At 55.5% G+C, this 115,343-nt stretch carries 78 protein-coding genes and 2 tRNA genes (2 of these 80 only partly in view); 58 read left to right on the forward strand and 22 right to left on the reverse strand.

Annotated features, from left to right (window positions below; translation table 11 throughout):
• Positions 1-767 carry the 5' portion of a LysR family transcriptional regulator gene (locus Mag101_RS01230; RefSeq protein ID WP_077399664.1) on the reverse strand. The gene continues 121 nt to the left of window position 1, outside the view, so only the first 767 of its 888 coding nucleotides appear in the window; it begins with the start codon at positions 765-767; its stop codon lies beyond the left edge, outside the window.
• A 170-nt stretch (positions 768-937) separates the two neighbouring features.
• On the opposite strand from Mag101_RS01230, the gene Mag101_RS01235 reads away from it, so the two are divergent.
• The 3 genes from Mag101_RS01235 (at position 938) to Mag101_RS01240 (ending at position 2,523) form a co-directional block, all read left to right on the forward strand.
• Positions 938-1,612 (forward strand): pirin family protein, encoded by a 675-nt coding sequence (locus Mag101_RS01235; protein ID WP_077407967.1) that lies wholly within the window; start codon positions 938-940, stop codon positions 1,610-1,612.
• A 65-nt stretch (positions 1,613-1,677) separates the two neighbouring features.
• Complete coding sequence (locus tag Mag101_RS17740; protein ID WP_157520091.1) at positions 1,678-1,923, forward strand: hypothetical protein; 246 nt, start codon at positions 1,678-1,680, stop codon at positions 1,921-1,923.
• Positions 1,924-1,962: 39 nt separating this feature from the next.
• Positions 1,963-2,523, forward strand: coding sequence for a phosphohydrolase (locus Mag101_RS01240; RefSeq protein ID WP_077399667.1), 561 nt, complete (start codon positions 1,963-1,965; stop codon positions 2,521-2,523).
• A 39-nt stretch (positions 2,524-2,562) separates the two neighbouring features.
• Here the strand turns inward: Mag101_RS01240 and Mag101_RS01245 are convergent, their stop codons facing one another.
• The 8 genes from Mag101_RS01245 to gshB form a co-directional block, all read right to left on the reverse strand.
• A complete protein-coding gene (locus tag Mag101_RS01245; protein WP_077399670.1) occupies positions 2,563-3,816 on the reverse strand; it encodes a heme biosynthesis HemY N-terminal domain-containing protein in 1,254 nt (417 codons plus the stop codon).
• Complete coding sequence (locus tag Mag101_RS01250; protein ID WP_077399673.1) at positions 3,813-5,387, reverse strand: uroporphyrinogen-III C-methyltransferase; 1,575 nt, start codon at positions 5,385-5,387, stop codon at positions 3,813-3,815. Before Mag101_RS01250 ends, Mag101_RS01245 begins: the two co-directional genes overlap by 4 nt.
• Positions 5,388-5,561: 174 nt before the next feature.
• Entirely contained in the window at positions 5,562-6,350 is a 789-nt protein-coding gene (locus Mag101_RS01255) for a uroporphyrinogen-III synthase (protein ID WP_077399675.1), read from the reverse strand.
• A gap of 33 nt (positions 6,351-6,383) precedes the next feature.
• Entirely contained in the window at positions 6,384-7,337 is a 954-nt protein-coding gene (hemC, locus tag Mag101_RS01260; RefSeq protein ID WP_077399678.1) for a hydroxymethylbilane synthase, read from the reverse strand.
• Between the two features lie 71 nt (positions 7,338-7,408).
• A complete protein-coding gene (gene ruvX, locus Mag101_RS01265) occupies positions 7,409-7,834 on the reverse strand; it encodes a Holliday junction resolvase RuvX (RefSeq protein ID WP_077399681.1) in 426 nt (141 codons plus the stop codon).
• A gap of 16 nt (positions 7,835-7,850) precedes the next feature.
• On the reverse strand, positions 7,851-8,444 hold the full coding sequence (locus Mag101_RS01270; RefSeq protein ID WP_077399684.1) for a YqgE/AlgH family protein: 594 nt from the start codon (positions 8,442-8,444) through the stop codon (positions 7,851-7,853).
• A gap of 19 nt (positions 8,445-8,463) precedes the next feature.
• Complete coding sequence (locus Mag101_RS01275) at positions 8,464-9,399, reverse strand: energy transducer TonB (protein WP_077399687.1); 936 nt, start codon at positions 9,397-9,399, stop codon at positions 8,464-8,466.
• Between the two features lie 106 nt (positions 9,400-9,505).
• On the reverse strand, positions 9,506-10,462 hold the full coding sequence (gene gshB, locus Mag101_RS01280) for a glutathione synthase (protein ID WP_077399690.1): 957 nt from the start codon (positions 10,460-10,462) through the stop codon (positions 9,506-9,508).
• 377 nt (positions 10,463-10,839) lie between these two features.
• Here gshB and pilG point away from each other — a divergent pair, with 377 nt between their 5' ends.
• The 6 genes from pilG (at position 10,840) to Mag101_RS01310 (ending at position 22,129) form a co-directional block, all read left to right on the forward strand.
• Positions 10,840-11,235, forward strand: a complete 396-nt coding sequence (pilG, locus tag Mag101_RS01285; RefSeq protein ID WP_010132439.1) for a twitching motility response regulator PilG — start codon at positions 10,840-10,842, stop codon at positions 11,233-11,235.
• Positions 11,236-11,475: 240 nt separating this feature from the next.
• On the forward strand, positions 11,476-11,838 hold the full coding sequence (pilH, locus tag Mag101_RS01290; RefSeq protein ID WP_077399693.1) for a twitching motility response regulator PilH: 363 nt from the start codon (positions 11,476-11,478) through the stop codon (positions 11,836-11,838).
• 18 nt (positions 11,839-11,856) lie between these two features.
• Positions 11,857-12,399, forward strand: coding sequence for a chemotaxis protein CheW (locus tag Mag101_RS01295; protein WP_077399696.1), 543 nt, complete (start codon positions 11,857-11,859; stop codon positions 12,397-12,399).
• Positions 12,400-12,668: 269 nt separating this feature from the next.
• The gene (locus tag Mag101_RS01300) at positions 12,669-14,846 is read left to right on the forward strand and encodes a methyl-accepting chemotaxis protein (RefSeq protein ID WP_077399699.1); all 2,178 of its coding nucleotides are present in this window, start codon (positions 12,669-12,671) and stop codon (positions 14,844-14,846) included.
• 133 nt (positions 14,847-14,979) lie between these two features.
• Positions 14,980-21,582: an Hpt domain-containing protein gene (locus tag Mag101_RS01305; protein WP_077399702.1), complete on the forward strand. Its 6,603-nt coding sequence runs from the start codon at positions 14,980-14,982 to the stop codon at positions 21,580-21,582.
• 55 nt (positions 21,583-21,637) lie between these two features.
• On the forward strand, positions 21,638-22,129 hold the full coding sequence (locus Mag101_RS01310; protein ID WP_077399705.1) for a chemotaxis protein CheW: 492 nt from the start codon (positions 21,638-21,640) through the stop codon (positions 22,127-22,129).
• A gap of 119 nt (positions 22,130-22,248) precedes the next feature.
• On the opposite strand, the gene Mag101_RS01315 is transcribed toward Mag101_RS01310, so the two are convergent.
• A complete protein-coding gene (locus Mag101_RS01315; protein WP_077399708.1) occupies positions 22,249-24,939 on the reverse strand; it encodes a penicillin-binding protein 1A in 2,691 nt (896 codons plus the stop codon).
• Between the two features lie 155 nt (positions 24,940-25,094).
• On the opposite strand from Mag101_RS01315, the gene Mag101_RS01320 reads away from it, so the two are divergent.
• From Mag101_RS01320 to Mag101_RS01370, 11 genes are all read left to right on the forward strand, one after another.
• The gene (locus tag Mag101_RS01320; protein WP_077399711.1) at positions 25,095-26,171 is read left to right on the forward strand and encodes a pilus assembly protein PilM; all 1,077 of its coding nucleotides are present in this window, start codon (positions 25,095-25,097) and stop codon (positions 26,169-26,171) included.
• Between the two features lie 3 nt (positions 26,172-26,174).
• Complete coding sequence (locus Mag101_RS01325; RefSeq protein ID WP_077399714.1) at positions 26,175-26,759, forward strand: PilN domain-containing protein; 585 nt, start codon at positions 26,175-26,177, stop codon at positions 26,757-26,759.
• 2 nt (positions 26,760-26,761) lie between these two features.
• Complete coding sequence (locus Mag101_RS01330; RefSeq protein ID WP_077399718.1) at positions 26,762-27,382, forward strand: type 4a pilus biogenesis protein PilO; 621 nt, start codon at positions 26,762-26,764, stop codon at positions 27,380-27,382.
• Complete coding sequence (locus Mag101_RS01335) at positions 27,379-27,906, forward strand: pilus assembly protein PilP (protein ID WP_077399721.1); 528 nt, start codon at positions 27,379-27,381, stop codon at positions 27,904-27,906. The genes Mag101_RS01330 and Mag101_RS01335 overlap by 4 nt, the downstream gene beginning before the upstream one ends.
• A 1-nt stretch (position 27,907) precedes the next feature.
• Positions 27,908-30,133 (forward strand): type IV pilus secretin PilQ family protein, encoded by a 2,226-nt coding sequence (gene pilQ / locus Mag101_RS01340; protein ID WP_077399724.1) that lies wholly within the window; start codon positions 27,908-27,910, stop codon positions 30,131-30,133.
• 29 nt (positions 30,134-30,162) lie between these two features.
• Positions 30,163-30,654 (forward strand): shikimate kinase, encoded by a 492-nt coding sequence (locus Mag101_RS01345; RefSeq protein WP_232325088.1) that lies wholly within the window; start codon positions 30,163-30,165, stop codon positions 30,652-30,654.
• Between the two features lie 69 nt (positions 30,655-30,723).
• Positions 30,724-31,809, forward strand: a complete 1,086-nt coding sequence (aroB, locus tag Mag101_RS01350; RefSeq protein ID WP_077399727.1) for a 3-dehydroquinate synthase — start codon at positions 30,724-30,726, stop codon at positions 31,807-31,809.
• Between the two features lie 399 nt (positions 31,810-32,208).
• A complete protein-coding gene (gene gltB / locus Mag101_RS01355; RefSeq protein WP_077399732.1) occupies positions 32,209-36,660 on the forward strand; it encodes a glutamate synthase large subunit in 4,452 nt (1,483 codons plus the stop codon).
• A gap of 15 nt (positions 36,661-36,675) precedes the next feature.
• Entirely contained in the window at positions 36,676-38,094 is a 1,419-nt protein-coding gene (locus Mag101_RS01360) for an FAD-dependent oxidoreductase (RefSeq protein ID WP_077399734.1), read from the forward strand.
• A gap of 164 nt (positions 38,095-38,258) precedes the next feature.
• Positions 38,259-39,338: a uroporphyrinogen decarboxylase gene (gene hemE, locus Mag101_RS01365; protein ID WP_077399737.1), complete on the forward strand. Its 1,080-nt coding sequence runs from the start codon at positions 38,259-38,261 to the stop codon at positions 39,336-39,338.
• 290 nt (positions 39,339-39,628) lie between these two features.
• Positions 39,629-41,005, forward strand: coding sequence for an HD-GYP domain-containing protein (locus Mag101_RS01370; protein ID WP_077399740.1), 1,377 nt, complete (start codon positions 39,629-39,631; stop codon positions 41,003-41,005).
• Positions 41,006-41,051: 46 nt separating this feature from the next.
• Here the strand turns inward: Mag101_RS01370 and Mag101_RS01375 are convergent, their stop codons facing one another.
• The 4 genes from Mag101_RS01375 to rsgA all read right to left on the reverse strand — a co-directional run bounded on the left by Mag101_RS01375 (position 41,052) and on the right by rsgA (position 45,150).
• Positions 41,052-42,266 carry an MFS transporter gene (locus Mag101_RS01375; protein WP_198040044.1) on the reverse strand — a complete coding sequence of 405 codons (1,215 nt, stop codon included), beginning with the start codon at positions 42,264-42,266 and terminating at the stop codon, positions 41,052-41,054.
• Between the two features lie 22 nt (positions 42,267-42,288).
• On the reverse strand, positions 42,289-43,140 hold the full coding sequence (gene asd / locus Mag101_RS01380) for an archaetidylserine decarboxylase (protein ID WP_077399747.1): 852 nt from the start codon (positions 43,138-43,140) through the stop codon (positions 42,289-42,291).
• Positions 43,141-43,238: 98 nt separating this feature from the next.
• Positions 43,239-44,045, reverse strand: coding sequence for a sulfurtransferase (locus Mag101_RS01385; RefSeq protein ID WP_077399750.1), 807 nt, complete (start codon positions 44,043-44,045; stop codon positions 43,239-43,241).
• Between the two features lie 73 nt (positions 44,046-44,118).
• Positions 44,119-45,150 (reverse strand): small ribosomal subunit biogenesis GTPase RsgA, encoded by a 1,032-nt coding sequence (rsgA, locus tag Mag101_RS01390; protein WP_077399753.1) that lies wholly within the window; start codon positions 45,148-45,150, stop codon positions 44,119-44,121.
• A 124-nt stretch (positions 45,151-45,274) separates the two neighbouring features.
• Between rsgA and orn the strand changes: the two genes are divergently transcribed.
• Entirely contained in the window at positions 45,275-45,817 is a 543-nt protein-coding gene (gene orn / locus Mag101_RS01395; protein WP_198040045.1) for an oligoribonuclease, read from the forward strand.
• A 16-nt stretch (positions 45,818-45,833) separates the two neighbouring features.
• Here orn and queG read toward each other — a convergent pair whose 3' ends face one another.
• Positions 45,834-46,946 carry a tRNA epoxyqueuosine(34) reductase QueG gene (queG, locus tag Mag101_RS01400; RefSeq protein ID WP_077399760.1) on the reverse strand — a complete coding sequence of 371 codons (1,113 nt, stop codon included), beginning with the start codon at positions 46,944-46,946 and terminating at the stop codon, positions 45,834-45,836.
• Positions 46,947-47,066: 120 nt separating this feature from the next.
• Here queG and Mag101_RS01405 point away from each other — a divergent pair, with 120 nt between their 5' ends.
• From Mag101_RS01405 to Mag101_RS01475, 15 genes are all read left to right on the forward strand, one after another.
• Positions 47,067-48,590 (forward strand): NAD(P)H-hydrate dehydratase, encoded by a 1,524-nt coding sequence (locus Mag101_RS01405; RefSeq protein ID WP_157520495.1) that lies wholly within the window; start codon positions 47,067-47,069, stop codon positions 48,588-48,590.
• Positions 48,591-48,640: 50 nt separating this feature from the next.
• Positions 48,641-49,123 carry a tRNA (adenosine(37)-N6)-threonylcarbamoyltransferase complex ATPase subunit type 1 TsaE gene (gene tsaE, locus Mag101_RS01410; RefSeq protein ID WP_232325089.1) on the forward strand — a complete coding sequence of 161 codons (483 nt, stop codon included), beginning with the start codon at positions 48,641-48,643 and terminating at the stop codon, positions 49,121-49,123.
• Between the two features lie 53 nt (positions 49,124-49,176).
• Positions 49,177-50,508, forward strand: coding sequence for an N-acetylmuramoyl-L-alanine amidase (locus Mag101_RS01415; RefSeq protein ID WP_077399766.1), 1,332 nt, complete (start codon positions 49,177-49,179; stop codon positions 50,506-50,508).
• Between the two features lie 98 nt (positions 50,509-50,606).
• The gene (gene mutL, locus Mag101_RS01420; protein WP_077399769.1) at positions 50,607-52,511 is read left to right on the forward strand and encodes a DNA mismatch repair endonuclease MutL; all 1,905 of its coding nucleotides are present in this window, start codon (positions 50,607-50,609) and stop codon (positions 52,509-52,511) included.
• Positions 52,512-52,554: 43 nt separating this feature from the next.
• Complete coding sequence (miaA, locus tag Mag101_RS01425; protein ID WP_232325233.1) at positions 52,555-53,478, forward strand: tRNA (adenosine(37)-N6)-dimethylallyltransferase MiaA; 924 nt, start codon at positions 52,555-52,557, stop codon at positions 53,476-53,478.
• A 181-nt stretch (positions 53,479-53,659) separates the two neighbouring features.
• Positions 53,660-53,947: an RNA chaperone Hfq gene (hfq, locus tag Mag101_RS01430; RefSeq protein ID WP_010132407.1), complete on the forward strand. Its 288-nt coding sequence runs from the start codon at positions 53,660-53,662 to the stop codon at positions 53,945-53,947.
• A gap of 176 nt (positions 53,948-54,123) precedes the next feature.
• Complete coding sequence (gene hflX / locus Mag101_RS01435) at positions 54,124-55,461, forward strand: ribosome rescue GTPase HflX (RefSeq protein WP_077399775.1); 1,338 nt, start codon at positions 54,124-54,126, stop codon at positions 55,459-55,461.
• Between the two features lie 90 nt (positions 55,462-55,551).
• On the forward strand, positions 55,552-56,706 hold the full coding sequence (hflK, locus tag Mag101_RS01440; RefSeq protein WP_077399778.1) for an FtsH protease activity modulator HflK: 1,155 nt from the start codon (positions 55,552-55,554) through the stop codon (positions 56,704-56,706).
• 11 nt (positions 56,707-56,717) lie between these two features.
• Entirely contained in the window at positions 56,718-57,593 is an 876-nt protein-coding gene (gene hflC, locus Mag101_RS01445) for a protease modulator HflC (protein ID WP_077399781.1), read from the forward strand.
• A gap of 163 nt (positions 57,594-57,756) precedes the next feature.
• Entirely contained in the window at positions 57,757-57,942 is a 186-nt protein-coding gene (locus Mag101_RS01450) for a DUF2065 domain-containing protein (protein ID WP_010132403.1), read from the forward strand.
• Positions 57,943-58,005: 63 nt separating this feature from the next.
• Positions 58,006-59,196, forward strand: a complete 1,191-nt coding sequence (locus tag Mag101_RS01455; RefSeq protein ID WP_077399784.1) for an ATP phosphoribosyltransferase regulatory subunit — start codon at positions 58,006-58,008, stop codon at positions 59,194-59,196.
• 119 nt (positions 59,197-59,315) lie between these two features.
• The gene (locus Mag101_RS01460) at positions 59,316-60,638 is read left to right on the forward strand and encodes an adenylosuccinate synthase (RefSeq protein WP_077399787.1); all 1,323 of its coding nucleotides are present in this window, start codon (positions 59,316-59,318) and stop codon (positions 60,636-60,638) included.
• A gap of 194 nt (positions 60,639-60,832) precedes the next feature.
• A complete protein-coding gene (gene trhA / locus Mag101_RS01465; protein ID WP_077399790.1) occupies positions 60,833-61,501 on the forward strand; it encodes a PAQR family membrane homeostasis protein TrhA in 669 nt (222 codons plus the stop codon).
• A 153-nt stretch (positions 61,502-61,654) separates the two neighbouring features.
• Positions 61,655-62,902 carry a lytic murein transglycosylase gene (locus Mag101_RS01470; protein ID WP_077399793.1) on the forward strand — a complete coding sequence of 416 codons (1,248 nt, stop codon included), beginning with the start codon at positions 61,655-61,657 and terminating at the stop codon, positions 62,900-62,902.
• 237 nt (positions 62,903-63,139) lie between these two features.
• Entirely contained in the window at positions 63,140-64,336 is a 1,197-nt protein-coding gene (locus tag Mag101_RS01475; protein WP_077399796.1) for a multidrug effflux MFS transporter, read from the forward strand.
• Positions 64,337-64,415: 79 nt separating this feature from the next.
• Here the strand turns inward: Mag101_RS01475 and Mag101_RS01480 are convergent, their stop codons facing one another.
• Positions 64,416-65,291, reverse strand: a complete 876-nt coding sequence (locus tag Mag101_RS01480) for a Stp1/IreP family PP2C-type Ser/Thr phosphatase (protein WP_077399799.1) — start codon at positions 65,289-65,291, stop codon at positions 64,416-64,418.
• 221 nt (positions 65,292-65,512) lie between these two features.
• Here Mag101_RS01480 and Mag101_RS01485 point away from each other — a divergent pair, with 221 nt between their 5' ends.
• From Mag101_RS01485 to tssH, 17 genes are all read left to right on the forward strand, one after another.
• Positions 65,513-66,340: a transposase gene (locus Mag101_RS01485; protein WP_232325090.1), complete on the forward strand. Its 828-nt coding sequence runs from the start codon at positions 65,513-65,515 to the stop codon at positions 66,338-66,340.
• Between the two features lie 92 nt (positions 66,341-66,432).
• A complete protein-coding gene (locus Mag101_RS01490) occupies positions 66,433-67,872 on the forward strand; it encodes a type VI secretion system contractile sheath domain-containing protein (protein WP_157520094.1) in 1,440 nt (479 codons plus the stop codon).
• 115 nt (positions 67,873-67,987) lie between these two features.
• Positions 67,988-69,865 carry a type VI secretion system-associated FHA domain protein TagH gene (gene tagH, locus Mag101_RS01495; protein WP_077399805.1) on the forward strand — a complete coding sequence of 626 codons (1,878 nt, stop codon included), beginning with the start codon at positions 67,988-67,990 and terminating at the stop codon, positions 69,863-69,865.
• Positions 69,866-69,957: 92 nt separating this feature from the next.
• Complete coding sequence (gene tssJ / locus Mag101_RS01500) at positions 69,958-70,560, forward strand: type VI secretion system lipoprotein TssJ (protein WP_232325091.1); 603 nt, start codon at positions 69,958-69,960, stop codon at positions 70,558-70,560.
• A gap of 103 nt (positions 70,561-70,663) precedes the next feature.
• Entirely contained in the window at positions 70,664-71,965 is a 1,302-nt protein-coding gene (gene tssK / locus Mag101_RS01505) for a type VI secretion system baseplate subunit TssK (RefSeq protein WP_232325092.1), read from the forward strand.
• Between the two features lies 1 nt (position 71,966).
• Positions 71,967-72,839 (forward strand): type IVB secretion system protein IcmH/DotU, encoded by an 873-nt coding sequence (gene icmH, locus Mag101_RS01510; protein ID WP_077399811.1) that lies wholly within the window; start codon positions 71,967-71,969, stop codon positions 72,837-72,839.
• 15 nt (positions 72,840-72,854) lie between these two features.
• Positions 72,855-76,397, forward strand: coding sequence for a type VI secretion system membrane subunit TssM (tssM, locus tag Mag101_RS01515; protein ID WP_077399815.1), 3,543 nt, complete (start codon positions 72,855-72,857; stop codon positions 76,395-76,397).
• A gap of 16 nt (positions 76,398-76,413) precedes the next feature.
• On the forward strand, positions 76,414-77,079 hold the full coding sequence (gene tagF / locus Mag101_RS01520; protein ID WP_198040046.1) for a type VI secretion system-associated protein TagF: 666 nt from the start codon (positions 76,414-76,416) through the stop codon (positions 77,077-77,079).
• 332 nt (positions 77,080-77,411) lie between these two features.
• Complete coding sequence (locus Mag101_RS17745; RefSeq protein ID WP_157520097.1) at positions 77,412-78,257, forward strand: hypothetical protein; 846 nt, start codon at positions 77,412-77,414, stop codon at positions 78,255-78,257.
• A 68-nt stretch (positions 78,258-78,325) separates the two neighbouring features.
• Positions 78,326-79,609, forward strand: a complete 1,284-nt coding sequence (gene tssA / locus Mag101_RS01525; RefSeq protein ID WP_077399821.1) for a type VI secretion system protein TssA — start codon at positions 78,326-78,328, stop codon at positions 79,607-79,609.
• A gap of 47 nt (positions 79,610-79,656) precedes the next feature.
• Complete coding sequence (gene tssB, locus Mag101_RS01530; protein ID WP_077399824.1) at positions 79,657-80,175, forward strand: type VI secretion system contractile sheath small subunit; 519 nt, start codon at positions 79,657-79,659, stop codon at positions 80,173-80,175.
• The gene (tssC, locus tag Mag101_RS01535; protein WP_077399827.1) at positions 80,175-81,662 is read left to right on the forward strand and encodes a type VI secretion system contractile sheath large subunit; all 1,488 of its coding nucleotides are present in this window, start codon (positions 80,175-80,177) and stop codon (positions 81,660-81,662) included. Before tssB ends, tssC (Mag101_RS01535) begins: the two co-directional genes overlap by 1 nt.
• Positions 81,663-81,751: 89 nt before the next feature.
• On the forward strand, positions 81,752-83,257 hold the full coding sequence (gene tssC / locus Mag101_RS01540) for a type VI secretion system contractile sheath large subunit (RefSeq protein WP_157520100.1): 1,506 nt from the start codon (positions 81,752-81,754) through the stop codon (positions 83,255-83,257).
• A complete protein-coding gene (tssE, locus tag Mag101_RS01545; protein ID WP_077399830.1) occupies positions 83,257-83,730 on the forward strand; it encodes a type VI secretion system baseplate subunit TssE in 474 nt (157 codons plus the stop codon). The genes tssC (Mag101_RS01540) and tssE overlap by 1 nt, the downstream gene beginning before the upstream one ends.
• Positions 83,730-85,559, forward strand: a complete 1,830-nt coding sequence (tssF, locus tag Mag101_RS01550; RefSeq protein WP_077399833.1) for a type VI secretion system baseplate subunit TssF — start codon at positions 83,730-83,732, stop codon at positions 85,557-85,559. The genes tssE and tssF overlap by 1 nt, the downstream gene beginning before the upstream one ends.
• The gene (gene tssG, locus Mag101_RS01555; protein WP_077399836.1) at positions 85,523-86,662 is read left to right on the forward strand and encodes a type VI secretion system baseplate subunit TssG; all 1,140 of its coding nucleotides are present in this window, start codon (positions 85,523-85,525) and stop codon (positions 86,660-86,662) included. Before tssF ends, tssG begins: the two co-directional genes overlap by 37 nt.
• A gap of 101 nt (positions 86,663-86,763) precedes the next feature.
• The gene (tssH, locus tag Mag101_RS01560; protein WP_077399838.1) at positions 86,764-89,448 is read left to right on the forward strand and encodes a type VI secretion system ATPase TssH; all 2,685 of its coding nucleotides are present in this window, start codon (positions 86,764-86,766) and stop codon (positions 89,446-89,448) included.
• Positions 89,449-89,524: 76 nt separating this feature from the next.
• On the opposite strand, the gene Mag101_RS01565 is transcribed toward tssH, so the two are convergent.
• The 4 genes from Mag101_RS01565 to Mag101_RS01580 form a co-directional block, all read right to left on the reverse strand.
• The gene (locus Mag101_RS01565) at positions 89,525-89,818 is read right to left on the reverse strand and encodes a PAAR domain-containing protein (protein WP_077399842.1); all 294 of its coding nucleotides are present in this window, start codon (positions 89,816-89,818) and stop codon (positions 89,525-89,527) included.
• 69 nt (positions 89,819-89,887) lie between these two features.
• On the reverse strand, positions 89,888-90,463 hold the full coding sequence (locus Mag101_RS01570) for a DUF6931 family protein (RefSeq protein WP_077399845.1): 576 nt from the start codon (positions 90,461-90,463) through the stop codon (positions 89,888-89,890).
• 11 nt (positions 90,464-90,474) lie between these two features.
• Positions 90,475-92,379 (reverse strand): type VI secretion system Vgr family protein, encoded by a 1,905-nt coding sequence (locus Mag101_RS01575; RefSeq protein ID WP_077399848.1) that lies wholly within the window; start codon positions 92,377-92,379, stop codon positions 90,475-90,477.
• A gap of 170 nt (positions 92,380-92,549) precedes the next feature.
• Entirely contained in the window at positions 92,550-93,038 is a 489-nt protein-coding gene (locus Mag101_RS01580) for an Hcp family type VI secretion system effector (protein WP_077399851.1), read from the reverse strand.
• A 586-nt stretch (positions 93,039-93,624) separates the two neighbouring features.
• On the opposite strand from Mag101_RS01580, the gene Mag101_RS01585 reads away from it, so the two are divergent.
• The 3 genes from Mag101_RS01585 (at position 93,625) to Mag101_RS01595 (ending at position 109,526) form a co-directional block, all read left to right on the forward strand.
• On the forward strand, positions 93,625-96,243 hold the full coding sequence (locus tag Mag101_RS01585; protein ID WP_198040047.1) for a bifunctional serine/threonine-protein kinase/formylglycine-generating enzyme family protein: 2,619 nt from the start codon (positions 93,625-93,627) through the stop codon (positions 96,241-96,243).
• A gap of 134 nt (positions 96,244-96,377) precedes the next feature.
• The gene (locus Mag101_RS01590) at positions 96,378-98,339 is read left to right on the forward strand and encodes a ShlB/FhaC/HecB family hemolysin secretion/activation protein (protein ID WP_232325093.1); all 1,962 of its coding nucleotides are present in this window, start codon (positions 96,378-96,380) and stop codon (positions 98,337-98,339) included.
• Between the two features lie 60 nt (positions 98,340-98,399).
• Complete coding sequence (locus Mag101_RS01595) at positions 98,400-109,526, forward strand: filamentous hemagglutinin N-terminal domain-containing protein (RefSeq protein WP_077399861.1); 11,127 nt, start codon at positions 98,400-98,402, stop codon at positions 109,524-109,526.
• A gap of 84 nt (positions 109,527-109,610) precedes the next feature.
• On the opposite strand, the gene Mag101_RS01600 is transcribed toward Mag101_RS01595, so the two are convergent.
• Positions 109,611-109,697, reverse strand: a tRNA-Leu gene (locus Mag101_RS01600).
• 220 nt (positions 109,698-109,917) lie between these two features.
• On the opposite strand from Mag101_RS01600, the gene ppc reads away from it, so the two are divergent.
• On the forward strand, positions 109,918-112,575 hold the full coding sequence (gene ppc / locus Mag101_RS01605) for a phosphoenolpyruvate carboxylase (protein WP_077399865.1): 2,658 nt from the start codon (positions 109,918-109,920) through the stop codon (positions 112,573-112,575).
• 217 nt (positions 112,576-112,792) lie between these two features.
• Here ppc and Mag101_RS01610 read toward each other — a convergent pair.
• Positions 112,793-112,879: transfer RNA gene (locus Mag101_RS01610), tRNA-Leu, on the reverse strand.
• A 393-nt stretch (positions 112,880-113,272) separates the two neighbouring features.
• On the opposite strand from Mag101_RS01610, the gene rnr reads away from it, so the two are divergent.
• Positions 113,273-115,343: the 5' portion of a ribonuclease R gene (gene rnr / locus Mag101_RS01615; RefSeq protein ID WP_232325094.1), read on the forward strand. It continues 842 nt past the right edge of the window; only the first 2,071 of its 2,913 coding nucleotides appear in the window; it begins with the start codon at positions 113,273-113,275; the stop codon falls past the right edge of the window.

Genomic DNA, 115,343 nt, shown 5'->3' on the forward strand with positions numbered 1-115,343 from the left:
ATGAGATTTCCTGCTTGTATATCTTGTTGGCATAGGTAATCAGGCAGTAGAGATATTCCCCCTCCGTTAATGACTTGCTGTTGAATACTACTGAAGTCGTTGCAGCGCATTTCCGGTTGGAATTCGAATGTATGTTCCTCGTTGCCGTTAAACAGCTGCCAGCGAGCTCGCTCGCTATTTGCATTCATATGCAAGCAACAGTGTTGATGCAACTCTTCTAACTGTGTGATTTTGTCAGCTCTTCTGGTTTCTACGTATTGCGGGCTCGCATAGAGATTGAGCGATGCGGTGTAGAGCCTTCTGGATACCAGGTTTGAATCTGGGGATTCCCCCGCACGTATCGCCAGGTCAAAACCTTCTTCAATGATGTCCACGCGTCGATTGGTGAGCATCATATCCACGTGCACCTCAGGGTATTGCTCACGGAAAGTCGGCAATAGCGGGCTGATCAGTGCCTGGCCCAGCGTTACCGAGGTGCACAGTTTTATCCAGCCTTTCGGTTGCGCGCTGTGGGCTTCGATGACCTGTTCGGCGCTGCTAATTTCTTCTGCGATACGCACACAGTGCTCGTAGTAGAGTCGGCCTACTTCGGTGAGGTGCAGTGCGCGGGTAGATCGTTCAAGCAGTCGTGCCCCCAGACTTTCTTCCAGGCGGGATACCTTGCGGCTGATGTTGGATTTAGGCAGGCCCAGCTCGGTGGCGGCGCCGGTAAAGCTGCCCTGATCGACTACCGCTCTGAATACCATCATGTCGTTCAAATCCGCCATCGACTATCTGCCGGTTTACTGCCGGCCCTCCACGCTCAGGTTCTGTTTATTGTTGCCTATAATAGAACAATATGTAATGAAGTTACTTATTTATCCAATTTTGCCCCATGCATACACTGGTCTCAGTTCCACAAGTACAGTTTCTGAGATGGTTTCCGGGAGAGATGAATATGCAAACACTCAAATTTGAAGACTTGCCACAGGGTGGTTTCGCAGGCCTGAAAGAGCGGCAGTTTGTTACCGATCGCCGGGTATTCCCACGTGCAAGTGCTCAGGCCTTTGATGGTGTGGGTAACTTTGTTTACCTGGCAGATGCGAATTTCCAGCCTTTTGGCGAGACCGGCCTGCACCCTCACCGGGAAATCGATGTGGTTTCGGTTATGGTCGATGGACGGATTTCCCATGCTGGCTCACTGGAGCATGGCCAGGGGCTGGAGGCCGGCTATACGCAGGTACAACGAGCCGGCGCCGAGGGTTTTTCCCACAATGAGATCAATCCCGATGGGAAAGAGAACCATATGATTCAATTGTGGGTGCTGCCTGACCAGGCGGGCGAGCGTGCCGGATACAAAGTGTATGAACCCAAGGTTGGTGAAGTGCAGACAGTCTACGGTGGCCCCAAGGGACAGGATGAGACGTTTTACAGCGGTACTTCCATCGCGGTTGCAAACCTGGAGGCGGGTCAGAAAGTAGAGCATAACGGGGACGTGCTGGCTTTTTTGAGTAAAGGTGAAGGCAAAGTGAACGGTACGCGGGTTACCGCGAGAACAGCGATTCGATCCAAGACCAGCATCGCGTTTACCGCGCTCGAAGATGCGCAGCTGATTCTTGTCTATATAAATTAATGTGTTGTTTCGTGTGCCCGGGCTAAATGCTTGGGTGCACTCTTGAAGCGAAGTCGGGGCGGAAAATGAAAACGCGATTAACAGATACACCACAAATTCGGCCAAATCGTCATCTATCTGCTTTGCTGACGTTTTTCGCGTTGCTGCCGCTGGTATATTTTATACCTCCCCGGGTAGCGGCTTATGTGGATAGCCATTGGTGGGTTACGGTGATATCGGTAGGCCTTATCGTGCCGATGATTTCCTATGTACTGTTGCCGGCAATGTTCAGCGCGATTAGCCATGTGAGCGCGTCGCGTGAGGCGGAATAGCTAGCGCGCTATTTGAAATAATGTTGAGGATTTTGGTCGATGGCAGAGATAGTGATCAAGCAGGAACGGCCGCTGGTGGAAGAACTGTTAGGGCGTTACAAGGGCGTGATTGGCAAGGATTTCCCCGGCTATCGTAACCATGTGTACCGCACTATCACTTATGCCATGTACTTTCTCGACAATGATGCGGCTGTGGAAAAGCTCGTAGAAACCGCGTTTGTTTATCACGATATCGGCTTATGGACCGACCATGAGCTGGCCTATCTGGAACCGTCGGAAGCTGTTGCGCTGGCGGATAACGAAAAATACGGCTGGGGACTGGACCCCGATGCGTTGCGCGGGGCGATTCACTGGCATCACAAGATTACCCCTTACACCGGGCCCCATGCACGAGTTATTGAGGCGTGCCGCAAGGCCGACTGGATTGATGCGTCTATGGGTACGGTACACAAGGGGCTGAGTAAGGCCACGATCCGCGAGGTTGAGGCGGCCTTTCCAAACTTCGGCTTTCATAAAACCCTGCTGCGCCTGGCGAAAGATTATGGCGGCTCGACCCTGGTTGGCGGTATCAAGGTAACCCGCGGCATCGTGAAATGGTGATGCCGCGGTAACAGTGTGCGCTTGCGCGGATTCCTGTGATCAGGATGCCCGCGTGCTGAGCATATGCGCTTGCTGGTCGGGTAGCGGTAGCTGGGGCAGGGTGGAAACCGCCTGCAGCAGGCCTTGCTCGTACAGTTGCGCGGCTTTGTCTTTCTCGCCGAGGGCATACAGCAGCCGCGCCAGCTCGGCGGAGGTCTCCGGGTCCGAGCGCAGCAGCAGGCTCTTTTCAAAGTACTGCCGCGCCTTGCCCCAAATTTGATTGCGCAGATACAGGCGGCCCAGGCAGGTGAGAAGATCGGCGTTTTCCCCGTATTCCTTCTGCCAGCCTTCGGCGATGGTGACCTGCTGGCTGGCGTCGGCGCCGGTCAGGTGCCCGTACAAACGCACGGTATCGGCGCGCCATTCCCGATTCAAAATCCAGCGCAGGTGTTTTTCCGCTTCAACGTCGTCGCCCACCTTGTGCAGCATTTCCCCATAGAGATTGCGCAGTTCGATATTGCGCTGCCAACGCCCGCTGAGGCTGTGCCAGGTTTCGCGTAACTTTTCTTTATCGTCACGATTGGCGGCGTCGCGCAGCAGGTTCTGGTAGACCTCGAGCTCCAGTTGCTGGAACTGCGACTCGGGCATGCTGCCGTGTTTTTCGAGTCTCGGTAACAGCTCGCGCAGGCCGTGCCATTCGCCGATGTTGTAATAGGCCTGGCGCAGCAGTTGCAGCAGTGCCGGATGATTGGGCTCCTGCTGCATGGCCCGCTGCAGGCTGGCGATACATTGCTCGTAGTGCTTGTCGAGTAATTGCATGCGCGCCTGGCTGATGGCCACGGCGAGTTGGGTGTCGTCGCCGGTGGCTTCGGCCTTGGCCAGAAGCTCGTTGGCTTCGTCCCGGTATCCGAGTTCGAACGCACTGCGCGCGGCTGCCAGATAGTTGATGATCGGCGCATCGGAGCGCGCGGCGCTTTTTAGCAGTAATCTTCGCGCGCGTGCCCAGTTACCTTCCATAAACTCCACCAGGCCGTTGGTAAGCCGGCGGCGTGCGATACGGCTGCGGCCGAAGCGAATGCGGCTGACGCTGCCGCCAATCGCACGCGCAACACTGCGCAGCAACCAGATAAACAAGAACAGCGCGAGTATGCCGAGGGCCAGGCCGCCGATGGCGACCCACAAGTTCATTTCAATACGTTTCCCGCCATCCCCTCCGATCATTAACAGCAGGTAGCCGGGGTATGAGCGCATGGCCTCGGCGAGGAAGGCGCCGCCGAGTAGTAATAGCAGGGTAAACAGAAGGAAGCGTTTCACCAGTCGCTACCTCCGTTGTCGTTGTCAGGGGTTTGCCCGGAGGAAACCTTGTGCATTTTGTCGATGTAATTGCGCAATGCGGTCTGCGATGCGCTCAAGTTGGGTAGCTCGACTTTGACTTTTTCCTGCGCGAGTTCTTCCAGCTCACGCAGGATTACCTGGCGCTGCGGGTTGTCCACGCCATAGTCCAGTAGCAGTTGACGCGCGTGATTAATCGAATCTTTGAATACGGTGTCATCCGCGCGCAGTACTGCTAACTCGGCCTGTTCCATGTTCAGGCGCAGGCTCTGACGGAAACGGGTTTCACTCTGTGGCGACAGTAGTACCGGGTCCACCTCGCCATCGCGAATGCGCACGGAGCCTTTGAGGAAGTTGAGGAAGTTATCCCAGCTGGAGCGGAAGTGTGCCTCGCCGATCTCGGGGTTGTCGTTCTGCTGCTGGATGACGGCAGCATCGCGCTTGGCCAGGTCGAACTGGGGCTGGATGTTCAATTTCACCATCTGCTCCTCCAGCGCGCGCAAACGCAGGTAGAGCCCCTCGCGGTCCACGTTTTCCACCAGCTTGAGTGCAGTGATATCGCGGGACAGCTGCTGGCGCACGCCGTATAAATCCGGCATATCTACGTCGCGGATAATTTTGTCGACTTCCTGCAGCAGTCCGAGAGCGGAGCGGCTATCTTGCTCCAGCATCAGGCGCTGGTTGGCCAGGCGCAGCAGGTAATCCGCTTCAGCCAGTTGCCAATCCTCGCGGCTGGCATTGCCAAGTTGGCTCAGGCGATTACCCTGCGCGGTGACATTGCGCTGCACGCCAGCCAGCTGTTGCTGCAGCTGTTCGATCACTTGATTTTGCTGTTCCAGTTGCTGGCGCAGGCCTTTGATCAGCTCAAGGTTCTGATTCACTGGAGGCGTGGGTGATGTTGCCGTCGGTGGAGTGGGCTGGGATTCGCCGGGCTGCAGTATGGGTTGTTCAGGTACTGGTGGCTGCGCGGTGGTGTACTGCGCGTTGTCGGTTGTTGTGCTCTGGTTGTTTGTCGACGCTGAGTCGCTGGTGCTGCTGGCAGTGTCGTTGTCTGTGGTGCTGTCTGTCGTGCTGGGTGCAGAGGATGCGCTGTAGGTGTCCTGAGCTTGGTCACTGGCCGCCGGCGTATTGTCCTGACTGGCGGTGGTGCGGCCACTCTGCGAAATGGTTTGTGTGTCGGCAGCGAAATACCGGCCCACCAGCGGCAAGTCCTGCAGGTGGCTGTTGGCTTGGGTGCGAACACTGGGAATGAAGTACCAGGCGGCGACCGCGAGGGCGATGAGTGCCAATAGAAGTAACCAGAACCAGGTCCAGCCGCTGCCCTTCTTTGCGGCGCGGGGTTTGGTTGGGGCTTTTGTCTTTGCCCCGGTCTTTGAGCCGCCGGTTTTTGCTGCGGCTTTGTCACCCTTTTTGCCGTCTGTACCGCGGTCTTCTGCGGCCTTGGCGAAGTTGCTCTTCGGCTCCGCTTTTTCTGTCACCGTAGGCACGTCTTTCTGATTGTTGGTTTTTTTATCGTCCGGCGTGGCGGAAGCTGGGGCTTTTTTATCGCTCATGGGCTCGCTTGCTCAGGGTGGATGCGTGGGGGCACCGGTCGTTCTGGCGGTTGTCAGGGCGGTGGACTGCACGGAGGCCGCTAGAAAATTTGTCGCCAAATTATAGCGACTGCAGCGGTTCTTTATAGGAAGTCTGGCGCGGAAATAAAATTTTTTACCGTGATCGGCGGAATTTCAGCAATGATGGGGGGAAAGTGCTTCGCTCAATGCGTCCAGCATGGCAGCGTCGCCAGCGTTCTTGGCGGCAAAAACCTTGCTGAAGCCGAGGGCCCGGGCCTGTTCGGCGACTCGCTGGCTCGGCAGGATCAGGGGGCAGTTATTCAGCGCTGCACGCTTGCCGATCTCTTCCAGAGCGCGCCGCAAGTTTTCCAGGGTTTCCCCGCTGTGCAGGGTAATGGCATCGGGGATATGCGCGTAGGCGCGCAGTTGTTCGCAGGCTGCACTCGGCAGTAGGCGCTGGTACAGCTCGCAGTAGTCGACGCGCGCGCCGCGTTCTGCCAGTGTCTGGCCGATCAGCGGGCGCCCACCCTGACCGCGAAAGAGGATTACGCGCTCGCCATCGGGGTTTTGCAGCGCCGGCAGACTCAGAAGTGCCTCAGAATCCATTGCGGCACTGTCGCACGATTCAGGCTCGGCGCCGCGGGTGCGGATCGCCTTGGCCGTTGCGGCACCGATGGCGTAGTAACGCGGACCCTGTGGCAGTTGTGGCCAGTAGTCATCCAGCCAATCGAAGCCGAATTGAACGGCGTTCTGCGAGACGAAGATGGCGTGGTCGAACTGGTCAAAATCCAGAATCAGGCTTTTCACCGCCTGCACCGCGTCCGCATCGGATACCGGTTCGATAGCCAGCATAGGAATGCTGTCCACACTCGCCCCCTGCGCCTGCAGCAGTGCCTGCCAGCGGTCGCTCTGGTGTGTGGGGCGGGTGATCAGAATGCGCTGGCCGGCGAGAGGTGGAGTCATTGCTATGCGGTCGCTACGGGTGCGGTGATCGAATTAAATGGCGGCGAGGATCTCGTCGGCGCCGGCCTGCAGCAGTTGCTCGGCCAGGCGGATGCCGAGGGACTCCGCTTCTTCGATAGAGCCGTGGACTTCACCGCGCAACATGGTTGCTCCGTCGGGGCTACCGACGAGACCGCGCAGGTACAGCTGGGTTTTATTTTCGTCACTGAAAATTGCATAACAGCCAATCGGCACCTGGCAGCCACCATTCAGGCGGCGCACCATGGCGCGTTCGGCGTCGAGGCGGAAGCGGGTTTCATCGTGCTGCAGGGGTGCGAGCAATGCCTCCAGCGCGGGGTCGCGGCGGCATTCGATGCCCACGGCGCCCTGACCGCCCGCAGGCAGCAATACTTCCGGCTCGATGTAGGCGGCGATGCGCTCGCGCATCTCCAGTCGCAGCAGGCCGGCGGCGGCGAGGATGATGGCGTCGTACTCACCGGCATCCAGTTTGGCCAGGCGGGTATTTACGTTGCCGCGCAGGAATTTGACCTCGAGATCCGGGCGCACTGCCAGCAGCTGACACTGGCGGCGCAGGCTGGAGGTGCCAACTACCGCGCCCTGTGGGAGCTCTTCGAAAGAGCCGTAGTGATTGCTTACAAAGGCGTCGCGCGGGTCTTCGCGCTCGCAGATCACGGGCAGGTGCAGGCCTTCAGGGAATTCCATCGGCACGTCTTTCATGGAGTGCACGGCGATATCTGCACGGCCTTCCAGCATGGCTTTTTCCAGCTCTTTCACAAACAGCCCTTTGCCACCCACCTTGTTCAACGGAATGCTGAGCAGCTGGTCGCCGCGGCTAGTCATGGGCAGCAGCTCCACGGTGAGGCCCGGGTGGTGCCGTTCCAGCTCACCTTTGACGAAGTGAGCCTGCCACAGGGCCAGGGCGCTCTCGCGAGTAGCGATGCGGACGGTAGAAATCGGGGCGTTGGTGGAGTTGCTTGATTCGGGCATGCGCGGAAACTGGCTGGACTGATGTTGCGCGCAAGTTTACCAGCTTGTGCGCCGGATTACCGGCCAGTGCATCAAGAGGCGGCGACGTTGCGCAGCCAGTCCTCGAGAAAGATGCGTGCGGCGATGGAGTCTACGGGCTGGTCGGCGTAGTTGCCGCGATGCCCGCGGTCCCGTGCCTCGTCTTTGGCGGCGCGGGTACTAAGGCGCTCGTCGGCGTATTCCACCGGCAGCCCCAGGCGGCCGTGCAGGCGCTGGCCAAATTTCCGCGCGCGGGCGCCAAACTCGCTTTCACTGCCGTCCATGTTGAGCGGCAGCCCAACGACCAGCACCTTGGGTTTCCATTCGTCGACGATGCTTTGTACCCGGTTCCAGTCGGGCTTGCCGTCTTTGGCAGGTAGCGGATCCAGTTCGCGGGCGCTGCCGGTCAGGCTCTGGCCATAAGCCAGACCAATGGAGCTGGTGCCGAAATCAAAGGCGAGGGCGGTGATGGTTTTCATTGCGTGAAACGTAACCTTAAGCGTGACCGGACTGGGTGCCGATCCCGCTCAGATCAATGCCGTGGCGCGCGGCGGCGGCCTGCCAGCGTTTTTCCCATGGGGTGGCAAACAGGATTTCAGCGGATGCCGGCAGTGTCAGCCAGGCGTTTTCGGCAATTTCTTCTTCCAGTTGCCCGGGACCCCAGCCGGCGTAGCCGAGTGCCAACAGCACATCGTCGGGGCCGCGGCCGGCGGCGAGCGATTCAATGATGTCTTTGGAGGCGGTCAGGCTGATTTCTTCAGAGACCTCGGCGGTGGAGGCAAACTGCATGCCGCGGCCGTGCAGTACAAACCCCTGTTCCTGGGCCACCGGCCCGCCCACCAGCACCGGTTCATCACCACGCAGACTGATGTCGTTGAGCTCGAGCTGGGAGAACACTTCTTTCCAAGTCACTTTGCTCGGTGCGTTGATGACCACGCCCATGGTGCCGTCGGCACTGTGCTCGCAGATAAACGCGACTGCATGCACGAAGCGCGGGTCCTGCATGCCGGGCATGGCCAGCAGCAACTGGCCGCGCAGGCTGTTGTTGGTGAGATCGCTGTCGATCTTGTCGGTATTTGTGGGTTGCATGGTGCTAGTTTAGAGGCTGTCAGCCGCGGTTGGGAGTTTTACCGGCGGCGGTGGAGAAACCCGTCATCTCAAAGCGCCAGGTGCGAATGATCTCCAGCCGGTCCGCCTGTTGGCGAATTTCGGTGGGGAAGGGCGCGAACGGGGCCGCCAGGCGGACAATCTGTTGTGCCGCATCGTCGAGGATGGGTTCGCCGGAGGACTCGAGGATGACCACTTCTTCGACCGCGCCGGTGGGCAGCAGGCGCACCATCATGCGCAGGTCGCCGGTGATCTGCCGGGCGAGGGCTTCTTCGGGGAAGTTGTCGTTACCAACCGACTCTACTTTCTGACGCCAATCGTGCAGGTAGGCCGCATCAGTTGAGGCTTTGGTGGCGACGGAGGTGAGGCGGCGCACCCGCGGACGTTGGGCGATGGTCTGGCGAATCTTGTCGAGGCGCGCCTGCAGGCTGGCGATTTCCGGGTTGGAGGGCGGCAGGTCTGACGGCGCGTCGCCCTGCTTCTCTTCCGAGCGCTTGTCCTCGGCGGGAAGCTCCGGCGCCTGAGTGGGGCTGTCGCCGATGGTGGTAATCAACTGGCGCAGCTGGTCTGCCGGACGTGCGGCCTGTTGCTGTGGTAGTGGGTTGACCTGACGAATACTGGTGTCGGCGATTTCCGCGTGTCGGTCGGTAGACAGCTCCTTGGGAGTTTCCGCGGTGCCGCTGGCTTGCTGGTTGTGCTGTGCCAGGTAGTCGGCGTCTTCCGGTGCATCCGTGGAGCGGTGTTGGGCCAGGGTTACTTCCAGGGTTGGCGGTGCCTCACTGGCTTCCGGCGCCGTAAAAGCAACGCCGAATATCAGTAGTGCATGCAGTGCGCAGGCCAGAAACAGGGCAAAGGTGAACCGATCACCCTGGGACGGCTGGTTGCCCGGGGCGGGTTGCGGAGTCTGGCGCTGAGGCTGGCTGAGAGCTGCGGTCATTTTGGTTATTGTTTTTACTGCGGTTGCGGTTACTTCTGCTCGACGTCAGCGCGCTTCGGCCCGATCGGGTGTTGCGGGCCGGGTGCTGAACCATTCGCTGGGCAGTTTATCCCTTTTTTGCCAATCGGTCTGTGATCGCGCGCATCAGCATGCCGCCAATATCGGTACCGTAGGCAGTGTCAATCTCCCGCACACAGGTGGGGCTGGTTACGTTGACTTCGGTGAGATAGTCACCGATTACGTCGAGTCCGACAAACAGTAATCCTTTTTCTTTCAGAGTTGGGCCGACGCGGCGGGCAATTTCCAGGTCGCGCTCGGTGAGGGGGCGCGCTTCGCCCCGGCCACCTGCCGCCAGGTTGCCGCGGGTTTCCCCTCCTTGCGGGATGCGCGCCAAGCTGTAAGGCACCGGTTCGCCGTCAACAACCAAAATGCGCTTGTCACCGTCTTTGATCTCGGGGATATAGCGTTGCCCCATGATCTGGCACTGGCCGTTTTCGGTGAGTGTCTCGAGGATTGCACCGATATTGCTTCCGTCGGGCTTGACGTGAAAAATGCCAGTGCCGCCCATGCCATCGAGGGGCTTGAAGATCACATCCTGATGTTCGCTGTGAAAGGCACGCAGCTGCTGCATATCGCAGCTCACGATCAGCGGCGGGATGCAGTCGGCGAAATGGGTGGCGAAGATCTTTTCGTTGCAGTCCCGCAGGGACTGCGGCTTATTGGCAACCAGAGTGCCGGCGCGCTCCGCGGCTTCGAGAATGTAGGTTGCGTAGATGTATTCGTTGTCGAACGGCGGGTCCACGCGCATCAGCAGTACGTCGAGATCTCCCAGGTGTACCGGTTTGCGTTCGCCGAGCTTGAACCAGTTTTGTGGGTCTTCGAACACCTGCAGCGGTGCGCCGTTGCCCATCGGCTTTGCGCCATCCAGATACAGGTCTGCCTGCTCGAAATAGTACAGCTCAAATCCTGCCCGCTCGGCCGCCAACAGGAGGGCCAGGGAGGTATCTTTCTTGAAGTTGATATTGGCAATGGGGTCCATGACCACGCCGAGAGTCTGGCTCATAGAATGTCCGTAAAACTGAACTTGCTGGGTGGGGCGCGCCAAGAAGGTATGGCTGCGCAAATGGCTAAGGTAAGAGTAGTGTCCCCTCTCTGCAAGCTGCCCGTGTAGACCCGGTAGTAGGTAAAGTGCGGCACCGCTCACAAAATGATCATTGTGCGCTGTCACACTCGGACGTCGCTAGATTCACCTGTTCATCTGTGATACAAGTTTGCATCTGATCTGCGTCCGTCGGTCACTGGGTTCGCGCAAGTGCGCAAACCCTCCCCAGGTGGCTGTTCGCAGCAACGATCGGACCCCGTAAAGAGGTTGTAAATACAGGCCCGGCGCTCATGCCCGAGATGCCTGAAAATAAGTAGAAGGGGATTTGGGAACACACTATGGAGCTCAACTGGGAAAGTCTCACCGTAATGGTGATCGACGACAGTAAAACCATTCGTCGCACAGCAGAAACTCTGCTGCAAAAAGCAGGTTGCGCGGTCGTTACCGCCACTGATGGTTTCGATGCGCTGGCGAAGATCGCCGATTCGCGTCCGGACATTATCTTTGTGGATATCATGATGCCGCGCCTGGACGGCTATCAGACCTGTGCACTGATCAAAAACAATAGCGAATTCCGCAGTACACCTGTCGTAATGCTGTCCAGTAAGGATGGCCTGTTCGACAAAGCCAAGGGACGTGTGGTTGGTTGTGATCAATACCTGACCAAGCCGTTCAGTAAAAGCGAACTTCTGGGTGCAATTTCCGCCCATGCCAAGCCGCATCACGCCGCCTGAGAATAACTTCTCATTCAGGGCGTGAAACCCTTGGCAAAAATGGCGTAGACTACTGCATCCAGCCGCGCTGGCGCAGGCCAACGATCTTAAAAATGATCGAATGTCATGAACGTCAGTGTCGTTTGCAATAAATAACAAAGCGTGTGGTCACACTCCGTTTATGGGGGTGGCCAGTGCCAACAACATCCGCCCGGTAAAATTGCAATGGCCGGAGTGGACAACACTATCTCGGGGGACCAGATGGCCAGAGTACTAATCGTCGATGACTCGCCAACCGAAACTCACAAACTGACCACCATTCTTGAAAAGAACGGTCACGCCGTACTTACCGCCACTAATGGCGAGAGCGGTGTGGATGTGGCGCGCGAACAGCGCCCCGACGTTATCCTGATGGATATCGTGATGCCGGGTCTGAATGGTTTCCAGGCTACTCGTCAGCTGAGTAAGGGCGGCGAGACCGCTGGTATTCCCGTGGTGATTGTGACCACGAAAGATCAGGATACCGATCGCGTGTGGGGCATGCGTCAGGGTGCCAGCGCCTACCTGACCAAGCCGGTCGACGAGGGCAAGCTGCTTGGTACTATCGCGGAGGTGTTGGCCTGAGGCCGACGTTGAGTCTCCGTGCAATCAACGCTTACCCCCTATCTCGCGCTCGTAGATATTGCCAACCGCGCCAAGGCGCAGGCTAAGGGGCTGCCCGCCCGCCAGGAAATCAAACCCTATTGGACGGGCATTGGATTTTCTCTGCTGGGACAGCGCTTTGTCGCCCCCATGGAAGACGTGGTGGAGCTGCTCGAGGTCCCTCAGTACACCTTCATACCCGGGGTCCAGCCCTGGGTGCGCGGTGTGGCCAATGTGCGTGGTCGCCTGCTGCCGCTGTTTGATATGGCAGCCTTTTTTGGTGGCCATCTCGCAAGTTCTCGCCAGAGTCGCCGCGTACTGGTGTTGGAGCATGAAAAGCTCTACGCCGGGCTAATCGTGGATGAATTGCACGGTATGCAGCACTTGGCATTGGAATATGGTCAGATGCCGCCCGCAGACCTCGCTGAACCCTTTGCGCCGATGGTGAGCGGTCAGTTTGTGCTGCAGCAAGGGCGCTGGTTTGTATTTGACCTGGATGCGCTGATAAACGATTTTCAATTTGCAGATGCCGCGGCTCACTGAGTCGCGGCATTCTGCGTTACAGGCGGAGACATTCGTGTTTGCGCCGACTCGCACTGGCGGGTCAATGAGGTGCGGTAGTTTCCGTACGTCATATTAGTGTTCGGCCTCAAAACTGCTGCGGCAGAGGGTGCCGGTCACGAACCGTAGTCGGCCGTGGCCGGTATTGGGGATGTCCGCATTGCGGGCAGTTGGGGTTGTGAGGCCAGCGGGTCTCAATAAGTGGTGAAAACAAGAATTGGCCTGAGGCACAGGTCCGCCAGGAGTAAATTATGAAAACAGGCTCCCAGAATTCATTTTCCGCGTTGCGCAGTAACCCTGCCGCGCTGTTTATGTTTTTCTTGGTACTCGCCACACTGGCGGGGCTGATCGTCAGCATCTATTTGGTGCAGAGCCACGCTGACCGGGATCAGACGTACCTGGAAGACGTTGCGGAAATGCGCGCACTTTCTTACCAGCTTGTGTCCTACGCACCGGCCGCTACCGCAGGTGACGAGCAGGCGTTCGCGGACCTGGAGCAGGTTGTGAACCAGATGGCCGCGACCTGGAGTGGTTTGCAGGGCATGGATCAGGGCAGCCGCCGCGCGTTGGAGGCTGAACTTGGTGCCTATGGCCAGGTTTGGCGCCAGATGCGCGAACAGGCCGACACCATTATCGGTAACAAAGATTCCATTATCTTCCTGAACGACGTGGCGAGCACCCTGAACGACTCGCTGCCGGAACTGCAGGCAGAGCACAACAACATCGTGGAAATCCTACTGGCCAACAACGCTCCGGCCAACCAGGTAGAGCAGGCTCAGCTGCAGGTGTGGCGTGCGGAACGTATCGGTCGAAACATCGATAAGATGCTGCAGGGTGGTGACGACGCGGAAGCTGCGGCAGACCAGTTCAACACCGATGCCAGCCTGTTCGGTAAAGTGGTAGATGGTATGAAGGGCGGTGACGTGGTGATGGGTATCTCCCGCGTTACCGACAGTGAGGCCCGTGAGTCTCTTGAAGAGATTACCGAGCTGTTCGAGTTCGTAAGTTCTTCCGTACGCGAAATCTTCGAAGCCACACCGGCACTGTTTGCGACCCGTCAGGCCGCTGACGGTATTGCTACCTCTTCCCCGCAGCTGCTGGAAGCGCTGTCCACACTGAACGACCGTATTGTTAGCCTGTCCAGTGAGCGTCAGCCGAACAACCAGACCATTGCCATTATTGCCGGTGTTTTCGTGCTGCTGATCTTCGGCATGATGGTCACCGCATTCTCCGGCGCACGTCGAAGCCTGAAAGAAGAGTCTGAAACCAACGAGCGTAACCAGCAGGCAATTATGCAGCTGCTGGACGAACTGGCCGACCTCGCAGATGGTGACCTGACGACCTCGGCAACGGTAACCGAGGCCTTCACCGGTGCGATCGCGGACTCCATCAACTACACGATTGACCAGCTGCGGGTACTGGTATCCCGAATCAACGGCACTGCGCAGGAAGTATCGTCCCTGTCTCAGGAAACCCAGCAGACCGCCCTGCACCTCGCCGAAGCCTCCGAGCACCAGGCGCAGGAAATTGCCGGTGCATCTGCGGCGGTGAACGAAATGGCGGTGACCATTGACCAGGTATCTGCGAACGCCGCGGAGTCTGCCCAGGTAGCAGAACGCTCGGTACAGATCGCAAGTAATGGTGCCAAGGTGGTACAGAACACCATCAAGGGCATGGATACCATCCGTGAGCAGATTCAGGACACCTCCAAGCGAATCAAGCGACTGGGTGAATCTTCCCAGGAGATTGGTGACATCGTAAGTCTGATTAACGACATTGCGGACCAGACCAACATCCTCGCACTGAACGCCGCGATCCAGGCCTCTATGGCTGGTGATGCGGGCCGAGGCTTCGCGGTGGTTGCGGACGAGGTACAGCGCCTCGCGGAACGTTCCGCTGCGGCAACCAAGCAGATTGAAGGCCTGGTAAAAGCGATTCAGTCGGATACCAACGAAGCGGTAGTTTCGATGGAATCCACCACTACCGAGGTGGTACGCGGTGCTCGCCTAGCCCAGGACGCGGGTGTTGCTCTGGGGGAGATCGAAACGGTATCCACCAACCTCGCATCCTTGATTCAGAACATCTCCAACGCGGCACGCCAGCAGGCCTCGTCCGCGGGTCACATCTCCAACACGATGAACGTGATTCAGGAAATTACCTCGCAGACATCTGCCGGTACCCAGGCTACCGCACAGTCCATTGGTAACCTGGCTCAGACCGCATCCAGCCTGCGTGACTCCGTTGCCGGCTTCAAGCTGCCGCAAGCGGATGACGTGGAAGCTGAAGGCGATCTGTACGATAGCGATCTGGCACAGCTCTCTGAAGAGTTCCCGATGCTGGATGACGAATCCCTTGAGGGTGCGATGGCCGAAGAAGGTGGCCTCGCTGCACTATCTCAAGAAGAGCGTGAAGACCGGGCTCTGGCCTGATTTACCGCATATTCTGATAACGACAAAGCGGACGCCCTCACTGTTGTTTCGGTGAGGGTGTAAAGCAGCCCGCGACGGGGACTCTCTGAGTCTCAGTTGTAGGGCGGGCAAATTGAATTACCGAGGACTTGGCGTGAGTCACGACAATCCCAATTTTGTGGCCCTGGATTGGCTGATAGGCGAAATCAACGAGACGCTGGCTCAGGCTCGCCAGCAGCTGGAAACTTTTGCCTCGGATTCCGCCGCCTCCGATACCTCCAGCGATACCGCTAATTCCGCGGATAGCCTGCTAAAGAATTGCCTTAGCCTGATCCACCAGGTACACGGCAGCCTGCATATGGCGGAGCTAACCGGCGCCGCCATGCTCGCCGAAGAGATGGAGCAGCTGGTACAGGCCCTCGCCAGCGGTGAAGTCGAGAACAGCGACGAGACGCGCGAATTCCTTATGCGCGCGCTGCTGGAATTGCCTCTCTATCTGGAAAAAATTGCCTTCCAGCGCCGCGATAATGCGGTGCTGTTGTTGCCGTTGCTGAATGACTTGCGCGCGGTGCGCCGCGAGCGCCTGATCACCGAAGGTGCGCTGTTCTCCCCGGACCTTTCCGCACTGGAGCAGGTAACTGGTCAGCGCCAGCCATTGCTGGGTAATACAGCGAAGCTGCAGGAGCTGGTTACCAAGCTACGCAAGATGTATCACGTGGCGGCAGCCAGCCTGATCCGCGACGTGAACAGCGGTGAAAGCCTTGCATACCTCGGTAAGGTCAGTGAAAAAATGGCACTGCTGTATAGCGGCAGCCAGCGCCAGCACCTGTGGGAAATTGTCCAGGGGTTGCTCGAGGGTATTGCCGACCACCGGGTAAATGTATTGCCGGCACTGCGCCAGCTGCTTCGCCGCATCGATGTCGAATTCCGCCTGCTCTCCGGGCAGGGTGCGCGCGTTCTCGACGTGCGTCCGGACCGGGATCTCATCCGCAACCTCCTGTTTTACGTTTATCTGAGTGGCCCGAACGGCCCACGTTCCGCCGCGCTGTATCAGAAATTCGCGCTGGACCGTGCGGTGCCCGGAACACCGCGTCCGGATAACGAAGATGCCTTGGCCATGGGGCCAGAGGCGATGGGCACCGCGGTGGCAGCACTGCGTGAAGAGCTCGCCAGTGTGCGTGAAGCGCTGGACCCGAGTATCAGTACCACTGAGCGCGCGCCGCTTTCGGATACCGCGATTGTCGCCAAGCGCATCGCCGATACCCTCGGTGTATTGGGTCTCGAGAATCAGCGCACCCGTGCCCGCAGTATTTACGAATATCTCCGCGACGCCTCCCGCAGTGCTGCACCCGACGATCTACTGATGCAGGCCGCATCCGAGCTGGTGCAGCTCGACTCCGGTCTTGCCGCCGCTGCGGAGCGGGATCGCAAGGTCGATAGTGAATCGCCCCTGATGGGCGAGGCTACCGAACAGGTTCTGCGCGAAGCCCGGATTGGTCTGGAAACCGTGAAAGAGGCGGTGGTGGAGTACATCGCCAGCCACTGGGACGCTGGCCATCTCGCCGAGGTTCCAAAGCGCCTGCAGGAAGTCTGTGGTGGTCTCGAAATGGTGGGCTACGGCCGCGCTGCCGAGATTGTGGGAGCCTGTCGCGGTTATATTGAAGAGCGTTTGATCAATGCCGGCGATCAGCCGGACTGGAAACTGCTGGATACCCTCGCGGATGCGGTTACCAGCGTCGAGTACTACCTCGAGCGCCGTGCCGACGGTATCGAAGACGCCGATATGTTGCTGGCGCTGGCCGAAGAAAGCGTTGCCACGCTGGGTTACGCGGTCGCCGAAGGCGATGTGTTCCCGGCGCCAACCGATGGTGTCGATACAGATACCCTGAGTGGCCTCGAGTTGCCTGAAGAGGTCGCCAAAGTTCCTGCGGAGTCGGTCGCGTCTGTTGCCGACGAAGAACAGCAGGCACTGGATGAATTTGAGCTGTCTCTCGAGCTGGAAGAGGAGGCACCCGTTGCCGAGCCAGTGGTGGAGGCTGACCCGTTGGCGGCGCTTGCGGGAAGTCTGGTGGAGGAATCCCCGGATACCGACGATTCCGAACCATCGATTGTTATCGAAGACGCGCCGCTCGCCGAACAAGAAGAGCCCTCGCTGGTTGAAGCGAGCTGGTTTGCCGAAGAGGGCGCTGCTGACCCTGCGCCCGTCGAGACTGCAACTGCGGTCGAAACTGCCCCTGAAGCAGCTCCTGAAAGTGCTCCAGTGCCTCATTCCATTGAGCCTGCATTGGAACAGCCTGCAGCCGCTCTGCCACCGCTGGCAGACGATGACGACACCAGCATCATCGACGATGAAATCGTCGAGATTTTCCTCGAGGAAGCCGGTGAGGTTCTCGAAACCATCAACCACTATTTCCCCCTGTGGGCAGCCAATTTTGGCGACCGCGAGTCGCTGGTGGAATTCCGTCGTGGTTTCCACACCCTGAAGGGCTCCGGCCGCATGGTCGAGGCACTGGAAGTCGGTGAGCTGTCTTGGGCTGTGGAAAACATGCTCAACCGCGTGCTGGATGAAACCGTTTCGCCGGCGCGCGCGCATGTGACATTGATCGAGATGGTGCTTGCCAAGCTGCCGTCGATGGTGGATGGCTTCCGCACCCGTACCGGCGACCCGGATCCGGCCCGCACGGCGGAGCTGGAAAGTTGGGCGAAACAGTTATCCCAGGGCGAAGTGCCCGCTGCTTTACTGCAGTCTGATACCGCCGGTACTGTCGAAGTTGCCGCGGCGGCGCCTGCCGCAATTGATGAAGCGCAGCTTGAGGCGGATGAGAATGCCCAGTTGTGGGAAATCTTCGCTCAGGAGGCTGAAACCCACCTGGCGACGGTGGCGGAATACCTCGCTGAAATGCAGCGCCAGGCTCCGGTATACGATATTCCGTCTGATCCATTCCACCGCGCCCTGCATACCCTGAAAGGCTCTGCCCATATGGCAGAAGTTACCCAGGTAGCGGAACTGATGGCGCCGTTGGAGCGTTTTGCCAAAGAGCTGCGTACCTATCAGGTCGCGATTGATAGCGATACCTACGACCTTATCAGTGACGGCGCCAGCTACGTGCGTGAGGTGCTGCAACAGATTTATCGCCACGAGCCACTGCATGTTGAGCGTAGCGATCAGTTCGTGGCACGAGTTGCGGAATTGCAGGAGCGCGCCGTTGGCCACCTGATTCGCGAGCGCGAAGCCAATGAGCCGAAGGCCGTGGATCCTCAGCTGTTGGCGGTGATCATGGCCGACGGCATGAAGGTACTGCTGGACGCCGACGAGATGCTCAACCGCTGGCGCGCCGCCCCGGGGGATCGATCCATTATTTTGCCGGTTGCGGAAGAGCTTGATGTTCTGCAACAGGCCGCAGGCCAGGCACAGTTACCAACGCTGCAGGAACTGGCCAATCTTTTGCTGGCTGTTTATCGCCAGGTGATCGACGGTCATCTGGAAGAAGAGCCGGCGCTGTGGGCATCTCTCGAGCAGGGTCACAATGAGCTGTTGGACCTGGTAGATGCGGTTGCCGCATCTACCGATCTGCCCCAGGTCAGTGACGCCGTGGGTGAAGCCCTGCGCACATTGGCGCAAGGGGATGACAGCGGCGAAGAGGAAGATATCGATCTCTCCGAATTCGGTATTGATGCCAGTGAATTCGCTTTCGATGACGCGGCTATAAATGCCGAAGAGACACAATCCGCAACGGATGTCGAGGTGCCCCCCACCGTCGATGCGGATGACCTAGGCGAGCTGGGCTTTGACGACCTGGTTGCGGAAGAGCAGGCAGCAGACGAACGAGGCAGCGAAGGTGTTGTCGTCGATGCGCCTACCGAGCTGGAGATTGTTGCCGATGATGTTATTGATGCCGCCGGTGTGGTCGAGGACGAGCGCGAGCTGACCGTCGAGTGGTTGGAGGCAGAACTGTCTGCCGATGAGCAAGGCAACTCTTCTACCGACGCGTTCCTGACCGATGAAATCCCCACGATCGAATCTGAAATCGTGGAGCCGCAAACCTCTGAGCAGGGGGTTGTTGCACCGGCTGATTTTTCGACCACCACAACTGAATCTGCTCCGGAGCCAGAATTCGCCGCGCCGGAACGCGACGTTGTCGAGCGCCTGATGGCGGAGCCGCCCGTGGCGCCAGTCGAGGTTGTAACTCCTGCACCGAGCGCCGAGGTTGCCGCTCCCCAGGCACCGTCTGGTGACGTTACCGAAGCGCAACGCGCACTGTTGGCGGATATCGACCCGGACGTAGTCGAAGTTTTCCTCGAGGAAGCTTCCGATCTGATGGACGAGCTGGAAGAGCTAATCCAGAACTGGGAACAGTCTCCAGAAGACAACGCCATGCCGGAAGCGCTCAAGCGCGTGCTGCATACCTTTAAAGGTGGCGCGCGTATGGCGGCCCTGATGGGGCTTGGTGAGGTTGCGCACCGATTCGAGACCGTGATCGAAAATATGCAGAGCGGCAGTGCCCCGTCTGCCAGTTTCTTTGCCGATGCGCATGGAATTTACGATCGACTCGCGGCTGGTGTCGAGACAGTACAAGCCTGGATGGGCGGTGATGAATTGCCGGCATTCTGTGCGCTGCTGGAGACTCAGTGGGCCGACGTACACGCCGTACCCGGCGAGGCGGTACAGGCTTCAGCGCAGGCAGGCGAAGTAGATCAAGTAGGCCCAGACAGTATCGTTCTCGATACTGCAGCGGTTGAAGTGGAAGAGGCGCAGGTTGTCGAGACGCCGGTCTCTCCGACCATCGAGACCCCGCCAGCAGTCGTGGAGTCCACGCCCCCGGCAACCGTCGCGCCCGCAGCCAGTGGCAACAATGTGTTGCCGTTTGTACGCAAATCGAAAAACGTTGGCGAGCGCGATGGCGGTCAGCCGCGTAACCAGCCCCAGGAAATGGTGCGGGTAGCTTCCGAGCTTTTGGAAGAGCTGGTAAACCTCGCCGGTGAGACGTCGATTTCTCGTGGCCGCCTGGAAGAGCAGGTCAGTGAATTTGGTCTGGCGCTCGACGAAATGGACTCGACCCTGTTGCGCCTGAACGAGCAGCTGCGTCGCCTGGATAAAGAAACCGAAGCACAGATCCAGTTCCGTCAGGAACAGGATGTGGAATTCGATCCGCTGGAAATGGACCGCTATTCGTCTTTCCAGCAACTGTCGCGCTCTCTACTTGAGTCCACCTCTGACCTTCTGGACTTACGGCAGACTCTGGGTAACAAGGCACGGGATACCGAGACTCTGTTGCTGCAGCAGTCGCGCGTAAATACCGAGCTGCAGGAAGGTCTGATGCGCAGCCGCATGGTACCTTTTTCGCGCCTGGTACCGCGTTTGCGCCGTATCGTGCGTCAGGTGAGCGCCGAGCTGGGTAAACAGGTTGATCTGGTGTTCTCCAACGTCGAAGGTGAGCTGGATCGTTCCATGCTGGAACGTATGGTGGCACCGCTCGAGCATATGCTGCGTAATGCAGTCGACCACGGTATTGAATCTCCGCAAGAGCGTCTCGACGCCGGCAAGCCAGAGCGTGGCCGTATCGCGGTTGCCGTTGCCCGTGAGGGCAGTGAGGTGGTGCTGACAATCAGTGATGATGGCTCCGGTATTAACCTGATGCGAGTGCGTGAAAAGGCCATTGAAAGCGGTCTCATGCGTCCGGACGCCGAGTTGTCCAACAATGAAATCATGCAGTTTATTCTGCAGGCCGGTTTCAGTACTGCTGATCAGGTCACGCAGATTTCTGGACGCGGCGTGGGTATGGATGTTGTATCGGCCGAGATCAAACAGATCGGTGGCTCGGTAACGATCGGCTCACAAGTGGGCCAGGGAACTGAGTTCGTGGTACGTCTGCCGTTTACCGTATCGGTTAACCGTGCGCTGATGGTGAAAGTGGGGGACGACCTGTTCGCCATGCCGCTGAATACCATTGAGGGTATTGTGCGCCTGAGCCCGTTTGAGCTGGAGCACTATTACCGTACGCCGGAAGCCCGTTTTGAGTATGCCGGCGAGCCCTACCAGGTGAATTACTTCGGCAGCCTGCTGCAGTCCTCCGCACAACCGCGTCTGGCGGTAGAAGACATGCAGATGCCAGTGTTGCTGGTGCGTTCTGACAATACCGCTATGGCTTTGCAGGTCGATGCGATTCTGGGCAGCCGTGAGATCGTGGTGAAGAGCCTCGGTCCACAGTTTGCCGGGGTGCAGGGTGTATCCGGTGCGACGGTTACCGGTGATGGCACCGTGGTGGTGATCCTCGATGCGCACGCACTGCTGCGTAAACACTCCGCGCAACTGGCGCGTCCGGAAACGCCGTTGCTTGAAGAGGCGCCAGCCGAAAGCGGGCGAGAAGAGCCGGAGAACCAGAAGCTGGTCATGGTGGTGGATGACTCGGTAACCGTACGTAAGGTAACCACTCGCTTCCTTGAGCGTGAGGGCTTCCAGGTAATTACCGCGAAAGATGGACAGGATGCGATTATCCAGCTGCAGGATGTTATTCCGGATGTGATGCTGTTGGATATTGAAATGCCGCGTATGGACGGTTTTGAGGTGGCGCGAAACATTCGTTCCAGTAGCCGTTTGCGGGATATTCCAATCATTATGATTACCTCCCGTACCGGTAAGAAGCACCGGGATCATGCCTTGTCCCTTGGGGTAAACCACTATCTGGGCAAGCCGTATCAAGAAGAGATCCTGCTGGAGGCCATTCGCGACTTTACCGAGGCGAAGGCGGACAGCTAATGGCTGTGGGCCAAGAGAATTTTGATGCCACAGTAGGTGGTGGAGCGTACATAGCATGAGTGGAAATGGCGTAGATACCCTGTCTAGCAACGAGGTACCGACCGAGGTCAGCAGTCTGTTGCTGCCGCTGGCGGATGGTCAGTTGTTGGTGCCGGTGGATACACTCTCTGAAATTATCGCCCTACAGAGCCCGGTATCGGCGTTCGATGCGCCGGACTGGTACATGGGTGAGCTGCACTGGCGTGAGTTGCGCTTGCCGCTGATTTCGTTTGAGGTGATGCGCGGTAGCCCCATGCCTGTATTGCGCAGTAACTGTCGTATCGCGGTGCTCAGTAGTGGCAACTCGGATGGTGATCTGCCGTTTTTTGCGGTAGTGCTACAGGGCACTCCGCGCTTGGTGCGGGTAACGCCTGCGGATCTGGCTGGCCGCGAAGGGGATTGTGCCATGGGCGAGCTCATGCACGTTTCGGTCACTGGCGAGGCCGCGGTGATTCCCGATCTGGGTACACTGGAAGAGGCCTGCCTCGACTATCGCAGTTCGCGATAGGGTTGCCGAAGCTTAGCTGGGGCAGTGGCTCTGGTGGGTATTGCGAATAAAACCTGCATCCAATAAAAAACGCCGCCCCTTGGGGCGGCGTTTTTTATTGGTCTGTGTAACCCGAATTGTTAGAACAGCTCTTCCGGCACAGACTCCTGCGACTGGCTGTCGCTGTTTGATGGGTTGCTGGGTCCATCCGAGTAGATCGAAGGATAGTTGCTGTAGGTTTCGCGGCTGGGCACCCGGTTGGCGCGGAAAATTTCAAAAATACCGCCGCGTGAGGTGCGCATGCCGGTACGCGGGTTGATGCGCGTGGTCACAATGTCCTCCGGTTGCGGCAGGTGGCGCTCGGGCAGGCCGTCGAGGGCGGCCGACATAAAGTCGATCCAGATGGGCAGTGCGGCAGAGCCACCATACTCATTGCGGCCGATCGGTGTGTTGTCGTCGAAACCTACCCAGGTGCTGGTGGCCAGATAAGGGCTGTAACCGGAGAACCAGGCATCGCGCGGACCGTTGGTGGTACCGGTTTTGCCGGCAATATCGCCGCGCTTCATCGTCAGCGCCTTGCGGCCGGTGCCCAGCTTGACCACATCTTTCAGCATGGAATCCATGATAAATGCCGTTTCCGCCTGCATCGCGCGCGGTGCGCGGGGGCGTGCCTGCTCATCAGCGCTCAGCGGTGCCACAGGCAGTGTGCGCAGCTCTAGTGGCTCCTCCTCATTGGCGCTAGCTGCCGCTTCGTGCCGCACCGACTGCAGATCGATGGGCTCAGCTTCCGAAGTGGGCGCTTCGCCCGGCAGTGGGCAGTCCCGGCACACGGTCAAGGGCAATGCTTGGTAAACGGTATCGCCGTGGACGTCGAGCACCTGATCAAGCAGGTAGGGTTCCACGCGGAAGCCACCATTCGCGAAGGCCGCATAGCCGCGCACCATTTCGAGCGGGGTGAGCGCTGAAGTGCCGAGGGCAATGGAGAGGTTGCGGTCCAGCTTGGAGCGATCGAAGCCAAACCCCTCGGTGTAGGACAGTGCGCGGTCCAGTCCCAGCGCTTGAAGCAAGCGAATGGAGACCATGTTGCGGGACATATACAGCGCTTTGCGCAAGCGGGTCGGGCCGAGGAAGGTGCCGCCGTCGTTCTCAGGGCGCCATACATCCTCGAGATTGGTTTGTTCAAAAATGATGGGGGCATCATTGATGATGCTGGCTGCGGTATAGCCATTCTCAACCGCGGCCGCGTAAATAAAGGGCTTGAAGCTGGACCCTGGCTGGCGTGCCGCCTGCGTGACCCGGTTGAAGTGGCTCTGACGGAAGTCGTATCCACCTACCAGGGCGCGAATAGCGCCGTCTTCCGGTTCCAGTGACACCAGTGCGCCCTGCGCCGCCGGTACCTGCGTGAGATGCCACTCTTCCCGGTCTTCCGGCGCCTCGGCCGGCTCTCCTTGCTCAAGCCCTTCAGGGGTCGAGAAGGGGTCCTCGGTAATATTGGTGTCTGCCAGCGCCTCGGCCGCGGATGCCAGCGCCGCTTCCTGGGCGGCTTTCTGCTCCGCAGCAATCTGCTCTGCGCTGATCACAATGCGGCGCAGGCGCACCACATCGCCAGGCGCGAACATTTCCTCTGCCGAGGTCAGTCGCGCTCCGCGCGCGTTTTCGGAAATATACGGGCGAATACTGCTGAGACCGTTCTCCCAGGCAATTTCAACAACTCTACGGTCACGCAGCTGTACCATCAGGCTCTGGGGGTTGACCGCGGTTACCACTGCGGGCTCGAGGCCCCCGAGTACTGGAATTTCCTTCAGCAGATCCACGAGCTGGTCGTTGTCCGCCAGGAGTTCAACGTCCAGGCGCTGTTCCGGCCCGCGATAGCCATGGCGGCCATCGTAAGTCTCGAGTCCGTGCTGCAGGGCCTTGCGCGCGGCGTCCTGAAGCCCGCTATCAACGGTGGTAATGATCTGATAGCCATCGGTGTAGGCGGCGTCGCCAAACAGGTCTACAGCCTCTTTACGCGCCATTTCTGCGACGTAAGGCGCACTCAGGTCCAGATCGCGGCCGTGGAATCGCGCGCTAACCGGCGCAGTAATGGAGTTCTTGTACTCGTCCTGATCGATATGCCCCAGATCGAGCATACGCTTCAGAATCCAGTTGCGGCGCACCAGCGCCCGAGACGGGTTGGCAATCGGGTTGTAGGTTGAGGGGGCTTTAGGCAGGCCCGCCATCATTGCCCACTGGGCCAGATTCAGGTCATTGATATCTTTGCCGTAGTAGACCTGGGCGGCCGCCTGGAAACCGTAGGCACGGTTGCCGAGGAAAATTTTGTTGATGTAAAGCGCCAGAATTTCGTCTTTGCTCAACTCCTGCTCGATTTGTAGGGAAAGCAGGATCTCGTTGAATTTGCGGATAAAGCGCTGTTCGCGGCTCAAGAAGAAGTTCCGAGCCACCTGCATGGTCAGGGTGCTGCCCCCAGACTGGATGGAGCCGCTGGCAATCAACTGGCGCGCAGCCCGCATCAGGCCTTTGATCGAGACGCCGCTGTGGGAGTAAAAGCCGTCGTCCTCTGCAGCCAGAATGGCGTTAATGAACATTTCCGGCGTCTGGTCGATGGTGATCGGGCTGCGGCGCTTCTCACCGAACTCGCCGATCAGCTTCATGTCCCGGGAGTAGATGCGCAATGGGGTCTGCAGGCGGATATCGCGCAGACTTTCCACCGACGGCAAGCCCGGTTTCAGGTACAGATAGATGCTGGAAAACGCCATGGCGCCGGCGGCGGCGCCGGCCAGAGCCAGCCACAGCAGTGACAACAGGCGGTTGCGGGCTTTTTCGGTCATTGAGATGCTTCTGTATACGTCTTAATCAATTATATCGGCACTGTTCGACAATTATACGAATAATGTGCACTGATACCTATGCAAAAGGCGGTTGCGGCTGTAATTTAAAGTGCTATAACATCAAACCTCCATAACCCACGGAAAAGATAAGAAAAATGGGGATGCTCCCTTTTCTCAATAAGGGCCCGAAAGCCATGCTTGGGCTCGATATTAGCTCCACCTCGGTCAAGTTGCTCGAACTGAGTCGCAGTGGCGACAAATATCGGGTGGAAAGCTATGCAGCCGAGCCTCTGCCCCCGAATGCGGTAGTGGATAAGAACATCAATGATGTCGGTGCCATTGCCGAGGCTATCCGCAAGGTCGTGCGCCGGTCCAAGACCCGCCTGCGTCAGGCGGCTGTGGCTGTTTCCGGCTCTGCGGTCATTACCAAGACCCTGGATATGCCCGCCGACCTCTCCGACGATGCGCTGGAAGCCCAGATTGCGCTGGAAGCGGATCAGTACATTCCCTACCCCCTGGACGAGGTAAATCTCGACTTCGAGGTGCAGGGACCCTCCGAAAAAGGAGAGGGCCAGGTTGAGGTGCTGCTGGCCGCGTGTCGCAGCGAGAACGTGGAGCAGCGGATTTCAGCGTTGGGCGAGGCCGAGTTGCAGCCGGGCGTGGTGGATGTAGAAGCCTACGCCATCGAGCGCGCTTATACCCTGTTGGACAATCAGTTTCCGGCCCAGGAGCAGCTGGTGGTCGCGGTAATTGATATTGGTGCGACTATGAGTGCTCTGTCAGTCATGGTTGACGGTCGCACTGTATACACCCGTGAACAGTTGTTTGGTGGTCGCCAGTTGACCGATGAAATCCAGCGCCGTTACGGGCTGTCAGCAGAAGAGGCCACTCTGGCCAAGCGTCAGGGCGGCAGCGGCTTGCCTGACGACTACTACCCGGAAGTGCTTGAGCCCTTCCGCGATGCGGTGGTGCAGCAAGTGATGCGCTCCCTGCAGTTCTTCTATTCCTCAACTTCGTACAGCGACGTGGACTACATCCTGCTGGGTGGCGGTGTTGCCGCCATGGACGGGCTCGCCGAACTGGTGGGTGAAAAACTTAACAAGCCTACGCTCGTGGCCAACCCGTTCCGGGATATGAGTGTCGCGTCCCGGGTGAACCGCCAGGCTCTGGTGAGTGAGGCACCGTCCCTGATGATCGCTGCAGGCCTCGCCATGCGCGAAAGGGAGTTCTGATCGATGGCAAAAATTAACTTACTCCCATGGCGCCAGGAATTTCGGGCGCAAAAGCAGAAAGAGTTTCAGCAGGTTGCGGTTGTGGTGGTGCTTGCGGCCGCAGTCTCGGTATTCATGTGGATGAAAACCGTCGATGCGCAGATTGCCAATCAGAATGAGCGCAACCAGTTGCTGAATACCGAGATCGCGGCGCTAAATAAGCAGGTGCGAGAGATTAAGGAGTTGAAGCAGCGGCGGCAGGAGCTGATTGACCGCATGCGTGTGATTCAGGAGCTGCAGGGCAATCGCCCTCTGGCGGTGCGTTATTTCGATGAGATGGTGCGCGCTGCTCCAGAGGGGCTGTGGCTCACCGAGCTCAAGCGTGCCGGCAAGACTCTCGAGATTTCCGGTGTGGCGGAGTCCAACAATCGGGTTTCCTCATTTATGCGCAGTCTCGACCAGTCTGAATGGTTCCAGTCACCTAACCTGACGGGTGTTACGGCCAAACCAGAATTTGGTGAGCAGGCCAGCGCGTTTGAAATGACGGTCAGTGTCAGCGGCCGCAAAAAAGAAGAAGGCGCTGATGACGGCGCCAATAGTGGAGCGTAATCGTGGCGCTTGAAGATACTTTAAAGCAGCTTAATGAGCTGGACATCAACGATATCGACTTTTCCCGCGTCGGAGTCTGGCCTCTCGCTGGGCGTGTGGCTCTGTTGATTGTGATTTCTGCCGTGCTGATTGGCGGCGGTTACTTTTTCATGATCAAGGACCGCTACGGTCAGCTGGAGTTTGCTGAGAATAAAGAGCGTCAGCTATTTACTCAGTTTGAGCGCAAGTCTTTCGAGGCCGCCAACCTGGAAGCGTATCGCGAGCAATTGGCGGAGATGGAAGAAACTTTCGGGGCTCTATTGAAACAGTTGCCCAAGGACACTGAAGTGCCAGGCTTGCTGGAAGATATCGACGAATTTGGCCGCGGCAGCGGTTTGACCATTCAAAAGATTGCGCTCGAGGGTGAGCAGGTTGGTGAATTCTATGTTGAGCTGCCAATCCGCATCGAGGTGCAGGGTGGTTACCACGAGTTTGGTGCATTTATTTCCGGTATTGCCGGCATGCCACGAATCGTCACCTTGCACGACTTTGAAATCGGTACCAGTAAGGACAGTTCTGCACTGCTGAATATGGTGGTGCGTGCCAAGACCTATCGCTATAAGGATCAGGGAGAAGAAGGATGAAAAAATACTTCGCTCTGACCGCGGCAATGCTGGCGCTCACTGGTTGTAGCCTGGACGGTAGTCACGGTGACCTGCGCCAGAAGATGGCGGCAGTAAAACACAAGCCCAAAGGGCAAATTGAGCCTATCCCCACATTTACGCCTTACAGCCCGTATGTGTACAGTGCTGCGGCTATGCGCAGTCCTTTCATGCGTCCGGTGCTTGAGGCTGATCAGCGCTTGGTGGGACGCAAGCTGGACGTGGCTCCAGATGTGAACCGGCAGAAAGAGTTGTTGGAGCGCTATCCGTTCGATGCTCTTTCTATGGTGGGTACCCTTTCCAGGAGTGGGCAGTTATGGGCACTGGTAAATGATGGTGATGGCGGCATCCACCGTATCACTATTGGTAATTACATGGGTAAAAACCACGGGCGGGTGGTCAACGCCTCGTCGTCACAACTCGATGTACTCGAAATTGTGCCGGATGGCACCGGTAGCTGGATTGAACGGCCGCGGGCACTGACTTTGGAAGATAAGGACAACTAAAATGATCATCAAGCAACTCGCCCGGGTATTGGCCTGGGGCGCCAATAAGCTGTCGCGCGCAAAAGCGTTGCTGCTGGGTCTGCTGATTCTGCCTTTGGCGGTGCCGAGTATGGCCAGCCAGTTGAACGATATCCAGTTCTCCGAGCTGCCGGGTAGCCGCCTGCAGTTGCGTCTCACCTTTAGTGATGTACCACCGGAGCCCACTGGTTACACCATTGAGCAGCCTGCACGTATTGTGATGGATTTCGCTGGTGTGGAAAGCGTGCTGCCGCAAAAAAAATACAGCATGGATATCGGCGCGGCGCGCAGTGCGGTGATCGTATCTGGGGAAGATCGCACACGTTTAATTCTGAATCTGGACAAGCTGCCGGTTTACACCAGTGAGCGCGTTGGTAACCAAGTGGTCCTTGAAGTTGGTGCCGACAGTGCAGCCACTGCCGCAGTCGCTGCTGCGCCAGTGCGTAGTGCCACCAATATTGGTGGCAGCGCGCAGTTCAAAGCCGCAAGCAACGTTGGTATCAGCAATGTGGATTTTCGACGCGGTGAAGGTGGTGAGGGTAAGGTTATTGTCAGCCTGAGCGATCCCGCGGTAAACATCGATGTCGAACGTACTCGCGGCAAAATCGTGCTGACGTTCCTGGGCGCGGAGCTGCCGCCATCCCTGCGCCAGCGCTTGGACGTAACCGATTTTGCAACGCCGGTTAGTGCTATCAGTGTCGATTACGACGGCCGTAATACCGTAATTACTGTGGATCCCCACGATGGCGATTACGATTACCTGGCCTATCAGGCAGACAACGAATATGTGCTGAGCGTTAAGCCGCTGACCGTAGCGCAGGTACGCGAAAAGCAGCAGGAGTTCGCTTTTGTCGGTGAAAAGCTGTCGCTGAACTTTCAGGATATTGAAGTGCGTTCGGTTCTGCAGCTGATTGCCGACTTCACCGACCTGAACTTGGTGGCGAGCGATACTGTTCAAGGGCGTATCACCCTGCGTCTCGACGGTGTGCCCTGGGATCAGGCACTGGAGTTGATCCTCAAGGCTAAAGGCTTAGATAAGCGTCAGGAAGGCAATGTCATCATGGTGGCGCCGGCTGCCGAGATTGCCGAACGTGAGCGTCGTGAGCTGGAAACCCGTAAGCAGCTGGAAGAGCTGGCGCCCCTGCGTACCGAATATATTCAGATTCGCTATGCAGACGCCCGTGAGCTTTTTGCCTTGTTCGCGGGTAACCAGGGCGGCGGGCAGGGCGGTGGCTTTGGGCAGGGTAATTTTGCCGGCGGTCGCGAAGACCAGGAAGGTCGCAGCATCTTGTCTACTCGCGGTAGCGCGATCGTTGACGAGCGTACCAATACCATCATTCTGACTGACACCGAAGAGAAGATTGCCCAGTTCCGCGATCTAATCAATGCAATAGATATTCCGATTCGTCAGGTGATGATCGAAGCGCGTATCGTTACCGCGAATACCGGCTTCTTGCGCGATATCGGTGTGCGCTGGAGCTATATGGAAGATCACAATGTCGGCGATGACGGTCTTGGCATTGGTTCTGGTTCGCAGGTGGGTCTGATTTCAGACGGTGATGGCAGTGTCCCCGATCTTAGTTCACCGCAGACTCTGCATGACCCGATGCTCGTTGATTTGGGTGTCTCCAATTCCGTGGGTAGTGTGGCCTATGCCATTCTGAAGGATGATTTCCTACTTGGTCTTGAGTTGTCCGCTTTGGAAGATGTCGGCAAAGCGGAAATTGTTTCCCAGCCGAAAGTAGTGACCGGTGATAAGCAGGAAGCCAGCATACGCTCTGGTGTTGAGATTCCTTATCTGGAAGCGACTTCTTCAGGTGCGGCGTCGGTAACCTTTAAGGAAGCTGTGCTGCTGCTGAATGTCATCCCGCAGATTACGCCCGACAACAACATCATCATGAATCTGAATATCGATCAGAACAGTGTTGGTGAGCTGTTTACCAACGTGATTACCGGTGCTCAAATTCCGGCAATTAACGTGAACTCTCTGCAAACCAAAGTGCTGGTTGCCAATGGTGAGACCATCGTGCTGGGTGGTATCTTCGAAGCGCAGACTCTTGAAGGTGAGACCAAGGTGCCGTTCCTGGGTGATATCCCCTTCCTCGGTCACCTGTTCAAGCGCACCAGTCGTGAAGAGGACAAGCGTGAACTGTTAATCTTCATCACGCCTCGCATCATGCAGGACGAGTTCCTGTCCTTTAGCAAGTGATCTCCGAGCCTATCTTTCTTGTCGGTCCCATGGGGGCCGGCAAGTCAACTATCGGTAAATTACTGGCAGCCCAGCTCGGGCTGCCTTTTGCCGATTCTGACAAGGTGCTGGAAGATCGCACCGGTGCCGACATTCCCTGGATCTTTGATGTAGAGGGGGAGGCCGGTTTCCGTCGGCGGGAAAGTGAGGTGCTGGGGGATCTGTGCAATGGTGTGGCACAGGTCATCGCGACTGGCGGGGGCATTGTCCTAAAAGCGGAAAACCGCGAGCTTCTCAAGCAGGGCGGTTTTATTGTTTATCTGCGAGCGAGCCTCGATCAGTTGGTGGAGCGCACTTCGAAAAACAGCAATCGCCCCTTGTTGCAGGTGGCCGACCCGCGAGCGAAGCTGGCGGAAATTCTCGAGCAGCGCGAAGCTTATTACGCGGAGGTTGCGGACCTGGTCTGCGATACTGACAACTGTACTCCAAAGCAGGCTGCACAGCTTGTTGCGGATCGTCTCGCCGAGCAGTCCGCCACGTAAGTACTTTCTGCAGGCCCTCTCTGTCCTACCTCTTTTTTATATCCAATTTGTGCGCGTTAGGGAGTAACCATGCACCGTCTTGATGTCGACCTGGGTGAGCGCAGTTATCCGATCCTGATTGGCTCGGGGCTGTTAATTGATTCCTCACAGTTTGAGCAATATATCCGTGGTAAACAGGTGCTTGTTGTTACCAATGAGACCATTGCGCCGCTGTACCTGAAGACGGTGCTCGACGGCTTGAAAGCCTTTTCTAAAGTCGATGTGGTCGAGCTACCCGATGGTGAGGCATTCAAGACCCTGGATACCGTCAACCGTGTATTCGATAGTCTGCTGGAGAATCGGCACGATCGTGGCACCACCATCGTTGCCTTGGGGGGCGGTGTAATCGGCGATATGAGTGGATTTGCTGCGGCCTGTTATCAGCGTGGCGTGGATTTTGTGCAGGTCCCAACTACCTTGCTGTCCCAGGTGGACTCTTCCGTTGGTGGTAAAACTGGTGTGAATCACCCGCTCGGGAAAAACATGATTGGCGCCTTTTATCAGCCGCAGCTGGTACTTATCGATATCGATACCCTCAACACGCTTCCCGACCGCGAGCTTTCTGCAGGTATTGCAGAGGTCATCAAGTACGGAATGATCTGTGATCCAGCGTTCTTCGGCTGGCTGGAAGAAAATATGGATTTGTTGCTGGCGCGGGATCCGCAGGCCCTGGCCTACGCCGTGGAACGCAGCTGCGCGGATAAGGCCGCGGTGGTTGCGGAGGACGAAAGGGAGTCCGGTCGGCGTGCGATCCTGAACTTCGGCCATACCTTTGGTCACGCAATCGAGGCGGTGCAGGGGTACGGTAAGTGGTTGCACGGTGAGGCTGTGGCCGCTGGTATGGTGATGGCGGCAGAGTTGTCCTGTTTGCGCGGATGGATTGGTAAGTCCGAGGTTGAACGGTTGCGCGCGCTGCTAACAAAAGCCAGCTTGCCGCAACAATCCCCTGAAGATATGACGGTTGACGACTACCTGAATGCAATGTCGGTGGATAAGAAGGTGCAGGACGGCAAACTACGCCTGGTCCTTTTGCGCGCCCTGGGTGACGCACAAATCGTCAGTGACACGCCGAAAGATCAGTTGGTTGAGGCGTTGCGCGCCTGCGGCGCACAGTGATGAATCTGTAGTTTTTTTACCAAAGTGAGGATTCTTTGTCTGAACTTGCGCTAAAAAGAAGATAAATCGGTCGAACTGCCCGCTAACAGCGGAAAAAACTGCCAAATCTTGCAATTGCAGGGGCACGCGAGTAATATTGCGCGCCCCCCCGGTGAAAGCCGGGGAAAAGAGCCGATAACAATAAACGCAGGCTCGCAGCGAGCGAGCAACACCAAGCCCTTTATGTGGGCTTTTTTTGTCACTGGGGTTTCGAAAATTCAGTGGATTCTGCGGCACCTTTGGCTCGAGAGTAGATAAATATACCCCCGGGAACGGTCTCCAACTGTGACCTGATTGTCACTGCGCAGATGTAGTGGCGTTCATCGCCCGCCGGGTAGCGATAACACTTTGAGGAATTCTATGGGTAGCGGTCTGTATCGATTGGATGAGTTCAAAGATAACTGTGGCTTTGGACTGATCGCCCACCTGAAGGGCCAAACCAGCCACAAGTTATTGCAGACAGCGATTGAGTCGCTGACCTGTATGACTCACCGCGGAGGCATTGCCGCCGATGGCAAAACCGGCGATGGTTGTGGTCTGTTGCTGCAAAAGCCAGACAGCTTCTTACGCGCCGTGGCCAAAGCAGAGCTTGGCCAGGACCTGAGTGACCTGTACGCGGTCGGCTCCATCATGTTGCCCCTGGATGAGGCCGAGGCCTCCAGTGCACGTGCAATTCTTGAGCGCGCCCTGCAAGAGCAAGGTCTGCAGGTGGCGGGTTGGCGTGTGGTGCCGACCGATGAAGAGTGTCTGGGGCCGATTGCCCGTGAATCCCTGCCGCGCTTCGAGCACCTGTTGATCAATAACGCGGAAGAAGCGTTGGAGCAACAGCAGTTCAATGCGCGACTGTTTGTCGCTCGCCGCAAGGCTGAGCAGCAACTTACACAAGATACTTATATAGGTAGCCTGTCCACCGCGGTGCTCTCCTATAAGGGTCTGATGATGCCCGCGGACCTGCCCAAATTCTTCCCGGATTTGGCCGATCCCCGCCTGGAAACCGCGATTTGCGTATTCCACCAGCGCTTTTCGACCAACACCATGCCGCGTTGGCCGCTGGCGCAACCGTTCCGCATGCTCGCGCACAATGGTGAAATCAACACCATTACCGGCAACCGCAACTGGTCGGTAGCGCGTACCAACAAGTTCATCACCGAGCTGGTACCGGAGCTTTCCGAGCTGACACCGCTGGTAAATCGCGTCGGCTCCGACTCCTCCAGCCTCGATAATATGCTGGAGCTGTTGACCGTGGGCGGCATCGATATGCATCGCGCAATTCGCATGCTGGTACCACCGGCATGGCAGAACGTCGACACCATGGACTCCGATCTGCGAGCCTTCTACGAATACAACTCCATGCACATGGAGCCCTGGGATGGTCCCGCCGGATTGGTACTGACCGACGGCCGCTATGCGGTTTGTACCCTGGACCGCAATGGTTTGCGTCCGTCGCGCTGGGTGATCACCAAGGACGACTTCATTACTGTTGCTTCAGAGGTGGGTACCTACCAGTACGATCCCGCAGACGTGGTTGCCAAGGGGCGCCTCGGGCCAGGTCAGATTCTATCTGTGGATACCTTGAAGGGTGAACTGCACCACACCGGTGAGGTGGATGGCGAGCTGAAAAAAGCGCACCCATACAAGAAGTGGCTGAAAGAAAAAGCCCGTCGTATTCGCTCCACTCTGGTGACTGCACCGGTGGACAACAATTTCTCCCTGGATCAGTTCAAGGTCTACCAGAAGCTGTTCAGCTCTTCACTGGAAGAGCGTGATCAGGTGATCCGCCCGTTGGCGGAATCCGGTCAGGAAGCGGTCGGTTCCATGGGTGACGATACGCCCATGGCGGTGCTGTCGGAAGGCAACCGTTGTCTGTATGACTATTTCCGCCAGCAGTTTGCACAGGTGACCAACCCGCCGATCGACCCGCTTCGCGAAACGATCGTCATGTCCCTGGAGACCTGCCTGGGCCGTGAAAAATCTGTGTTCGAGGAAACCATCGAACACGCGGACCGCGTGATTTTGTCTTCGCCGGTGCTCTCGCACATGAAATACACCGCGCTGCTGGATCTCGGGCGCGAAGAGTTCACGGCCAAGGTTTTCGACCTGAATTACGATCCCGCGCAGCTGGATCTGAAAAGCGCGATCGAAAAGCTGTGTCGCGAAGTGGCCGACTCGGTGCGCGAAGACGGTACCGTAATCGTGGTGCTGTCTGATCGCGAAATCCAGCAAGGCAAGCTGCCGATCGATGCCCTGATGGCGACCGGTGCCGTGCATCACCATCTGGTGCACGCAGGCCTGCGTTGTGATTCCAACATTGTTGTCGATACCGCAACTGCGCGCGACTCACACCAGCTCGCGTGCTTGATTGGTGTTGGTGCTACCGCAGTGCACCCGTACTTTTCCTACAGCATCATTAATCATTTGATCGAAACTGGTGAGCTGCTGCTGGATGCGGCTACCGCGCAGAAGCATTACCGCACTGGTATCTGCAAAGGCCTGTTGAAGATCCTATCGAAGATGGGTATCTCCACCATTGCCTCTTATCGCGGCTCGCTGCTGTACGAACTGGTGGGACTGTCTCAGGAAGTGATCGACCTGTGTTTCCCGGAAGCACCGGCACGCGTGCTCGGTGCTGGTTTTGCCGAGCTCGAGGACGACATGCGTGCTCGTGCCCAGCTGGCATGGAAACCGCGTAAGAAGGTTTCTCCCGGCGGCCTGCACAAGTTTGTCTACGGCGAGGAGTACCACGCGTTTAACCCGGACGTTGTACAAGCGTTGCAGCAAGCTGTGCGCACTGGCGATTACGGGGCCTGGCGAGATTACGCCACGTTGATCAACCAGCGCCCGGTTGCCACCTTGCGTGACCTGCTGGGTTTGAAAAAAGATGTACAGCCGGTTCCACTGGAAGAGGTAGAGCCTGCGGAAAACATTCTGCGTCGTTTCGATTCCGCAGCCATGTCCCTCGGGGCACTGTCTCCAGAAGCCCACGAAGCACTGGCGCAGGCGATGAACCGCCTGGGTGGCCGCTCCAACAGTGGTGAAGGTGGTGAGGATCCGGTGCGCTTCGGTACTGATAAAGTATCCAAGATCAAGCAGATTGCCTCCGGCCGTTTTGGGGTTACCCCACACTATCTGGTGAATGCCGAAGTGCTACAGATCAAGGTTGCCCAGGGCGCCAAGCCCGGTGAGGGCGGCCAGCTGCCCGGCGGTAAGGTAAACCAGTTGATCGCGCGTTTGCGTTACTCGGTGCCCGGTGTGACTTTGATTTCACCGCCCCCGCACCACGATATCTATTCCATTGAGGATCTCGCGCAGCTGATTTATGACCTCAAACAGGTCAATCCCGATGCGCTGGTATCTGTGAAACTGGTATCACGCCCCGGTGTTGGCACCATTGCTGCCGGTGTGGCCAAGGCCTATGCGGATCTGATTACCATTTCCGGATACGACGGCGGTACCGCAGCAAGCCCGATTACCTCCATTCGTTATGCTGGTTCTCCCTGGGAGCTGGGCCTGGCGGAAACCCACCAGACTCTGCGTGCCAACGATCTGCGTGGCAATGTGCGCGTACAAACCGATGGCGGCCTGAAGTCCGGTCTCGATGTGATCAAGGCGGCGATTTTGGGTGCCGAGAGCTTTGGCTTTGGTACCGCGCCGATGGTCGCACTGGGTTGTAAGTACCTGCGGATCTGCCACCTCAACAACTGTGCCACCGGTGTTGCCACTCAGAACAAAGAGCTGCGTGACGAGCATTACATCGGCACCGTGGAAATGGCGATGAACTTCTTCAGGTTTGTGGCCGAAGAAACCCGCGAGTGGATGGCGAGCCTGGGCGTGCGCAGCATGGATGAGCTGGTAGGTCGCGTTGACCTGCTGGAAACGCTGGATGGCGAAACCAGCAAGCAGAAGACCCTGGACCTGTCGCCACTGTTGCACACCGACGAGCTGCTCGACAGTAAGCCGCAGACCTGTCAGTTGGCCAAGAATGAGCCATGGGACAAAGGATTGTTGGCGGAGCGCATGGTGAAAGAGACCTTGCCGGCCATTGAGAACCTCGCCGGGGGCGAGTTCAGCTTTGAACTTACCAACTGCGACCGCTCCATTGGTGCGCGTCTGTCTGGTGAGATTGCCAAGCGTCACGGCAATCAGGGCATGGTGGATGCGCCAATCAAGTTGCGCCTCACCGGTGTTGCCGGTCAGTCCTTCGGTGTGTGGAATGCCGGTGGCCTGGAGATGTATCTCGAAGGCGACGCCAACGACTATGTTGGTAAAGGTATGGCCGGCGGTAAGCTGGTTATTCGTCCGCCGCAAGGCAGTGAATTCGCCTCGCAGGAAACCAGCATTGTTGGTAACACCTGTCTGTACGGCGCCACGGGCGGCAAGTTGTTCGCGTCCGGTTGCGCCGGTGAGCGCTTCGGTGTGCGTAACTCCGGTGCCTACGCCGTGGTTGAAGGTGCCGGCGATCACTGCTGTGAGTATATGACCGGCGGTATGGTTGCGGTGCTGGGGAAAACCGGGGTCAACTTCGGTGCAGGTATGACCGGTGGTTTTGCCTATGTATTGGATATGGATCGCGACTTCTTCGACAAGTGCAACCACGAGCTGATCGAGCTGCGCCGTATCAGCAGTGAGGCCCTGGAGGAATACCAGAGTCACCTGCGCGAAGTGATTGAAGAATTCGTGGCCGAGACCGGCAGTGCCTGGGGCGCGGAGTTGTTGGATAACTTCGACGATTACCTCAATAAATTCTGGTTGGTGAAGCCGAAGGCGGCCAGCCTCGCCGGACTGCTGTCTGATGTGCGCAAGCGCGGCGAATAAGGGGGAAAATTACTTATGTCAGAACGTCTAAACAACGATTTTCAGTTTATTGACGTGGGCCGAGTGGACCCCGCCAAGAAAGACATCATTACCCGCACTAACCAGTTTGTGGAAATTTACCAGCCGTATACGGAGAAGCAGGTCGCCAATCAGGCGCACCGCTGTCTGGATTGTGGTAATCCCTACTGTGAGTGGAAGTGCCCGGTACACAACTACATTCCAAACTGGCTGCGCCTGATCAGTGAGGGCAACATCATGGAAGCGGCGGAGTTGAGTCACCAGACCAACTCCCTGCCGGAAGTGTGTGGCCGCGTGTGCCCGCAGGATCGCCTGTGTGAAGGGGCCTGTACCCTGAACGATGGTTTTGGTGCGGTTACCATCGGTAATGCGGAGAAGTACATCACCGATACGGCGTTTGCGCTAGGTTGGCGTCCGAATATGGACGCGGTGAAAAAGACCGACAAGCGCGTGGCGATTGTCGGCGCTGGCCCCGCGGGCCTTGCCTGCGCGGATGTGCTGGTGCGCAACGGTGTTCAGCCGGTGGTGTTCGACAAGCATCCGGAAATTGGTGGCCTGCTGACCTTCGGTATCCCCGAGTTCAAGCTGGAAAAGTCCGTGATGCAGCAGCGTCGCGCAATTTTTACTGAGATGGGTGTGGAATTCTGCCTGGAAACCGAAATCGGCAAGGATATTACCTTTGACCAGCTGATGTCGGATTACGATGCCGTATTCCTGGGCATGGGTACCTACAACTTCATGAAGGGTGGCTTCCCCGGTGAAGACCTGCCAGGCGTGTACGACGCGCTGCCGTTCCTGATTTCCAATGTGAACCGCAACATGGGTTGGGAGAAGAACGCGGAAGACTTTATTTCCGTGGAAGGCCAGCGTGTCGTGGTGCTCGGTGGTGGTGATACGGCCATGGACTGCAACCGCACTTCAATTCGTCAGGGCGCTCAGCGTGTTAGCTGTGCCTACCGTCGTGATGAAGAGAATATGCCGGGTTCCCGCCGCGAAGTGGCCAATGCGAAAGAAGAGGGGGTTAACTTCCTGTTCAATCGCCAGCCCGTGGGTATTGTCGGTGATGGCAAGGTTGAGGGTGTCAAAGTTGTGACTACCCAGCTGGGCGAGCCCGATGAAAACGGGCGCCGTCGCCCAGAAGTCGTGCCCGGTTCTGAGGAAATTATTCCAGCGGATATCGTGCTGGTTGCCTTCGGCTTCCGTCCAAGTCCGGCCGAGTGGTTTGGTGATCACAATATCGAAGTGGCCGACTGGGGTGGCGTGGTTGCGGCGGAGAAGCAGGAATACAAATTCCAGACTTCCAATGAGAAAGTGTTTGCCGGTGGCGATATGGTGCGCGGCTCCGACCTGGTGGTAACTGCCATCTGGGAAGGTCGTCAGGCGGCCGAGGGTATCCTGGACTTCCTCGAGGTCTGACCTTGTAGCCGTGATCCTTTCAGGTGGAGCCGTCAGCAAGATATCTGGCGGCTCCGCTTTTCGGCGATACTTCTGTATAAACTCATTGCTCCGTCATTGGACTCCCTGTCCTAAATCCCACCTCGAGAGTACAATGGCCGCCCATTTATCCGGCCGTTGCACTCATGTCTGACAATCAGTTCGCGCCCCTTCAAAACGATCGCTTTCTCCGCGCCCTTCTGCGCCAGCCCGTAGACCGCACTCCCATGTGGATGATGCGCCAAGCCGGTCGTTATTTACCGGAATACCGCGCCACCCGCGCCAAAGCCGGCACCTTTATGGATCTGTGCCGCAACACCGAACTGGCTTGTGAAGTGACCCTGCAGCCGCTGGAGCGCTACCCGCTGGATGCGGCAATTCTATTTTCCGATATTCTCACCATCCCGGATGCCATGGGACTGGGCCTGTATTTCGAAGAGGGTGAAGGGCCTAAGTTCAAGAAACCTGTCCGCACCAGCGCGGATATCGCCGCGCTCGAAGTGGTAAACACGGCGAAGGACCTGGATTACGTCACCAACGCGGTAACCGCCATCCGCCGTGAGCTGAATGGTCGTGTGCCGCTGATTGGTTTCTCCGGCAGCCCCTGGACCCTGGCTACCTACATGATTGAAGGTGGTTCCAGCCGCGACTTTGCCCGTGCCAAGGAGATGCTCTACAACCGCCCCGAGGACATGCACCAGCTGCTGTCGGTGCTGGCGGATTCCGTAATTGATTATCTCAATGCGCAGATTCGCGCAGGTGCCCAGGCGGTACAGATTTTTGACACCTGGGGCGGAGCCCTCAGCCACACTGCCTACCGGGAGTTCTCTCTCGCTTATATGGCGCGAATTGTGCAGGGACTGATCAAGGAGAATGATGGCCGCCAGGTGCCGGTGATACTGTTCACCAAAGGCGGCGGTCAGTGGCTGGAGGCAATGGCCGATACCGGAGCCGATGCACTTGGTTTGGACTGGACTACCGATATTGCCCAAGCCAGAGCGCGCGTGGGGGGCAAGGTGGCACTGCAGGGCAATATGGACCCGTCTATTCTGCTGGCCAAACCTGAGCGTATTCGCGAAGAGGTCGCGTCTATTCTGGCAAGTTATGGTCGCGGTAGTGGGCATATCTTTAACCTTGGCCATGGTGTGACGCCCAAGGTGGACCCGGCGCATGCAGGGGCAATGTTTGATGCGGTGGTGGAGCTGTCCCCGCAATATCACGATTGACGTCAATGTGCCCAAATCGTATTTCTTTGATCGAAAGTGTGGGTTTTACACCTAAAGAGAGGAAAAGCGCCAAAATGGCGGCTTTTTGATTAACTGGATCCCTTAGGACTGGCATTGGCGGCCAATTTTGTGATATTTATCACAAATTGGATGGCTGCCTGTACGTGAGCCTATGTGACAATTCTCTGCTTGGGCTACTTCTTGTGGAGTTGGCCTGATTGGACGCGGATTGTGTACAAAAATAAAACAACGAAAAATTGCACCGAAACGGTTAGCGCGGCACTTATCTAGTGGAAATTCAGCAGGCGAAAGTATTCGTTGAGGACTTACAGCGGGGCATGTTTGTGTCCCGTCTGGACCGCCCGTGGACGCGCACACCGTTTGCCCTGCAAGGCTTTTACATCCGCGACCTGGAAGAAATCCGCCAGCTGCAGAAGTTCTGTCGTTTCGTATATGTAGACGTCGTGAAAACCGTCGGCGATGTCGGGGTAAAGCTGCGTAAGCTGACCCGCACTGCAGCCGAGAGCGCCGCTAGAGAAAAGCCAGGCAAAGCTGCTCCCCGTCGTATTCCTGTCGCCATCAACTGCAAACCGGTTCAGGTTGTACACAACAGTTATCCGGCTCCCCAGCCGGCAGGCAAAGAATCCATCAAGGCGCGCAAATTGCACCAGCGAATGGTTCAGGGTATGTACCAGGTGATGGTGCAGTTGGAATCTAATCAGCCCCTGCCGACTGCTCAGGTGACACAGACTATTTCCCAGGTAGTCGATAGCGTGCTGCGCAGTCCAGATGCATTTTCATGGCTGGCCCGTGTGCGGACCAAAGATGAGCACTCCTATAGCCACTCGGTGCGTGCGAGTATTTGGGCGGTGGTATTCGGCCGTCACATCGGTTTGCGTCGTCAGGACTTGGTGAACCTGGGCGTCGCTACCTTGTTGAAAGACGTCGGCAAGCTGTATCTATCGCAACAGGTTCTAACCGCGGAGAAGCGCAGTCCACGCGCCGAGCTGGAGTACCGCAAGTTTGTCGATTACAGCGTACGGCTGTTGTCGACCGATCCCAATGTGGGCCCTCAGATACTGAATATTGTTCGCTGTCATCGGGAGCAGTATGACGGCAGTGGCTACCCGAAGGGGTTGCGCGGCGGACAGATCCCGGTACTGGCCCGCATGTGCGGCATCGTCACTTTTTACGATGAAGCGACGAATCCCCGTGGTGCCGAATTCCCGGTACCACCATCAAACGCAGTGGCGCAGTTGTATGAGCTGCGCAATTCAGCGTTCCAAGAGCAGTTGGTGGTGGAGTTTATCCAGTCCATTGGCCTGTATCCTACGGGTACCCAGGTAGAACTCTCTACCGGTGAGCTGGCCGTCGTGGTGGAGCAGAATCATCAACGGCGCCTGAAGCCCAAGGTTATGCTGGTTACCGATACGAAGCAGCAGCTACTGGAAAAACCCCGTGTTTTTGATATGGCGGCGGATGATGATCGCAAGCAAGCCTTGATCAAAAAGGGTAAAAAGTCCCTTGCCGAAGTGGGTCTGATCACCATTACCCAGGATATGGACCCGAGTTGTCATCCGGGGATTGATGTAGCAAAGATCCGCGATCAGTATCTTAATCAGCCGCGACTGCCTGGCTTCCTTACCCGTATCTTGCCCGCGCGTTAATTCCGCTCTTCCTCTTAAATAGATCTTAAATAAGTAGCTTCGGCATTTAATTGTCTGCTGCAGATGTTTGCTGTGGTGTGAGGGAAGCTGTCAGCGTCAGCAGGCTCGAGAACAGCACGGTTCCTCCCAGTAGTAGCGAAATACTCGTAACGCTAACTCCGTGATCCAGAAGTAGCCCTATCAGCAGTGGTGAAGCGGCGGTGGAAAACACCATGCTTGCCTGAGAAACAGAGCGGATGGCGCCGAGATGCGTGGTGCCGTATCGCTCGGGCCATAGCGCACCGCTTGCAGTGCCTGTTCCTGCCTGGCCGATACCAATTAATGTTAAGTAGACGTAAGGCGCCCACCATGCGCTGCAGAATGCGAGTAGCAGTAGTGCCGTGAACATGGGTAGCAGAGCGATAGGCAGGCTTCGCTGCGCGCCAATTCGATCCACAATACTGCCTGCAAAAAATAATGCGAGTAGATGCCCAATTGCGTAACCCACAAAAGCGCCCGCCAGTACGGAGAGAGACCAGCCGCGTTCGTCGGCGATGGCACCCTGATGGAACAGTATCGCGGTCACTACAAATGGAGTCATTAATGCCGCGGGAAGCAGGTAGTAGAAGCCGCGGTCCCGTAGTACTTGAGCGCGGGTATAGTGGTTATTGTCGTGACGTTTTGTTTCTGTCGACTTCGAACCTTGCTGGCCGGCATTCCCGGCGAGCCAGTACAGGGCCGGTAAAATGGCAAGCAGCAGCACGCCGGCGGAGAGCAGCCACACACTGCGCCAGCCCTGATGGTCGATTACCAGGGAGCCAGTAGTGGGGAGCAGTGCTTCGGCGATTGGGAAGCCCAGGGCGGCCAGTGCAATCACTTTTCCCCGGTTCTCGGTAAAGTAGCGACCGGCAGTGGTCATTCCCATATGGGTCATAAACCCCTGGCCGGCAAACCGCAAAAGGAAAAACCCCGGTAACAGCATCCATGCGCTGTGGGCAAATGCCATCGTCAGGCATCCCGCAATCAACAGCAGGGTGCCGAGAATGGCCACGTGTTTCAGCGGCCAGCGATCAATCAGGGGGCCAGCACCTAGTAGTACAAATGCGGAGAGGAGGGTGGCGGCGCTGTAGCCTGCGCCGTACAAACCGTTGCTCAGGTTGAACTCAGCGCGCAGCGCACCGCCAAAAATGGCGATAAAAAATGTCTGCCCGAAGCCCGACGCAGCCACTGCCACCAGCGCGAAAAAAGCGAGCTTGGGGTTGCTGCGAATAAACTCGGGCACTGTGAGCATGTTAGTTAAGGCGTTAAATCAGGTCTCCGAAATGCTCGCCCATTTCTACCGGGGTTTCTGCAGCGAGGCTCTCCAGCCAGTTCACTTTGTCCGCGCCAAACAGCAGTATCACTGTTGAGCCGAGTTTGAATCGGCCCATCTCATCGCCTTTTTTCAGCGCGATCGGCTTTTGATCGTCGTAGCGGGTGGTACGGACCTGACGCTTAATTGGCGCGACCTGGCCGGCCCAGACAGTTTCGATGGCGGCGACAATCATGGCGCCTACAAGGACCATGGCCATGGGGCCGGCGGCGGTGTCAAAGATACAGACCAGGCGCTCATTGCGCGCGAACAGGCGCGGAACGTTTTCGGCGGTGGTGGTGTTTACCGAGAACAGTTCGCCGGGTACGTAGATCATGCGTTGCAGTACGCCATCCAGCGGCATGTGTACGCGGTGATAATCTTTTGGAGATAGGTATACGGTGGCGAACTTACCGCCGGTAAATTGTGCCGCGACCTCGGGATCGCCGCCGACGAGTTCGAGCAGGCTGTAGTCCTGGCCTTTGGCCTGGAAAATTCTGCCGTTGTGGATTTCACCCAGCTGGCTGATAGCACCATCGGCACAGCCAGCGATGGTTTTCTCACCCTCTGCGATGGGGCGTGCGCCTTCTTTAAGTGCGCGGGTGAAGAAGTCGTTGAAGCAGGTGTAAGCCGTGTAATCTTCTTCCAGTGCCTCGCTCATATCGACTTTGTATTTTTCCACGAACCACTTGGTAAACGGGTTCTTGATACCGCCGATACGGGTTTCTGCCAGCCAGCCGGCGGCTCGCGAGAGCAGGTGCTGGGGGGTAATGTACTGCAGGAAGATGAATAATTTCGGGTGCATTTGGGTTTGGTGGTCCCGTTAGTTGTAGTTCTGTGGCGTCCGGCTTGTGGGCCTTAGCTTTAAAATTTGTGTTCGGTAAGCGTTCGCAAACCCTTTGCCTAACTTTCTATCGGTGTATCCGACAGGTTGCCCCACTCGCTCCACGAGCCGGGGTAGGCTTTGATCGGCAATCCCAGGGATTTTCCTACTAGCCAGGTAAACGCTGAACGGTGGTGGCTCTGGCAGTGGGTGGCAATTTCTCTGCTGCCATCGATACCCAGCGCCGCGAGAAATTCTTTGGCATCTTCGCGAATGCGCAGGTCGCGCTGGGGGTCCATTAGTTGAGTCCATTCGCAATTGATCGCGCCGGGAATGTGACCGCCGCGCATGGCCACCATGCGCTCGCCGCTGTATTCCAGAGGGGAGCGGGCGTCCCATATTTGCAGGTCGTTTTGACCGAGGCGCTGCTGGATTTGTTCCGCGTCAATCATGGGAGCGTCGTCGGCGATGCTGACTGTGATACTGCTAGGGGTAACGGTGGCATCTTCGGTTGTCAGCGGCAGGCCAGCATTTTTCCACGCGGTCATGCCGCCATTTAAATAGCTGTAGTTTGTGTGACCGATGACTTCGAGTGTCCACAGCAGGCGCCCTGCCCAGCCACCGCCTTCGTCATCACAGGCGACGATGCGGGTATCCGGCGTTAGGCCGATGGCCTGCATTACCTGAGTGAGGCGTTCGATTGAGGGCAGCTTGCCCGGTGCCGGGGGGGTGCCGGCCATCAGGGCCTGAAAGGGTAGGCCGAGTGCGCCGGGAATGTGGCCCGCAAGGTAGTTTTGCGGGCTGCTCAGGTCGATCACACGGATTTCTTCGTGCTCTAGCAGCGAAGCCAGTTGTTCAGGTTCCAGAATCAGTGGGATATCACTCACGCAGGGTTCCTTGTTGCATTCCTTGTTGTGGGTAGCAAGTTGTGGGCAGTAAGTTGCCGCCGGTCTGTTGGACTCAGTCATTTTCCAAGCTGTTGCGCAGGTGCAGGAAGCTGTCCATGCGGCGTTGGCTGATGTCACCGCGTTCGAGCGCTTCCTGAATGGCGCAGCCGGGTTCGCTCTGGTGGCGGCAGTCGCGGAAGCGGCAGTGGCCGATAAATGGACGAAACTCCACGTAACCTTCCAGCAGCTCTTGTTCGCTCATGTGCCAGATGCCGAACTCTCTAATGCCGGGGGAGTCTATCAGATCACCACCGGTTGGCAGGTGAAACAGTTCCGCCGCCGTGGTGGTGTGGGTGCCCTTGCCGGTGGCTTCCGACAGCGCGCCGGTGCGGGCATCGGCGCTGGGAAGCAGGCCGTTGATCAGTGAGGATTTACCGACGCCGGATTGACCAACGAACACGCTGGTGCCCTCGGCCAGTGTTTCCAGTAGTTTGTCGAGCCCCTCGCCAGTCTTGGTCGAGAGTTTGAGTACCGGGTAGCCCAGGCCGGGATAAGGGTGGAGCAGGTTTTCCAGGTGTTCCCGGTTGCTGTCGTCGATTAGGTCAATCTTGTTGAGCAGTAACAGGGGCTGAATGCCAGTGGTCTCGGCTGCTACCAGATAGCGATCGATGGCGTTGGCGAAAGGTTCCGGGTAGGGCGCGATGACGATCAGGATGCGGTCGATATTGGCGGCGACGGTTTTCATGTCGCCGTAGCGGTCCGGGCGCTGCAATTCCGCATGGCGCGGCAGGCGCGCACCGACCACGCCGAGGCCGCCGGTGGCATCGCCGGTGGCCGGGTTCCAGGCAACCTTGTCTCCGGTGACGAGAGTGTCGATATTGGCGCGCACATGGCAGCGCTGTCGCAACTGGCTATCGGTTTCGCTCTCCACCAGTACCTGCGAGCCATAGTTGGCAATAACCATTCCGGTCTGTTCTGCGCCCAGGTCACCTTCTTCCGCCGCCTGGTCCAGGTTTTCCTCGCGTTTGCGCGCGCGCGCCTCCCGCTCCTGCTGGATCTTGGCGATGCGCCACTGCTGGCGACGGTTGAGTTTGCGTTTGCTCATGAGGGCTCGGGTTGTGGAAAGCGGCGGATTATAACTTGCATCGCTAGGTGGTTGCGGTACCTTCCTCGCTATCGTCCAATTTAATGGCAACTGGCCGCGGGACGCGGCAGTTAAGGAGACTATTGTGGATCAGAATAATCTGATCTGGATCGATCTGGAAATGACTGGCCTGGATCCGGAGAAAGAGCGCATCATCGAAATCGCCACTGTGGTGACGGATTCGCGCCTGAACGTGCTGGCGGAAGGGCCGGTCATGGCGATTCACCAGAGCGATGCGCTGCTGGATGCCATGGACGACTGGAACACCGAGCAGCACGGTGGTTCCGGGCTGGTAGCCCGGGTCAAGGACTCCAGTATCAGTGAGCATCAGGCGGAGCGGGAAACCATTGAGTTTCTCCGCCACTGGGTGCCAGAGGGCGCTTCACCCATGTGCGGCAACTCGATCGGCCAGGATCGCCGCTTTCTAGTGAAGTATATGCCGCTGCTGGAGCAGTACTTTCACTACCGGAATCTGGATGTAAGCTCAGTGAAGGAGCTGGCGCGACGCTGGCGCCCGGATGTGTTGGATGGGGTAAAGAAGACCTCGTCGCACCTGGCCATGGACGATATCCACGACTCCATTAACGAGTTGAAGCACTATCGCGCGCACTTTTTTCGCATGAGCTGAAGCGAGCAGGCCAAATTTAGCTGCGTTTAATTTTGCGCTTCCTGCGCCGCCCACTGCGCAAACGCGCTAGCGCCCACTGGATGTGCTCGGCCACCAGCGGTGTTGCTGAGTCGAGTTGCTCTTCAAGCGCGGTGATAACTTCCGCGGTGGCGTCGGCATTTCCCAGCGCTACCGCCAGGTTGCGCTGCCAGCGCTCAAACCCGATGCGGCGAATAGCCGATCCCTCGGTCTTTTTCAGGAATTCTTGCTCCGTCCAGCGAAACAAGTCTGTCAGTTCACCGCTGTCGAGGCCGTGGCGCGGGTGAAAGTCCTGTTCCGCGGTGGGTTTGGCGAACTTGTTCCAGGGGCAGATGATCTGGCAATCGTCGCAACCAAATACCCGGTTGCCCATGGGTTCACGCAGTTCCTCGGGGATCGGACCTTTGTTTTCAATCGTGAGATAGGAAATGCAGCGGCGAGCGTCCAAGGTATAGGCATCGATAAACGCATCGGTGGGGCACACCTTGAGACAGGCGGTGCATTCTCCGCACCGATTGGGCTCGTCACTGACATCAATGGGTAGAGGTAGGTTGGTGTAGATCTCACCCAGAAAAAACCAGCTGCCGGCCTGGCTGTTGATCACCATACAGTTCTTGCCGATCCAGCCGAGCCCAGCTTTTTCCGCCAGTGCCCGCTCCATCACCGGCGCGCTGTCGGTAAAAGCGCGGCCCTGGGCAGGGATACCGCGCTCCTCACAATACCGGTCGATCTGCTGCGCCAGTTGCGCCAGTCGTTTGCGGATTAACTTGTGGTAATCGCGGCCGTTGGCGTAGCGGGAAACATAGGCCTTGCCGGGGTCTTTCAGCACCTGCACCGGCTGGGTATCCGGGGGCAAGTAGTCCAGGCGCACGCTGATCACCCGCAGGGTGCCTTCTTCGAGCAAGTCCGGTCGCCAGCGTTTGTCGCCATGAGCGCCCATCCACTCCATATCACCGTTATAGCCGGCATCTAGCCAGTGCTGCAGGCGCTCGCCGTGTTTTTCCAGCTGGCAATCGGTAATCCCCACCTGCTGGAAGCCCAGCTCCCGCCCCCACACGCGAATCTGTGTGGCGAGTTCTGCCATGGTCTGAGGGTCGGGGGTATTGCTCATTCGTCGGTATAGGGAAATTGGCACTGGCCGCGTGCGGCGGTTAGCTGGTTGAGGCGGTATAATTGCCGGTATTTTGCCACAGTTTAAAAATTGACCACAGCAGGAATGCAGTACTCGCTTATGTCGGACACCATGGAACGTCAGAATTTAGCCCCAATCCCCGCTGCTGAGCCGCAAAGTCTCTACAGCGCTGCAGCCGTGCGCCAGCTCGACCAACTGGTGATTAACCAGCAGAAAATCCCCGGGCTCGCGCTAATGAAGCGCGCCGGGCGTGCGGCATTTGACTGTCTGCGTTCTCGCTGGCCAGAGGTAAACGCAATTCAGGTTTTCTGTGGTGGTGGCAACAATGGCGGTGATGGCTATGTGATTGCCGGCCTTGCCGCCCAGCGCCAGATCCCGGTGACGGTATTCGTGGGGGTGCCGGTCGAGAAGCTGAAGGGAGAAGCCCTGGAGGCATACGGCTTTGCCGAGCGCGAGGGTGCCACGCTGGTGTCTACCATTGACGCCATGCCGGCGGCGGGTAAAAACACTGTACTGGTGGATGCCTTGCTGGGTACCGGATTCAGTGGCGCACTGCGCAGTCCAGTGGACGCAGCGGTGGCGCATATCAATGGCGCGGGTGTTCCGGTATTGGCGGTAGACCTGCCATCGGGGCTGAATGCCGATAGTGGGTTTGCCGAGCAGGCTGTCTCTGCGGATGTGACGGTGACGTTTATCGGGCGCAAAGCGGGGTTGTTTCTGGGGTGTGGACCAGCGCTTACCGGTGACGTCGTGTTTGATGACCTGGGTGCGGCTGCCGAGATTTATCCACAGGTGCAGGGCATGTTGCTGCGCCATACTGCAGAGACCCTTGCGCGACTGCCAGCCCGCACGGCAGACAGTTACAAGAATCAATTCGGTCATGTGATGATCGTCGGCGGTGACCACGGGTTTGGTGGTGCTGCCATGATGGCTGCAGAGGCCGCGGCGCGCACCGGTAGTGGTCTGATCTCTCTCGCCACCCGCCCGGAGCATGTGGTGGCATCGCTGACCCGGCGCCCGGAAGTGATGGCGCACCCGGTGGTTTCCGGGCAGGAGCTGGAGCCCTTGCTGGAGGTGCCCAGTGTTATCGCGGTGGGGCCGGGGCTCGGCCGGTCGCCGTGGAGTGAACAATTACTGGCCCGCGCGGGCCGCGCACAAGCGGCGCTGGTGCTCGACGCGGATGCGCTGAACATTTTGGCCGGTGGGCGAGTTCTCGCCGGTATCAAGCGCGATGACTGGGTGCTGACGCCCCACATTGGGGAGGCGGCGCGCCTGTTGCAGATTTCCAACGCGGAGGTGACCGCAGACCCGCTAGCCGCGGCGCGCGCGATTCAGGAAAAATTCAGTGGCGTGGTGATATTAAAGGGCGCAGGTACCGTGATTGCACATCGCGACGGTACCGATGTGATCAATACCGGTAACCCGGGTATGGCCTCTGGAGGCATGGGTGACCTGCTGACCGGGGTAATCGCATCCCTTATCGGGCAGGGTATGACGCTGCCGGCGGCGGCTCGGCTCGGGGTGTGGCTGCACGGTGAAGCGGGTAATTGCGCGGCCGCCGATGGCCAGCGCGGCCTGTTGGCTACGGACTTGTTGCCGCATATTCGCGCGCTTGTGGACTGAAGCCCGGGTTGAAGAGTCAGTAGGGGCTAGTAATCTTGGACGGTAAGGCTGTGGAAAAAATACTGTATTTGCCTGATGAGCCTGCCACCGTGGCGGCGGGTGAGGCGCTCGGCGAGGCGTGCCGGGTTTCTGGCATGGCCACGGGCCTGGTGTTTTTTCTGGGCGGCCAGTTGGGTGCTGGCAAAACCACATTTAGTCGCGGTGTGTTGCGTGCATTTGGGCATCGTGGTGCAGTAAAAAGTCCCACATACACTCTGGTGGAACCCTATGAGTTTTCCTCTGAACGGGTATACCACTTCGACCTGTATCGTCTCGGCGATGCGGAGGAATTGGAGTATATGGGGGTGCGGGATTATTTTGGCCCCGGTAGCCTGAGTCTGGTGGAATGGTCCGAGCGTGGTGCTGGCATTTTGCCGACTCCGGACCTGCAAATCGAATTGCAACTGCAGGGAGAAGGGCGCAGTCTAAAATTAACCGCAGTCAGTGACGCCGGTACCGAGGTGCTAGGCAGGGCGCTTTTTGACCCAGGCTGATTCGGCTTGCAGGGTACAGTTCGAGCACGCGGACGATAAACAGGGCAATAATAATGATTGGAGCAGGGTTGCCGGTGCGATTTCTAACGAGCGTTGTTTTTTTTCTCGCAACACTGGTTGCGTTACCCGTATCCAGTGCGGATGTGGAGGGGGTGCGCTTGTGGCGCGCGCCGGACCACACGCGTCTGGTGTTCGATCTCGATGGCCCGGCCGAACACAAGCTGTTTACCCTGAAGAATCCTGACCGTGTGGTGATCGATGTAAGCGGGGCCAAACTTACCGCGGCAATCGACAACCTGCCGCTGGCCGATACCCCCATTGCCGGCGTGCGTCATGCGACCCAGAACCAGCGGGATTTGCGCGTGGTGTTGGACCTCAAGCAGCCGGTTAATCCGCGCAGTTTCGCCCTGCGCCGTCACGAACAGCTGCCCGATCGCCTGGTGATCGATTTGCACGACCGCGGCAAGGTCGAAGAAAAAACTATCCAGCAGGTGCAGGTCAGCGGTCAGAAAGACATTGTCATCGCCATCGATGCAGGTCACGGTGGTGAAGACCCCGGTGCGCTCGGTCCGGGCGGGCTGCGGGAAAAAGATGTGGTACTGGCAATTTCCCGCTACCTGAAAAAATCCCTGGATAAAAAACGCGGCTTCTCCGCAAAACTCGTGCGTACCGGTGATTACTATATTCCCCTGCGTGACCGGGTGAAGAAGGGGCGCCAGATGCGTGCAGACCTATTTGTGTCCATTCACGCCGATGCCTTTACCCGTAAGGACGCCCGCGGTGCGGGGGTTTACGCGGTGTCCTCTCGCGGTGCCACCAGTGAAACCGCGCGCTTTCTCGCGCAGCGGGAGAATGAGGCGGATTTGATTGGCGGTGCCGGTGATCTCAGTCTCAGCGATAAGGACGACACCCTGGCCGGGGTGTTACTGGATCTGGCGATGACCGCCACCATGAATGCCAGCCTGGATATCGGCAGTAGTGTGCTGAGCTCACTCGGTAGCTTTACCCATTTGCACAAGAAAAAGGTCGAACAGGCCAACTTCTCGGTACTGCGCAATCCGGATGTGCCCTCGATTCTGGTGGAGACCGGGTTTATTACGAATCCTGGTGAGGCGCGCCGTTTGCGTGACCCATCGTTCCAGAAGCGAATGGCAGAAAAGCTCAGCGAAGGTATAGTGGCCCACTTCCGATCCCGTCCGCCTGCGGGTACCTGGCTTGCGGCAAATGCCAGCCGCATTGATCGCAAGCACACCATTAGCCGGGGAGATACCCTGTCGGCGATCGCTGCGCGCTACAACATTTCCGTGGCCGCCCTGAAAAAGGCGAATGGAATGCGCAACTCCATGATTCGGGTGGGGCAGACACTGACGATCCCCTCCGGCTGAATTGTAAAGCCCGAAGCGCTCCGGTTGCTTCGGGCCCGCCCCGATATTAGGGCCCCCGAGTGGGGGCGGCACAGACTACACACAGCTTTAAAACCTCCATGCCAGAAAATATCCAACTACTCTCCCCCAGACTTGCCAACCAGATCGCCGCCGGTGAGGTGGTCGAGCGCCCGGCTTCCGTGATCAAAGAGTTGTTGGAAAACAGTCTCGATGCCGGCGCTACCCGACTGGAAATCGATCTGGATGCGGGGGGCGTGAAGCGCATTATGGTGCGCGACAATGGCAAGGGGATCGAGAAAGAAGATCTGCATTTGGCGTTGGCCCGTCACGCCACCTCGAAAATCCACGCGCTGGAAGACCTGGAAGCGGTGGCCACGCTCGGTTTTCGCGGCGAAGCGCTTGCCAGTATTTCCTCCGTTGCCCGCCTGACCATGACCAGTAGCCGCAATGAATCCGGCAAGGGCTGGGTGGTGACCGCGGAAGGGCGGGAAATGGAAACCCAGCTGGCACCGGCGGCACATCCGCGTGGCACCACCGTCGAAGTGCGGGACCTGTTTTTTAATACGCCGGCGCGGCGAAAGTTTTTGCGCACGGAAAAAACCGAATTTAACCGCGTCGATGAAACCATCAAGCGCCTCGCACTCGCCCGTTTCGATGTCTCTTTCAGTCTGCGTCACAACGGCAAGGGTGTGCACAACCTTCGCGGCGGCACCTCAAGGGCGGAGATGGAACGGCGGGTGGCACAGTTGTGCGGCCCGGCGTTTATGCAAAATGCCCTGCATATCGAAATGGAGCGTAGTGGCCTGCGCCTGTGGGGGTGGGTGGCGGAGCCCGCGTTTTCGCGTTCCCAGGCCGACCTGCAGTTTTTCTATGTGAATGGCCGTGCTATTCGCGACCGAGTAGTGAGCCACGCGGTGCGCCGGGCCTTTGCCGACGTGCTGTACCACGGCCGCCACCCCGCGTTTGTGCTGTACCTCGAGTTGGACCCTGCGGCGGTGGACGTCAACGTGCACCCCACCAAGCACGAAGTGCGCTTCCGCGACAGCCGCCTGGTGCACGACTTCCTCTTTGGCTCTTTGCATCGCGCACTGGCAGATGTGCGCCCGGGAGCGCGAGAAGAGGATGATGAATCGCAATCCCCTGCACCTCAGGTTTCCGGTGTTGCTGCCGGCGAGTTTTCCGGTCAGGAGCGCATGCCGCTGTCTTCCGCACCGGCACAAGCGAGAACTCCCGCATTTGGCGCTATGGGTGGCGCCGGTAGTCAGCCATCAGCCGACAGAATTCAGCAGCAAATGCACAGCTACGGCGAGCTGCACAAGCCGCTGGATACTGGTGTGCAGGAAGCGCCGGCCGTAACGGCAGGCCCGGCATCGACCGCCGCCTGGTCGCAGCAAGTACCCGCCGAGGCCGAAGCTGAGACTCCGCCCCTCGGCTTTGCCATCGCCCAGCTCCACGGGATCTATATTTTGTCGCAGAATGAGCACGGTATGGTGGTGGTGGACATGCATGCGGCACACGAGCGTATCGTGTACGAACAAATGAAGACCGCCCATGCCGCCGGCGGTATTCAGGCCCAGCCCCTGCTGGTGCCGGTGAGCCTGGCAGTGAGCGAGCGCGAGGCAGACTGTTTTGAAGAGCGTGAGGAAGTATTCACTTCGCTCGGCTTTGTTTTGCAGCGCGCGGGGCCGGAAACGTTGATGGTGCGGCAGGTGCCCACCATGTTACACAGTGCCCCGGTAGAGCAGCTGGTGCGCGATGTGCTGAGCGATCTGCTGGCCGAGGGCAGCAGTGATCGCATTGGCAATCAGATTAACGAAATCCTCTCCACCATGGCCTGTCACGGTTCCGTGCGCGCCAATCGCAAGTTAACCATTCCCGAAATGAATGGCCTGTTGCGGGACATGGAACGCACCGAGCGCAGCGGCCAGTGTAATCACGGGAGGCCTACATGGACTCAAGTAAAACTCTCGGACATGGATAAATGGTTTATGCGAGGTCAGTAAGTTGAACACTTCGGCTGAAGGCCGTCCTCGCGTCATTTTCCTGATGGGCCCCACGGCTTCGGGTAAAACCGATCTGGCCATGGAGATCAGTGATCGCCTGCCGGTGGAATTGATCAGCGTAGACTCTGCGCTGGTCTATCGCGGCCTGGATATCGGCTCTGCCAAGCCCACGCCGGAGGAGTTGGCGCGCTACCCGCATCGACTGATCGATATCTGCGATCCGGCCGAGAGCTATTCCGTTGGGCGTTTTCGCAGCGATGCGCTGGCAGCGATGGAAGAGATCAGCGGGCGCGGCAAGATTCCGCTGTTGGTTGGCGGAACCATGCTCTATTTCAAGGCTCTATTACAGGGAATGGCAGAGATGCCTGAGGCGGATCCAGAATTCCGCGCTCAGATAGAGGCGCGGGCCGAAAAAGAAGGTTGGCCGGCCCTGCATCAGGAGCTGCAGAAGATCGATCCGGAGCTGGCGGCAGAGTTGCATCCCAATCACTCGGTGCGCATCGAGCGCGCGCTGGAGGTGTTCCACCTCTCCGGCAAGACCATGACCCAGTTGCGTGCCGAGCAGGAACGGGAGTCGCCACTGGCGCACTACGCGGTGCAGCAGCTGGCGATCGTGCCCGAAGACCGCAGTATTTTGCATCGACGGATTGCCGAGCGTTTTGAGCGGATGCTGCAAAACGGCTTCATTGAAGAGGTGCAGGCGCTGCGTGCGCGCGGTGATTTGCACAAAGACCTGCCGGCGATTCGCGCGGTGGGATACCGCCAGGTATGGGAATACCTGGATGGCGATACCGATTACGAACAGATGGTGGCGGCGGGCGTTGCCGCCACCCGTCAACTGGCCAAGCGCCAGCTCACCTGGCTGCGGCGCTGGCCCGACCTTATTCGAATCGGCGCACAAGAGCCTGGCGGGAAAGTCCGCAAAATCGAGGAAATGTTGCCAGAGGCCTTGAAATTTCTCGGTTGAGCAGCCATAACGTGAGTGGGCCGGTGTGTCCGTCCCAAATCAGTCAGTTATTCACAGAGCCCTGTCTATTTTTTGGCTCTTTTTTATACGCCGCATCACCATGGCCGTTTTTTAGTCCGCGGAATTCGCGGGCGCGATCGTGCGTCATCTGGCGACCTATCTTTTGGCAAGGAGAACAATGATGTCAAAAGGGCACAGCTTACAAGACCCTTACCTGAACGTTTTGCGTAAAGAGCGTATCCCTGTTTCTATCTATCTGGTAAACGGCATTAAATTGCAGGGCCAGATTGAATCTTTCGACCAGTTTGTCGTGCTGTTGAAAAACACCGTTAGCCAGATGGTTTATAAGCACGCGATTTCCACCGTAGTGCCGTCCCGCGCCGTGCGCGTACCGCTGATGAATCCGGCTGGTCCGGGTGGTGAAGGCGGCGCACCGGAAGGCGGTGAGCGCGATAGCTTCGGCGGCTAAGCCGGAGCGGGTGTCTAAGGTGCTGAGTTAATGCTGGGGTTAACCCGTTTTTGTTCAGCACCGGCCCCAGAAAGTTGTATTCAGCGCCCCGGCCCGTCCGGGGCGTCTGTTGTTCGGCGTCAGTGCATTGAATCAGACAGTGTGCGGCGCAACTATTGAGTTCAAGAGAATAATCCTTGTTTTTTGATCGTCCGGAATCCGGTGAGCTTGCCGTCTTGGTCCACCTGGAGCTTTCCGCCATCGACAGCCCCGATGACCCTAGGGAATTTGAGGAGCTGGCGCTCTCAGCCGGTGCCGACCCGGTGGCTTTTATCTTTGGCCAGCGCGCCACTCCAGACCCCAAGACCTTTGTCGGCCGCGGTAAGCTGGAGGAAATTCAGGAAACCGTCACCAAGCACGGCGCGGAACTGGTGATTTTTGATCACACCCTTTCCCCGAGTCAGGAGCGCAATATTGAGCGCGAGCTGAAATGCCGGGTGCTCGATCGCACAGGATTGATTCTGGATATTTTTGCGCAGCGCGCGCGTACTCACGAGGGCAAGCTGCAGGTGGAGCTGGCACAGCTGCGTCATATGTCTACGCGTCTGGTGCGCGGCTGGACCCACCTGGAGCGCCAGAAGGGCGGTATTGGCCTGCGCGGACCCGGTGAGACCCAGTTGGAAACCGACCGCCGTTTGCTGCGCGCACGTATCGATTCCATTGAAAAGCGTCTGGACAAGGTTCGTCGCCAGCGCGAGCAGGGCCGGCGCGGGCGCTCACGCGCTGAAGTCGCGACGGTTTCCCTGGTGGGGTACACCAACGCCGGTAAGTCGACGCTGTTCAACCGAATTACCAGTTCCGACGTATATGTGCAGGATCAGTTGTTCGCGACACTCGATCCCACCATGCGCCGGGTGGAATTGCCGAATGTCGGTGCGATGGTCCTGGCCGACACCGTGGGTTTCGTATCCCACCTGCCCCACCGCTTGGTAGAGGCGTTTCGCGCGACGCTGGAAGAGGCGGCTAATGCCTCCCTGTTGCTGCATGTGGTGGACGCCGCGGCGGAAAATCGACTGCACCTGATTGAAGAGGTGCAGACGGTACTCGAGGAAATTGGCGCGGCGGATTTGCCCCAGTTGCTCGTGTACAACAAACTGGACTTGCTGGCCGATGCCGAACCGCGCATCGACCGCGATGATCAGGGCGTGCCCCGGGCGGTATGGTTGTCGGCGGTCACTGGCGCCGGCTGCGATCTGCTGGTGGAGGCGATCGCCGAGCGCATCGGCGAACAAATGGTGAGCGGCGCCCTGGTTATCCCCCCGCAGCATGCGCGCCTGCGCGCTCAACTGTTTGCGGGGAACGCGGTACAAAATGAAAGTTATCGCGACAATGGCGACATAGAACTACAGGTTTTACTGCCGCGCGCCGAATTGCAGCGCCTGATGGCGCCCTTCCGTGAAGTGGGTAACCCACCGCAGTGGTTACCGGAAAAGCCGGAAGAAGAGCCCCGGCCCGAAGATTGGGAACTGGATTAACGATTACCCGTGGCGCGGCGCAGCCCAGGCATTCAATGCTAGAATTTGCGTCAGCTAATGATTAATAAATTGCACAGTTGGAGTGAGTAAATGGCCTGGAACGAACCGGGTGGTAATAACAAAGACCCATGGGGTGGTGGCAATCGTAACAACGATGGCCCACCGGATTTGGATGAAGTACTGCGCAAACTGCAGCAGAAACTGAATGGCTTGTTTGGCGGAAAACCTTCCGGCGGTGACGACGGTCGCCCCGGTGGTAGTGCCAGCTTCCCCTGGTCGCTGGTATTGATCGTGCTCGCCGTGGTTTACGGCCTGTGGGGCTTTTACCAGGTGGACGCGAACGAATCCGCCGTGGTCCTGCGCCTCGGTAAATACCACAGTACCGAGACCGCCGGTCTGCACTGGAATCCGCCACTGGTCGATCATGTCACCAAGGTGAACATGACCGAGGTGCGTACCGAGCGCACCACCGGTCAGATGCTCACCGAGGATGCGAGCATTGTGGACGTGGTGCTGCAGGTGCAGTGGCATATCGACGATGCGGAGTCTTTCGTACTGCGTGTGGCCGACCCGCTGAAGAGTCTGCAGGAAGCCACCGACAGTGCCCTGCGCCATGTCGTCGGTTCACAGACGTTGAATGGGGTTATCTCCCAGAATCGTACCCAGGTTGCCGCTGACACCCAGGAGCGCCTGCAAGAATATCTCGACCTCTACCTGACCGGCATTCGTGTCGACGTGGTCAACCTCACCGACGCCAAGGCGCCGCGTGAAGTACAGGACGCGTTCGATGACGTGGTACGGGCCCGTGAGGACGAGGTGCGTCTGCAGAACGAAGCCCAGGCCTACGCCAACCAAGTGATTCCGGTGGCCCGTGGTCAGGCGCAGCGTATGATCGAAGAAGCGGAAGGCTACAAGTCACGCATTGTCGAGAGCGCCCGTGGTGAAGCGGTGCGTTTTGAGAAGCTGCTGACCGAATACACCCGCGCGCCGGAAGTAACCCGCGAGCGTCTGTATCTGGATGCGGTACAGGAAGTGATGCAAAACACTTCCAAGGTGATGGTCGACGTGGAAGGCGGCAATAACATGATGTACCTGCCGCTGGATAAACTGGCCGAGAATAGTGCCAGCAGCGCAAGCCAGCGCCCGCAGATTTCACCCCAGGTAGTCGATGAGATTTCTCAGCGCGTCATCAACCAGTTGCGTACCGAAGCGGCCAACAGCCGCCGCAGTCGCGACGTACGATAAGGAGAGAGGCAATGAACAGTAACAAATCTCTTTTTGTCATCGCCCTGGTTTTGCTTGCGCTACTCGCGGTATCCAGCAGTGCCTTTGTGGTGAAAGAAACCGAAAAAGCGGTACTGCTGCGTTTCGGTGAAGTGGTGCGCACCGACTACACACCGGGTCTGTACTTTAAAATCCCCCTGGTACACGAGCTGCGCAAATTCGATGCTCGCATCCAGACCGTGGATTCCCAGCCGGTGCGGATGCTGAACAGCGAAAACAAGTTCATGATGGTGGACTCCTACGCGAAGTTCCGCATCTTCGATGTGGGCCGCTTCTATGTAGCGACCCGCGGCGATGAGCGCAACGCTGTGCGCCTGCTCGCGGAACAGATCAATAACCGCCTGCGTAACCAGTTTGGTGTGCGCGACCTGCATGAGGTGGTGAGTGGTCAGCGCGATGAGCTGATGGCGGAAATCACTACCAACCTGAACCAAACCGCACAGACGGATCTCGGGGTTGAGATCGTGGATGTGCGGGTGAAGCGTATCGACCTGCCACCGGAAGTATCTGAATCGGTGTTCCAGCGTATGCGTGCCGGCCGTGAGCTGGAAGCCCGTGACCACCGCGCAAAGGGTCAGGAAGCCAGTGAGCGTATCCGCGCCAGCGCCGATCGACAAAAGGTGGTTATTGAGTCCGAAGCGTATCGTAAGGCGGAAGAAGTGCGCGGTGAGGCTGATGCCGAGGCCGCTCAGATTTACGCTGAGGCTTTCAGTAAGAACCCGGAGTTCTATCGCTTCTCGCGCAGCTTGACGGCCTATAAAGAGTCCTTCAAGAGCAAGAGCGATATGCTGCTCATGGAGCCAGACAGTCAGTTCTTCCGTTATCTGAAGGATCCGTCCGGACAATAACGAAGACAGTTTCGACTATTTCGTGGCCACTTCAGTGGCCACACCTCCACAATTTAGTGGTAAAATCCCCAAAACCGGGCCGGCGCCCGGTTTTTTTATGCCGGCCCGTTTGACGAATCTCTTGCTGTACCTCTATGCGGAACATTCCTGAGGAACGACCAACGTGTGGGACGAGCTGGTCCGGGCCATAGGCCTGGTGCTGATCATCGAAGGCATTTTGCCTTTTCTCTACCCCAAGCGCTGGCGCGCACTGGTACAGCAGTTGGCATCTGTGGATAATCGCAGCCTGCGCACGGCGGGGCTCGTTTGTATGCTCGCCGGCACGGCCCTGCTGATGCTGTTTGACTGAGCTTCAGGACCGAGATTCTCCCGGCCGAGAAGGCCACACCGCTAATTATCGAACGCCCACATCATGACCCAAGCCGAACGCTGGATGCTACCGGATGGCATCGCCGAGATTTTGCCCGCGGACGCCAAGCGGGTGGAAACCCTGCGCAGAGACCTGTTGGATCTCTATCACCGCTGGGGGTATGAAATGATCATTCCGCCGATGGTGGAATTTACCGATTCACTGTTGATCGGTATGGGGCGCGATGTGGACCTGAGTACCTTCCGGGTGACCGATCAGTTGTCTGGTCGCAGCCTGGGTATCCGCGCGGATATCACGCCGCAGGCCGCGCGCATCGATTCCCACAGCTTCCCCAGAAGTGGCGCTAACCGTCTGTGTTACGCCGGCCAGGTGTTGTACACCCGCCCGCGTTCGCCGATGGGCCCGCGTGCGCCGATTCAAATTGGTGCCGAGTTGTATGGCGTCGAGAGCCTGCAGGGCGACATCGAAGTCATCAGCCTGATGGTGGAGACCCTGCGCACCGCGGGTATCCGCGAGATCCATCTGGACCTGGGGCACGTGGCGATCTTCCGCAGCCTTGCGGATGCCGCGCAGCTGGATGAAGCCCAGCAGGGCGCACTGACCTCACTGCTGCAAAGCAAGGCAGTGGCGGATATCGAGCGCTGGGTGGAAGAGAATATTGCCAGTGCGCAGGCGGCGAAATGGCTGCGCAACTTGCCTCGCCTTGCCGGCGGCAGCGAATGCTTGGCGCGCGCCAGTGAACTGTTTGCCGATGGCCCCGAGGCCCTGCGCAATGCGCTGGACGAATTGCAGCAGGTCGCGGACGCGGTGGCGCGTCGTTATCCACAGGTAGAGCTGTTTTTTGACCTGGGTGAGATGCGCGGTTACGACTACGAGACCGGCCTTGTATTTGCCGCCTACTCCCCGGGGCACGGGCAAGCACTGGCCAACGGTGGCCGCTACAACGGCATCGGTGCCGTATTTGGGCGCGACCGCGCAGCCACCGGTTTCAGTACCGACCTGGTAGCCATTAATACCCTGGGGCAAAACGGTGCAGACGAAGCCGCCGCGATTCTCGCCCCTGCCAGCGATTGCGCGCAGTTGTGGCAAACCATCGGTGCTCTGCGCGCCGACGGTGAGATTGTCATCAGCACCATGCCTGGCGAAGGCGGTGGCGACACCGAAACCCTGGCCCGCTGCGACCGCGAACTGGTGCGCGAAGGCGACGACTGGGTGGTGAAACCACGGGGCTGAAGCCTAAGCTATTCGATTGAGTCGAACTTTTTATTGCACTTTCTGGCCGCTAGACGGGCGCGGCCGACAGTTTTTTTCCGCCCGTCTAACGTTGAACTGACGACACGAGATATACACACATGGGCAAGAATGTAGTGGTGCTGGGCACCCAGTGGGGCGACGAAGGCAAAGGCAAGATCGTCGATTTGCTGACCGAAAAAGTCGCACTGGTAGTCCGCTTTCAGGGCGGTCACAACGCCGGCCACACCCTGGTAATCAACGGTGAAAAAACCGTTCTGCACCTGATTCCCTCCGGTATTCTGCGCACCGATGTTACCTGCCTCATCGGCAATGGCGTGGTGCTCTCTCCGGAAGCCCTGCTGAAAGAAATGGGCGGCCTCGAGTCTGCCGGCGTACCGGTGCGCCAGCGCCTGCGTCTGTCCCCCGCCTGTCCGCTGATCCTGCCGGTACACGTGGCCCTGGACCAAGCCCGTGAAAAAGCCCGCGGCGCCAAGGCGATCGGCACCACCGGCCGCGGCATTGGCCCGGCCTACGAAGACAAGGTTGCCCGTCGCGGTCTGCGCCTCGGCGACCTGTGCAACTGGGATAATTTCTGTGCCCAGCTGAAAGAATTGCTCGAATACCACAACTTCGCCCTGACCCAGTACTACAAGGCGGAACCGGTCAGCTACGAGGAAACCCTCAAACTGGCAGAAACGTGGCGTGAAGAGCTGGTACCGATGATTTCCGATGTGGCGGATATGCTGCACAAGGCGCGCGAGAACGGCGAACACATCCTGTTTGAGGGTGCCCAGGGTTCCCTGCTGGATATTGACCACGGTACCTACCCGTTTGTAACTTCTTCCAATACCACTGCAGGCGGCACCGCCACCGGCTCCGGTTTTGGTCCGCTGTACCTGGATTACGTACTGGGTATCACCAAGGCGTACACCACGCGCGTGGGCGGCGGTCCTTTCCCCACCGAGCTGGATTGTGAAGTGGGTCGCCACCTTGGTGAAAAGGGCCACGAGTTTGGCGCTACCACCGGCCGTCAGCGCCGTACCGGCTGGTTCGATGCCGTTGCCGTACGCCATGCTATCCGCATCAACAGCATCTCGGGCCTGTGTCTGACCAAGCTGGACGTACTGGACGGCCTGAAAGAAGTGAAAGTCTGTGTGGGCTACCGTAACGCTGCCGGCGAAGATGTGCCGGTACCGTTCGATGCCGCTGGTTGGGAAGGTGTGGAGCCGGTCTACGAATCCATGCCGGGCTGGAGTGAGACCACCTACGGTGTGCAACGCGAAAAAGAGCTGCCGCAGGCCGCGCGTGACTACATCGCGCGCATCGAAGAGCTGGTGGGTGCGCCTATCGATATCATCTCCACCGGTCCGGACCGCGTACAGACCATCGTGCGTGAATCCTCCGCCCTGTGCGAGATGGGCATCCATAACCCCAGCGTGTAATTCCGCGGGTCAATCGACCCGTCAGGAACCCTCCTGTTTGAGGCCGGCGATACTCGCCGGTCTCAAACTTTGCTTGCCTCCCGCCGTACAAATCCTGATCATGGGACTGTAATTCAATTTGCAGTCACATTTTCCTGCCATCCTGAACCGCTTGTTCAACCTGTGCAGATTCGGTAACCCAACGGGTAAGCGCCATGTCCAATAGCATGACCGCCAAGGTCGCCACTCGCTACACCTTCGCCGAGGAGATCGCCAATAGCGTCACCCACGGTGTAGGCGCCTTGCTGGCCATTGCCGGTCTCGGTGTTCTGTGCGCCTTTGCCGCTCTGCGTGGGGATGCCTGGCATATCGTCAGCAGCAGTATTTATGCCGCGACCCTGATATTGTGCTTCTCTGCCTCGACGCTTTACCACAGTGTTACCCACGCCGGTGCCAAGCAAATTTTGCGCACCCTGGACCACTCCGCCATCTTCCTGCTGATCGCTGGAACCTATACGCCATTTACCCTGGTAACCCTGCGTGGCCCCTGGGGTTGGACAATATTTGGCGTAATCTGGGGGCTCGCTCTGCTGGGCCTGATTATCCAGTTCTCGCCGCTGAAGAGGATCCGCGCCCTGTCCATTACCCTGAGTGCGCTGATGGGTTGGGTGATCGTTGCAGCGGTTAAACCGCTGATGGACAACCTGGCCCCGGGTGGCCTGCTGCTGCTGGTACTGGGTGGCCTCTGCTACACCGGCGGCATTGCGTTTTATCTGTGGCGTAGCCTCCGCTTCCACCATGCCATATGGCACCTGTTTGTACTGGCAGGCGGCGTACTGCATTTCTTTGCCGTGCTGTTCTATGTAATTCCGCCGGCCTCCTGATTTCCCTGAGCCCTCGGCTCGCGGTTAGCGGGTCGAGTATGTGGAAAAAAGTGTCGTTCCAGTCACACCCTGAATGACTGGCGTCAATCCTCCCTTTCCGTTGCCAGCCTTCCGTTCTACCCTTGTGCGAGCTGTTATTGCCAAGGAGCTGTTATGGGCCAGGTTGCCTCTTTACCGGCGCGCCGCACCGGTAGCCACTATTTCTTCCTGTTCGCACTTTTATCCCTTTGTGCCCTGTTGCTTGTGGGGCCCCATGTGGCGGCCGCTGCTGCCGACCCGGGATTTGAAAAGTGGAAAAAGGAGTTTCGTAAGCAGGCGCTGAAAGAGGGGATTACACCAGAAACCTTCGACCGCGCCTTCAAGGGTATCGAATCCCCTGACCAGTGGGTGCTGGATAAGGCGAGCTTCCAGCCAGAGTTCAAGGCGCCAGTGTGGCAGTACTTTGATAACCGTGTAACCAAATACGCGGTGCAGCGCGGCAAAGCCAAGAAAAAGGAGCTGAAGCCCTGGCTCGACAAGATTGAGAAGCAGTCCGGCGTTAACCCGAATATCCTGTTGGCGATTTGGTCCATGGAGTCCAGCTTTGGCGCCATTTTGGATAACAAAACCGTCATGCGCAGTGTGATTCGCTCGCTGGCCACACTTGCCTATGCCGACCCAAAGCGCAAAAAGTTTGGTACCAGCCAGCTCCTGGCAGCGCTGCAGATTTTGCAGAGCGGCAAAATCGACGAAAGTAATCTCACTGGGTCCTGGGCCGGCGCAATGGGACACACCCAGTTCATCCCAACCAGCTACCAGGCTTATGCGGTAGATATGGATGGCGATGGCAAAAAAGACATCTGGAATTCCGTGCCCGATGCGCTGGCGACCGCGGCCAATCTACTGAAAAAGAATGGCTGGGTATCTGGGCAAACCTGGGGCTACGAAGTCACCATCCCGGATCGCAAATTACCCGCCGGTAAGCTGAAGATTTCCGAGTGGGAGAAGCTTGGCGTAAAACGTGTGCGCGGCAAGGAGTTCCCCCGCCCGAATGACGTCGCCGAGTTGAAGCTTCCCGCTGGCCGCAAAGGCCCAGCGTTCCTGATGCTGAAGAACTTCTTCGTCATCAAGCGCTACAACAACTCCGACCGCTATGCCGCGGCGGTGGGCATCCTGGCCGACCAAATCGGTGGTGCACCCCCGCTCAGCAAGGACTGGAAGCGTCCCTTCACCAAACTGGATCGCGATGAAATCATTGAGTTGCAAACCAAGCTCAAGGAGAAAGGCTTCTACGATGGTGAGATTGATGGCAAAGCCGGGGGCGGTACACGCAAAGCCATCCTCAAGTTTGAAGAGAGTGTCGGCGTTGATCTGCAGGGTTTCCCTAGTAAAGAGGTGCTGGAGCTGATCCGTACGAACTGACACCTTTTTTTACAAATAAGCGGTGCTTTGGCAGTCAGCTATTGACTGGCATGGCACCGTTTTTTATTTGTGTGTCGATAACTGCAGAGGTCCAACCAGATTGCGAAGTGACGTTCACCCAACGACATTTGGCTTGCTTTTGACTTACTGCAAGGGCTGATAGACTCACCAAAGGTTCGGACGCACGCTGGTCCGGTGGTTGTACCGGAAGCGCTTCCGAAAATAAGTCCGAGCTTGATGAAATCTGATTTTGTAAAAATGGCGCTGATCTTGGGCCTGCTCAGTTGTGTGGGCCCTTTTGCCATTGATATGTACCTCCCCGCCATGCCGGCGATGGCGGAAGACTTTGGTGTGTCCGCGACCAAGTCCCAGTACACGCTGGTGTCTTTTTTTATCGCCTTTGGTGTATGTCAGCTCTTCTACGGCCCCGCCGCGGATATGTTTGGCCGCAAACCTCCGCTGTATTTCGGGCTGGCGATATTTCTCCTGGCATCCCTCGGCTGTGCGCTTTCCCCCACAATCGAATGGCTAATCACTATGCGCTTTGTTCAGGGCGTTGGCGCGGCCTCGGTGATGTCGATCCCTCGTGCGATTATCCGCGACCGCTATACCGGTACTGACGCCACACGTTTGATGGCCTTGGTGATGCTGGTGATATCAATCTCACCGATGCTGGCGCCGCTTGTGGGCAGCTTGCTGATGAATCCATTTGGGTGGCCGATCGTTTTCTATGCGGTGGCCGCGGCAACCGTGGTGAGTCTTCTGTTGATCCGCTTTGCCTTATCCGAAACTCTGCCGGTAGCGGAACGGGTGCCAGTAAAAATTTCTGCGATGTTCGCTGCGTTCAAGGTCTTGTTTCGCGATCCGATCTTCATGGGAATGACGCTGATTGGCGGTATGGGAACCGCCAGCTTTTTCTCGTTCCTCGCGATTGCCGCATTTCTCTATACCGAGTACTACGGCCTTACCCCCACCCAATTCAGTCTGGCCTTTGCCTTGAATGCGCTTGGGTTCTTTACTTCAAGCCAGTTCGCGGCAAGTCTTGGCGAGCGCTTCGGTGGTGTTGCCGTGGTGAAGTGGGCGGTAAATGGGTTTGCGCTGACCGCACTTGTACATTTGCTACTGAATATTTCCGGCGTGGACAATTTTGTCGTCCTGGTGACGTTGTTGCTCTTATCGAATGCCTTTCTCGGCTTGATTGTGCCAACAACCATGGTGCTGTCTCTGGATGAGCATGGGCCAATCGCCGGCACCGCTGCGGCTCTGGGCGGAACTCTGCAGATGGTATTGGGCGCAATTGCAATTGTTATTGTCAGTGCGGTGTTTGACGGATCACCGTTCACGTTGGTTTCATCCATTGCTGTATGCGGTATGTCTTCTGTAATCCTGTTTTTTCTTACCTTGCGCCGCCCTGCGCATCCCGTTAATGGCTGAGCCGCTGCGTCGCCTCTTCAGCTTGGCCTGGCGGGATGTCGCAGGCCGAATTTAAAGTGCGATGTCATTTTTGTTGGGTTTAGTTGCCGCTGTGCTGATTTTTTCGCACGGTTACATCGTGTTTTTGTGCAGGCTTTAGCGTGATCGCGTTGCCGTCGAACTCTGCTATCGCACCCGCTCTCTGGCAAAACTCAATAATTCCCACACTAATATTGTCTCGGCCGCCATCAGTATTGGCAAAGTCAATAAAGTGATCCACGGAATCCAGCGCGGGGCGGTGGGTGGCGAGTATCCGCTCAATCGCATGATCATCCGCATACTCGGTCAAGCCGTCACTACAGAGTAATAATAGGGCGCTCTCTTTTAGATTCCAGCTATTTATACACGCCTCGACCGGCTCAGCGATTCCTAGTGCGCGGGTTATATGATTGCGAACTTGGGACGACTGTGCCTGTTCTGAAGTCATTTGCCCTGCATCAATCATTTCCTGCACGACACTATGGTCTCTGGTGAGGCGCTGAAGACCATAAGGGTTCCACAAATATGCGCGCGAATCACCTACATGGGCGACGATCAAAAAATTTTGCCAAATTACCGCCACAACCAGTGTAGTGCCCATTTGCGAAAACTCCGGGCGTGTTTGCTTCGTGTCGATAATTTCACGATTAGCTTGTTCTACGCCCTCGAGTAGCGTGGCCTGGAGTAATAATTGCTGTTCAGCAAGTGAGGCTGAGAGAAAGTTGGGGCTAAGCAGCCCATCCAAATTCGCTGCCAGTGCTTTAGTCGCGATACCACTCGCAGTGGCGCCACCCGTGTAACCCCCCATGCCATCGGCGACAACAATAAACGCAAACGGTTTTTCCTCATCACAGTGACAGTAGATGCTGTCTTCATTTTCTTGCCGCACCTGACCAATGTCGGTGCGACCATTGACTGTCAGCCTCGTTGGCTCCATGCCACTCACGACTCCATAAATATTCTTAAAAATGAACGGATTGAAGCGCAAACAGGTACGAACGTTTCACAAAAATTTTTCCGTCATGAAGCCGCAATGTTAACGCGCTCGAGCTTTTGGTTTGAAATTTTTTTAAATCATTTGCAATAATGCGAATCCACTGCGAGTAATGGATGTGCAGCTGGTACGGCTGTACAAATTAAAAAGGATTTTTTGGCACGATGCCCCGTCTTCCGAGACTTAACCTCATCGATATTCCTCAGCACATTGTGCAGGTGGGACACAATAATCTTCCGTGCTTTTTTGATGAAGAGGATTATCAGTTCTACCTAGACAGCTTGCGCAATGCTTCTGATCAGTATCAGGTGGACATTCATGCCTACGTGTTACTTCCGAATATGATCCAAATAATTGCTACTCCGAGGGTGCCTGATGGTATTTCTTCGATGATGCAGTCTCTTGGTCGTCGTTATGTTCAGTTTGTAAATCACCGCTATCGCAGGTCGGGAACACTTTGGGCTGGACGCTATAAGTCCAGCTTGATCGATTCCGATGCTTACCTTCTTACTTGTTACCGTTATGTTGAATCTCGCCCCATTTATCTCGGCTTGTCAGATTCAATGAGTGACTACTGCTGGTCGAGTTTTCTGCATCACGCCAACCTCGTGCGTAACAATGTCATCAAAGATCACCGTCTATACATGGAGCTTGGGAGTAACCCAGCTGCGCGTGCAGATGCCTATCGCGAGCTCTTTCGCTATCGATTCGATCGGCGTCTTTTGGAATACATTGCTGAAACAATAAAGCTCGGGCAGATCCTCGGGGGCGATGTCTTCAAAGACAAGATTGAGCAGATTTCCAATCAGCGAGTGAGGCCCCTGAAACGCGGTAGGCCGAGGAAATCAGTGGCAAAAGCAGTGTCCGACGAGTCGATAATGGATGGGCCAGAAAAAGACGGGCAGCACGCAGAGACCGCAGCGGATAGCAGCGAAGTGGTAGAGGATGGTGTAAGTCGGAAAGGATCCATATCTCTGGAGGCGGGACTTTGACTCGGGCGACGATACGAACAAGTGACCCAATATTTCGATCTTCTGAAGACTCAGGAAATTCCTCTAGTGGGTACGGCTGTGCCCGATTTAAGGTGGCGGTCGTTGGCGATTTTAGTGGGCGTAGTAGCCGATCATTGTGCGAGCCGGAGTCTCTGCACACGCGTCCAGCGTATCGGGTAACGAAGGACAACTTCGAGCAACTCTTCGAGAGGCTTCAGGTCCGCGTAAAAATTCCTGCTTTTGACGCCCCATTACCACTACTCGAGTTTGACGATTTACATCCGGACTATCTCTATCAGAGAGTGCCACTTTTTGAAAAGTTTGCCGAACTTGAGCAGCAACTATTAAACCCAGGTCAATTCTCTCGTGCCGCGAAGGAAATTCGCAACTGGCATTCGGATATCGTAGAAAGGACTCAGCCGTGCAGAAAAGCACACATATCACAGCACAAAGAACAAAGAGAACAATCCATTCTCGACAGAATTCTAACCGGTGAGCCCTATCAACCACTGCAAGAAAAATATGCCAACGACGCGACTTTGGGACAAATAGATCTTCTTATAAAAGATATCGTCGCTCCCTACGTTCAGCAAAAGCCAGACGTTAACCAGACTGCGTATCTCGATGCGGTAACCGAAGCGAGCTCAGAGGCGATGCGAAAGATCATGCATCACAGCGATTTTCGCCAACTCGAAGCGAGCTGGCGGAGCCTGCATATGTTGCTTCGCCGATTGGGAGAACACCCTGGTTTGGAAGTACACCTGCTGGATATTAGCAAGGCGGAAATACTTGCGGATCTCGCACATGCAAACGACGATCTTGAGGAATCGAAGTTATTCAAGTGCCTGGTTGAGCGAAATACCACGGCTGGTGATGCGCCATATGATCTGATTGTCGGCGATTTTTATGTTGCTGACGACGAGCGTGATCTACATATGCTGATCGACCTGGCCACCATGGTGGAGGCTACAAGTAGCACGCTGATCCTCGGTGGGGATTATCGGCTAGGGGGCTGCCCGAGTATGGCAGGGTCGATGGATCCGGACGATTGGTGCTCCCCACTCGATGCGTCTTTTACGCAAAGCTGGCAGGCATTGCAGGGATATGAGGCCTGCCAGCATGTTGCCCTGGCCGCACCACGATTTCTCCTGCGTTTGCCTTTTGGCAATGATGCGTCGCGGACGGACAACTTCAAATTTGAGGAGCTCACACCAGAATTGGGTCATCGATACTACTTATGGGGAAATAGCGCATATTTACTGGCGCTATCGATCTGTTCCGCTTTCATTTCTTCCGGAAAACCATCTCTTGTGCAAGCGGATCACTACAGGGACCTACCATTACATTTGCGCAAGTTCCCCCACGGCGATTGGCTAACCCCGTGTGCGGAAGCATGGATGACAGATCGTGCCGCCGCACGTTTCTATGATGCGGGCTTAAGTACATTGCGCTCGGTTCAGGGGCGTGACGAAATTGTCTTGCCGAAGTTGCAGTCGATAGCGGGCACAGAATTGCGTGGCTCCTGGTCATGATCTACAGATCCCAACAACAGGGTTGTAAGTGCGCTCTTCTGCGTTGCGGGACATCCAATTTAATATCGCGAAAGGTATCGTTGCCACGCGTGATTAGTATGCGAGCCTGACTATTATGGATCTATTGCTTTCAGTCATCGCGGACCCCGAAGGGTCAAATATGCAAAAGCACACCAAGCTTTTCACTCCGCAGGGCGGGAGTTTTGGCCGCGCTGACAGCAATGACTGGGTGCTTGTTGACCCTCAGCGAGTAGTATCGTCGCGTCATGCTGAGATCATCTTTTCTGATGGTCGTTATTTTTTAAAAGACGTGAGTACTAACGGCACATACCACAATCAATCGAGCAGTCCGGTTGGCAATGGTAATCAGATTCCGTTGGCGGACGGCGACGTGCTCGCGCTGGGAGACTATAGGCTCAAGGTTTCGGTACGTAAGCCAAAACCCGATAGTCCGTTACCCAAGGGGGTGGGTGGCGCAGATTTTCTTGATAGTGCTGATCGCACCACATTTAGCGCGGAAGCTGCGGCAAAGATGCAAAGTAATAAAGAGGCGCAAGAGCTCGATAGTTGGTTGGAGCCCGGTGCCGCTGCCGCAAAAAATCATAGCGGTGAGTGGGGCTACTTGGTCAGCGAAAATGAGAGTAAGACAAATAATTCATTAGAGGACTTTCTCGGGCAAGAGCAGCCTACTGATCCATTGCAGGTCATGGGGGCTGGGAGGTCCGCACAGGACGGTTTGTTTGGCGGCTCCTTAGGCAACAGTGATTTTGACCCACTTGCGGATCTAGGTGGTAATTCGTCTCCTGAATCCGTTTCCTCACCTGCATTGGCTAACAGTTGGGGCGATGACGACGCCTGGTGGAAAGATGGCAGTGAACAGGATCATGCGCCCGCCCACAATCATTCCATGCAGATCCGTCCGCAGCAGTCGTCACCGACGCTTTCCCCTGAACGTCCCTTTGCAAGGCGCCCGGCCGCTGGTTCGGATTTTGACGAGCACTCAATATCTGCGCCGAAAGCCAAGTGCAATCCCGACAATCTCCATCCACAGCTGTCGAACACCCCGTGCGTTAATCCGCAAGAGAACCCTTTTGCCGAATCATTCTCAGAAGTGGCTGGTAATCAAATTGCTGGCGCCCCGGTACTTGGGGAAGGAGGTGCGGGGAGCAATGGCGGCGTTGGAGGCGATGGAAGCGAAAGCGCTGATATCGCACTGTCATCATTACACAGGGGCGCTGTGCCTGCCTCAGGTCAGCCCGCGCCCGAAAGCTTCTCCGGCATGGAGAATGCTGGTTTGGGCCCTGTATCTAACAGAGGGGCGAGTGTCGCTCAGGGATCCCAGCAATTCAGTACTCCGTCGATGGCCACGACGATGCGTCCTTCGCCGGAGGTGGTGCCACAGAAAACCTCTACGGCAGACAGTATGCCGTTTCTGGCCCAGAAGCTCGGAGTGGCGTTACAGGGAGATCAACTGACACAGTTTGACAGACAGACTGCTGCGATTGTCGAAGAGAGCGTGGGGCGGCTGATCGACCTGCTGCGTGCACGAACCAGTATCAAAAATGAATTGCGGGTGCAGCGCACCATGATCCAGACGGAGGCAAATAATCCGCTCAAGTTCAGCGCTACTGCAAGGGATGCATTGGACGCGATGTTTACCGGCAATAGTGCTTTTATGACTCCGGTAGATGCGGTGCGAGATGGTTTCGATGATCTTTCGGATCATCAGGTGGCGGTCTTGTCGGGAATGCGCGCCGGTTACGAGGCAATGTTACGTTATTTTAATCCGGACAATATAGAACGGCGTGGCGGTGTCCAAAGCGGAGTATTTTCCAGTAAAAGTGCACGAAATTGGGACAACTATGTTGAGGCATACCGTGAGTTGGTGAGTGATCCTGATAGCTGCTATCGGCGTCTGTTTGGTGAAGAATTTGCTTCCACCTATGAAAACCAGCTTTCAGAGTTGAAAAATTCACGAGCTTTTAACAAGTGAGCAGGAATCGAAATCGAATATTTTTACAGAAGATAGGTATCAAGAGCCATAAGTATCTGAAAACTTCTGTAGACCTAAATACGGAGAATATTGTGAAAACTGAACAAATTCTGAAGCTGGTATTGGTCCTTTTGCTAGCGTTAACTCTTGCCGCGTGTCAGACCACTCGTCGAACACTGAATTTTGATACCAGTGTTGCCCTCAACCTGGAAATAGAACAGGACGTAAACCCGGATAATGACGGGCGCGCGTCACCCGTGGTGGTACGAGTTTTTATGTTGGCCGATGACCGCCAGTTTTCTCGCGAAGAGTTCCTGAACTTGTACGAGAACGCAGAATCTCGCCTGGGTAAAGACTTAATTGATACTGTCATTCTGAAAGAATTCGCACCCGGTGAGCAGAGGCTGGAAGAATTGGTTCTCTCTCCTGAGGTCAAATATATAGGCTTGCTCGCTGAGTTTGTTCAGTACCAACGCGCGGAAGCCCTGATGCTATTGCCCATCACCGATCACCGTAAGAACGACTATGCGATAACCCTAGAGGGCACACGTATGTTATCCGCAGAGGCATTGTCAATGCGTAACCGAAATGCCAGTGCGCGGAATAAAAGACGCAGCAATGAAGAGAAGAATGTCACGATTTCCAGTGCAGAGTACGAGCGTCTGCGGGAACTAAAACAGCCGAACAAGCGTTGATTCCTTATCAATCATTGATCTGCCATTCAAGCGAAGCAAGCGCTTCGCGCCGCAACAGGGAATACGTATGTCGGCGAAAAACAAAGTAATCTGGAGCGAAGGTATGTTCCTTCGCCCTCAGCATTTCCAGCAGCAGGACCGCTATCTGGAGCAGGTACTGGAAGCGCGTACCGGTGCCCTCGGTCCATATACATGGGGGCTGATTGAGCTTGCGATTGACAGTGAACCAATGGCAATGGGCAAGTTGTCTCTGTCGCGTATCAGTGCAATTTTCCCCGATGGCACGCCGATGCTGTCGCCGGAGAACGAAAACTTACCGGACGTCTTGGACGTGCCGGTCAATACCCGCGATGAAGTCGTCTACCTGTGTATTCCAATGAAGCGACCCGGCAGCCAGGAATCCGTGCGGGATCAGGAAGATTTTTCCCAAGCGCGCTATCAGGCATTTAATTTCGATGCGCGTAATAGTGCTTCCTCTTCCGGTGAAGCCGCGCGTATTCAGGTAGGCAAGTTGCGCACCTGTCTCAAGTTGGGTAGCGAAGACTTGAGTGGTTATGCCGCAATCGGGATTGCGAGAATCCGCGAGCGGCAGCCGGAGAAGCCTATAGAGCTCGATACAGACTATATCCCGCCTCTATTAAATGCCGATACGTCGGCCGTGATAAAGGCCTACATTGAGGAAGTAAAGGGCTTGCTAGACCATCGAGGTAGCGCTCTTGGCCATCGCCTGAGTGATAGCGGTCGTAGTGGATCTGCTGAAATCGCAGACTACCTGTTACTGCAGGTGGTCAACCGATTTGAGCCGATGCTCAAACAGATCACCGCTCAACCGCGGCTGCATCCCCACACCTTGTTTATCGAATTGTTACAGCTAGCGGGTGAGCTATCCACATTTACCGCTGCTAACAAGCGCCCACCCGAGATCCCGAATTACATGCATGAAAACCTGCAGCAAAGTTTTTCCGGGCTGTATTCGGCGTTACGTCAGTCGTTGTCAACGGTGCTGGAGCAGACAGCAATCCCGATGGATCTGGTCGAGCGCAAGTTCGGAATCTATGTTGCGCCGATTACGGACCCATCGCTGGTAAAAACAGCGAGCTTTGTCCTGGCCGCAAAAGCCGACATGCCGGGGGACTTATTGCGCAGCCGCTTCCCAGGACAAGCAAAGGTTGCACCGGTTGAGGCCATTCGCGAATTGATCTCTGCACAATTGCCGGGACTCAGTGTACGCCCACTGCCGGTTGCACCACGTCAGATTCCGTACCACGCCGGATTTACTTACTTCGAGTTGGAGCGTACCGGAGACCTCTGGCAGGCCATGCAGCGCTCCGGTGGCTTTGCTGTTCATCTCGGGGCGGAGTTTCCCGGATTGGCTATGGAGCTTTGGGCCATAAGGAACAACTGAGATGAGCAATGACACCTATTCCGCACCCGGTGCGGCAGATCGCACCGTCATGGTCCCAACACCAGGCGCCGCGCCGGTACAGGGCGCTCAGCTACGCGCGCAGAACTTTACGGCCGGCGAGCAATCTGCAGACTTGCATATTCGCAACAGCTTGAACCCGCTGATATCAGCAGCATCGAAGTTACTGGGTGCGATCATCAAATTGCGCACCACCATGAACCACAGCAACGTCCCGGACCTCCACAAACGCCTCACTCGGGAGATCCAATCCTTTGAGCGCAACGCAAAGCAGTTGTCATTGCCACAGGAGACGGTACTGACAGCGCGTTACCTCTTGTGCACTGTTGTCGATGAAGTGGTGCTATCTACTCCATGGGGTAGTGCGAGTGGCTGGAGCCAGCATTCGCTATTGAGTTTGTTCCACAAAGAGACGTTCGGTGGTGAAAAATGTTTTCTTATTTTACAGCGTACCTTGGAAACACCAGGATCACATATTGAACTACTGGAATTGTTCTACTTGTGCCTGAGCCTCGGATTCCAGGGAAAGTATCGCTTGGCCTCGCGTGGTTATGAACAGCTGGAACAAATTCGTGACAACCTTTATCGCACCATCGAAAGTCACAGACCGCCGATGGACCGCGACCTGTCACCGCGCTGGCAAGGCTGTGTGCAAAGAAAGACGCGTTTAATTCAATACGTGCCCCTTTGGGTTGTCGCCAGTGTCGTATTCGGCGTGCTAGTGGCAACGTTTAGTGGCTACCGTTGGTGGCTATACCAAAGTGCAACCCCCGTTGCCGCAAAAATTCAGGCGTTGACAGCGGATAACACAAGATCCGCGGAGCGCAAGCCATATCACAACATAGAGCAACAGTAGGGGCTGGAAAGCACAATGAAACGTCTGGCCAATTTCTTTTCAAATAAATGGGTGCTCGGCCTGATTGGGCTGAGCGCACTTTCACTGTTGATCTGGTTCGGTGCAGGGTACATCAAGTTCGGTAGTGATAATGCAACCCTATCCAAGGGGCTGCGCCTGGTGATCATTGTATTTTTGTTTACCATTTGGGTTGTGTGGAACTTAGCGCAATGGCTTGTTGAGCGCCGACAGAACCAAGCGCTGATTGAGAGTATTGAATCTTCAAGAGAAGACCCGGCCAAAGATCCCGATCAAGCACGTAGTGAGGAAGAACTACATGCACTATCGGACCGTTTTCGCGACGCGATGAAAGTGTTGCGCAAAGCTCGCTTTCACTCAGAGCGAGGGCAGGTCTCACTTTACCAGTTACCCTGGTACATCATTATCGGTCCTCCCGGGTCGGGAAAAACTACTGCGCTTGCTAACTCTGGTTTGGAATTTCCGCTGGAGAAGAGTCATGGGAAAGAGGCACTCGGTGGCGTGGGAGGTACTCGAAACTGTGATTGGTGGTTTACCAATGATGCGGTAATGATTGATACGGCAGGTCGGTACACGACACAAGATAGCCACCGCGTGCATGATAATAGTGCCTGGAAGGCGTTTCTCTCACTGCTACAGAAATACCGCCGCCGGCGTCCCATCAATGGTGTGCTTGTGGCCATCAGCCTGCAAGACTTGATGGTGCAGTCGACCGAACAGCGTATGCATCAGGCGAAAACTATCCGCGCACGGGTGAACGAACTGCAGCAACAGCTGGGTATTCGTTTTCCGATTTACCTCACTTTCACCAAGTGCGACCTTGTTGCAGGGTTCAGTGAGTTTTTTGATAACCTTTCGCAAGCCGAGCGCGAGCAAGTCTGGGGAATCAGCTTTCCCGAAGAAAGTAGCCCTGGTGATGGAGCCCCATTGGATGAATTCGCTGGCGAGTTCAGATCGTTGATCGGCCGCCTCAACCAACGTGTTCTGTGGCGAGTTAACCAAGAGCGAAATATCGAAAAACGCGCTTTACTGCAAGGTTTTCCGGCGCGTATGGAGAGCCTACAAAACGTTCTTTCCGATTTCCTGCGTCAGGCATTTAGTTCGAATCGCTACGATACTGTGCCATTGCTGCGAGGCATCTATTTTAGTAGTGGCACGCAAGAGGGTAGTCCGATCGATCGCATGATGGCGTCGGTGAGCGCGGACTTCAATCTAGAGCGCGAGGTCGCTCCGAAATTCCAGGGAGCCGGTAAAAGTTATTTTCTGAATCGATTGCTAAAAGACGTGGTATTTCCTGAAGCTGAGTTGGTCGGAGTAAATCGAAAACTTGAACGCGTGACCCGTTGGTTACGCAGCGCTGTATATGCCGCTTCAGCTGCAGTTTTTGTCGGCGCAATCTTCTTATGGACGGGAAGCCTTGCCCAGAACAAACTGTACATGGGAGAAGTCGCGGACAACATTCGAGACTTTGAAATGCTCCAGTCAGAATTGCTTGGACGACCCGTCTCGCCGATAGTGACCCTACCCCAGCTGGATCATTTGTACACTGCAGCACAGGTTTACCAGAAAGAAGAGCATCCCTGGTTAAATAATCTGGGCCTCTATGATGATCGAGTAGATCGGGCGGCGGACGCGCTGTATCGAGAGCAATTGAACACGCTATTCCTACCTGCTCTACAAACGACAATTGAGCGCGATCTTGTGCAAATGGGTAGTGCTGACCCAGCTCTGGTCTCCACCCTAAAAACTTATCTCATGCTCTTCGACGATGAAAAGCGAGATCTCGATGTGCTACAGACATATTTTGAGGAGGTGTGGACAAAACAACTGAGTGGACAGGCGATAAAGCAGGAGTCATTGCGCGGACATTTACACCGTCTCCTGACCGGTCCTATGCCTACAGGTCGTATGCCAGATGACCGGGTAGTTGCCGGTGCACGTCAACAATTGCGTCGCATACCAGTGCCTCAGCGTCTCTATGGACAACTAAAGCGCAGTGAAATTGGCCAGACCTATATTGATTTGTATAGTGATGTGGGTGGCGATACGCAACAGCTTTTCGGTATCGACTCAACCAGCGCGCGCTTTCAGATTCCGTACTTGTACACCAAAGCAGGATACAAGGAGCTCGATTTCGGCGCAGACTCAGAACTACTGCAGAAACTCGCGCAGGAGCGCTGGATTTATGGAAATGGCGTTGATGGTGAAGACTTCAGCGAGGCCGATAGAGACAAGCTGGGTGACGAAGTCAAACGTATATATCTTGCGGAGTATCAGCAGCGTTGGCGGAATTTTCTCGACGGATTTTCACTGACCCGTTTTAGCTCAACGACGGATGCACTCACGGTGCTATCGAAACTGGCAGACCCGGTGTATTCCCCATTACTTGCTATCGCTGAAATCACGTCAGACAACACCCAATTGACCCAACGCCCTGCAGTGCCGCTGGATGCGAAAGGTGTTCCCTTACCAGTTTCAAGTACCACGCGACGCTTGGGAGCAGCCGCTGTGGCGGGCGCTACAAACGCGCTTACAAACCAGTACACGCCAAACCTCGTCGACGTTCGTTTCGAAGAGTTACATCGCTTGACTAAGAGCGAGAAGGGGCGGCCCGCACGCGTACAGGAATATCTTATCGCTATAGCACAGGTGCATGACTACCTTACGGAAATCGATGGCGGTGTTGATGCGAGCGAAGCTGCGTTCAATAAAGCCAAGGCACGCTTTTCCGGCGCCAGTGATGCGATCAAGCAGTTGCATATCAAGGCCAGCAAGGCTCCTGCACCTTTCGACAACTGGTTGAAGCAGGTCGCGGACAACAGTTGGGCATTGGTCATGGCGAAAGCAAAAGGCCATGTGGACAGAGCCTGGCGAGAACAAGTATATAGCGTCTTCAGCCGGAGCCTGGCTAACCGATTCCCACTACAGAGCCGTAGTGAGCTGGAAGCTCCGGTAATGCTATTCAATGAATACTTTAAGCCCGGGGGGGTGGAGCAGCAGTTTGTAAACGAATACTTGAAGCCATTCATCGATACGCGTAGCTGGAAGCCTCGATCATTGGAAGGACGCAGTCTTGGAATTTCATCAAGCTCACTGACGCAATTGCAGCGCGCCGAAATCATCCGCAAGACGCTCTTTGCTCAAGGGGAAGAAGCGGGTTATGGCTTCCGTATAGAACCCACAAAGCTAGATTCTGGTGTACGGTTGTTCACGCTCGAGCTGGGAAGTCAGCGTGTGCCATATTCCCATGGCCCCCGTACCACAAGTAATCTAGATTGGCGCGGCGGCCAGTCCAATCGGGCGCGCATCATTTTTGAAGACCTTAACCAGACGGTGCATCGCCAGCATTTTGAAGGTGATTGGGCCTGGTATCGCTTACTAGGTAATACGGAAATGCAGCGTGGGCGCAGTAATAACGAATATCTACTTACATTCCGCGAAGAGGGCCGTTCCGCGCAGTTTCGCGTTCGTTCTTCCAGCGCTTATAACCCGTTCGATTGGAACCTGTTGGCAGCATATCGCTGTCCGCAAGTCTTATAGCTAGCGGTAAATGCTGATGTACACCAACGGTATATTTGGAAAGCTGCCCGCACATGGGGATTTTGTTCAGCGAAATTTCCCGGGTAGCTTCCTTACACCCTGGGATGAGTGGCTCCAACGAGCGGTGCACGGGGCTAGAGAAATGATTGGTGAAGGGTGGCTGGATTATTACCTGACCAGTCCGATTTGGCGCTTCGCATTTTCACCAGGGGTTTTGGATGAGCAGGGCTGGGCAGGTGTTCTTGTACCGAGTGTGGATAGTGTAGGGCGCTATTACCCACTCACCTTTGCCGCGTCGCAACCAGAAGACGTGAATATCTTTTCCGTGATGGCGAACCAAAAAACTTGGTACGAAGAACTATCCGATCTTGCGATACAAACGCTAGAGAACATGCTTCTAGTGGACCAAGTTCTAGGAAAATTTCCCGCCGCAACGGCTGGCGGCGCTGCTGAGATTTCCGGTAGCTGTCAGGACGGACTCATAACCGTTAATGGCGCTAAGGAAATAGAACACAGTTATCCGTTCTTGGTTGAAAAAATGCTTAACGGTAATGCGGGCAGCCACAGTCTATGGTGGTGTTCAGGTTCCGAATTTCTCCCGCCGACTACTATGCTGTGTAGTTCTTTACCAGATCCATCGGTCTATTGTGCCATGTTGGGAGCAGGCCATCGCAGCTGGTAGTGCATTGGGTTAGCCTAGCTGACGACACAAATGAAAATTGACCGCCGTACTGCTTGGGTTTTTTGCCAAAAAACTCGCTTCATTTCTGCTTCATTTTTAACTTAGTTGGTATGTCCGTGCCAATAAAAATAACGAATTACAAGTATTAGTGATGTAAGAGATCTTTTTTGATCAGTTTATTTCGATAAAATATTGTATCTACGCGAAGATTAATCGGTACAAATGTACCTGTTATATGCGGCGAAATTGGAATGTTGGTTTATTCGAAATGCGCCAGTTGTATTGTCATCTAACCCCCAATGGATGGTGGGGTTATATTTTTAGGGAAGAAAATGTCTGTGAGAGGTTTTCGTGTCGTATTTACCGGGAATCTTTGTGACGGAATAAGCCGGCGAGAGGGTATCTCGCGTCTGTCGAAAATGCTCGGTCTCGAATTCGACGACATTAATCGCTTGCTCTCCGCCCACAATCCGACAGTGAAGCGCTTTGGAATGAAAGGTGAAGCAGATCGTCTTGTGAAGCTATTTAGAGCTGCGGGTTGGAGTGCAGAAGTTATTCAATCATCCAGCGGATCGACATGCGTAACTTCAGAGGATCAGACACCGCAGTACACCGATTCAACGAAGGTAGTAAAAAACGAAACAAGTCAGATAGCAGCAAGTGACGGCAGCTGTAGCCTGAAGGTTCCTTTTCCGTGGCAACGTCTATGTGGTCTAAACCGACGGGCAATGATTCAGGTAGGCAACTTGAATGAAAATACATTCCATGTGGTTTTATCGCAGCCGGTACAGAGTATTGATTCATCTGCCGCATTGGAAAATTACTGCTGCCGTCAGTTAAGGCAGTGTGTTGAACAAGTTCATTGCGGAGAAATCAGGCGCGCGGTCACATCGCTACGGCGGGCGGGTTTCAAGGGGTTTGTTGGGGAACTGGCTGCTGAAATTGACCAGGTCAGAGTTAGGTACCTGGTCGCCTGCAATAGTGAAGGCGGGCGAGTATTTACGCAGATTGCTTGGTGTGAATCCGAGGACTTCGATAGAAATCGTGAACGGCTCCTTGGCGTTGTCTCAAGCCTGGATGTCGTCAATACGCAAGCGCCGCGTGATGTGAATCTGCGGCCTATGTCGCGGCCTACATCTCGGACCGTATTGCAACATAGGCGCCGTATGCGGGCCTGACCTGTCAATAATCGATAGTGCGCTGCTTTGCAGAGATGCAGCGATAAAGACTAGAAAAAGGAATTTCTATGGCCTTTGCCAGCGTGGTTGATGTTGATGCCCTACTACACGATGTAGCGGGAGATAGTGCTCAAGGAGAGGATATCCGTAACGATCGATCTCCTACATCTGACTATTACACAATCAAAGACGCGCGCAATAATGCCCGTGCCGCCGAGCGCTCGGCCATGTTTGATGAAAGCGATATCGATTTGCTTGCACCCTGGCGCGATGTTGCGGCAACCGCCGAAAAGATCCTGCGTCAAAAAAGCAAAGATCTAGAAGTGGCAAGCTGGTATGCAGAGGCACTAATTCGTCTCCATGGCTTTGCTGGCTTGCGCGATGGAATTTTATTGATCAATGGCCTGATTGAGAAATTCTGGGAAGGTCTGTATCCAGAGCCAGACGAAGATGGCATGGAAACAAAAGTCGCCCCGCTTACCGGTCTAAATGGCGATGGCGCGGACGGCACCTTGCTTTTGCCGATTAGAAGCGCGGAAATTACTCCTCACGGGGATTATGGTGGATTTTCATTCTTCCAATACCAACAGGCCCGGGACGCAGACAAGATTGCAGATCCAGATGGAAAATCTGCGAGGATAGAAACCTTAGGCTACGATATCGGCGAGTTTGAACAGTGTTCAAATAGTGCCGCTCCGCAATGGGCAGACGACCTGGTGGGCACTCTTGAGGAGGCCCTGTCAACCTATAAGAAAATCAATGAGACGTTGCGAGAGCGCTGTGGACATGATGCACCACCTTTCTCGAATATAACCAGTCTCCTGGACGAAGTCTTACGCACAACCCGTTTTATTTATAGTGTGCAGCTTGAGTCGCTGAGTTCGGATCCTGAGGTGACAGAAACCTCGGCGGGTGACGACGTGCAAGAGCCAGGAATGCAGCAAGTCGCCGCGATGATGCAGCAAGTATCTGTGCCCAGCGGTGCTATCACTTCACGTGAAGAGGCTTTGGTGCTACTGGAAAAAGCAGCGCGCTATTTCCGCACTTATGAGCCCCATACACCGTTGGCGCCAGGTCTTGAGAGGTTAATCAGCTGGGGCCGAATGACGGTTGCAGAACTGATGACGGAATTGTTGCCCGACGACCAAGCCCGAGCGATTTATTCGCAGTTGACAGGTGTTCTTCTGGATGGGAGCGACAGTCAGCGGTATGTAGCTCCCCCGAAGGTAAATGCATCCAGTCCCTCCCAGGCAGCCGAGTTATCGGCTGCGCCAATAGCCGACGACAGTGACGGAGGCTGGTCGGATCAGCCGGAAACACCGTCCACCTCGTCCGCCGAACCCAGTTGGTAGACCCAAGAAAATCATCACCATCCCCGAATTGAGGAAAGGAGAGCCCGATGTCCGAGAGTATTCATAACAAACTGAAGCGTGTGCGTAAGCCGCGGGTACATATCACTTATGACGTGGAAACGAATGGTGCGGAGGTAAAAAAAGAGCTGCCTTTCGTGACAGGAGTGATGGGGGATTACTCCGGTGACAACACCGAAAATCGTCGTCCATTGAAAGAGCGAAAATTTGTTCAGATCGACCGCGACAACTTCAATGATGTGATGACCAAGGTCAATCCAAAGCTCAATCTGCAAGTGGAAAATACGCTTGCAGATGACGGTAGCAAGATGGCCGTGGATCTTGATTTCAATCACATGGATGATTTCACTCCCGAACAAATTGTTGATCAGGTAGAACCGCTGAAGCAACTTCTTGAAGCTCGCAGTAAATTGCGCGATCTGTTGAGCAAGGCTGACCGCTCGGAAGAATTGGAGAAGGTGCTCGAGGATATTCTCAAGAGCACGGAAAATGTAAGTGCAATTTCGGAACAGTTAGGGCTTGGTGAAGATAAGGGAGAGGACGCGTAATGAGTACCGAAGTTGAAAATGTAGCGGAACAGGAAGCAGAAGAGCAGTCGGTTAACCTACTTGAACAGGCAATCAGCGCGACCAAGCAGACCCAGCCCGATGAGGCGCAGGATTTGATTGCCAACCTGACCACTCAGGCGCTGCAGGGTACGTTGACTTGGGATCGTAATTTGACCCAAACCATAAACAAGGCTGTCGAGGCAATCGACCAGGCAATGTCGCGTCAACTGTCCGCAATTTTGCACGACCAAAAGTTCCAGAAATTGGAGGGATCCTGGCGTGGACTAAACCACCTGGTTATGAATTCGGAAACCGGTGCGACGCTTAAAATTCGCATGATGAACCTCTCCAAGCGCGAGTTGTTCCGCGACCTGGACAAGGCGGTGGAGTTTGATCAGAGCCAGACCTTCAAGAAGATTTATGAGGAGGAGTTTGGTACCGCAGGTGGTGAGCCTTTTGGCTGCATGATTGGTGATTTCGAATTCACCAGTCATCCGGAAGATATCGAGCTGCTCAGTAAGATGTCGAACGTCGCTGCAGCGGGGTTCTGCCCGTTTATCTCCGCTGCCGGTGCTGGCATGTTCGGCTTCAATGATTTTACCGAACTTTCCAAGCCCCGTGACCTTGGTGGTATCTTCGAATCTGGCGAGTATATCAAGTGGCGTAGCTTCCGCGACAGTGACGATTCTCGCTTCGTGACATTGGTTATGCCGCGTACACTTGCGCGGACCCCCTATGGTGCGAATACCAAGCCAGTGGAGTCATTCAATTTTGAAGAGTTTGAAGTCGATGAGTCTGGTGTTTCCAAGCCCGCGGAGCACGATCAGTACTGCTGGATGAATGCCTCCTACGTCATGGGCACAACCATGACTCAGGCATTTGCAGAGAACTCCTGGTGCACAGCCATTCGCGGTGCCGAAGGCGGCGGTAAAGTGGAAGGCCTCCCCACCCACGTCTTCAAAAGTGATGACGGTGACCTCGATCAGAAGTGTCCCACTGAGATAGGGATTACTGATCGCCGTGAAGCAGAGCTCAGTGCACAGGGCTTTTTGCCCCTGTGTCACTATAAGAACACCGATTACTCTGTGTTCTTTGGTTCCCAAAGTGCGCAGAAACCTAAGGCATTTGATAATCCTGATGCGACTGCCAATGCATCTATCTCCGCGCGATTGCCCTATCTGATGGCGACCTCCCGTATTGCGCATTATCTCAAGGTGATGGCACGGGATAAAGTGGGATCCTTTATGGAGGCCGGTGATTGCGAACGTTGGCTAAACAAGTGGATTTCGCAATACACCAATTCGAACCCTGAAGCGAGCGCGGAAATGAAGGCCAAGTATCCGCTCGCAGAAGCCCGTGTCGAGGTGAAGGAGATACCTGGACAGCCTGGCTGCTACAGTGCGGTGGCCTACCTTAAGCCGTGGCTGCAAATGGAAGAACTCACGACTTCCATGCGCATGGTTGCCAATATTCCGTCCGCGGGTTAAGGGTTATGGGGCCGGTAACGGCCCCAAACACTCTGCTCCGAGATTGCGCTCAATGCCATTTCTGACCCAAGGACTTCGGGAGTTCTATCTTGCCTGCCGTTTCTAACAGTTCATATTGTGACAGTGATGTATCGAGTAACGATATATCCAGCGCGAATTGGCTGCGGGCATTTCTTGAAGAGCCCGATGATTTGCGTGCTTTTGAATTTTTGGTTAGTGCCAAGAACGATAGCGAGGCAACGTACGGCAGCTGCGCTCGTCAGTGGATAAGCGGTTTGGTTGGTGAGCTGGATACATTAGTCAGCGAGCAGCTTAACAAGATTATCCATACTCCAAAGTTTCAGCGTCTAGAGGCGAGCTGGCGCGGACTATTTCTTCTGGTCCAGGAGGCACCTAGTGCTGACAATATCAGAATAAAGCTCCTCGACTTGAGTTGGCGCGATTTGGCGCGTGATATAGAGCGCGCACCTGATTTTGATCAGTCTGGTTTTTTTCATCTCATTTACAACGAAGAATTTGGAACACCTGGTGGTGAGCCCTACGGTCTACTTCTTGGTGATTACTACATTTCCCACCGACCATATGAGGGGCACCCCTACGACGATGTCTTTACCCTAAAAGGGATAGCGCATACAGCAGCGGCCGCATTTGCGCCTTTCGTCTGTAGTGCGGCGCCCCAACTCTTTGGTGTGGATCACTACAACGATCTCGCCAAGCCGATGGACTACAATGAAATTTTCCGCGAAAAACACTATATCCGCTGGAATAGCTTACGCGAGCTTGAAGATAGCCGGTTTATCGGGATTACCTTACCGCAAGTACTGATGCGAGAACCGTACACAAAGGGCTTTACCAGGTACAAAGGGCTGCGCTTTCAGGAGCAGGTTACGGGCACCGATAGCGGAAAGTACCTGTGGGGGAACAGCGTATTTTCTCTTGGGACAGTCCTAATGCGCGAATTCGACGAAGTGGGTTGGTTTTCTCATATTCGCGGGGTGGCTAGGGATCACCTCGGCGGCGGCCTGGTTACCCAGCTACCTGCGCTGGGGTATCACATAGATAGCACCCCCCAGTTTAAGAGGATGTCGACCTCCATTCTAATTACCGATTTTGTGGAGCGAGAACTCAGCGATCTTGGCTTTATTAGCCTTAGTCATTGCTACGATACGCCGTACAGTGCCTTTAACAGTGTCCCTTCGCTACAGAAAATAAAACAGTATCGCTCAAAGGCTGCTCAGGCGAATGCGCGAATTAGCGGCATGCTACAACAGATACTGTGTGCATCCCGCTTTGCGCATTACATAAAAGTGATGATTCGGGACAAAGTTGGAGCCTATATCAATGCGGCCGACTGCGAGCGCCAGTTACAGCACTGGATGGATCGCTATACCACAGGCCGTGAAGACCTCTCCTGGGAAATGCTTGCGCGATACCCTCTGCGGGAAGCGCGGGTAAGAGTTGTCGATGAACCGGGAAAAGTGGGGAGTTACCAGAGTGTTATCCACCTGAAAACGCACTACACAGTAGACCACCTGGTGTCGGAACTAAAGCTCACTACGGCATTATCACAAATTGGTGTAGGGGCAACGAACTAATGGCCCGGGAAAAGCGTCTTATCGCACCGTTGTTGGATCGGCTTTTGGAGTCATCGGGCCAGATTGACTTGCAGCGTCCGCATCAGGTCTTGCGACAGTTGCGAGAAGGTGTAAGGCGTGATCTCGAATACCTGTTTAACACACGTTATCGCTGTATCTCCCCGCCTGAGGCACATCAAAACCTGGAAGGCTCAAATATCGATTTTGGCCTCCCGGACCTGTCTACCATCAACCTGACATCGGCGGATAGCCGCACTCGATTCTGCCGTGATATTGAACAAACGATTCTTGAGTTTGAGCCACGAATACGCTCAGTAAAAGTATCCACGCAAGAAAAGGTTGATGTAGAGGACCCCAGCATACGCTTCCGTGTAGAAGCTGTTCTGCATGTAAACCCAGCGTCCGAAGTCATTGTTTTTGACTCAACGCTTAATCCAGTCACTCAACTCGTAGATGTTTCGGAGATTCTATAATGAGTGAAAAACTGATTGATCTTTATGAGCGCGAGTTGGCCTTCGTACAGCAGAGCGCGGGCGAGTTCGCGCGCTTGCACCCAGCTGCCGCGTCCCGCCTGCAGCTCGATGCGGAAACCGTAGATGATCCGCTAGTTGGTCGACTGTTGTCTGGCTTCGCGTATATGAATGCCCGGGTACAGCAGAAGTTAAGCGATGACTTTCCTGAACTCACCGACGCGATTTTGGAAACCTTATATCCACACTACCTGCGACCAATACCGTCTTGTGCGATTGTGCAATTTGAGCCTGAAGTGGACCTTGATGGGGTTGTGCGACTCGAATCAAATCTTATGCTCGAGTCACAAAGCTTCCAGGGGCAGACGTGTCGTTTTCGCAGCTGCTATCCCGTCGATGTTGCTCCATTCAAAGTAGAGTCTGCTAGCCTGATGGCACGGCCATTTATCGCACCCGCATGCAATGATATTCAAGGCGCCAATGGAGTTCTAAAGCTGTCCCTCAAGACTCTTAGCAGTGAGGTGAACTTTTCCGATCTTTCCCTGAACAAATTGCGATTTTATCTGCGCGGTTTACCAAGCCATATTTGTGAGCTCTATGACCTTTTGCTGACCAAGTGCGTAAAAGTGGTTGTTGCAACCAGTGAAGGTGACGCGGCGCCGGTTGTTTTGGATCCGGAGTGCGTTCAACAAGTCGGGCTTGGCAGCAATGAGGGCATACTTCCCTATCCGGATACCGCATTCTTGGGTTATCGGTTGTTGACTGAATATTTCTCCTTTCCCGAAAAATTTCAGTTTATCGATATCGCCGAGATTGAGGAGGCCGTAGATGCCCGATATGGCGACACGTTGAATCTGTATTTCTATCTCTCAGAAACTCATGAAGAGCTTGAAAAGCAGATAAACCCGGATATGTTCGCACTCGGATGTACACCGGTGGTCAACCTGTTCTCCCAGAGTGCGGACCCAATTCCTGTGGACTATCGCCAATACCAGTATCACGTGGTGCCGGATGTTCGCCGCGGCGATGGGCTCGAGGTCTATTCAGTCGACCAGGTGAATGGCACAGACACGGGCGGTAATATGACACGCTATCGTCCCTTCTACGGTTTACAGCATAGCCAATCAGGTAGTATGCAGAATGCATTCTGGTACGCACGTCGTCGCGAGATAACGGAAGGCGAGCACGGTAATGAACAGGCATCGGAAGTAGATATCAGCCTGGTGGACCTAGGTTTCCAGCCGCTCGAGGCGACAGGTCAGACACTGGATCTCAAACTTACTTGTAGTAATCGCAACTTGCCAAAGAAACTGCCTACCGGTAATGCACAGCCGTATCTATCGATTGTTGACGGCGATGCACCCGCGCAGCGTATTTGCTGTGTGGTTCCACCTACAGAAACGCTACGTCCTCCCCGCCGCGCCCGTGGTTACTGGCGCCTGGTTTCCCATCTCAATTTGAATCATCTCTCTCTCAGTGGTGAAGGTGGAACGGAAGCCTTTAAGGAAATCTTGCGTTTATACGACTTTCGTAATTCCGGAAGCACCCGGAACCTCATTGAGGCATTGCTCAAGCTTGAGACGCGCCCGATCACTGCGCCGATCCAGATCGATGGCAGTGTAGTACTTTGCCGAGGAACGGAAGTTACTGTTGTGTTGGATTCGATGATGATCAAAGGCACAAGTGCACTGTTACTCGCAAGCGTGATAGAGCGTTTTCTGGGATTGTACTGTTCGATTAATTCATTTACCCGGTTGATCGCAAAGTTGAGCGGCCGAGATGGAGAGCTGAAGCGATGGCCACCACGGGCAGGCGACAAAGCGCTAGTGTAATCGCACAACTCCAGGCATCACCGTACCAGTTTGAATTCTTTCAGGCGGTACGTCTACTGGAGTCCACCATACTCACTCCTGGAGACAGTTCGCCCTATGCGAATAGCCGCCTTGGCAGCGCGACCCAACCTTGCAACGAACTTGTTCGGTTTAAATCGCAAACCTCACTGGCTTTCGTTAGTGCAGATGTACTTAGCTTGCAGAAATCCGAAGATAACTGCACCGCTGATACGAGTGAGGGCGGCACCAATAGATGGGAAATGGAAGTCGGATTCTCCGGACTGGCCGGCAGTCAGGGTGTTCTCCCATATTTCATGACCGAAGTTGTACAACAGGAGTTAAAGGAAAAAAATTCTGCGCTAAAGGATTTTCTAGACCTATTTAATCATCGGCATATCTCTCTGCTATATCGCGCATGGCAAAAATATCAGTTGCCGGTGAACTATGAACAATCACATTTACGCTTGGAAAAAGAGACAGATCTCTTTACACAAGTACTTGCTTCCATTGCTGGAATGGGAACCAGTGAGCTCCGTTACCGATTGCCGGTACCGGATGATGCAGTGTTTGGGCTTGCGGGACACCTCGGCCGGCAACAGTGCTCTGCGACTGGTCTCGCACAGATGGTCAGGCAGTTTTTCGGGCTTACAGTTTCCATCGATCAATTTCAGGGGCAGTGGGATGAACTGCCCACAGATGTATTGACCCGTCTGCCTTGCACGGTAAAACCAAAGGGAGTGAACAACCGCCTGGGCATGGATACCATTATTGGGACTCACTGTTTCCAGGCACAAAACAAGTTCCGCGTGGTTATTGAGCCGATGGGCTATGACGATCACATGGCTATGGCGCCGGGTGGACGCAAATTGGAAGCATTGAAAGCATTTGTACAGCTTTGCGCTGGTGTAGAAATGGACTTTGAGATATCGGCGACCCTGGTTACTGATCAAGTTGAACCGGTACAGCTTTGCCACCAGGGCGCGACGAAGCCCCTACTCGGTTGGAATACACATATGTCTTGCGAGCAAAAATGTGGTGACCAGGTATATATCAGTTTGAGTGCGGATCAAATGTCACCAGATGAGGCGTTACCGTCGGCATAAGTCAAGTTGGGATAAGCAAGCGGACCAAATGCCCATCAACTACAACATGGAAGCCATCGAAATTTGTCTCGATGTGCAGCATATAAAAGGGAATCTTTTCTATGATCAATATCGATCTCAAGCGCCTCGTAGAAACCATGACACCGCATATGCGGGAGTCTCTGGAGGGCGCGGCAGGAATTTGCCTGGCACAAAACCAATACAACGTGGAAATCGAGCATTGGCTACTGAAACTTTTGGATAAGTCTGATACAGACTTGTTTCACTTGCTAGAAAAGCATGACATTAATCCGTCTCACTTTGCCAAGGAACTTGCGAGGTCTGTTGCCGCATTCAAAGCGGGTAGCAGTCGTCCACCAGCGCTTTCGCCCGGGATTGTGGAAGCCGGCAAGAATTGCTGGATGCTGGCTTCAATTGATTTCGGCCATCGTTTGGTTAGTTCTGGTCACTTGCTAGCGGCCTTGTTGTTGGACGAGACCTCTCGCCGCCAGATATTCGATAGTACGCCCGTTTTACGGACTATTGCTCCGGAGTCAATTCGCGAAACCGCACGTGTCATGTTTGGACAGACGGCGGAATCACACCACTTGACGTCCAGCGAAGCGAGCGAAGGTTCAGCGGCTGCAGCGGTCGTGGCCAGTAACGCTCCCGCGTTGGACAAATACACGGTAAATCTGACAGAACGGGCGCGCAACGGGGAGATTGATCCGGTATTGGGGCGCGACGAGGAGATTCGCCAGTGCGTCGATATTCTTACTCGCCGTCGCCAGAATAACCCCATTCTCACGGGAGAAGCGGGGGTCGGGAAAACGGCAGTTGTGGAAGGGTTTGCCCTGCGCATTGCTAACGGTGATGTTCCGGATCCTTTGCGGGATGTTACGGTGCGTACTCTCGATTTAGGGTTGTTACAGGCTGGAGCGAGCGTCAAAGGTGAGTTCGAAAATCGCCTGAAGTCTGTTATCGAGGAAGTACGGGGATCAGCCACCCCGATAATTTTATTTATTGATGAAGCCCACACCATGATTGGTGCCGGTGGCAAGGAAGGGCAGGGGGACGCGGCCAATCTGCTTAAACCTGCGCTCGCGCGTGGCGAGTTGCGGACAATTGCCGCAACAACCTGGGCTGAATACAAAAAATATTTCGAGCGTGATCCAGCGCTGACTCGCCGGTTTCAGGTCGTCAAGGTCGAAGAGCCGGATGAGGAAAAAGCAATCGACATGATGCGTGGAATATCCCCTAGCCTCGAATCACATCATCGTGTGCGCGTTCTCGATGAGGCCATCGTCGCCTCCGTAAAGCTTTCCCACCGATACATACCCGGTCGCCAGCTACCGGATAAGTCCGTGAGTCTCCTGGATACTGCGTGTGCGCGTGTCGCACTGAGTCTGTCGGCCACGCCTGGTCCCATCGAAGATGTACAGCGAATTATTACTGGCCGCACACAGACGATGGAAAAACTGCGCCGTGAGAATGCCGCTACAGGCGCTCACGAAGATACGCTTGTTACGCTACAAGCCGAAAAAGAAGATGCAGAAATTCGTTTGGAGAAACTTCGCGCGCAGTATCAGCAGGAGACCGCGCTTATCGATCAGATTCGCGACTTGCGCGACCAGATTGATGAGCTATTCAGGGTTACGCAAAATGCCGAATCGGCTGACATTACAGAGGGGGCAGGTATCAAGGATAAGTCACAATTGGTTGACCTGAAGCAGCAACTTCTGGGCTTGAATGAAGAGCTGCAGCAGATCCAGGGTGATTCCCCTTTGATGCAACCGACTGTGGATGAGCAAGCAATTGCTGCGGTGGTCGCCAATTGGACCGGTATTCCCGTCGGCAAAATGGTATCGGATGAAATCCTCGCCGTTCAGGGCCTCGCTGGTTTACTCAATAAGCGGGTGATTGGTCAGCCGCACGCTCTGGAAGCCGTAGCTCAGGCAATTCGGATGTCCCGTGCCGGTCTCACCGATCCTCGCAAGCCTGTGGGTGTATTCTTATTTTGTGGTACCAGCGGTGTCGGTAAAACGGAAACGGCGCTTGCCTTGGCAGACACATTATTTGGTGGCGAGCAGAACATAACAACAATTAACATGTCGGAGTTCAAGGAGGAGCACAAGGTATCAATGCTGCTCGGTTCGCCTCCGGGCTATGTGGGCTATGGCGAAGGGGGTGTGCTGACCGAAGCTGCTCGGCGTAAACCCTACTCCGTGATACTGCTGGATGAAATGGAGAAAGCGCATCCAGGGGTACAGGATATTTTCTATAACCTGTTTGACAAGGCCACGATCAAAGACGGTGAAGGGCGGGATATCGATTTCAAGAATACCGTGATCATCATGACTTCAAATGCGGGCGAAGATGCGATTCGAGCTATCTTTGACCAGGTGGAGGATAAACCGGAACCTGAGGTACTACTTGATAATATTCGGCCGCAGTTATTGAAAAAATTTAAACCGGCATTTCTCGGGCGTACCAATGTCATTGCTTATTATCCACTCGATGATGAAGATCTGGTTGAGATTTGTAAAATCAACATGCACCGCATAAGCAAGCGGGTCAAAGAGCATTACGGCGCAGAGTTTACTTATGAACCCGATGTACTAATTAACATTGTTGCACGCTGTCAGGAAGCAGACACTGGTGCGCGGAACATTGAAATCATTCTTAACCGGTCGATACTGCCGTCGTTGGCCAGTGAATGTCTCGATCGAATGGCCCGTGGTGAGGAAATCCACACGGTACATATTGGCGCGGGAGAGGGTGGCGGCTTTACCTACCAGTTAGGCTAGTTGGCTATAAAAAAGGCCGCGAATTTCGCGGCCTTTTTTCTGGCTTGGTTGTACCGATGTAGATCACCGGCCGCGGTTAGCCCCCAACCAGAACCGTCGGGTATCCGATAATTATTTTACCACCGTGGGCGGTACTGTCGCCCATTCGAGCGGCCGGCTTATTTGAAATCAATACGGTAGTGCTGCCCATTACGATGGAATCAGGCGGACCGACACATGTACAGGTACTTCCGGCAGTTGCTGCAGGAATATTTCCAATTAATACGGTTGGCCCACCTGGTGACACTATAGGGCCACCAACATGCGGCACTGTACCGGTTACCATTGGACACACGTGCATATCCGTGATGCGTGAGGCGGGTTTACCCATGAGTTACTCTTCTTATGACTTAGCTGGTAGTAAAATTTACCGCGTGTAGAGTTGGTTGATCATCACAACTTACTCGGATTTACCACTGCCGCCACGTGCGAGGTTAAGGCCCTGGTGCAAAAATCGCTTAAATGCGCCGGAGGGTGTCACCGGGTCGCTGAGTACCGCGGCGAGGGAGACACTGCCGGCAACCGCATGTGCATAGAGGTGCGAGGGAGGTTCAATTACCGGATCATTCGGCCCCGCAAGGCTACCGTGACACCAAGATGCTGCTGTAGCTGCCCAGCTTGCAGGACTTTTATGCTTCGTTACTTCACCCATCTGTTTGCAGATCAAGCGGCGCTCTTCAGATGGGCTTTTTACCCAGTTTTCAGCTGCAACTAGCGCCTTCACATTGTTTTCGTCTGTTTCAGGGCTGTGTATATCGCGGGCACTCAAGCACGCCCACCAAACAGCTTCACGTTTGGGTAGACCCGCTGCAAGTAGCTTTACCGCGTCTCCAAAGCAGCATGCATCCATCAAGCGGAGAATACTCACCTCAGGGGCGGTATCTCCCACCAAATGCGGTTGCCCCTCTTCACTGATCTCTATATGCGCGAGTAGCTCGTCAGCGGTCGTTGCCTCAACTTTCACAAGATCTGTCATTGTGGTATCCGTCAGTTAATCTTGGTGATGCCACCGTTAAGAGTAAGCATGCCACTGGCTTTCAACTCAGCAGTAGCGTCGCCCTTACACGACAGCATTACGCCTTTGATTTCGATACCAGTCTGTTTGATTGAAATGCTATTGCCGCCGACTTTCAGGTCGATTGACGTATTTGAGGTTATCTTGATTGCACCCATCACATCGATGGTTTGTTTCCCGGTCTTGACACTGAGGGACTGGTTTCCACTTTTAAGCGTAACCGATTGATTACCCTTAATATCTACCGTCTGATTACCCTTGGAAAGCGTTATACTTTCGTTGCCCTCTGCAATGGTAACGGAACGGTTCTTCTTGATTTCTAGTGACTGATTGTTGTCGATCATTCCGGTTTGGTCATTGTGGATCATATAGTTGTGATCCTTACCGGCTTCCATGTAGATTTCTTCGCTATTTTTCTTGTCGTCGAAGCGAAGTTCATTGAATTTGCTACCCGAAATCTGGGTTTTCCACCCACTTTGCGTTGCTGTGTACTGGGGCCCAGGGTTGTCTGTATTAAATACTGCGCCTGTCACCAGTGGACGGTCTGGATTCCCATTTATGTAACTCACAACGACTTCCTGGCCGACGCGAGGAACAAAGCTCGCGCCCCAGTTTTTACCAGAGAACGACTGCATTACGCGGATCCAGCAACTATTCTGCTTGGAATTCCAGGGAAACTGCACTTTAAGCTGGGTATATCTATCTTCTGAGCCAGAGCTTTCCGTGGCCTTCACTTCCTGAACCTTCGCTACCTGTGGATGGAGAATCTTGTGTGGCGAAGTTGGGCTCTGGGGACGTGGCATTACTTTGTCGGGAATACATTTGAAAGCGTTGTGAAAGGTGGATTCATCACTGTTACTGTCAGAAGCGGTTAGTCTAAGCGAGGTGACTAAATACGTACCTTTTTCTGTTTTGAGCGTGTGTGCCAGGTCAAATCGGCCACCCGCAGCAAGCTCGCCGCAGTCGCTGGTCCCATGCGCTGAATCAAAACCTGCTTCTAACGATTCCACGGTTCGCTCGGTTATTGTCTTGTGATGGCTGTCCTGAAATAGGTGGGTCCCATCATTCTTGCCCTCGAAATGATTGCGGCCATATACACTCTGGGTGTATGTATCAACGCTATTAAGCTTGCTAGTGGTGCTTACATTCTGCACATTATCTTTGGCTGGGGTGTATTCGTTGTAATCTTTAAATTCGAAACCGCCCCCATGATAGTTAAATTCTCTACGCCAACTATGTACCGAGTACTTGTTCGGTTGTGTCCCGCCACCGTCGTACTCGAGTGCTTCTCCACGGCAGTCATAGAAGTGCTTATGATCATCACAGATGACCATTTCATGATTATTGCTGGTCTGAAGGAAGTAGTAGGCAATGCCTTCTTCCGCCATAAGGCGAGTGACGAACTGGTAATCGCTCTCATTAAACTGAACGCAGTATTCTCGCTTCAGGTAGTTTGAACTGAGATTCTCAGTAAATTTTACAACTCCTGAATATTCCTTTAGTACTTCCTCAATAATCGTAATGACCGATTTGTTTTCGAAAATTCTATTTTTTCCGGCCAGATGGGTAAACCATAGCCCTGGTTGAATTGTTGCCGTGTACTCACGAAGTCCTTCGCTGTTTACATCGTGCATCGAAAAGTTGGTAACAAATCCCTCTATATGTTTTTCTGCATCGCCATTATGTATTGATATAAAAAATGGCTTGCCAACAATCATATTTTGGGTGATGTCATGCTTGTCGGAAAGTAAGCGCAATTGATAGCAGTAGAGTGCGGATATGTGCTCTTCCCCTGAAATCGACGTTGCGATAAATATATCTTTTCCGATCGGACACTGTGTCCGAATCATTCGTTTATCTTGACTGAGTCCAGGCATGTAAGTACCAAATCCGTTTGGATTCCAGACTTCGGATCAAGTCCAGGATTTCCGTGTCCTACGCAGTGCGCACAAATTTACTAAAACCAATAAATATGAATCTAACATAGCGAAAAGCCGAGCCCCGCAGAGTCGCCTGCGAAGCCCGGCTAATATGCAGTGCGAGAGTTTTACAGCGGTGTGGCTGTAGTGAGATCGTAACCAACACGCATGTTTTTCGGATTCTTGTTGGTTTTATCTGCGTGGTTGAGGTCTGCCTCGATTTTGGCAAAACTCAGAGAAATAGATTCCATGGGTGCACCGCCGGCAGACGCGGCAATGCTGTATGAAGAAATGAGTACATCCTCAAGTGAATAAACTGCAAACTTCTCAACCGAATTTGCACCAGTTTGGACAACGTGAATTTCGACCTTTACACCTTCATCCCCAGTAACGGAGGTTTTGAATAGGCCACCGGATGCTGCATCAATACGCTTGGTAACGGTCACTTCACTGAGGCTTGGGCGGGTCGCTTCGCGGTTTGCCACAGCACCAGCTTCCATGGTGATTCCACGGCCTACGCCAAAGTTGAAACTGTCAACTTCAATCCAGTCTTCATAGCCTTTTGCGGTCACGTTACCGGCCGGGGTTTTGTTATTGAAGTTCATGTAGATAGCCATGCTAAATCCTTTTGTTTGATTTCTATGGGTGGTTAATCCTTTGCCACCGCGACCGCGGAAGTTCAGGGTGCCATATTGGGGGGCGAGAAGAATTTAAGCAGACGAAATGGCGAAAAAAAACTGATTTTTATAATTATTAAATCGACTCTGGCACTAATTCTAAACTACAAGAATCCGGGTTAAGCATTTAAATACTGAATAGAAAAATGACTCTGGCACGAATTAATATCAACATATGCCCGGACAGCTCTTTTGTTCGGTCTTTTTCATTGTGGCGAAATTTTGGAACGATTGTACCAAGAGCTATTTCTCTTGGCGCAAAAATGGTACGCAAGTATAAATTCGAAGAATAAATATTCAAAAAATAGTGCTGTAAGAAAATGTAATCCAATGGTTAGTGTGAATTGGCGCTAATTAATTGTTGCCTAAGTTGGCGTTCGATATACTCCGCGACCTTCTAGTATGTTCTCACGGGGCAGTCAGCGAAGTCGTGTGTAACTGAATGTTTTAATTCTGGAAGCCTTACGCTCACTAGTACCTTCTCGGCGATTGGATGCGCCGGTAAAATTGCGCCAGGGAGATGGTTGTGAATGACAAGACCCGCATAGTAAAAAAGGCGGCAGAGAATCTTTCTGCTTGCGGTGATTCTGATGTGACTGTATTCGTTGGCAATGACAATACCGGTGCCAATGATCATCCCCAAGTGAACCATAATCCCGGGCTTGAGAGGGCTATCCCCGGGCAATCTTCCAGTGTGCAAACCAGCTCATCGTCGTTGGTTGAAAGTGCTGGCTCCAAAAGTTTTGATGCCACTCGTGTCGTAGATGGATTGGCCACTAGTGATGGTTTACCCCGTCCACATGAAGCGGTCCATTTCGAGCCCTCTAGTTCCCGCGAAGGCGCAGTCACCAAGACAGTAATCAAAGGCCGGTTTGAGCTTGATAAGTTGCTCGGAGTCGGTGGTATGGGCGCGGTCTACAAAGCTCTTGATCGCCGCAAACTTGAGGCGAGCGACAGCGACCCGTATGTGGCGATCAAGCTGCTGAACGAAGACTTTCAGCAGCACCCTGATGCATTTATTTCCTTGCAGCGTGAAGCGCGAAAGTCTCAAACCTTGGCACACCCGAATATTGTTACGGTGTATGACTTCGACAGGGAAGGTGACCGTGTCTTTATGACAATGGAGTTCCTTGAAGGGGCTCCTCTCGATCAGCTCTTGCGTAAAAGCGCTGGAGTCGGTGTGGGTAAAGAAAAGGCAGCATTGCTACTTAAGGATGTATCTAACGCCTTGATTTACGCACACTCTCATCGAATTGTGCATTCGGACTTTAAGCCTGGAAATATCTTTGTCACGGAGAAGAAGGGTGCAAAGGTTATTGATTTCGGCATTGCGCGTGCTGTCTCTGAAGGCGGTGTGGCGAGTAAGGCGGGAGAAAAAACCGTATTTGACGCGGGAACCCTGGGCGCGCTGACTCCGGCGTATGCAAGTCTGGAGATGCTCAAGGGTGGCGAGCCGCAGCCGAGTGATGATGTTTTCGCGCTCGGTTGTGTCGCTTATGAACTTTTTAGTGGGCGCCATCCATACGATAAGGTTCCCGCCGATAAAGCTTTTGAGAAGAAGCTCAAACCGAAGCGCATTAAAACACTTAGTCGGCGTCAATGGCGCGCTTTGGATTCGGCGCTTGCACTGCGTCGGCAAGAGCGTACGGACTCGGTTGAGCGTTTTGTCCAAGGTTTTTTTGGGAAAACCGGTTGGAAGTGGGCTTTTGGTAGTTTGTTTGCAGCAACTCTAATTGCTGGTGGTATGGGATATACACACCTCGAAAAAGAAAATGCGGAAGAGCAGCGGCGTGTAAAGGTAGAGCTGGAAGAAAAGCTTCAAAACGAATTAGTTCAGCGCCGCATCGCTGACAAAAAAGAAACCATCGGTCGCCTTTTAGAGCTCAGTGTTCTAAATCAGGCCTGGGAGCGGGATCTACGTATAGAGCTTCAGGAATATTCCGCACTTAATCCTAGCGATGCAGCTTTTGCAGAATCGACTAAGCGTAGTGTCTCGGACCTGTTTATCGCCGCGGCCACTGGTCAGCTTAACCTGGGTAATCTCGAGCCCGCTGAGCGGATGCTGTCACGTGCTGTCCAGTGGAATGAGGGGGTTCCGGGCGCTGAGGAAATTCGCAGTCAGCTTGAGACGGAGAGGGAGGCTTTGCGGGTGAGGTTGGAGCAGGAGCGGATAGCGGCTGAGCGCGAAGCTGAGCGGATGAGGCGCGAGGTCGCTCGTGCAGCGCAGTTGAGAGTTGCGCAAGAAAAGCAGAAAAAAATCAATCTTGTGATTGATGATCTTGAGTCAATGTTGAAGTGTGATTTCAACATTAGCGTAGACCGCATCGGCTACGCGCTCAGTGCTCTACAGCAAGTTGATGCGACGAAAGCGAAATTACTGCGTCCAGTAATTGGCGAAGAGCTTGCGGGCTGTTTTGACAAGCTGGCATTGCGAAATCCCACGAATACACAACCCCTACTGGATAGCGCAAGGAACTTACTCCCGCAAGATGCATTGCTGGCTGATCTTGATATTGACTACTGTGCCCATCTAGCCCCCGGTAGCGGTGGTCGCGGAGATCGATATTCCTGTGCAGATTCACTTGTGTCGGGTGGCCTTGGACCCGAGATGGTCGTGGTGAATGGTGGAGCGGGCCGTCCGCTTGCGGTTGGTAAGTATGAAGTCAGTGCTGGTGAAATTTCGCAATTTTGTCGTGTTACTGGCGATTGTTCTTCTACCGAAGAAGAGAATGTCCCCTTACCCGCTCGGAATCTGAGTCTTGCGCAGGCGCAAGCCTACATCCATTGGCTGAATGGGGAGACTGGGCGTGAGTACCGTCTACCCAGTGAGCGTGAGTGGTTTGCGGCGGCGAGCGCGAACGGACAGCCAGAAGTCGCAGACAGAAACTGCTACTTACGCTATGGCGGAGTTGAGAAAGGGGTGGAACTTGTTGCCGTGCGATCAGGTAGTGCAAATCCATTCGGCATTGTCAATGCAGTAGGTAATGTTCAGGAGTGGGTCTTTGATGTGGACAACAATCTTCTGGCGGCCGGTGGTAGTCGGCAAGATCCAATGAGCCGTTGCTTGGCCACGTCGAAGATATTCCATGACGGATCCGCGGACGGATTGACTGGTTTTCGGCTCGTACGTGATTTAGTTCGTTAGGGTGCGTGCGTAGAGATCAGGTGAATAAGGTCTAGCGCCAACGACAGACTATTTGGCTCATGGAGTATGACCGCGAGGGATCCCGCGGAAGTAGAGCCGGTATCAAATGAAGGTGGAGGGAATCAGTGTCTTGTTTGGTTAAAAACTTTTTTTGCATCGTAATTGCGTGTGTGTTGGTCGCGGCATTGCCCGCTGAAGCGCAGCAATCCGATTCTGGATTTCGCAGTCGCGTGCAACAGGCCTTTGAACAGGACGTGCCTAACGTCAATGATGAGGATGTGGCCAGGGAGTTTGAGCGGCGGTCACGCGAAGCACGTTATCCAAACCTGGATGCTGATATCCCCGAGGTGTCTGGGCGCGACCTGGGGCCGCGTATTTCGGTAAAGGCATTTCGCTTTCATCGTCTGCAGGAGTATCCGGAATATGGTATCGAGCGTTCGGTAATAGAGGAAAAGGCGGAAGCTCTGCGTGTGAAATACATGCAAGAGGACCAAATGGTGGCCGGTGGCTTTACCATAGATGAACTAAAAGAACTCGCGCTGTTACTCGAGGGGGTCGGGGCTCGGTTTGAACCACAAAATCTCGGGCCACGTGAACTACGCCGCCTGGTCAGTGTTGTGGAGCGGCAAAACGCAGAGCGCGGTCTCACGTACGGTGACTTGGAAGATATTGCCGCTGAGCTCACCCGATTCTATCGCCAACAGGGGCTGTTTCTCGCGCAGGTACAGATTCCTGCACAGGAAGTAAAGGATGGCGTGGTGGTGTTCAGTATCCAGGAGGGCGTGCTGGGCCAGGTTTCCGTGCACGATAACCGGCGCTATGGGAGCGAGCAACTTGCTGCTGCGTTTTCTAGTCATAAAGGCGCGCTGGTAAATCACAAAAATGTCGAGGAATCCCTTTATCTATTGAATGACCTTCCCGCTCTTAATGTAACCGGCTATTTTACTGCGGGAGATAGCCCCGGAGAAACCCGCCTGAACCTGAAGGTGCGCGATGAGAGCGGTTGGCGCCTTGTAACACGCATGGATAACCATGGTTCTACATTTACTGGTGACAACCGGATATTCACTTCTGTCGACGTATTCAATCCCATCGGTATCGGGGATGAGCTTACCGTAGGTTATCTCCGCTCAGTGGGCAGTGGTAGTTTCGACTCGGAGTTCGGCTCTAACCTGGGGCAGCTCAAGTACAGTTTGCCTTTGTTTGGCCCGCGTACGCGACTGGAAATCTCCGCAGATTACAATGAGTTTGTTCTCCATGATGCGGAAGATCCGAGTAACTTTATCAATTTGTTAGACATTAATGGTGTCAATGAAAGTTATGCATTAACCGTAGATCACAAATTCCGTCGCTCGCGCGATTTTAATCTCAGCGGATCTATAGCCGCTACAGAAAAGAAATCGGATATCAGTGCCGTTATTGCGTTACCGGATGAGGGTGAACATGTAATTGGTGCCGAGGCAGGATTTTACATGGATACACTGTCCGGCGGACGTGTGCCCATGCTGAATGTAATCAATGCGAAAGCGCAGTTCGGAGAGTTTCAGACGCTTGTTGATCCCGCCCGCGGCAATGATTTTGTTAAGTTTGCAGCTGAAACAAGCTCATTGTTGTTTTTACCCACACCATTTGCCGATGTTCAATCCCGCCTAATTTTAAAAAGCCGCTGGCAGTATAGTGAGACAGCGTTGCCGGCCTTCGAGCAATTTTCGCTGGGTGGCGCTAACGGCGTGCGGGCTTTCGATGTGCGTGATTTTTCTGCGGACCAAGCCGGTCTCTTGACGATGGAGTGGTATCCAGGGTTTCCCAACGCCATCAATCCCATTGTTTTCGGGAATCGGCTGAGCGATATGTTGCAGGTTGCGCTGATTGCTGATGGCGGCTACGGCGTGGTCGAGAATTATGAACCATTCGTAAAAAACGACTGGGCAGGCTTATCCGGTGCCGGTGTGTTGGTCAAATTCAGTTGGAATGAAAATTGGGCGAGTCAATTCTCGCTTGCCTGGCCGACCATGTCGAGATCGTCCATTGACGGCACTGGCGATGATGCTGATGGGCCAAGACTCTACGCCGACTTCTCATACTTTCTTCAGTGAACAATTGATAGCTGCTATCCGTCGAGTACGGAGGCTTTCCGCACCATAGTGAATGACATTATGAATACCAAGAAGAATATTCTTTCCAATGCCATAAAAATCGTCTGCCTGGGATTGTATGCTGGTCAGGGCGCTTATGCCGCTTCAGGTACGGCGGATGTTATTGCTCATACGGAATCGGTGACGGTCGAAGATAACGTCGATCCATATGACACGAAGGTCACTATTTCAACTAGGTACGGCGAAATTGACTGGGATAATTTTGATATTGGTAATGGGGAGAGTATCCATTTCGATTTTTCACAAGTGGGTGACGGCGAGTTCAGTAGTTCCCATCTAGTTATTAATCGTGTTTTGAATGCAGAAAGTTCGATTCTCGGGACAATGTCTTCTGATGGGCACGTGGTGCTTATAAATCCGCGCGGCGTGATGTTCTCTGAGTCATCCACTGTAGATGTAGCGGCGTTAACGGTCTCTGGCATCGCCAGTAGCGTGAGTTATGTTGATGGCGATGGTGTTCTACAGCAGTCCAGCGATGTTGATTATGGAACTGTGTCGGAGAATGGCTCCGTATCGAACCTGGGTAACATAACGGCTCAATCAGGGGGCGTAACGCTAATCGGAAATAGCGTGCACAATCTGAAAGATACGATAGACAATACGGAATATACCGGATCGATAACCGCCACAAGGGGGACGATCAATATGATCGGAGCCGGTCAGGCGAGTATTTCTATCGGTCAGGACGGCTTGGTTTCTGTGGCGGTTGAATCTCAGGCGCTCGAGTCAGAGTTGGGGCTTGATGCTGCTGTTCTCAATGACGGCATTCTTCAAGGTGCAAATGTAATCATAGAGGCGAGAGTTGCCGATGATCTGTTCACCCATGCAGTCAATAATACCGGTACTATTACCGCCAGTGGTATTGATGTGGCGGGCGGCACAATCAAGCTTTCCGCTTCATCAGCCAGTGATGGCGTAAGCGGCAGTATTCTCAATGAGGGTCGTATCGAGTCGGCGACAGGCGCGGTATCGTCAGATCATATCAGTATTTCCGGTGATACTGTTACGCTCGGCGCGACCAGTGAACTGGTTGCCGACGCAACCCTGAACGAAGATGGCGGTACGGTATTTGTTTCAGCAACCAATGCTTTGAACCTGGGCGGGAGTATTAGTGCTATAGGCAATGGGACCGGTTTTTCCGGCGGTTCTGTTACCACGCGAGTGGACGGGCAGCTTGGTATCACGGACGGAGATTTTTCAGTTGCCACCACTGGCCAGGATACTACAGGTGGTGACTGGAGAATTGGCGCCTCCGCTATCACGGTAGAAAATAATTCGGCAGATAACATAGATGGCGCTGTTGTTGAGGCTGCTCTGGGTAGTAACGCAGAGCTCATCCTGGATGCGGAGAACGGCAGTGTTGTTATCGATGATGATGTTGTCTGGACCACAAATTCTGAATTGATACTTGAGGCCAGCGAGTCAGTATCAGTTGCTCAAAAGAGCAACGGACAACCCAGTCAATCCAACCATGTCATTGGCGGTGATGCGGCGGGCATTCTGAGCGTGTCGGCGGTCGACGGTTTCACTAATGCCGGCAGCGTTGATGTGACAGGATTCGAACTTTCGCTCGGTGTTACGAGTGATACGGGCGGAGCAGCGCCGCAAGATCTGGTGACTGCCGAGCTGGGTGAGATCACCTCTGAAAGTACGATAAAGGTTGAGGTGGTTAATGGCACTTATGGTATTGATGTCACCCAGATTCAGGGGTTAGCGCTTTTCGAAATCGATGACCAGGTTCCCGCCGATGATCCGGTAACCTTCATCGGCTCGGATGGGGTTGTCGTTAATGCGGTTGAGAGCGTCAGCATTCAGGGGGCGAGTAGAATTGTCGCAACGGATTTTTCGCTCCATGGTTCTGAGGGTGATGACGCATTTGCCTTGACCGGCGATGGCGTGGTTTACGAAAACGTCACTTTCGATGGTGTGACCGCTGTCGATGCCCTTGGCGGTACGGATGCCATGGTCGGCAGCGGTAGCGACTGGGCCATCCAGGATGCCAGTACCCTGACAAGCGATGGCATCAGTTTTACCGGATTAACTTCCCTGGACGCGAACGGTGCGGATCTGCTGGGAACGACGGGTAATGAAAGCTTTACTCTGAATGTCGATGGCAGTGTCGACTTTGCCGGAACCACGATTAGCGCACTCACGCGCGTGGATGGTAATGGTGGTACAGATAGCCTGACCGCGACGGCCTATGTGGATGGCCTTGCCTTATCCGACACGGCCGGTGAGCTGACCGCAGGCACCCTGACTTTCGCGAGTATTACCAACGCCGCAGTCGCAACACTCACAGGCACCAGCGGTGTTGAGCAGTTTGCACTGGATAATTCGGTCAACCTGACTCTGGATGGTACCAGCTTCGTTTTCACCGATGTTACCAGTCTGATCGGTGGCGGCGGTGCGGATACGTTTGCCAGTACTGCGAGTACCAGCTGGACACTTACTGACAGCGCCAGCATCGTGAATCACGGCGCCCTGGCCGTTCAGGATATTAATATTCTGTCTGGTGGCAACGGTACCCTCACAGGCCACAGTGACGGTCATAGTTTTACCATTACCGGCGACAATGCACTGGATGTTGGGAGCCTGCAATTCTTCGGTATCAGTAGTGTCAACGCGGATACCGTAGCAGCGGACTCCATCACTGCGATTGCCGCAGTGACACTCGGCGACAGTGATGGAGCGCTCTCCACAAATGAAATTGCCTTTACCGGCATCGACAGCGCGAGTGCCACCACATTGAATGGCACAGACTCCGGGAACACCTACGCGCTTACCGGAAGTGGTGCGCTCGATGTGGCCGGTATCAGCTTTACCGGGCTGACTGCGGTCAATGCCGGCAGCGGCAGTGATATCGTCAACTCTCGCGCGAGCCAAAATTATGTGTTGAACGCTGGCGGTAGTATTCAACATGAAGATATTGCATTCAGTGGTGTCGAGTCGTTTGCAGGTACCAATGCAGATCTGGATGCAAGTAACCTGAGTGGCGATCTGCAGCTCACCGATAACGCTGGCGAAGCCAGTACGGGTAGCACCACTTTTAGTGGTTTGGATTCTGCCACTGCGAGTAGTTTGCGTGGGGATCTTGGCAACAATGAGGTGGCTGTGATCAACAGCACTACCGTCAATGTTCTCTCTATGTCAATTAACGGCGTTGCCGATGTCACGGCCACAAACGGTGGTACCGTCAATGGAGCCGATGGGCTCGCATGGCTTTTGGTAGACCCCGATTCGGCCAGCAACAACGGAATTGAATTCCATGGGTTTACCGATCTTGTTGGTGTAAACGCGGGGCTTGTTGGTACCACGGGCGACGATACGTTTAGCCTGAGTGGCGATGTGGACAATATCGCCGTTGCCTCAAATTCAATGGTATTTACCGGCGTAACAGCAGTGGACGGCAATGGCGCGCTCAACGGTGATCAACTGGACGCCAGCAGTTTTACCGATGCGCTCACGCTTACCGGTATTGCCAATACCATACAGGCTGGAAACGGTTTCATCTTCAGCAATATCAATTCAGCTACCGCTGGTAGCCTGATCGGCAGCGGTAGCGACTGGGCCATCCAGGATGCCAGTACCCTGACAAGCGATGGCATCAGTTTTACCGGATTAACTTCCCTGGACGCTAATGGTGCGGGTTTACTCGGAACGACGGGTAATGAAAGCTTTACCCTGAATGTCGATGGCAGTGTCGACTTTGCCGGAACCACGATTAGCGCGCTCACGCGCGTGGATGGTAATGGTGGTACAGATAGCCTGACCGCGACTGCCTATGTAGATGGCCTTGCCTTATCCGACACGGCCGGTGAGCTGACCGCAGGCACCCTGACTCTTGCGGGTATTACCAATGCCGCAGTCGCAACACTCACAGGCACCAGCGGTGTTGAGCAGTTTGCACTGGATAATTCGGGCAACCTGACTCTGGATGGTACCAGCTTCGTTTTCACCGATGTTACCAGTCTGATCGGTGGCGGCGGTGCGGATACGTTTGCCAGTACTGCGAGTACCAGCTGGGCACTTACTGACAGCGCCAGCATCGTGAATCACGGCGCCCTGGCCGTTCAGGATATTAATATTCTGTCTGGTGGCAACGGTACCCTCACAGGCCACAGTGACGGTCATAGTTTTACCATTACCGGCGACAATGCACTGGATGTTGGCAGCCTGCAATTCTCCGGTATCAGTAGTGTCAACGCGGATACCGTAGCAGCGGACTCCATCACTGCGATTGCCGCAGTGATACTCGGTGACAGTGATGGTGCACTTTCCACAAATGAAATTGCCTTTACGGGCATCGACAGCGCGAGTGCCACTACATTGAATGGTGCAGACTCCGGGAACACTTACGCGCTTGCCGGAAGTGGTGCGCTCGATGTGGCCGGTATCAGCTTTAACGGACTGACTGCGGTCAATGCCGGCAGCGGCAGTGACATCGTCAACTCTCGCGCAAACCAAAATTATGTGTTGAACGCTGGCGGTAGTATTCAACATGAAGATATTGCATTCAGCGGTGTCGAGTCGTTTGCAGGCACCAATGCAGACCTGGATGCAAGTAACCTGAGTGGAGACCTGCAGCTTACCGGTAACGCCGGCGAGGTCAGCACGGGTAGTGCCACCTTTAGTGGCTTGGATTCCGCCACGGCGAGTAGTCTGCTCGGGGATGTCGATGGCAACACGGTAGCAGTGATCGACAGCGATACCGTCGATGTTCTCTCCATATTGATCAACGGCGTTGCCGATGTCACGGTTACTAACGGCGGAACTGTCAATGGCGCCGATGGGCTCGCCTGGCTGTTGGTCGATAACAATACGGCCACGAATAACGGGATTGCCTTCCACGGATTCACCAACCTGGTTGCCGAAAATGCTGGCCTTACCGGGACCACAGGTGATGACACCTTTGTTCTGACCGGTGATGCCGACAATCTTTCCGTTGGCTACAGCGCAATGACATTCACCGGGCTCAATGCTGTGGATGGCAATGGTGCTACCAGTGGTGATCACCTGAATGCCAGTGCCTTCGGCGATGCTCTCTCACTTACCGGTAGCGACAATACGCTACAAGTTGGAACGGATGTAATTCTGACGAATATCGATACCGCCTCAATTGCCAATTTGCTAGGTACTGCGGGGAATGATGCGTTTGCCGTGACCGATGCCGGGGTCGTCTCTATTTATGGATTGAGCATAGATGGTTTGGATGGCGTCACTGGGGGCGGTGGCAGCGACAGTTTGAGTAGTACCAGTACCCTTGAGCTTATTGATAGCACCCAGGTTGCTCTCGTCGATAGTGATGAAAATCAACTGGTTGTGTTTGACGGCCTGTCCCAACTCAGCGCCCAGACATTGCTTGGTACAGACGCCACCGATAACCTCCAGTACAACCTCAATAACAATCTGGTTGTTAACGGGTATGAGTTGTTGTCCATTACTGCTGTCGACACCCGTGGTGGTGCGGATGCTATGGTCGGCAGCGGTAGCGACTGGGCCATCCAGGATGCCAGTACCCTGACAAGCGATGGCATCAGTTTTACCGGATTAACTTCCCTGGACGCTAATGGTGCGGATTTACTCGGAACGACGGGTAATGAAAGCTTTACCCTGAATATCGATGGCAGTGTCGACTTTGCCGGAACCACGATTAGCGCGCTCACGCGCGTGGATGGTAATGGTGGTACAGATAGCCTGACCGCGACTGCCTATGTAGATGGCCTTGCCTTATCCGACACGGCCGGTGAGCTGACCGCAGGCACCCTGACTCTTGCGGGTATTACCAATGCCGCAGTCGCAACACTCACAGGCACCAGCGGTGTTGAGCAGTTTGCACTGGATAATTCGGGCAACCTGACTCTGGATGGTACCAGCTTCGTTTTCACCGATGTTACCAGTCTGATCGGTGGCGGCGGTGCGGATACGTTTGCCAGTACTGCGACTACCAGCTGGGCACTTACTGACAGCGCCAGCATCGTGAATCACGGCGCTCTGGCCGTTCAGGATATTAATATTCTGTCTGGTGGCAACGGTACCCTCACAGGCCACAGTGACGGTCATAGTTTTACCATTACCGGCGACAATGCACTGGATGTTGGCAGCCTGCAATTCTCCGGTATCAGTAGTGTCAACGCGGATACCGTAGCAGCGGACTCCATCACTGCGATTGCCGCAGTGATACTCGGTGACAGTGATGGTGCACTTTCCACAAATGAAATTGCCTTTACCGGCATCGACAGCGCGAGTGCCACCACATTGAATGGTGCAGACTCTGGGAACACTTACGCGCTTGCCGCAAGTGGTGCGCTCGATGTGGCCGGTATCAGCTTTACCGGACTGACTGCGGTCAATGCCGGCAGCGGCAGTGATATCGTCAACTCTCGCGCAAACCAAAATTATGTGTTGAACACTGGCGGCAGTATTCAACATGAAGATATTGCATTCAGCGGTGTCGAGTCGTTTGCAGGTACCAATGCAGATTTGGACGCAAGTAACTTGAGTGGGGACCTGCAGCTTACCGGTAACGCCGGCGAGGTCAGCACGGGTAGTGCCACCTTTAGTGGCTTGGATTCCGCCACGGCGAGTAGTTTGCTCGGGGATGTCGATGGCAACACGGTATCAGTGATCGACAACGATACCGTCGATGCTCTCTCCATGTTGATTAACGGCGTTGCCGATGTCACGGTTACTAACGGCGGTACTGTCAATGGCGCCGATGGGCTCGCCTGGCTGTTGGTCGATAACAATACGGCCACGAATAACGGGATTGCCTTCCACGGATTCACAAACCTTGTTGCCGAAAATGCTGGCCTTACCGGGACCACAGGTGACGACACCTTTGTCCTGACCGGTGATGCCGACAATCTTTCCGTTGGCTACAGCGCAATGACATTCACCGGGCTCAATGCTGTGGATGGCAATGGTGCTACCAGTGGTGATCACCTGGATGCCAGTGCCTTCGGCGATGCCCTCACACTTACCGGTAGCGACAATGCGCTACAGGCTGGAACAAATCTCACGCTAAGCGATATCGCGACCGCTTCTCTTGCCGAGCTTATCGGTCACGATGGTGACGATACGTTTACGGTAACAGGTAGTGGCACCATCACCACCGCAGGCATGTCCATCTCTGACATTGTCTCGGTTAGCGGTGCCGGCACAGATGTTAATGGCGTTAATACGCTGGTGGCGGATGGCACTGCTCAATTACTGGAAGAGGGTAACGGTGCAAACGCCGTCAGTTATGCGCTCAATGGTGATATTCGGTTTTACGACATAGGAAGAATTCTCGCTGAACTAGTGGAGGCCACAGATGGCGATGACCTGTTGGCGTTTACTGATGCGGGTAATGTGACGGTCAACGGAGTGGAAGTTGGCTCTTCTACTTTTGTTGATGCACGGGCTGGCAACGATACTGTTACTGGCTTGAGTGGTCAGGACTGGTTATTGCAAGGCGAAAGCAGTGCCGTAAATAACGGGGTCACATTCGACAATGTCGAAATACTGCTGGCTCAGGATGCCAACCTGGTGGGGAGCGGCTCTGCGGATGCCTTCACTCTGAACAGTGATGGCAGTTTGAGTGTAGGCCTAATAACTGTCAGTGGCATGTTGCAGGTGCTGGGTGATACGGGTAGCGATACCCTTGATGCTACAGGATTTTCCAGCGGTCTCACGTTGACATCCACCGCAGATGTATTGAGTGCCGATGGTTTACGTTTCAGCGGCATAGAATCTGTCGAGGTAGCCAGTCTCACCGGTACCGACGGTGCTGAGCAATTTAGCCTTGAGAGTGACGGCACTGTGACTGCAGACACTGTGCGTTTTAGCGGTGTCACTTCACTGAACGGTGCCGGGGGTGAAGACAGTTTCAACAGTACTGCGGCCGAGGACTGGTTGCTCACTTCCGATGTCGCCCAGGTTAATCATGGTGGTCTGTCACTAATACGGGTAGAGAATCTGGCCGGGGGCAGTGGCCGGCTTCAAGGTGATGCTTCCGGCCATGTTTTCTCGGTAATGGCTGACAATGCTCTTAGCGTAGGTGATATGAGCTTCGCCGGAGTCAGCAGTGTGGACGCGGCCTCGGGCGAGGATAGTGTTGAAGCGCTGGATGTAATTACCTTGACCGGTAATAGCGGGGCCTTTAACACCAGCGAAATCGCATTTACCGGCATTGAGTCCGCAGTCGCCCAATCGCTTATCGGCAGTACCGGCGCTGACACCTTCGAGTTGTCCGGTAGTGGGGCTCTCTCTATTTTTGGTATCGCCTTCAGTGGGCTTTCCAGTGTTGATGCCAGTGGTGGCAATGATGAAGTCATCTCACGATCTGGTTTGGGTTATGCATTGGACGGAGACAATCGTGTACAGCATGAAGGCATTGTTCTTACCGGCGCCGAACAATTCACCGGCACATCCGCTGCACTTGATATCACCGGCCAAGCCAGTGCGGAAATCGTCGGGGAAGGAGCGGTGTTTGCGGGAGGCGCGTCCTTTAGCGGTATAGACGCCCTGAGTCTGCAAGATCCCGATACCGACCTGCAAGTTTGGAATGGCGTTTCCCTGGTTGGAAACGGTTCTGTTGTTAGCGGTGGTGTTGATGTGTCCGGGGTAACGACGGTCTCAGGCACGGATGTGCTTACTGGAACCAGTGGCGATGATGTCTTCACCGTGCAGGCAAACAATTCTCTGTCTGCCAGCGGTATTCTTTTTAGTGATGTAAACACCATTAGTGCAGGTGTCGGTGAAGATACGGTTGTTGGGCTCTCTGGTAGCGACTGGGAGTTGTTGGGAAGCTCTGGTTCCCTGTCCCACAGCTCAATGACATTTGATGCTGTCGAGCTGGCACAAAATGGTAGCGGGCATGTGATCGGCGCTGACTCCGGCAGTCTCTTCGCGGTAGCGGCTGATGGAACGCTGCGGGTCGACAGTATTGCGTTTAGTGGTGTTAACAGTGTTGCTGCCGGAACTGGTGCCGACAGTGTGAGTAGCGCGTCCGCAGGCAACTGGGTATTGGGTGATGCCGATGGCAGCGCGGCGATTTCCGATATCGCGTTTTCCGGGATCGAAGTGGTGACCACCGAATCTGCGCTGGTAGATGGTACCCAGAACAGCATTGTCGAAACTTATGAATTAAGTGCCGACGGTAATACGCTCAGTGTGCTGGATATCCTGTTTGAAAGTGTTTCTGAGGTTATATCTGGTAGCGAAGCGGGCGACCAGGTCGCCAGTGCCGCCAGCAATTGGCAGGTGGATGCTTCGGGCTCGGTAACAGCCAATGGCGTTCTCTTTGATGGTGTCGATCAGGTTGTGGCGCAAAACGCCGGCCTGGGTGGTACCAGCGGTGATGAAGAGTTTGTCCTGACCGGATTGGATGGCGGCGTGCAGGTTGGAGGTGTCGAATTTAGTGGTATTGAATCCGTCGCCGGAAGTGGCGGCAACGATACCCTTGTGGGCACCGACGGTAGTGAGACGCTTGTTCTGGATGCTTCCGGTGATATGACGGTGGCAGGAACCGTGTTTACCGGTATTGGTCGTGTGGACACCGCCGGAGGTGAGGACATCGTCACCGGTGGCAATGGACGTTGGACCTCCGCTACGCAGGATTCTGCTCTGATCGAAAATTCTGCGGTGGCGCAGCTCGATAGCATCTCAGTAATTTTCGAAAATCTGGAGCAGGTTAGCGATACCGGTATCTATAGCGGTCCGGACTTCTCTGCGGATTATGCATTGTCCGGGCCCGCGCTCCTGACCATGGGCGGAGTGAGCTTCACAGGTGTGGAGTCGATAGTCGCAGGCAGTGGCAGTGACACTCTTTACGGTATGGACGCAATACTCTCGTGGACGCTTGGTGATGGCGGCAACACGGTTTCTAACGAGCAGTTTGCTGTTGCATTCAGTGGCTTCGAACATGTTGTGGCTGGTGCCGCAGAAGATACTTTTTATCTTGAAGGTGGCGCCTTTACCTCGGTAAGTACCGGCGCGGGTAATGATGTTGTTTATATGAGCGGCACTTTGCTGGATAGCTTGGTACTGGGCGCCGGCGATGATCTGGTACAGCTGCTCAGCGACAGCGAACCTACCGTGTTGTCCGCAGGTGCTGGCAGTGACCGCTTGGAAGTGTATCTCACCGAGCAAAGCTGGCAGATCAATGGTGAATCCACTGCGCAAAATGCCGTTGGCAATTTCTCATTCAGCGGCTTTGAGCAGCTGGCAGATACCACCGGGGGCCTGAGCCTTGTGTCCAATCAGCAGTTGGATTTCACCGTAGCTGATTCGGGGGCAGGTATTAACTTTAGTGCCGCAGGTATGACGCTGGAGTATGACCCGGTAGGTGACCTGTCTCTGACCAGTGCAAGTCGCGAAACCATCGGCGGTTCGTTGCTGGCGGAGAATGTCGAATTTAACCTTGCGGGGGATCTGGACATCGAGGCCGATGTGCAGTCACTGTACCTGAGCTCTAGCGACATCGATATCAATGTGTCTATCGTCGCCAATGAAGACCTGTTGATCGACCAGGTTGACGTCGGCCGCGGCAGCGTTTCGCTGACCAGTGCAAACTTTGGCTCACTGACTGCGGAAACCTTCGGCGACACACATATTACAGCTGCGACCATTCAGCTGGGTAGCGATCTGCAGCGCTGGGGCAGCATCGGTACCGAGATAAATCCTCTGCGTATGGATGCCAGCCAGTCGGTAGATATTGTTGCGCTGAGTTATTTTGAGCCGGCCTTTGTTGGGCGGCAGCCGGAGTTCACTGCCACCGGGGACCAGTTGGAATCTGTCGCTGGTGCGCAGACTGCCCAGGGGCTTAAATCGGTTATTCAAAACCCCGTGGATGATATTGCTCAGTTGGATCCGGGAATTTTCAGCGAGGTAACCCCCTACAGTCTTGGTATCGATGCATTGAACCTGCCGGAAGTGCGCTTGCATGGCGGTGAGCTTTTGCCAATGGGTGACGCTGAAGAGGATGACGAGCAACGTGAGAAGCGTGAACAGCGTGAGAGGGGCGCGGCGTTAAATCGGGAAATTGGCGCTCCGAAAGCTGCGCAGCAGGAGAATGCCATGCTGCCACCTCCGTTGCTGGAGAGTGCAATGGCTACGGGTAGCGCCAGTGTGGTAGGTGGCCGCTAGTTGTTACCCGCTTCCCGAAGCGCAAAACAAGGAGCGAAAAACAAAAAGGGGCCGACTCTTGCGAGTCGGCCCCTTTTTTAAAGATGGTGCCCAGGAGAAGACTTGAACTTCCACGACCTTGCGGTCACTAGCACCTGAAGCTAGCGCGTCTACCAATTCCGCCACCTGGGCAAACAGCGCAATGCGCCGTTGAGGCTGCGCACTATAGCCGTTTTTGGCAGGGTGTCAATTGTCAGGTGTGACCGGTGAATCCCGTGATAGTTACCTGACGGCGGGGTTTGTTGTATTTTCTTGTAGTTAAATTACAAGAATTTTGCCTGCAGCATCAAAATCTGGGCGGAAATATGTGAGAATACATTCCAGAAAGTAATTCGTCAGGGGGAGATATTCCATGGACCAAGATCAAAATGCACCGTTGCGGGAAGATGTTCGCCTTCTCGGCGAAGAGCTGGGAAGCGTATTGCGCGGCCAGGCTGGCGAAGCATTGTTCGATACCGTGGAGACCATTCGCCAGGTCGCGGTGGAGAGCCGCGGCCAGGGTGAAATGCCTGTAGGTAAATTACGAGAGCTGCTCGATCCTCTGGATGATGAGACCCTGCTGGAAGTGGCTCGTGCCTTTAGCCAGTTCCTGAACCTCGCCAATATCGCCGAGTTGCGCCACCGCGAGCGCCTGCGTCGCCAGCACGAGCGTTTCCCTGGTGATCCGGATACCGACCGTGGCCTGCGTCAGGTGTTGGAAGAACTGAAGAAGTCCAACGTAGCCCCCGAGCAGGTTCGTCAGGTGCTGGCCGATTTGTCCGTGGAGCTGGTACTGACTGCACACCCGACCGAGGTGACGCGCCGCACCCTGATTCGCAAATACGACCAGATGGCGGATCTGTTGACCGGCCTCGATCGCCCGGATTGCACACCGGAAGAGGCCGAGCGCCTGCGCCGTCTGTTGCGCGAGCAGATGTTGTCGGCCTGGTGCACCGATGAAATCCGCCGCGAGCGCCCGACGCCGGTCGATGAGGCCAAGTGGGGCTTCGCCACCATCGAGCAGTCTCTATGGCAGGCAATCCCCCAGGGGATGCGCGAAATTGAAGACGAGCTGGCGCTCGCCGGTATTGAGCCGTTGCCCGCAGATTGGGTTCCTATTCGCTTTGCATCCTGGATGGGTGGTGACCGAGACGGTAACCCCAATGTCACCGCCAAGGTTACCCGTCGGGTCCTGAACCTGGCGCGCTGGATGGCGGCCGATCTATATCTGCGCGATGTGGAAAACCTCCTCGCAGACCTCTCCATGCACCGCGCCAGTGAAGAGTTGCTGGCGCACACCGGGCCCAGCCACGAGCCCTACCGGTTGCTGTTGCGTGCGGTGCGCGATCGCCTGCGCAATACCCGTGAATTGATGGAAGCGCGCGTGAACGGTGCGGCGGAGCCTAAAGGGGAGGTGTATACCTCAAGTGACGAGTTGTATGAGCCTTTAAGCCTGATTGATCGCTCGCTGCGTGAAGTGGGGCTGGCGGCCATCGCTGGTGGGCAGTTGAAAGATACGCTGCGTCGCCTCAATGGTTTTGGCATCACTCTGTTGAAGCTGGATATTCGCCAGGAGTCCACCCGTCACGCCACGGCGATCGACGCCGTCACCCGTTTCCTTGATCTCGGCAGTTATGCCGAATGGGGTGAGAAGGTAAAGCAGAAGTTTCTGCTGGAAGAATTGGAAAGTCGCCGCCCGCTGATCAACGGTGCCTTCTACCAGAGTGAGTTCTGTACTGACGAAGTGCGCGAGGTGCTCGATACCTGCAAGGTAATTGCGGAGCAGGGTTCAGAGGGTCTCGGTGCCTACGTCATTTCCATGGCTCGCACTTCCTCCGATGTGCTCGCAGTCATGCTGCTGCAAAAGATTGCTGGCGTGCGTGAGCCCATGCGCGTGGTGCCGCTGTTCGAGACGCTGGACGACTTGAACAATGCGTTCGACACCATGCATGCGCTGTTGGAAATCCCTTTCTACCGCGAGCGGGTTAAGGCGGGCCAGGAAGTGATGATCGGCTATTCCGATTCCGCCAAGGATGCCGGCTTCCTTGGTGCCGCTTGGGCGCAGTTCCGCGCGCAGGAAGCGCTCACTCGTATATTCAAGGAGCACGGGATTCCGTTGACCCTGTTCCACGGTCGCGGCGGTTCCATCTCCCGCGGTGGCTCTCCCACCCGCATGGCACTGATGTCGCAGCCGCCGGGCTCTGTAGCCGGGCGCATTCGCGTTACCGAGCAGGGAGAAATGATTCGCTTCAAATACGGGCGCCCATCGGTTGCCGCCTACAACCTGGAGCAATATATCGCTGCAACTCTGGAAGCGACGCTGCTGCCGCCGGCAGAGCCGCGCCCGGAATGGCGCGCGGAGATGGATCGATTGACTCAGGCCTCGGTGGGGGCGTATCGCGAAGTGGTGCGAGATGACCCGGCACTGGTGTCCTATCTGCGTACCGTTACTCCGGAAACCGAGCTCAGCCGCCTGGCGTTGGGCAGTCGCCCGGCGCGCCGCAAGCCCGGGGGTGGTGTGGAAACCCTGCGTGCAATTCCCTGGGTATTTGCCTGGACCCAGATGCGCCTGATGCTGCCGGCCTGGCTGGGTACTGGCGCGGCACTGGAAACCGGCCTGGAAAATGCGCCGGATACGCTGCGTACCATGAGCGAGCAGTGGCCCTTCTTTCAGACCGTGGTGGATATGCTGGAAATGGTACTGGCCAAGTCCGACACCCGCGTGGCCCTGTGGTACGAAGAGCGCCTTACCGACGACCCAGAGCTACAGCGCCTCGGCGTCGAGCTGCGCAGCCGCCTGGACCGCACCGTCGCGGCCCTGAGCGAATTAACTGGTCGCGAAAGTTTGCTGGATAACAACCCGGTGATGCGCTGGTCCATCCGCGTGCGCGACCCTTATACCGACCCGCTGCACTTGTTGCAGGCGGAATTGATGGCGCGTCTGCGTACCCGTGAGGAAGACCCGGTGCTGGAAAGTGCGCTGATGGTGACGATTGCGGGAATTGCGGCAGGTATGCGTAATACGGGTTAAGAGCTTGTTAGTAATTGTTTGAAGTTAAATGCTAGGGAATTGGCGCCGGCTACAGCTTGGCGAGACCTTCTAAAACATGGATGTTTTAGAAGAGCCCTCAGGAGTGGGAATACGGCGTGTCTTGCCAAGCTGTGCCCGGTGGCAATGCCGCCACAGTCTTCGGCAAGTGCAAAACAAAAAGGGACCAACTCTTGCGAGTTGGCCCCTTTTTTAAAGATGGTGCCCAGGAGAAGACTTGAACTTCCACGACCTTGCGGTCACTAGCACCTGAAGCTAGCGCGTCTACCAATTCCGCCACCTGGGCAATTCAACGGTGTGCTCCGTTGAGGACGCGCACTATAGTGATTTGCCTAAGGGGTGTCAACGCTTTTTGCGGCGCGGTTTGTGCCCTTTTTTGTCCACTCAGACCCTATCGCTTGTCGTATCCGCACCGATATTCCAAATCAACGGGGGAATTGGTCCGCAAATCGCTTATAATCGCGGCAATGTGCAACGATTTCAGTGGCCCTGTGCCGCTTCCGGCATTCGCCACTCCAAATGCTCACCTTGGATTCTTGCCCGTGAACCTCATGCCTGGGAGTAAATCCCCGGCAGGCCTCCACCGAGACCTGGCAGTTGCACCCACTCACCTTCCTGCGCCGGATGATTCCGGGGCCGCGCAGAGCGCGTGCTTAAATGCAGAACATTGGAAGCAAATTTGAATCAAGATAAAACCAACCCCTCTGCGATCTCGGATGATCCTCATGCCGAGCGCGAGGCGGAGAAATACGAAAAACCCGTTCCCAGCCGCGAGTTTCTTCTCGATGTGCTGGAGCAGCAGCCAGGCCCCGTAGCCTGGGAAGCGGTAGCGGACCTGCTCTCGATTGACGATGAAGATCGCCGCGAGGGTGTGCGCCGTCGCTTGATTGCCATGAGCCGAGACGGACAGATCGCCAGCAACCGCGCTGGGGATTTCGGTGTGCTCGATAAAATGAGCCTGGTACGCGGTCGCGTAATCGGTCACCGCGACGGCTTCGGCTTTGTGTCCGCGGGCGACGGCGGCGACGACCTGTTCCTGTCTCACCGCCAGATGCGCAAAGTATTTGATGGCGACGAAGTGCTGGCTCGGGAAACTCCCGGCGGCTTCCGCGGCAAGCGCGAGGGCGCGGTGGTGCGGGTAATCAAGCACAACACCCAGCAGCTGGCCGGACGCCTGTATCGCGAAGACGGCGTTTGCTTTGTGCGCCCGGATAACCCGCGTATGACCCTCGACGTATTGGTCGCGGAAGGCAAGTGTGCCGATGCACAAAGTGGCCAGTATGTGGTGGTGAATATCACCACCCAGCCGGGCCGCAATAATTTGCCGCAGGGTGAGGTTGCGGAAATTCTCGGCGACCACCTTGCCCCGGGGATGGAAATCGACGTTGCCATTCGCAACTACGGTATTCCCCATAGCTGGCCCGCCGCGGTACAGACGCAAACCGACACAATCGCCGATGAGGTGCTGGAAGAAGACAAGGCGGCGCGCATTGATCTGCGCCAGCTGCCGCTGGTCACCATCGACGGTGAAGATGCGCGGGATTTTGACGATGCCGTCTACTGTGAAGTGCTGCCGGATGGCAATTGGAAACTGCTGGTCGCCATTGCCGATGTATCTCATTACGTGCAGATCAATACTGCGCTGGACCAGGAAGCCCACCAGCGTGGCAACTCGGTGTATTTCCCTGACTTTGTTGTGCCGATGCTGCCGGAGAAACTCTCCAACGGTTTGTGCTCACTGAATCCGCATGTGGATCGCCTGTGTATGGTGTGTGAAATGCACATCGATCCGTCCGGCAATATCCTCAACTTCCAGTTCTTTGAAGGCCTGATGCGCAGCCACGCGCGCTTTACCTATACCCAGGTTGGGGAAATGGTTGAGGAGCGGGATAACCGCGATAGTGGTGTTCGCAAGCAGTTTGCCGCACTTGCGCCACACATCGACAACCTGCACGACCTTTACGGTGCGCTGCGCGGTGCGCGCGATCGCCGCGGTGCCATCGATTTCGAAACCACAGAAACGCGGATCATGTTCGACGCTGCGCGGAAGATCGAGCGCATCGTGCCGGTGCAGCGCAACGACGCGCACAAGATGATCGAAGAGTGCATGCTTGCCGCCAATGTGTGTGCGGCTGAGCTGATGGAGCTGGCGGAGTTGCCAGCGCTGTACCGCGTGCACGACATTCCCAAGCAGGAGCGGCTGGAAAACCTGCGCGAATACCTTGGCGAGCTGGGCTTGCGTCTGGAAGGGGGTAGTGAGCCCCAGCCCAGCCACTACCAGGAATTGCTTTCGCAAGCAGACGGTCGCCCGGATTTCCATATTATCCAGACTATGTTGCTGCGCTCGATGAACCAAGCGGTGTATCAGCCGGAGAATCGCGGTCATTTCGGGCTCGATTATCGCGCTTATGCACACTTCACCTCGCCGATTCGTCGTTACCCGGATCTGCTGCTGCACCGCGGGCTGCGCTGGCTGGTGCGCAATGGCAGCGCCAATCCGGCAGCGGTGGCAAAGAAAGTGCGCCAGGCACCCGGTGCCCAGGTAATGGAGCGCGAGCAGATTTTGCCGTACACCGCCGTTGCCATGGTGGAGTTGGGAGAGCACTGCTCGATGACCGAGCGCCGTGCCGACGACGCAACCCGCGACGTGGTCAGCTGGCTCAAGTGTGAATACTTGCAGGACCATGTGGGTGAGGTGTACCGCGGTGTTATCAGCGCGGTAACCGGCTTTGGCTTGTTTGTGGAACTGG

This window comes from Microbulbifer agarilyticus (assembly GCF_001999945.1).
In the GTDB taxonomy this organism is placed as follows: Bacteria; Pseudomonadota; Gammaproteobacteria; order Pseudomonadales; family Cellvibrionaceae; genus Microbulbifer; species Microbulbifer agarilyticus_A.

Excerpts from the sequence above, each read along its gene's own strand:
- gshB (WP_077399690.1), bottom strand. The coding sequence starts at position 10,462 with ATGAGCCAGACTCTCGGCGTGGTCATGGACCCCATTGCCAATATCAAC.
- Mag101_RS01405 (WP_157520495.1), top strand. The coding sequence starts at position 47,067 with ATGTCGGACACCATGGAACGTCAGAATTTAGCCCCAATCCCCGCTGCT.
- Mag101_RS01570 (WP_077399845.1), bottom strand. The coding sequence starts at position 90,463 with ATGACAGATCTTGTGAAAGTTGAGGCAACGACCGCTGACGAGCTACTC.
- Mag101_RS17740 (WP_157520091.1), top strand. The coding sequence starts at position 1,678 with ATGAAAACGCGATTAACAGATACACCACAAATTCGGCCAAATCGTCAT.
- ruvX (WP_077399681.1), bottom strand. The coding sequence starts at position 7,834 with ATGAAAACCATCACCGCCCTCGCCTTTGATTTCGGCACCAGCTCCATT.
- Mag101_RS01485 (WP_232325090.1), top strand. The coding sequence starts at position 65,513 with ATGCCCCGTCTTCCGAGACTTAACCTCATCGATATTCCTCAGCACATT.
- tssC (WP_077399827.1), top strand. The coding sequence starts at position 80,175 with ATGAGTACCGAAGTTGAAAATGTAGCGGAACAGGAAGCAGAAGAGCAG.
- hfq (WP_010132407.1), top strand. The coding sequence starts at position 53,660 with ATGTCAAAAGGGCACAGCTTACAAGACCCTTACCTGAACGTTTTGCGT.
- tssG (WP_077399836.1), top strand. The coding sequence starts at position 85,523 with ATGGCCACCACGGGCAGGCGACAAAGCGCTAGTGTAATCGCACAACTC.
- tssH (WP_077399838.1), top strand. The coding sequence starts at position 86,764 with ATGATCAATATCGATCTCAAGCGCCTCGTAGAAACCATGACACCGCAT.
- Mag101_RS01315 (WP_077399708.1), bottom strand. The coding sequence starts at position 24,939 with ATGACCGAAAAAGCCCGCAACCGCCTGTTGTCACTGCTGTGGCTGGCT.
- Mag101_RS01310 (WP_077399705.1), top strand. The coding sequence starts at position 21,638 with ATGAGTGGAAATGGCGTAGATACCCTGTCTAGCAACGAGGTACCGACC.
- Mag101_RS01455 (WP_077399784.1), top strand. The coding sequence starts at position 58,006 with ATGACCCAAGCCGAACGCTGGATGCTACCGGATGGCATCGCCGAGATT.
- Mag101_RS01415 (WP_077399766.1), top strand. The coding sequence starts at position 49,177 with ATGATTGGAGCAGGGTTGCCGGTGCGATTTCTAACGAGCGTTGTTTTT.
- Mag101_RS01565 (WP_077399842.1), bottom strand. The coding sequence starts at position 89,818 with ATGGGTAAACCCGCCTCACGCATCACGGATATGCACGTGTGTCCAATG.
- trhA (WP_077399790.1), top strand. The coding sequence starts at position 60,833 with ATGTCCAATAGCATGACCGCCAAGGTCGCCACTCGCTACACCTTCGCC.
- Mag101_RS01475 (WP_077399796.1), top strand. The coding sequence starts at position 63,140 with ATGAAATCTGATTTTGTAAAAATGGCGCTGATCTTGGGCCTGCTCAGT.
- hflK (WP_077399778.1), top strand. The coding sequence starts at position 55,552 with ATGGCCTGGAACGAACCGGGTGGTAATAACAAAGACCCATGGGGTGGT.
- miaA (WP_232325233.1), top strand. The coding sequence starts at position 52,555 with ATGGGCCCCACGGCTTCGGGTAAAACCGATCTGGCCATGGAGATCAGT.
- Mag101_RS01345 (WP_232325088.1), top strand. The coding sequence starts at position 30,163 with ATGGGGGCCGGCAAGTCAACTATCGGTAAATTACTGGCAGCCCAGCTC.
- tssE (WP_077399830.1), top strand. The coding sequence starts at position 83,257 with ATGGCCCGGGAAAAGCGTCTTATCGCACCGTTGTTGGATCGGCTTTTG.
- Mag101_RS17745 (WP_157520097.1), top strand. The coding sequence starts at position 77,412 with ATGTCTGTGAGAGGTTTTCGTGTCGTATTTACCGGGAATCTTTGTGAC.
- Mag101_RS01250 (WP_077399673.1), bottom strand. The coding sequence starts at position 5,387 with ATGAGCGATAAAAAAGCCCCAGCTTCCGCCACGCCGGACGATAAAAAA.
- Mag101_RS01360 (WP_077399734.1), top strand. The coding sequence starts at position 36,676 with ATGTCAGAACGTCTAAACAACGATTTTCAGTTTATTGACGTGGGCCGA.
- Mag101_RS01580 (WP_077399851.1), bottom strand. The coding sequence starts at position 93,038 with ATGGCTATCTACATGAACTTCAATAACAAAACCCCGGCCGGTAACGTG.
- hemE (WP_077399737.1), top strand. The coding sequence starts at position 38,259 with ATGTCTGACAATCAGTTCGCGCCCCTTCAAAACGATCGCTTTCTCCGC.
- hemC (WP_077399678.1), bottom strand. The coding sequence starts at position 7,337 with ATGCCCGAATCAAGCAACTCCACCAACGCCCCGATTTCTACCGTCCGC.
- Mag101_RS01275 (WP_077399687.1), bottom strand. The coding sequence starts at position 9,399 with ATGACCGCAGCTCTCAGCCAGCCTCAGCGCCAGACTCCGCAACCCGCC.
- aroB (WP_077399727.1), top strand. The coding sequence starts at position 30,724 with ATGCACCGTCTTGATGTCGACCTGGGTGAGCGCAGTTATCCGATCCTG.
- tssB (WP_077399824.1), top strand. The coding sequence starts at position 79,657 with ATGTCCGAGAGTATTCATAACAAACTGAAGCGTGTGCGTAAGCCGCGG.
- Mag101_RS01300 (WP_077399699.1), top strand. The coding sequence starts at position 12,669 with ATGAAAACAGGCTCCCAGAATTCATTTTCCGCGTTGCGCAGTAACCCT.
- Mag101_RS01270 (WP_077399684.1), bottom strand. The coding sequence starts at position 8,444 with ATGCAACCCACAAATACCGACAAGATCGACAGCGATCTCACCAACAAC.
- Mag101_RS01480 (WP_077399799.1), bottom strand. The coding sequence starts at position 65,291 with ATGGAGCCAACGAGGCTGACAGTCAATGGTCGCACCGACATTGGTCAG.
- Mag101_RS01235 (WP_077407967.1), top strand. The coding sequence starts at position 938 with ATGCAAACACTCAAATTTGAAGACTTGCCACAGGGTGGTTTCGCAGGC.
- tssA (WP_077399821.1), top strand. The coding sequence starts at position 78,326 with ATGGCCTTTGCCAGCGTGGTTGATGTTGATGCCCTACTACACGATGTA.
- tssM (WP_077399815.1), top strand. The coding sequence starts at position 72,855 with ATGAAACGTCTGGCCAATTTCTTTTCAAATAAATGGGTGCTCGGCCTG.
- Mag101_RS01470 (WP_077399793.1), top strand. The coding sequence starts at position 61,655 with ATGGGCCAGGTTGCCTCTTTACCGGCGCGCCGCACCGGTAGCCACTAT.
- tagH (WP_077399805.1), top strand. The coding sequence starts at position 67,988 with ATGGATCTATTGCTTTCAGTCATCGCGGACCCCGAAGGGTCAAATATG.
- pilG (WP_010132439.1), top strand. The coding sequence starts at position 10,840 with ATGGAGCTCAACTGGGAAAGTCTCACCGTAATGGTGATCGACGACAGT.
- Mag101_RS01575 (WP_077399848.1), bottom strand. The coding sequence starts at position 92,379 with ATGCCTGGACTCAGTCAAGATAAACGAATGATTCGGACACAGTGTCCG.
- pilH (WP_077399693.1), top strand. The coding sequence starts at position 11,476 with ATGGCCAGAGTACTAATCGTCGATGACTCGCCAACCGAAACTCACAAA.
- pilQ (WP_077399724.1), top strand. The coding sequence starts at position 27,908 with ATGATCATCAAGCAACTCGCCCGGGTATTGGCCTGGGGCGCCAATAAG.
- tagF (WP_198040046.1), top strand. The coding sequence starts at position 76,414 with ATGTACACCAACGGTATATTTGGAAAGCTGCCCGCACATGGGGATTTT.
- asd (WP_077399747.1), bottom strand. The coding sequence starts at position 43,140 with ATGCACCCGAAATTATTCATCTTCCTGCAGTACATTACCCCCCAGCAC.
- Mag101_RS01595 (WP_077399861.1), top strand. The coding sequence starts at position 98,400 with ATGAATACCAAGAAGAATATTCTTTCCAATGCCATAAAAATCGTCTGC.
- icmH (WP_077399811.1), top strand. The coding sequence starts at position 71,967 with ATGAGCAATGACACCTATTCCGCACCCGGTGCGGCAGATCGCACCGTC.
- rsgA (WP_077399753.1), bottom strand. The coding sequence starts at position 45,150 with ATGAGCAAACGCAAACTCAACCGTCGCCAGCAGTGGCGCATCGCCAAG.
- tssF (WP_077399833.1), top strand. The coding sequence starts at position 83,730 with ATGAGTGAAAAACTGATTGATCTTTATGAGCGCGAGTTGGCCTTCGTA.
- ppc (WP_077399865.1), top strand. The coding sequence starts at position 109,918 with ATGGACCAAGATCAAAATGCACCGTTGCGGGAAGATGTTCGCCTTCTC.
- queG (WP_077399760.1), bottom strand. The coding sequence starts at position 46,946 with ATGAGCAATACCCCCGACCCTCAGACCATGGCAGAACTCGCCACACAG.
- mutL (WP_077399769.1), top strand. The coding sequence starts at position 50,607 with ATGCCAGAAAATATCCAACTACTCTCCCCCAGACTTGCCAACCAGATC.
- tssK (WP_232325092.1), top strand. The coding sequence starts at position 70,664 with ATGTTCCTTCGCCCTCAGCATTTCCAGCAGCAGGACCGCTATCTGGAG.
- Mag101_RS01335 (WP_077399721.1), top strand. The coding sequence starts at position 27,379 with ATGAAAAAATACTTCGCTCTGACCGCGGCAATGCTGGCGCTCACTGGT.
- Mag101_RS01240 (WP_077399667.1), top strand. The coding sequence starts at position 1,963 with ATGGCAGAGATAGTGATCAAGCAGGAACGGCCGCTGGTGGAAGAACTG.
- Mag101_RS01460 (WP_077399787.1), top strand. The coding sequence starts at position 59,316 with ATGGGCAAGAATGTAGTGGTGCTGGGCACCCAGTGGGGCGACGAAGGC.
- Mag101_RS01325 (WP_077399714.1), top strand. The coding sequence starts at position 26,175 with ATGGCAAAAATTAACTTACTCCCATGGCGCCAGGAATTTCGGGCGCAA.
- hflC (WP_077399781.1), top strand. The coding sequence starts at position 56,718 with ATGAACAGTAACAAATCTCTTTTTGTCATCGCCCTGGTTTTGCTTGCG.
- Mag101_RS01255 (WP_077399675.1), bottom strand. The coding sequence starts at position 6,350 with ATGACTCCACCTCTCGCCGGCCAGCGCATTCTGATCACCCGCCCCACA.
- Mag101_RS01320 (WP_077399711.1), top strand. The coding sequence starts at position 25,095 with ATGGGGATGCTCCCTTTTCTCAATAAGGGCCCGAAAGCCATGCTTGGG.
- gltB (WP_077399732.1), top strand. The coding sequence starts at position 32,209 with ATGGGTAGCGGTCTGTATCGATTGGATGAGTTCAAAGATAACTGTGGC.